This is a genomic window from Pseudomonas sp. Ors-4-3C (assembly GCF_055755035.1).
The window spans coordinates 521146-632472 of the sequence record NZ_CM146900.1 but is presented as its reverse complement, the minus strand read 5'-3'; the positions used below and the strand labels follow the sequence as shown (position 1 = coordinate 632472).

Annotated in this window: 120 protein-coding genes, 2 tRNA genes and 2 pseudogenes (2 of these 124 cut by a window edge); 41 read left to right on the top strand and 83 right to left on the bottom strand. The window is 59.9% G+C overall.

Going from position 1 to position 111327, the window contains the following annotated elements; all coding sequences use genetic code 11:
- From nhaA to ACVHNU_RS02930, 3 genes are all read left to right on the top strand, one after another.
- Positions 1–766: the 3' portion of a Na+/H+ antiporter NhaA gene (nhaA, locus tag ACVHNU_RS02940; protein ID WP_473018972.1), read on the top strand. Its footprint begins 422 nt before the window's first position; 766 of the gene's 1188 nt are visible here — the last part of the coding sequence; the start codon falls outside the window, past its left edge; it ends in the stop codon at positions 764–766.
- A 306-nt stretch (positions 767–1072) separates the two neighbouring features.
- The gene (locus tag ACVHNU_RS02935) at positions 1073–2299 is read left to right on the top strand and encodes an S-type pyocin domain-containing protein (protein ID WP_473018971.1); all 1227 of its coding nucleotides are present in this window, start codon (positions 1073–1075) and stop codon (positions 2297–2299) included.
- A gap of 5 nt (positions 2300–2304) precedes the next feature.
- Positions 2305–2562, top strand: coding sequence for a colicin E3-like toxin immunity protein (locus tag ACVHNU_RS02930; protein ID WP_332307554.1), 258 nt, complete (start codon positions 2305–2307; stop codon positions 2560–2562).
- A gap of 71 nt (positions 2563–2633) precedes the next feature.
- On the opposite strand, the gene ACVHNU_RS02925 is transcribed toward ACVHNU_RS02930, so the two are convergent.
- Positions 2634–3098 (bottom strand): outer membrane lipoprotein, encoded by a 465-nt coding sequence (locus tag ACVHNU_RS02925; protein ID WP_003222347.1) that lies wholly within the window; start codon positions 3096–3098, stop codon positions 2634–2636.
- Positions 3099–3265: 167 nt separating this feature from the next.
- On the opposite strand from ACVHNU_RS02925, the gene ACVHNU_RS02920 reads away from it, so the two are divergent.
- On the top strand, positions 3266–3502 hold the full coding sequence (locus ACVHNU_RS02920; RefSeq protein WP_103485726.1) for a hypothetical protein: 237 nt from the start codon (positions 3266–3268) through the stop codon (positions 3500–3502).
- 5 nt (positions 3503–3507) lie between these two features.
- On the opposite strand, the gene pdxH is transcribed toward ACVHNU_RS02920, so the two are convergent.
- The 5 genes from pdxH to dinG all read right to left on the bottom strand — a co-directional run bounded on the left by pdxH (position 3508) and on the right by dinG (position 11452).
- On the bottom strand, positions 3508–4155 hold the full coding sequence (gene pdxH, locus ACVHNU_RS02915) for a pyridoxamine 5'-phosphate oxidase (protein WP_003222345.1): 648 nt from the start codon (positions 4153–4155) through the stop codon (positions 3508–3510).
- Positions 4156–4179: 24 nt separating this feature from the next.
- Positions 4180–5394, bottom strand: coding sequence for an OmpA family protein (locus tag ACVHNU_RS02910; RefSeq protein ID WP_473018970.1), 1215 nt, complete (start codon positions 5392–5394; stop codon positions 4180–4182).
- Between the two features lie 111 nt (positions 5395–5505).
- Complete coding sequence (locus ACVHNU_RS02905; protein ID WP_003222343.1) at positions 5506–6651, bottom strand: EstA family serine hydrolase; 1146 nt, start codon at positions 6649–6651, stop codon at positions 5506–5508.
- Positions 6652–6862: 211 nt separating this feature from the next.
- Positions 6863–9214: a beta-galactosidase gene (locus tag ACVHNU_RS02900; RefSeq protein ID WP_473018969.1), complete on the bottom strand. Its 2352-nt coding sequence runs from the start codon at positions 9212–9214 to the stop codon at positions 6863–6865.
- A 93-nt stretch (positions 9215–9307) separates the two neighbouring features.
- The gene (dinG, locus tag ACVHNU_RS02895) at positions 9308–11452 is read right to left on the bottom strand and encodes an ATP-dependent DNA helicase DinG (protein WP_003222341.1); all 2145 of its coding nucleotides are present in this window, start codon (positions 11450–11452) and stop codon (positions 9308–9310) included.
- Positions 11453–11551: 99 nt separating this feature from the next.
- Between dinG and ACVHNU_RS02890 the strand changes: the two genes are divergently transcribed.
- Positions 11552–12016 carry a DUF2269 family protein gene (locus ACVHNU_RS02890; RefSeq protein ID WP_003222340.1) on the top strand — a complete coding sequence of 155 codons (465 nt, stop codon included), beginning with the start codon at positions 11552–11554 and terminating at the stop codon, positions 12014–12016.
- A 186-nt stretch (positions 12017–12202) separates the two neighbouring features.
- On the opposite strand, the gene ACVHNU_RS02885 is transcribed toward ACVHNU_RS02890, so the two are convergent.
- From ACVHNU_RS02885 to ACVHNU_RS02870, 4 genes are all read right to left on the bottom strand, one after another.
- Positions 12203–12961, bottom strand: a complete 759-nt coding sequence (locus ACVHNU_RS02885) for a collagen-like triple helix repeat-containing protein (protein WP_103522356.1) — start codon at positions 12959–12961, stop codon at positions 12203–12205.
- On the bottom strand, positions 12954–13229 hold the full coding sequence (locus ACVHNU_RS02880; protein ID WP_003222338.1) for a DUF1145 domain-containing protein: 276 nt from the start codon (positions 13227–13229) through the stop codon (positions 12954–12956). Before ACVHNU_RS02880 ends, ACVHNU_RS02885 begins: the two co-directional genes overlap by 8 nt.
- A 162-nt stretch (positions 13230–13391) precedes the next feature.
- On the bottom strand, positions 13392–14117 hold the full coding sequence (locus ACVHNU_RS02875; protein WP_003222337.1) for a PA1041 family peptidoglycan-binding anchor lipoprotein: 726 nt from the start codon (positions 14115–14117) through the stop codon (positions 13392–13394).
- A gap of 90 nt (positions 14118–14207) precedes the next feature.
- A complete protein-coding gene (locus ACVHNU_RS02870) occupies positions 14208–14903 on the bottom strand; it encodes a PA1041 family peptidoglycan-binding anchor lipoprotein (RefSeq protein WP_103485721.1) in 696 nt (231 codons plus the stop codon).
- Positions 14904–15100: 197 nt separating this feature from the next.
- Between ACVHNU_RS02870 and ACVHNU_RS02865 the strand changes: the two genes are divergently transcribed.
- The 4 genes from ACVHNU_RS02865 to ACVHNU_RS02850 are packed head-to-tail and all read left to right on the top strand — an operon-like array spanning position 15101 to position 16822.
- Positions 15101–15598: a DUF6231 family protein gene (locus tag ACVHNU_RS02865; protein WP_041070621.1), complete on the top strand. Its 498-nt coding sequence runs from the start codon at positions 15101–15103 to the stop codon at positions 15596–15598.
- 4 nt (positions 15599–15602) lie between these two features.
- On the top strand, positions 15603–16079 hold the full coding sequence (locus tag ACVHNU_RS02860; protein WP_003222334.1) for a YchJ family protein: 477 nt from the start codon (positions 15603–15605) through the stop codon (positions 16077–16079).
- 48 nt (positions 16080–16127) lie between these two features.
- Positions 16128–16622, top strand: coding sequence for an LEA/WHy family protein (locus ACVHNU_RS02855; protein WP_003222333.1), 495 nt, complete (start codon positions 16128–16130; stop codon positions 16620–16622).
- Positions 16619–16822: an SEC-C metal-binding domain-containing protein gene (locus ACVHNU_RS02850; protein WP_003198420.1), complete on the top strand. Its 204-nt coding sequence runs from the start codon at positions 16619–16621 to the stop codon at positions 16820–16822. Before ACVHNU_RS02855 ends, ACVHNU_RS02850 begins: the two co-directional genes overlap by 4 nt.
- A 148-nt stretch (positions 16823–16970) precedes the next feature.
- On the opposite strand, the pseudogene ACVHNU_RS02845 reads toward ACVHNU_RS02850, so the two are convergent.
- Together ACVHNU_RS02845 and ACVHNU_RS02840 are read right to left on the bottom strand one after the other, a co-directional pair.
- A pseudogene (locus ACVHNU_RS02845) lies at positions 16971–17060 on the bottom strand (cysteine hydrolase); the annotation flags it as partial.
- 93 nt (positions 17061–17153) lie between these two features.
- Positions 17154–17711 carry a cysteine hydrolase family protein gene (locus tag ACVHNU_RS02840; protein ID WP_473020051.1) on the bottom strand — a complete coding sequence of 186 codons (558 nt, stop codon included), beginning with the start codon at positions 17709–17711 and terminating at the stop codon, positions 17154–17156.
- A 143-nt stretch (positions 17712–17854) separates the two neighbouring features.
- Here ACVHNU_RS02840 and ACVHNU_RS02835 point away from each other — a divergent pair, with 143 nt between their 5' ends.
- The 11 genes from ACVHNU_RS02835 to pdeM all read left to right on the top strand — a co-directional run bounded on the left by ACVHNU_RS02835 (position 17855) and on the right by pdeM (position 31953).
- On the top strand, positions 17855–18499 hold the full coding sequence (locus ACVHNU_RS02835; protein ID WP_003222330.1) for a glutathione binding-like protein: 645 nt from the start codon (positions 17855–17857) through the stop codon (positions 18497–18499).
- Positions 18500–18701: 202 nt separating this feature from the next.
- Positions 18702–21149: a penicillin acylase family protein gene (locus ACVHNU_RS02830; protein WP_473018968.1), complete on the top strand. Its 2448-nt coding sequence runs from the start codon at positions 18702–18704 to the stop codon at positions 21147–21149.
- A 192-nt stretch (positions 21150–21341) separates the two neighbouring features.
- The gene (locus ACVHNU_RS02825) at positions 21342–22376 is read left to right on the top strand and encodes a ligase-associated DNA damage response exonuclease (protein ID WP_003222325.1); all 1035 of its coding nucleotides are present in this window, start codon (positions 21342–21344) and stop codon (positions 22374–22376) included.
- The gene (locus ACVHNU_RS02820) at positions 22373–24061 is read left to right on the top strand and encodes an ATP-dependent DNA ligase (protein ID WP_003222323.1); all 1689 of its coding nucleotides are present in this window, start codon (positions 22373–22375) and stop codon (positions 24059–24061) included. The genes ACVHNU_RS02825 and ACVHNU_RS02820 overlap by 4 nt, the downstream gene beginning before the upstream one ends.
- Before the next feature lie 375 nt (positions 24062–24436).
- Positions 24437–25219 (top strand): transporter substrate-binding domain-containing protein, encoded by a 783-nt coding sequence (locus ACVHNU_RS02815; RefSeq protein WP_003222321.1) that lies wholly within the window; start codon positions 24437–24439, stop codon positions 25217–25219.
- 57 nt (positions 25220–25276) lie between these two features.
- Positions 25277–26005, top strand: coding sequence for an ABC transporter permease (locus ACVHNU_RS02810; protein WP_003222319.1), 729 nt, complete (start codon positions 25277–25279; stop codon positions 26003–26005).
- Entirely contained in the window at positions 26002–26712 is a 711-nt protein-coding gene (locus ACVHNU_RS02805; RefSeq protein ID WP_003222318.1) for an ABC transporter permease, read from the top strand. Before ACVHNU_RS02810 ends, ACVHNU_RS02805 begins: the two co-directional genes overlap by 4 nt.
- Before the next feature lie 11 nt (positions 26713–26723).
- Positions 26724–27842 (top strand): succinylglutamate desuccinylase/aspartoacylase family protein, encoded by a 1119-nt coding sequence (locus tag ACVHNU_RS02800; RefSeq protein WP_473018966.1) that lies wholly within the window; start codon positions 26724–26726, stop codon positions 27840–27842.
- 13 nt (positions 27843–27855) lie between these two features.
- Positions 27856–28620 (top strand): ABC transporter ATP-binding protein, encoded by a 765-nt coding sequence (locus ACVHNU_RS02795; RefSeq protein WP_003222314.1) that lies wholly within the window; start codon positions 27856–27858, stop codon positions 28618–28620.
- Positions 28621–28810: 190 nt separating this feature from the next.
- On the top strand, positions 28811–31300 hold the full coding sequence (locus tag ACVHNU_RS02790; protein WP_473018965.1) for a ligase-associated DNA damage response DEXH box helicase: 2490 nt from the start codon (positions 28811–28813) through the stop codon (positions 31298–31300).
- Entirely contained in the window at positions 31297–31953 is a 657-nt protein-coding gene (gene pdeM / locus ACVHNU_RS02785; protein ID WP_400508353.1) for a ligase-associated DNA damage response endonuclease PdeM, read from the top strand. The genes ACVHNU_RS02790 and pdeM overlap by 4 nt, the downstream gene beginning before the upstream one ends.
- A gap of 46 nt (positions 31954–31999) precedes the next feature.
- Here the strand turns inward: pdeM and ACVHNU_RS02780 are convergent, their stop codons facing one another.
- Together ACVHNU_RS02780 and dcd are read right to left on the bottom strand one after the other, a co-directional pair.
- Entirely contained in the window at positions 32000–32206 is a 207-nt protein-coding gene (locus ACVHNU_RS02780; RefSeq protein ID WP_003222309.1) for a hypothetical protein, read from the bottom strand.
- Between the two features lie 103 nt (positions 32207–32309).
- The gene (gene dcd, locus ACVHNU_RS02775; protein ID WP_003222308.1) at positions 32310–32876 is read right to left on the bottom strand and encodes a dCTP deaminase; all 567 of its coding nucleotides are present in this window, start codon (positions 32874–32876) and stop codon (positions 32310–32312) included.
- Between the two features lie 353 nt (positions 32877–33229).
- Between dcd and ACVHNU_RS02770 the strand changes: the two genes are divergently transcribed.
- Positions 33230–33439, top strand: coding sequence for a cold-shock protein (locus ACVHNU_RS02770; protein WP_002554837.1), 210 nt, complete (start codon positions 33230–33232; stop codon positions 33437–33439).
- Positions 33440–33603: 164 nt separating this feature from the next.
- Here ACVHNU_RS02770 and ACVHNU_RS02765 read toward each other — a convergent pair whose 3' ends face one another.
- Positions 33604–34611: a DUF481 domain-containing protein gene (locus tag ACVHNU_RS02765; protein WP_003222306.1), complete on the bottom strand. Its 1008-nt coding sequence runs from the start codon at positions 34609–34611 to the stop codon at positions 33604–33606.
- A 165-nt stretch (positions 34612–34776) separates the two neighbouring features.
- On the opposite strand from ACVHNU_RS02765, the gene ACVHNU_RS02760 reads away from it, so the two are divergent.
- The 4 genes from ACVHNU_RS02760 to ACVHNU_RS02745 all read left to right on the top strand — a co-directional run bounded on the left by ACVHNU_RS02760 (position 34777) and on the right by ACVHNU_RS02745 (position 39549).
- Positions 34777–35130, top strand: a complete 354-nt coding sequence (locus ACVHNU_RS02760) for an MGMT family protein (protein ID WP_003222304.1) — start codon at positions 34777–34779, stop codon at positions 35128–35130.
- A gap of 43 nt (positions 35131–35173) precedes the next feature.
- Entirely contained in the window at positions 35174–36733 is a 1560-nt protein-coding gene (locus tag ACVHNU_RS02755) for an AmpG family muropeptide MFS transporter (protein ID WP_473018964.1), read from the top strand.
- Positions 36734–36862: 129 nt separating this feature from the next.
- Positions 36863–38578, top strand: coding sequence for a proline--tRNA ligase (locus ACVHNU_RS02750; protein ID WP_003222299.1), 1716 nt, complete (start codon positions 36863–36865; stop codon positions 38576–38578).
- A gap of 17 nt (positions 38579–38595) precedes the next feature.
- Positions 38596–39549, top strand: a complete 954-nt coding sequence (locus ACVHNU_RS02745; protein ID WP_473018963.1) for a hypothetical protein — start codon at positions 38596–38598, stop codon at positions 39547–39549.
- A gap of 118 nt (positions 39550–39667) precedes the next feature.
- Here the strand turns inward: ACVHNU_RS02745 and dinB are convergent, their stop codons facing one another.
- Complete coding sequence (gene dinB, locus ACVHNU_RS02740) at positions 39668–40729, bottom strand: DNA polymerase IV (protein WP_003222295.1); 1062 nt, start codon at positions 40727–40729, stop codon at positions 39668–39670.
- A 281-nt stretch (positions 40730–41010) separates the two neighbouring features.
- Between dinB and ACVHNU_RS02735 the strand changes: the two genes are divergently transcribed.
- The 4 genes from ACVHNU_RS02735 (at position 41011) to ACVHNU_RS02720 (ending at position 45595) form a co-directional block, all read left to right on the top strand.
- Positions 41011–41087, top strand: a tRNA-Met gene (locus ACVHNU_RS02735).
- A 220-nt stretch (positions 41088–41307) separates the two neighbouring features.
- A tRNA-Met gene (locus ACVHNU_RS02730) sits at positions 41308–41384 on the top strand.
- 279 nt (positions 41385–41663) lie between these two features.
- Positions 41664–44303 (top strand): bifunctional lysylphosphatidylglycerol flippase/synthetase MprF, encoded by a 2640-nt coding sequence (gene mprF / locus ACVHNU_RS02725; protein WP_003222293.1) that lies wholly within the window; start codon positions 41664–41666, stop codon positions 44301–44303.
- The gene (locus ACVHNU_RS02720) at positions 44303–45595 is read left to right on the top strand and encodes a virulence factor family protein (RefSeq protein WP_003222292.1); all 1293 of its coding nucleotides are present in this window, start codon (positions 44303–44305) and stop codon (positions 45593–45595) included. Before mprF ends, ACVHNU_RS02720 begins: the two co-directional genes overlap by 1 nt.
- A gap of 106 nt (positions 45596–45701) precedes the next feature.
- Here ACVHNU_RS02720 and ACVHNU_RS02715 read toward each other — a convergent pair whose 3' ends face one another.
- The 3 genes from ACVHNU_RS02715 to ACVHNU_RS02705 are packed head-to-tail and all read right to left on the bottom strand — an operon-like array spanning position 45702 to position 47837.
- A complete protein-coding gene (locus tag ACVHNU_RS02715) occupies positions 45702–46373 on the bottom strand; it encodes a PP2C family protein-serine/threonine phosphatase (RefSeq protein WP_080593226.1) in 672 nt (223 codons plus the stop codon).
- A complete protein-coding gene (locus tag ACVHNU_RS02710; RefSeq protein ID WP_103484547.1) occupies positions 46370–47068 on the bottom strand; it encodes a hypothetical protein in 699 nt (232 codons plus the stop codon). Before ACVHNU_RS02710 ends, ACVHNU_RS02715 begins: the two co-directional genes overlap by 4 nt.
- Position 47069: 1 nt before the next feature.
- A complete protein-coding gene (locus ACVHNU_RS02705; protein ID WP_473018962.1) occupies positions 47070–47837 on the bottom strand; it encodes a MarR family transcriptional regulator in 768 nt (255 codons plus the stop codon).
- 501 nt (positions 47838–48338) lie between these two features.
- Between ACVHNU_RS02705 and ACVHNU_RS02700 the strand changes: the two genes are divergently transcribed.
- Positions 48339–48665 carry a DUF3077 domain-containing protein gene (locus tag ACVHNU_RS02700; RefSeq protein WP_473018961.1) on the top strand — a complete coding sequence of 109 codons (327 nt, stop codon included), beginning with the start codon at positions 48339–48341 and terminating at the stop codon, positions 48663–48665.
- Between the two features lie 195 nt (positions 48666–48860).
- On the opposite strand, the gene ACVHNU_RS02695 is transcribed toward ACVHNU_RS02700, so the two are convergent.
- Complete coding sequence (locus ACVHNU_RS02695; protein ID WP_400497827.1) at positions 48861–50702, bottom strand: potassium transporter Kup; 1842 nt, start codon at positions 50700–50702, stop codon at positions 48861–48863.
- A 350-nt stretch (positions 50703–51052) separates the two neighbouring features.
- On the opposite strand from ACVHNU_RS02695, the gene rimO reads away from it, so the two are divergent.
- From rimO to tsaA, 5 genes are all read left to right on the top strand, one after another.
- Complete coding sequence (rimO, locus tag ACVHNU_RS02690) at positions 51053–52390, top strand: 30S ribosomal protein S12 methylthiotransferase RimO (protein WP_003222282.1); 1338 nt, start codon at positions 51053–51055, stop codon at positions 52388–52390.
- A gap of 219 nt (positions 52391–52609) precedes the next feature.
- The gene (locus ACVHNU_RS02685) at positions 52610–53083 is read left to right on the top strand and encodes a GNAT family N-acetyltransferase (protein WP_003222281.1); all 474 of its coding nucleotides are present in this window, start codon (positions 52610–52612) and stop codon (positions 53081–53083) included.
- A 189-nt stretch (positions 53084–53272) separates the two neighbouring features.
- The gene (locus tag ACVHNU_RS02680) at positions 53273–53983 is read left to right on the top strand and encodes an rRNA pseudouridine synthase (protein ID WP_003222280.1); all 711 of its coding nucleotides are present in this window, start codon (positions 53273–53275) and stop codon (positions 53981–53983) included.
- A gap of 72 nt (positions 53984–54055) precedes the next feature.
- Entirely contained in the window at positions 54056–54523 is a 468-nt protein-coding gene (locus ACVHNU_RS02675; protein ID WP_003222279.1) for a YehS family protein, read from the top strand.
- A 186-nt stretch (positions 54524–54709) separates the two neighbouring features.
- Positions 54710–55408: a tRNA (N6-threonylcarbamoyladenosine(37)-N6)-methyltransferase TrmO gene (gene tsaA, locus ACVHNU_RS02670; RefSeq protein WP_473018960.1), complete on the top strand. Its 699-nt coding sequence runs from the start codon at positions 54710–54712 to the stop codon at positions 55406–55408.
- Positions 55409–55589: 181 nt separating this feature from the next.
- On the opposite strand, the gene fpr is transcribed toward tsaA, so the two are convergent.
- Entirely contained in the window at positions 55590–56369 is a 780-nt protein-coding gene (fpr, locus tag ACVHNU_RS02665; protein ID WP_003222277.1) for a ferredoxin-NADP reductase, read from the bottom strand.
- 133 nt (positions 56370–56502) lie between these two features.
- Between fpr and ACVHNU_RS02660 the strand changes: the two genes are divergently transcribed.
- Positions 56503–57429 carry a LysR family transcriptional regulator gene (locus ACVHNU_RS02660; protein WP_045122319.1) on the top strand — a complete coding sequence of 309 codons (927 nt, stop codon included), beginning with the start codon at positions 56503–56505 and terminating at the stop codon, positions 57427–57429.
- On the opposite strand, the gene ACVHNU_RS02655 is transcribed toward ACVHNU_RS02660, so the two are convergent.
- The 3 genes from ACVHNU_RS02655 to ACVHNU_RS02645 form a co-directional block, all read right to left on the bottom strand.
- Positions 57426–57788 (bottom strand): diacylglycerol kinase, encoded by a 363-nt coding sequence (locus ACVHNU_RS02655; RefSeq protein ID WP_003222276.1) that lies wholly within the window; start codon positions 57786–57788, stop codon positions 57426–57428. The genes ACVHNU_RS02660 and ACVHNU_RS02655 overlap by 4 nt on opposite strands.
- A 74-nt stretch (positions 57789–57862) precedes the next feature.
- Positions 57863–58513 carry a response regulator transcription factor ErdR gene (gene erdR / locus ACVHNU_RS02650; protein WP_003222275.1) on the bottom strand — a complete coding sequence of 217 codons (651 nt, stop codon included), beginning with the start codon at positions 58511–58513 and terminating at the stop codon, positions 57863–57865.
- A gap of 225 nt (positions 58514–58738) precedes the next feature.
- The gene (locus ACVHNU_RS02645; protein WP_103484545.1) at positions 58739–59485 is read right to left on the bottom strand and encodes a tRNA-uridine aminocarboxypropyltransferase; all 747 of its coding nucleotides are present in this window, start codon (positions 59483–59485) and stop codon (positions 58739–58741) included.
- A 189-nt stretch (positions 59486–59674) separates the two neighbouring features.
- Between ACVHNU_RS02645 and ACVHNU_RS02640 the strand changes: the two genes are divergently transcribed.
- Complete coding sequence (locus ACVHNU_RS02640) at positions 59675–60097, top strand: PA3611 family quorum-sensing-regulated virulence factor (RefSeq protein WP_473018959.1); 423 nt, start codon at positions 59675–59677, stop codon at positions 60095–60097.
- On the opposite strand, the gene ACVHNU_RS02635 is transcribed toward ACVHNU_RS02640, so the two are convergent.
- Positions 60098–60292 carry a hypothetical protein gene (locus ACVHNU_RS02635; RefSeq protein ID WP_003222272.1) on the bottom strand — a complete coding sequence of 65 codons (195 nt, stop codon included), beginning with the start codon at positions 60290–60292 and terminating at the stop codon, positions 60098–60100.
- Between the two features lie 352 nt (positions 60293–60644).
- Between ACVHNU_RS02635 and ACVHNU_RS02630 the strand changes: the two genes are divergently transcribed.
- Positions 60645–61763 carry an LOG family protein gene (locus tag ACVHNU_RS02630; RefSeq protein WP_338800953.1) on the top strand — a complete coding sequence of 373 codons (1119 nt, stop codon included), beginning with the start codon at positions 60645–60647 and terminating at the stop codon, positions 61761–61763.
- Between the two features lie 55 nt (positions 61764–61818).
- Here the strand turns inward: ACVHNU_RS02630 and recX are convergent, their stop codons facing one another.
- The 49 genes and pseudogenes from recX to ACVHNU_RS02385 form a co-directional block, all read right to left on the bottom strand.
- Complete coding sequence (recX, locus tag ACVHNU_RS02625; RefSeq protein WP_003222270.1) at positions 61819–62289, bottom strand: recombination regulator RecX; 471 nt, start codon at positions 62287–62289, stop codon at positions 61819–61821.
- Positions 62290–62297: 8 nt separating this feature from the next.
- On the bottom strand, positions 62298–63356 hold the full coding sequence (gene recA / locus ACVHNU_RS02620) for a recombinase RecA (protein WP_003222269.1): 1059 nt from the start codon (positions 63354–63356) through the stop codon (positions 62298–62300).
- 83 nt (positions 63357–63439) lie between these two features.
- Positions 63440–63940 (bottom strand): CinA family protein, encoded by a 501-nt coding sequence (locus tag ACVHNU_RS02615; protein ID WP_103484542.1) that lies wholly within the window; start codon positions 63938–63940, stop codon positions 63440–63442.
- Positions 63941–64008: 68 nt separating this feature from the next.
- Positions 64009–64527 (bottom strand): lysis system i-spanin subunit Rz, encoded by a 519-nt coding sequence (locus tag ACVHNU_RS02610; RefSeq protein ID WP_473018958.1) that lies wholly within the window; start codon positions 64525–64527, stop codon positions 64009–64011.
- The gene (locus tag ACVHNU_RS02605) at positions 64506–65072 is read right to left on the bottom strand and encodes a glycoside hydrolase family 19 protein (protein WP_473018957.1); all 567 of its coding nucleotides are present in this window, start codon (positions 65070–65072) and stop codon (positions 64506–64508) included. Before ACVHNU_RS02605 ends, ACVHNU_RS02610 begins: the two co-directional genes overlap by 22 nt.
- Before the next feature lie 33 nt (positions 65073–65105).
- A complete protein-coding gene (locus ACVHNU_RS02600) occupies positions 65106–65324 on the bottom strand; it encodes a hypothetical protein (protein ID WP_473018956.1) in 219 nt (72 codons plus the stop codon).
- 9 nt (positions 65325–65333) lie between these two features.
- Complete coding sequence (locus tag ACVHNU_RS02595; protein ID WP_473018955.1) at positions 65334–66536, bottom strand: carbohydrate binding domain-containing protein; 1203 nt, start codon at positions 66534–66536, stop codon at positions 65334–65336.
- A 32-nt stretch (positions 66537–66568) separates the two neighbouring features.
- Positions 66569–67009: a phage tail assembly chaperone gene (locus tag ACVHNU_RS02590; RefSeq protein ID WP_473018954.1), complete on the bottom strand. Its 441-nt coding sequence runs from the start codon at positions 67007–67009 to the stop codon at positions 66569–66571.
- Between the two features lie 2 nt (positions 67010–67011).
- Entirely contained in the window at positions 67012–67932 is a 921-nt protein-coding gene (locus ACVHNU_RS02585) for a gp53-like domain-containing protein (protein WP_473018953.1), read from the bottom strand.
- Between the two features lie 39 nt (positions 67933–67971).
- A complete protein-coding gene (locus tag ACVHNU_RS02580) occupies positions 67972–68298 on the bottom strand; it encodes a phage tail assembly chaperone (protein WP_473020050.1) in 327 nt (108 codons plus the stop codon).
- A pseudogene (locus ACVHNU_RS02575) lies at positions 68290–68607 on the bottom strand (hypothetical protein); the annotation flags it as partial. The gene ACVHNU_RS02580 and the pseudogene ACVHNU_RS02575, both read right to left, overlap by 9 nt.
- 22 nt (positions 68608–68629) lie before the next feature.
- Positions 68630–69196, bottom strand: coding sequence for a tail fiber assembly protein (locus ACVHNU_RS02570; RefSeq protein ID WP_473018952.1), 567 nt, complete (start codon positions 69194–69196; stop codon positions 68630–68632).
- 7 nt (positions 69197–69203) lie between these two features.
- The gene (locus tag ACVHNU_RS02565) at positions 69204–70301 is read right to left on the bottom strand and encodes a phage tail protein (protein WP_473018951.1); all 1098 of its coding nucleotides are present in this window, start codon (positions 70299–70301) and stop codon (positions 69204–69206) included.
- Between the two features lie 135 nt (positions 70302–70436).
- Positions 70437–70952: a phage tail protein gene (locus ACVHNU_RS02560; RefSeq protein ID WP_473018950.1), complete on the bottom strand. Its 516-nt coding sequence runs from the start codon at positions 70950–70952 to the stop codon at positions 70437–70439.
- Complete coding sequence (locus ACVHNU_RS02555) at positions 70949–72100, bottom strand: phage tail protein (RefSeq protein ID WP_473018949.1); 1152 nt, start codon at positions 72098–72100, stop codon at positions 70949–70951. The genes ACVHNU_RS02560 and ACVHNU_RS02555 overlap by 4 nt, the downstream gene beginning before the upstream one ends.
- 70 nt (positions 72101–72170) lie before the next feature.
- Entirely contained in the window at positions 72171–72590 is a 420-nt protein-coding gene (locus tag ACVHNU_RS02550) for a tail fiber assembly protein (RefSeq protein WP_473018948.1), read from the bottom strand.
- A gap of 17 nt (positions 72591–72607) precedes the next feature.
- Positions 72608–73486: a gp53-like domain-containing protein gene (locus tag ACVHNU_RS02545; protein ID WP_473018947.1), complete on the bottom strand. Its 879-nt coding sequence runs from the start codon at positions 73484–73486 to the stop codon at positions 72608–72610.
- Between the two features lie 14 nt (positions 73487–73500).
- Positions 73501–74100, bottom strand: coding sequence for a YmfQ family protein (locus ACVHNU_RS02540; protein WP_003222238.1), 600 nt, complete (start codon positions 74098–74100; stop codon positions 73501–73503).
- On the bottom strand, positions 74088–75134 hold the full coding sequence (locus tag ACVHNU_RS02535; RefSeq protein ID WP_473018946.1) for a baseplate J/gp47 family protein: 1047 nt from the start codon (positions 75132–75134) through the stop codon (positions 74088–74090). Before ACVHNU_RS02535 ends, ACVHNU_RS02540 begins: the two co-directional genes overlap by 13 nt.
- Positions 75124–75522: a phage GP46 family protein gene (locus ACVHNU_RS02530; RefSeq protein ID WP_047601236.1), complete on the bottom strand. Its 399-nt coding sequence runs from the start codon at positions 75520–75522 to the stop codon at positions 75124–75126. Before ACVHNU_RS02530 ends, ACVHNU_RS02535 begins: the two co-directional genes overlap by 11 nt.
- Positions 75522–76031 carry a phage baseplate assembly protein V gene (locus ACVHNU_RS02525; RefSeq protein ID WP_338800945.1) on the bottom strand — a complete coding sequence of 170 codons (510 nt, stop codon included), beginning with the start codon at positions 76029–76031 and terminating at the stop codon, positions 75522–75524. The genes ACVHNU_RS02530 and ACVHNU_RS02525 overlap by 1 nt, the downstream gene beginning before the upstream one ends.
- Before the next feature lie 143 nt (positions 76032–76174).
- Positions 76175–77218 (bottom strand): phage baseplate assembly protein, encoded by a 1044-nt coding sequence (locus ACVHNU_RS02520; protein WP_003222231.1) that lies wholly within the window; start codon positions 77216–77218, stop codon positions 76175–76177.
- Between the two features lie 3 nt (positions 77219–77221).
- Positions 77222–78457, bottom strand: coding sequence for a DNA circularization protein (locus ACVHNU_RS02515; RefSeq protein WP_473018945.1), 1236 nt, complete (start codon positions 78455–78457; stop codon positions 77222–77224).
- On the bottom strand, positions 78444–80132 hold the full coding sequence (locus ACVHNU_RS02510) for a phage tail tape measure protein (protein ID WP_473018944.1): 1689 nt from the start codon (positions 80130–80132) through the stop codon (positions 78444–78446). Before ACVHNU_RS02510 ends, ACVHNU_RS02515 begins: the two co-directional genes overlap by 14 nt.
- Before the next feature lie 130 nt (positions 80133–80262).
- The gene (locus ACVHNU_RS02505) at positions 80263–80559 is read right to left on the bottom strand and encodes a phage tail assembly protein (protein WP_003222226.1); all 297 of its coding nucleotides are present in this window, start codon (positions 80557–80559) and stop codon (positions 80263–80265) included.
- Positions 80556–80903 (bottom strand): phage tail tube protein, encoded by a 348-nt coding sequence (locus tag ACVHNU_RS02500; protein WP_007964335.1) that lies wholly within the window; start codon positions 80901–80903, stop codon positions 80556–80558. Before ACVHNU_RS02500 ends, ACVHNU_RS02505 begins: the two co-directional genes overlap by 4 nt.
- Before the next feature lie 67 nt (positions 80904–80970).
- Positions 80971–82467 carry a phage tail sheath subtilisin-like domain-containing protein gene (locus tag ACVHNU_RS02495; protein WP_103484532.1) on the bottom strand — a complete coding sequence of 499 codons (1497 nt, stop codon included), beginning with the start codon at positions 82465–82467 and terminating at the stop codon, positions 80971–80973.
- On the bottom strand, positions 82467–82646 hold the full coding sequence (locus ACVHNU_RS02490; RefSeq protein WP_103484531.1) for a DUF2635 domain-containing protein: 180 nt from the start codon (positions 82644–82646) through the stop codon (positions 82467–82469). The genes ACVHNU_RS02495 and ACVHNU_RS02490 overlap by 1 nt, the downstream gene beginning before the upstream one ends.
- Entirely contained in the window at positions 82643–83227 is a 585-nt protein-coding gene (locus tag ACVHNU_RS02485; RefSeq protein WP_473018943.1) for a phage tail terminator protein, read from the bottom strand. Before ACVHNU_RS02485 ends, ACVHNU_RS02490 begins: the two co-directional genes overlap by 4 nt.
- A gap of 27 nt (positions 83228–83254) precedes the next feature.
- Positions 83255–84223, bottom strand: coding sequence for a hypothetical protein (locus ACVHNU_RS02480; RefSeq protein WP_473018942.1), 969 nt, complete (start codon positions 84221–84223; stop codon positions 83255–83257).
- A 69-nt stretch (positions 84224–84292) separates the two neighbouring features.
- Positions 84293–84658 (bottom strand): phage tail protein, encoded by a 366-nt coding sequence (locus ACVHNU_RS02475; RefSeq protein WP_473018941.1) that lies wholly within the window; start codon positions 84656–84658, stop codon positions 84293–84295.
- Positions 84655–84972, bottom strand: coding sequence for a hypothetical protein (locus ACVHNU_RS02470; protein WP_473018940.1), 318 nt, complete (start codon positions 84970–84972; stop codon positions 84655–84657). The genes ACVHNU_RS02475 and ACVHNU_RS02470 overlap by 4 nt, the downstream gene beginning before the upstream one ends.
- Positions 84972–86189, bottom strand: a complete 1218-nt coding sequence (locus ACVHNU_RS02465; RefSeq protein WP_473018939.1) for a phage tail protein — start codon at positions 86187–86189, stop codon at positions 84972–84974. Before ACVHNU_RS02465 ends, ACVHNU_RS02470 begins: the two co-directional genes overlap by 1 nt.
- Positions 86190–86208: 19 nt before the next feature.
- Positions 86209–86934 carry a hypothetical protein gene (locus tag ACVHNU_RS02460; protein WP_473018938.1) on the bottom strand — a complete coding sequence of 242 codons (726 nt, stop codon included), beginning with the start codon at positions 86932–86934 and terminating at the stop codon, positions 86209–86211.
- The gene (locus ACVHNU_RS02455; RefSeq protein WP_473018937.1) at positions 86934–87314 is read right to left on the bottom strand and encodes a hypothetical protein; all 381 of its coding nucleotides are present in this window, start codon (positions 87312–87314) and stop codon (positions 86934–86936) included. Before ACVHNU_RS02455 ends, ACVHNU_RS02460 begins: the two co-directional genes overlap by 1 nt.
- A gap of 8 nt (positions 87315–87322) precedes the next feature.
- A complete protein-coding gene (locus ACVHNU_RS02450) occupies positions 87323–90895 on the bottom strand; it encodes a TipJ family phage tail tip protein (RefSeq protein WP_473018936.1) in 3573 nt (1190 codons plus the stop codon).
- Between the two features lie 68 nt (positions 90896–90963).
- Positions 90964–91569, bottom strand: coding sequence for a tail assembly protein (locus ACVHNU_RS02445; protein ID WP_473018935.1), 606 nt, complete (start codon positions 91567–91569; stop codon positions 90964–90966).
- A gap of 48 nt (positions 91570–91617) precedes the next feature.
- Positions 91618–92406 (bottom strand): C40 family peptidase, encoded by a 789-nt coding sequence (locus ACVHNU_RS02440; RefSeq protein WP_473018934.1) that lies wholly within the window; start codon positions 92404–92406, stop codon positions 91618–91620.
- A 2-nt stretch (positions 92407–92408) separates the two neighbouring features.
- The gene (locus ACVHNU_RS02435; protein ID WP_473018933.1) at positions 92409–93092 is read right to left on the bottom strand and encodes a phage minor tail protein L; all 684 of its coding nucleotides are present in this window, start codon (positions 93090–93092) and stop codon (positions 92409–92411) included.
- A 71-nt stretch (positions 93093–93163) separates the two neighbouring features.
- On the bottom strand, positions 93164–93502 hold the full coding sequence (locus tag ACVHNU_RS02430) for a phage tail protein (protein ID WP_473018932.1): 339 nt from the start codon (positions 93500–93502) through the stop codon (positions 93164–93166).
- Between the two features lie 37 nt (positions 93503–93539).
- Positions 93540–94757 carry a phage tail tape measure protein gene (locus tag ACVHNU_RS02425; protein WP_473018931.1) on the bottom strand — a complete coding sequence of 406 codons (1218 nt, stop codon included), beginning with the start codon at positions 94755–94757 and terminating at the stop codon, positions 93540–93542.
- A 56-nt stretch (positions 94758–94813) separates the two neighbouring features.
- On the bottom strand, positions 94814–95020 hold the full coding sequence (locus ACVHNU_RS02420; RefSeq protein WP_473018930.1) for a hypothetical protein: 207 nt from the start codon (positions 95018–95020) through the stop codon (positions 94814–94816).
- Positions 95021–95097: 77 nt separating this feature from the next.
- On the bottom strand, positions 95098–95448 hold the full coding sequence (locus ACVHNU_RS02415) for a phage tail assembly chaperone family protein, TAC (protein WP_473018929.1): 351 nt from the start codon (positions 95446–95448) through the stop codon (positions 95098–95100).
- Between the two features lie 8 nt (positions 95449–95456).
- Complete coding sequence (locus tag ACVHNU_RS02410; protein WP_473018928.1) at positions 95457–95948, bottom strand: phage tail tube protein; 492 nt, start codon at positions 95946–95948, stop codon at positions 95457–95459.
- A gap of 93 nt (positions 95949–96041) precedes the next feature.
- A complete protein-coding gene (locus ACVHNU_RS02405; RefSeq protein WP_473018927.1) occupies positions 96042–96233 on the bottom strand; it encodes a hypothetical protein in 192 nt (63 codons plus the stop codon).
- 24 nt (positions 96234–96257) lie between these two features.
- Complete coding sequence (locus tag ACVHNU_RS02400) at positions 96258–96605, bottom strand: phage holin family protein (RefSeq protein WP_473018926.1); 348 nt, start codon at positions 96603–96605, stop codon at positions 96258–96260.
- Positions 96606–96716: 111 nt separating this feature from the next.
- Positions 96717–97295, bottom strand: coding sequence for a DUF642 domain-containing protein (locus ACVHNU_RS02395; RefSeq protein WP_473018925.1), 579 nt, complete (start codon positions 97293–97295; stop codon positions 96717–96719).
- A gap of 4 nt (positions 97296–97299) precedes the next feature.
- On the bottom strand, positions 97300–97497 hold the full coding sequence (locus tag ACVHNU_RS02390) for a Com family DNA-binding transcriptional regulator (protein ID WP_473020049.1): 198 nt from the start codon (positions 97495–97497) through the stop codon (positions 97300–97302).
- Between the two features lie 527 nt (positions 97498–98024).
- Positions 98025–98768 carry a LexA family transcriptional regulator gene (locus ACVHNU_RS02385; RefSeq protein WP_095138375.1) on the bottom strand — a complete coding sequence of 248 codons (744 nt, stop codon included), beginning with the start codon at positions 98766–98768 and terminating at the stop codon, positions 98025–98027.
- Between the two features lie 200 nt (positions 98769–98968).
- On the opposite strand from ACVHNU_RS02385, the gene mutS reads away from it, so the two are divergent.
- Together mutS and fdxA are read left to right on the top strand one after the other, a co-directional pair.
- The gene (gene mutS, locus ACVHNU_RS02380; RefSeq protein WP_003222179.1) at positions 98969–101551 is read left to right on the top strand and encodes a DNA mismatch repair protein MutS; all 2583 of its coding nucleotides are present in this window, start codon (positions 98969–98971) and stop codon (positions 101549–101551) included.
- Between the two features lie 163 nt (positions 101552–101714).
- The gene (fdxA, locus tag ACVHNU_RS02375) at positions 101715–102038 is read left to right on the top strand and encodes a ferredoxin FdxA (protein WP_003222178.1); all 324 of its coding nucleotides are present in this window, start codon (positions 101715–101717) and stop codon (positions 102036–102038) included.
- Positions 102039–102647: 609 nt separating this feature from the next.
- Here fdxA and rpoS read toward each other — a convergent pair.
- From rpoS to ACVHNU_RS02335, 8 genes are all read right to left on the bottom strand, one after another.
- Entirely contained in the window at positions 102648–103655 is a 1008-nt protein-coding gene (gene rpoS / locus ACVHNU_RS02370; protein ID WP_103486013.1) for an RNA polymerase sigma factor RpoS, read from the bottom strand.
- A gap of 105 nt (positions 103656–103760) precedes the next feature.
- Positions 103761–104642, bottom strand: coding sequence for a peptidoglycan DD-metalloendopeptidase family protein (locus tag ACVHNU_RS02365; RefSeq protein ID WP_473018924.1), 882 nt, complete (start codon positions 104640–104642; stop codon positions 103761–103763).
- Between the two features lie 212 nt (positions 104643–104854).
- Complete coding sequence (locus ACVHNU_RS02360) at positions 104855–105490, bottom strand: protein-L-isoaspartate(D-aspartate) O-methyltransferase (RefSeq protein WP_169841266.1); 636 nt, start codon at positions 105488–105490, stop codon at positions 104855–104857.
- A gap of 41 nt (positions 105491–105531) precedes the next feature.
- Positions 105532–106281, bottom strand: coding sequence for a 5'/3'-nucleotidase SurE (gene surE, locus ACVHNU_RS02355; protein WP_400499236.1), 750 nt, complete (start codon positions 106279–106281; stop codon positions 105532–105534).
- Positions 106269–107327, bottom strand: a complete 1059-nt coding sequence (truD, locus tag ACVHNU_RS02350) for a tRNA pseudouridine(13) synthase TruD (RefSeq protein ID WP_103520489.1) — start codon at positions 107325–107327, stop codon at positions 106269–106271. Before truD ends, surE begins: the two co-directional genes overlap by 13 nt.
- Positions 107324–107797 (bottom strand): 2-C-methyl-D-erythritol 2,4-cyclodiphosphate synthase, encoded by a 474-nt coding sequence (gene ispF / locus ACVHNU_RS02345; RefSeq protein WP_007964300.1) that lies wholly within the window; start codon positions 107795–107797, stop codon positions 107324–107326. Before ispF ends, truD begins: the two co-directional genes overlap by 4 nt.
- Positions 107798–107840: 43 nt before the next feature.
- Positions 107841–108686: an S-formylglutathione hydrolase gene (gene fghA / locus ACVHNU_RS02340; RefSeq protein ID WP_473018923.1), complete on the bottom strand. Its 846-nt coding sequence runs from the start codon at positions 108684–108686 to the stop codon at positions 107841–107843.
- Positions 108687–108751: 65 nt separating this feature from the next.
- The gene (locus tag ACVHNU_RS02335; protein WP_003222162.1) at positions 108752–109864 is read right to left on the bottom strand and encodes an S-(hydroxymethyl)glutathione dehydrogenase/class III alcohol dehydrogenase; all 1113 of its coding nucleotides are present in this window, start codon (positions 109862–109864) and stop codon (positions 108752–108754) included.
- Positions 109865–109980: 116 nt separating this feature from the next.
- Here ACVHNU_RS02335 and ACVHNU_RS02330 point away from each other — a divergent pair, with 116 nt between their 5' ends.
- The gene (locus tag ACVHNU_RS02330) at positions 109981–110877 is read left to right on the top strand and encodes a LysR family transcriptional regulator (protein WP_103486008.1); all 897 of its coding nucleotides are present in this window, start codon (positions 109981–109983) and stop codon (positions 110875–110877) included.
- A gap of 143 nt (positions 110878–111020) precedes the next feature.
- On the opposite strand, the gene ispD is transcribed toward ACVHNU_RS02330, so the two are convergent.
- On the bottom strand, positions 111021–111327 hold the 3' end of the coding sequence (gene ispD / locus ACVHNU_RS02325) for a 2-C-methyl-D-erythritol 4-phosphate cytidylyltransferase (protein WP_003222160.1). Its footprint extends 401 nt past the window's final position; 307 of the gene's 708 nt are visible here — the last part of the coding sequence; its start codon lies off the right edge, out of view — the gene reads right to left on this strand; it ends in the stop codon at positions 111021–111023.

Sequence of the window (111327 nt, the reverse complement as noted above, 5' to 3'; positions counted from 1 at the left end):
CGTACTGGCGCTGCTGGGCAAGCGTGTGCCGGTGTCGCTGAAACTGTTTCTGATGACGCTGGCGATCATCGACGACCTCGGCGCCATCGTGATCATCGCGGTCTTCTATTCCGGCGAACTCTCGAGCCTGTCGCTGGGTCTGGCGGCGGCATGCATCGCAGCGCTGGTGGCGATGAACCGGCTCGGCGTGGTCAAGCTCGGCCCGTACATGATCATCGGTCTGATCCTGTGGGTGTGCGTGCTCAAGAGCGGGGTTCACGCGACATTGGCCGGGGTCACGCTGGCATTCTGCATCCCGCTGCGCACGAAAAATGCCGAACCCTCGCCGCTGATGACCCTCGAGCACGCGCTGCATCCGTGGGTGGCGTACGGCATTCTGCCGCTGTTCGCCTTCGCCAACGCCGGGCTGTCGCTGAGTGGGGTGACCGTCGAAAGCTTTACCCATCACGTCCCCATGGGTATCGCCATCGGCTTGCTGCTGGGCAAAACCATCGGTGTGTTCGGCCTGACCTGGCTGGCGGTGAAAATCGGCATCGCCGCTCTGCCCCAAGGTGCCAATTGGGGTCAGGTGCTGGGCGTGGCGATCCTCTGCGGCATCGGTTTCACCATGAGCCTGTTTGTCGGCTCGCTGGCCTTTGAACCGGGCGTGAGCGACTACGCCGGCATGGATCGGATGGGCATCCTGACCGGTTCGATTCTGGCGGCGTTGATCGGGTATGCGGTGACGGCGGCGGCGAGTCGCCATAACGCAAATTCACCTGCATAGAACCTTTGAATGGGCTCGTTGTGGCGAGGGAGCTTGCTCCCGCTGGAGCGCGAAGCGATCCCAATATCCCGGGTCTGCTGCGCAGCCCAGCGGGAGCAAGCTCCCTCGCCACAAGTCCAGGCTCGTCTGAAAACCAGCGAACAATCCCGGAGATAAATCCCCTCACCACAGGCCTGGCTTGCCTGACAAATAGCGAACAATCCCCAGCCCATTAGAGATGCGTCCTACAGCCACCCTCTGCCTGCTTTCGTTAACGTCGCGCAGCCCTTTCGAAGGGTTGTCGATGGATGAACGAAAGGACGCTCAGTGGCTCGCAACAAGGACATTCCCCGGGTTCCCAACCCACCGGCGGGCGACGGTCATCACGTCACCTACCGCTATATGACGGCCACTGAACTGGCCGAGCGCGACGCTCGACAAAACGCATACGACGCCATGCTGGCGCGGCAGGAGGCCTTCGAGCGCAGCCGCGAGATGGTGGCCAAAAAGCCTGATCCCGTACGCGCCGGGTGCGTGTTCGCCAAGTCCTGCAAGTTGCCGGACGCGATCATCGATTACTCGAATCCTTCGGGGATGGTCCCCACCGACAGCCTGAAAGATTACGGAGATCTGGTCCTGCTCGGCGGCCGTGAAGCCGATGACAGCGGCGGCGTTCCACTCAAGAAAATCAGCGGCACCGCCATCCCGGCAGGCCTGGGTACCTTCGCCCTTGCGGGTGAGGCGTTCAAGGCATTGCCCGCCATCGCGTCCGCCGCCGTTGTGACCCCTTTGGTCGGGCTGGTGGCGTTGCTCATGCCATCGAACCTGGGCGACAGCGCCCTCTACACCGAAGACCAGTTGCTCACCCTCAAACAGGCTCGAACCCGCGTGCGCCTGCATGTCGAACAACAGGCCGACGGCAGCCTCAAGGGTTATGGTTTCTACACTGGCAAGAATCGCGACTGGGAAATGGTCGATGTCGCGCAGTTCACCGCACGTGATAACCGCTTTGTCGCAGACCTCGGCGAAGGCATCGAACTGATCTGGACGCCCGCCGTGGACGGCTCCGACATCCTCGGCATCCCCGCGCTGGAGGCCGCTCCGCAGGCACCGCATATCTGGGTATACCCACCGACGAAAGCGGCGGACGGGATTCTGGTGAACCCGGTTTATCCGCCGGAGTATCGGGATTTCATTTTGGTGTTTCCGGCGGATTCGGGGGTTCGGCCCCTGTACATCGTGGTCAACACCTCGCGCAAAGGCTTACCACCAGCGGGACACAGCTATCATAAACCTCCGAAAGCAGAGGAAATTACTGCGTTTCCCGGGCTGAAAAAGGCACAGAAAATGAATCCCGTACAAGGAGGTGGCGGACTTCGGGAACGATGGAAGGATGCGAAAGGCAGGAGAATTTATGAGTGGGACTCGATGCACGGCGAGCTGGAAGTTTACCGTGCAAGTGACGGAACTCACCTAGGCGCTTTTGACCCTTTTACAGGAGAGCGCCGAGAAGACCCGAAAGATGAAAGAAGTATCAGAAAAAAATACTTGTGAGGGCAATGATGGGATTAAAACTAAGACTGGAGTGGTACGACAAGCACACCCATCTATGCGAGGACGAGGAGTACTCCAAGGATTTAGGCGATGATGAAAGCGTTTTGAATGCCTTGGGCATACCGGTGGAAAACAATATAAATAACGGCGGCTTCAACGTAGTCGAAAGTTGGACACCGATCCTTCAACCTTACTTTCAAAATAATATTTCCCTTACAACTTACGACTATCAAATTTCGTTTGATTACAGCGACGTCTGGTAAGGGGCACCTCAGATCATAAAAAACCCCGACCAGTCACCTGATCGGGGTTTTCTTTTACCGCTCGTTCTCGCTTAGTGCGAAACGCGGCTGGTGCCACCGACGGTGGAGATGCGCACGCGCTCACCGACACGGAACACTTCGTTTTCCTGAACCTGTTGCACGTAGGCACGCATGCTGCCGTCGTCTTCGCGCACGGTGATTTCAACGCCCTGGGTGCGGGTCATGCCTTCTTCAGCGGCCGAGCCCAGCAGACCACCGGCTACCGCGCCGATGACCGCAGCCACGGCGCTGCCGCGACCGCCGCCGATGGCGCTGCCGCCGACACCACCGACCACTGCACCGGCGACACCGCCGATCGGGGTCTTGGTGCCTTCGATTTTCACCGGACGCAGGGATTCGATGGTGCCCATGCGAATCGTCTGCACGCGACGCGCTTCGTCACGGGAGTAGGAGTCACCGGTCAGGCTCGACTGGCAGCCGGTCAGCAACATCGCCATCGTGGAAAAGGAAGCAACCAGCAGAACAGACTTACGCATAGCATCAACTCCAAAAGAACATGTATTCATTAAACCCCGCAGCTTGACGCCTGTCACGACGCGGCCCGGATAAACTTGATTTTATTCAGGCCAGGTACAGGCACCTGCCGCCCACCCAACAGTAGCGCCAAATCGCCAAACCCGCCCTGCCGACCCAAGGATTTTTCATGGATTACGTGATCATTTTCGTCACCACCGTCGCCGGTTTGTACTTCCACGGGTGGCTGTACGTGCGGATCAAACGCTGGATGGATCGTGATCTTGCACTATCCCTGGCGGGCAATGATGACGGCAAACGCGCCTTCATGCTCGAACAGCTGGCCCATGCCCGCTCGCAGAAGATCAAACGGCAGGATCTGCCGAAGTGGCTTGAGGCCGCTGCGGCAGGCTATCCCGCTCGGTAGACTGCTTAAGGCGCCAGACGTTCAAGAATCCAGTTGGCGCCCTGCTGACGATAGTTCAGGCGATCATGCAGACGACTTGGACGGCCCTGCCAGAACTCGATGCGCTCAGGCAGCAGGCGATAGCCGCCCCAGTGCTCCGGGCAGTCAGGCTGGGTATCGCTGAAGCGTTGCTCGGTGGCCTTGAGCAAATCCTCTAGCTCGCCACGGCCGTTGATCACCCGGCTCTGCGGCGAAGCCCAGGCGCCGAGCCGGCTGCCCAGCGGGCGCACCTGATAATACGCGTCGGACTCTTCAGGCGTGACCTTCACCACCCGCCCCTCAATACGCACCTGGCGCTCCAGGGTTGGCCAGAAAAACGTCATGGCCGCGAAAGGATTCGCCGCAAGATGCTGACCCTTGGCGCTGTCGTAGTTGGTGAAAAAGGTGAAGCCCTGCGCGTCCAGGCCCTTGAGCAGCAGAATGCGACAATGCGGACGCCCGTCCGCATCGACCGTGGCCAGGGTCATCGCGTTGGCCTCCACCGGCGCCTGTTCGGTTTTCACCGCGTCGGCAAACCACTGGTGAAACAGCGCGAACGGCTCGCCCGGGGCTTGCGCCTCGGTCAGGCCATCCCGGGTGTAATCACGACGCATATCAGCCAGAGCCTGAGTCATGGCGCATTCCTTTTCGTTAGCGGATCACTGCTTGGCAGCATCGGTGGCAGCGACCTTCTTGTCGGTCGCTGCGGCTTTGGCCGGCTCGGTTTTCTTCACCGGAGTCTTGGCTGGAGCCTTCTTCGCAGGTGCTTTGGCTGCAGCTTTTTTCGCTGGAGCCTTTTTAGTCGCCGATGCCGCGGCTTTCTTCGCGGCAGGCGCTGGCGTTACCGGCTTGTCGACTGGCTTGACGTCCTGCGCGGCAACCAGAGTCACCGGTGCCGGAGCTGGCATGTTGTACTTGCTCAACAGCGCAACCATGGTGTTCTGCGGTGTAACCAGCAGCTCGATACGACGGTTCAAGGCACGGCCTTCAACACTGTCGTTAGCCGCGCGCGGAGCGTCGGCCCCCATGCCACGCAGCATCAGGCGGTCACGTTGCAGGCCGCTGAGACGGAAGATCGCGGCCACCGATTGGGCGCGTTCCAGGCTGAGCTTGGTGTTATCCGCCGCGACGCCCGAGCTGTCGCTGTGACCGAGTACCAGAATCGCCGTTTTCGGATCGGCTTCGAGGATTTTGGCGACGTTGGTGAACGGGCTCAGGGTAACCGGGAGCAGCATGGCCGGACGTTTCGGGTTGAACGAGCCTTCAACCGGTGCGATCAGCACCAGCACGTTCTCACGACGTTCGAACTGCAGGTTGCTGCCTTTGATGGCGGCACGCAGACGCGGCTCATAATCGTCAAGCCAGGCTTGAGTGACTTTCGGATCCGGCATCGGTACGACTTTGGCGGCAACCTGATCTTTGGCAGTGCTCTGCTGCTTGCCGAACGGCCACCACCACTTGGTGCCTGTGTCAGCGTTGGCGTTGGCGACTACAGCCGGTTTGGCGTCAGGTTTCGCCTCAGGCTTCACTTCAGCTTTGACGTCGGGTTTCACATCAGCCTTGGCGGCCGAGTTGTCCGAACCGCCGAACGGCCAGTACCAAGGGCTGCTGCTTTCAGCCTTGGCCACCGGTGCGGTGGCGGCAGGCTTCAACGGGGCTGGGGCTGGGGCTGCTGCTGGAGCCGGTGCCTTTGCAGATGCAGACGCTGGAGCTGGAGCTGGAGTTGGCGCCGATACTGGATCTTTGGCCGCCGCTTTATCGGAAGAGCCGAACGACCACCAACTGCCGCCGTCCGCATCATTTTTAGGGGTCTGCGCACATCCGGTAATCGCAACACACAGGGCGGCCAGGGCAAGAGTGTTTTTATATGACATTGAAAATCCCCAATATGAAGTAATTGAATCAGAGCTCTTTTGCCCGGATAAATAGACGTTTTGCATCGAAAAACCAAAACAGGCTCCATTCCTGGAGCCTGAAGTAAAGCATTACAGACAAGTGGCAAGTACCCGCGCCAGTTTCTGCGCCCGAGGGTCCATCAAGACGTACGGACCCAGGGTATTTGTCACAAAACCAAAAGCAACATCGTGCTCCGGGTCTGCAAATCCGATGGAACCCCCGGCGCCCGGATGGCCAAACGCCCGAGGGCCCAGACCATAAGTCGCGTTCGCCACGTCGGGTTGATCAAGCATGCAGCCCAGACCGAAACGGGTTCGGGTCAGCAGGGTCTTGTCTTCGCCGAGGCTATGCTCGCGGGTCAGCTCATTGAGCATTTCGCCGTCAAGCAGGCTGCCGTCGAGCAATCCGGCGTAAAAACCCGCCAGGCTGCGCGCATTGCCGTGGCCATTGGCCGCCGGTTGTTGCATGCGTCGCCATTCCGGCTTGTTGGTACTGGTGAGCACCGATGGCGGATTGGTGAATGCACGAGTGGTCATGGCCGTGGGTTCACGCATGGTCACTTGCAACAGGCGCTGGGCCGCGGCATCGCCGACGTTGCCTTTGCCCCGGGCGATGTGCGCCACGCGGTAAAACTCCTCGTCAGCCAGACCGACATGAAAATCCAGGCCCAATGGCTTGGCCACGCGGGCGACGATCGATTCCCCCGGCCCGCGACCGTCTGCGCGGCGCAACAACTCGCCGATCAGCCAGCCGTAAGTGATCGCGGCATAGCCGTGCCCCTCACCCGGCGTCCACCACGGCGCTTCGGCCGCCAAGGCATCGACCATGGTTTGCCAGTCATAAAGGGCTTCGGGGGCGAGCAGTTCACGCAGGGCCGGCAGACCGGCCCGATGGCTGAGCAACTGGCGCAGGGTGACCGATTCCTTGCCGGCCGCCGCGAACTCCGGCCAGTAGCGGGCCACCGGAACATCCAACTGCAATTTGCCTTCGGCCACAAGTTGCAGCGCCGCAACGGCGGTGAAAGTCTTGGTGCAAGAGAACAGGTTGGCGATGGTGTCGCTGTGCCAGGCCTCGGTGCCGTCCTTGTCGGCGGTACCGGACCAGAGGTCGAGGACGGTTTCTCCGCCGACCTTGATGCACAACGCTGCGCCGCGTTCCTGGGGATCGTCGAACAGTGCCGCGAATGCCTCGCGCACCGCTTCGAATTGAAGCTCGTAATGTCCCTGAATCTGCACCCGCAACTCCCCCGCAAAAACACGCTACAAATTGGTCGGCATTGTTCCAGTCCTTGAAGGATTTGGGAACAGCCGCAGGCTAGACGGTTGATGTTGTGGCATACGACTGATGCCATCGCCAAAAGGCCCGCTCGCACAGCAGATTCATGAACACCACAAATCCAGTGTGGGAGCGAGCCCGCTCGCGAAGAACGATAGCTCGTTCCGAGGCTTAGTGCCCATTCCCTGAATGCCCGCCCGCATGCCCGGCGCCAGGCCCTTTGCCGGCCTCGCCCCGTCTGCCGCCTTCAGCTTCATGCGCCGGCGCAGCGGCTTTTTCGGCTTCTTTGCCCAACTGATCAAGCGCCTGCTGGTTGCTCTTGCGCACCGCCTCGACAAAGCCCTGATACGGCAGATCGGTAATCCCCACCAGACCGAAGTGCCCGTTCTCGCCGTCGAGCAGGCGTCCGGTCGCCGGTTGATCCAGGTACTGGAACCAGTGCACGCCGACGATCGACGGTTCGTTCAACGCCTGTTTGAGGAAGTTGGCATAGGCCGGGCCGCGATCTTCTTCCCGTGCCAGTTGTGTTACGCCGCCCCAGAACGGTCCACGATCAGCCGAACCGAAATTGAATTCGGTGATCAGCACCGGTTTGTCGAGGGCGCGCAGGGCGGCGAAGTCATACCCGTCCTGCGGCTTCAGCGTGTACATATTGAAGCTCAACACGTCGCAATACTGCGCGCAGGACGCTACCGCTTCCGGGGTGCTGGTGGCGAAACGGCCGCCGAGCAGCAACTGATTCGGCGCGTGCCATTTCAGCGAATCGGAGATGGTTTTGAAGTAGGTGTCGGCGAACACCTTCTGGAAGTATTTGAAGTCGTTTTCGATTTCCGGGTGCTCCGGATTCGGCATCGGCGGCACGAAACCCGGGTCTTCCATCAACTCCCACGCCGGCAGATCAATGCCCCACGCTTTCGACAGACCTTCCTGGTTGCGGTACTTGTCGCGCAGTTGCTTGAGGAACGCGCGTTTGGCTGGCACGTCGGTGGTCATTTTCAACGTGCCGTAGGCCAGGGCGTAGCGCGACTGCGGATCGTCGCCGGGACCGGCCCAGGCCAGTTCGTTGTCGGCGTAGTAACCGATCAACCATGGATCATCGCGGTGATCACGGGCAGCGATGGCCACGGCACGCTCGGTAGCCATGGCGAAACGCGGGTCGAACGGGTCAGGCATGCCGCCCCACCAGTCTGTGCCGGTGCTGATGCTGGTGTAGTCGCCGACGATCGACAGCGGCAAGGTGTACGGCACCCGCTCAGCGTCGCCCAGCGAATCGGCACTCCAGTTGCCAACCGTGTTGAAACCCCAGGCTTGCAGACGATCAAGGGTGTGCGCGGCCCACTTCTGCTCATCGACCGTGGCTTTGCATGGCGCGGCGCTCGTCGGCTCGGCTGCCGGTTCGGCGGGTGCCTGCGCTGCGCAAGGTTCGCCGTACAGGCGTTGCAGGTTGGCGCCGTAGAAATCGTACCAGCGCCCGGCGTTGTAGCCACGGCCCTGGTCGGCGCCGTTGCCGCCACGGTTGTCGCCTTCGCCGAAATGGCTGGCAAGTGGCTCGTCTGGTTTTGGCAGCGATTCGAACATCCACTCACGCCCGGCGACGTAGGTCTGGTTGACCTGCGGGCTGACGGTGTTGACCCCCAGCGAATAGAACGGATGCCCTTCCGGCGTCACCAGATACCAGCGCCCGTCACGCTTTTCAGTGCGGAAAAAGCCGCTGGCCTTGAACGCCGGGCCTTTGTTCCAGCCACCGAATTTGTCCAGCGAAGACTTTTCGCGCTCGGCCAGCCAGGTTTTCAGCTGTTGCTGTTCCTTGGCGGCGGCGGCTTTCAGTTGTTCATCGTTGCTGATTTTTTCCGGCCATTTGCTGCGGGTCGACTGCCCGTAAGCGTCCACCAGATTGCCATAGACGGCCTGGGTCACGGCATCGCCGTCCTGCACGCCGAAACGCTCGAGCAGCAGGCTCTGAGCGGCTTTCGGCTGATCCATCCACAGGCTCACCGACACCACCTGACTGCGGTCCAGTTCACCGCTGCTGCTGGCCAGCAGAATCCGCTGGCCATCGACGGTCATCGGCATCGGCGGCCCGGCCTTCATGCCCTGGCTCAGCGGCGAAGTCGCCACCAACGGCACCAGCAGGGTTTGCGCGGGTCCGGCCGGCAAGTCGACGCGGCTGGTCAGCGTCTGGCCGTTGTTGCTCTGGATTTGCACGTAAACCGTCACGGCCCAGTTCATTGCACTCTGCAGACGCAGGCTCATCATGCCCGACTGCGACCAGTCCCAGGCGCCGGTCTGCGGGGTCAGGCGCAGGGTCGGCCGGGCTACCGGGTTGAACGTCACCCGGCGCAGCACTTCACCTTCCGGGGTTTGCTCGGCGTTGGCTTGTGGCAGGTCAGTGTTTTCAGTGACGACTTTCACCACGTCGGCAGGACGGACGAAGTTGAACAGGGTCTGCTGACCGGCAGGCGCCGCCAGCAACGGGGCGGCGAAGATCAAGGCAAACACGGCAGGCAACGAGCGGCGAATCATAAGAACGGAGTTCTCCCTAACGACCAAAAGGCCAATGGAAAAGCGATGGCGGAGAGATAGACAACGCGGCGGGCAAAACTGCCCACCGTTGTCTCAGGATATTTCACGACGGAATGGCGGCAACGCATTGAGGATCGCCTTGCCGTAGCGCTGGGTGACCAGGCGCCGATCGAGCAAAGTGATGGTGCCGCGGTCTTCTTCGGTACGCAGCAGGCGCCCGCAGGCCTGGACCAGTTTCAGCGAAGCGTCGGGCACCGAGATTTCCATGAACGGATTGCCGCCACGGGCCTCGATCCACTCCGACAGCGCCGCCTCGACCGGATCGTCCGGCACCGAGAACGGGATCTTGGCGATCACCACATGCTCGCAGTAGGCCCCAGGCAAGTCCACCCCTTCGGCGAAACTGGCGAGGCCGAACAGCACGCTGGAATCACCGCCATCGACCCGCGCCTTGTGCTTGTTCAAGGTTTCCTGTTTCGACAGGTTGCCTTGAATGAACACTTGCTTGCGCCAGTCGCGGTCGAGGCCATCGAACACGTCCTGCATCTGTTTGCGCGAGGAGAACAGCACCAGCGTGCCGCGCGAGCCTTCGACCAGATCCGGCAACTCGCGGATGATCGCGGCGGTGTGAGCCGCGGCGTCGCGTGGGTCGGCCTTCAGATCCGGCACCCGCAGCACGCCGGCGTCGGCATGATGAAACGGGCTCGGCACCACGGCAGTGACCGCTTTTTTCGGCAGACCGGCGCGCATGCGGAAACGGTCGAAGGTGCCCAGTGCCGTCAAGGTTGCCGAGGTCACCAGGCAGCCGTAAGCCACGTTCCACAGGCTGCGACGCAAGGTTTCTGCAGCGAGAATCGGGCTGGCGTTGACCTCGATGTCGAACAGCGAACCGCTCTCGGCCAGTGTCAGCCAGCGCGCCATCGGCGGGCTGTCTTCCGGATCTTCGGCGGTAAATGCAGTCCACAATTCCCAGTTGCCCGAAGCCCGGGACAACAGGCTGCCGAACAGCGGATACCACTCCTCGGCCTGATTGCTGGCGATGCCGATGTTGACCTCGCCGTCCATGCCTTCCTTGAGCAGGTCGGTCAGACGGGTGAACAGATCGTTGAGCCGCGAGTAGCCCTTCTTCAGCTCGATGCCCATCTCGCGCATGTGCTCGGGAATCACCCCGCCGACGAAACGATGGCGTGGCCGCTCGCGACCTTCGACGTCTTCGCCGGGCTTGAAATCGGCGATCTGCTCGCACGCGGTGAACATGAACTGCTGCTGGGTCTTGATCTCCCGCGCCAGCTCCGGCACCTGCTCGATCAGCTTGCCGAGATCCCCCGGCAACGGATGCTGGGCCAGCAGTTTGGTGAGGTTCTTCGCGGTGGTTTCCAGCCAGTCGGCGGTGGAACGCAGGCGCGTGTAGTGGGCGAAGTGGCCGATGGCCTTGTCCGGCAGGTGGTGGCCTTCGTCGAACACATAAATGGTGTCGCGCGGATCGGGCAGCACCGCACCGCCGCCGAGGGCCAGGTCAGCCAGCACCATGTCATGGTTGGTGACGATCACGTCGACCTTGCCCATGCCTTCGCGCGCCTTGTAGAACGCGCACTGGCCGAAGTTCGGGCAATGACGGTTGGTGCACTGGCTGTGATCGGTGGTCAGGCGCGCCCAGTCGGCGTCTTCCAGCGCGTTGGGCCAGCTGTCGCGGTCGCCGTCCCACTTATTGCCGGCAAGCTTCTCGATCATGCTGGTGAACAGCTTCTGACTGGCCTCGTCGACCTCGATCTTGAAGCCTTCTTCTTCGAACAGCTGGGCGGTGGCGGTTTGCGCATGACCTTCCTGCAACAACATGTCGAGCTTGGACAGGCACATGTAGCGGCCACGGCCCTTGGCCAGCGCGAAACTGAAGTTCAGCCCGCTGTTGCGCATCAGGTCGGGCAAATCCTTGTAGACGATCTGCTCTTGCAGGGCCACGGTCGCGGTGGCGATCACCAGGCGCTTGCCGGCCAGCTTCGCGGTGGGGATTGCCGCCAGGCTGTAGGCCACGGTCTTGCCGGTACCGGTGCCGGCTTCCACCGCGACAATCGCCGGGTCGCCACTGCGCCGGCCTTCGTCGTCGGTATCGATATCCCCGAGGACTTTGGCGATTTCAGCGATCATCAGGCGCTGGCCATAACGCGGCTTGAGGCTCTTGGCTTCAAGAAAACGCGAATAGGCGCCCTGGATCGTGGTTTTGAGTTCAGTGCTGATCATTGATTGTCGGGCGCAAAAAACGCTGGATAAATTTTCAGTGGTTTCGGATGGCGGCTATCATACCCCGCTAATTAATCCCGCGCAGAACGGAGTGCCCCAATGACACCTTTTAGCCTCGTTTATCCGCTGCATGTCTTGTCCGCCCTGGTCTGGGTCGGCGGCATGTTTTTCGCCTGGATGGTCCTGCGCCCGGCGGCTGTAAAGGCTCTCGACGGCCCTGCCCGCCTGACCTTGTGGGTGGAAGTGTTTCAAGGTTTTTTCCGCTGGGTCTGGGTCGCGGTGATCCTGTTGCCGATCAGCGGCGTCGGCATGTTGCATTTGCAGCACATCGGCTTCGAGACCGCGCCTAAGTATGTGCAAGTGATGATCGGGCTGTATGTGGTGATGACGGCGCTGTTTATCCGGATTCAGGGCCTGATGCTGCCGGAGTTGCGCAAAGCGGTGGAGGCGAAAGACTGGCCCGCGGGTGCGGCCGTGCTGGGGCGGATTCGCCGGGTGGTGGGGATCAATCTGATTGTCGGGTTGGTGCTGGTGGCGATTGCGGCGGCGCGGCCGATGTTCTGACCCGCTGACGACAGGCACTTTTTGTGGCGAGGGAGCTTGCTCCCGCCGGGCTGCGCAGCAGCCCCAAATCAGCTGGCGCGTTCAATCTGATGGAGCGCGGTATCTGGGATGGGGCCGCTACGCGACCCAGCGGGGCGGTGCGACGTTTCGCTAAATCCCCTCACCACAATTAAGAAATACGCTGTTTTAGAGGCGTTGCACGGTCACCGCACCCGCCGCCCCCACCGGCCCGGGCTGACCATCAGCGCCGGCCTTGCCGTTCTTGCCGCCATCAGCGCGGTACACCAGGCACCCCTTGGACTTGCCGCCCTGGCCGGCCTTGCCGCCGACACCCGCCGGACCACCGGCGCCGCCAGCGACGTCGACTTTGATCAGCTCGGCCGGAAACTCGCGGGGCACTTCCAGGCGCACCAGCGCACCCGGAGCACCGGGTTGGCCATCGCTGCCATTGCTGCCATCAAAACCGTGTCCGGCTTCGCCCCAGGTACAGCCCGGATCTTCACCGTTGCCGCCATCCAGACCGACAAAACCTGGTGCACCGGTACCGCCGCGGGCATCGACAAACAGCTTGGGTGCGGTCAACGCCTTGAACTGTAGATTCAGATTACGCCCGGCACGGGCGGCTTTTTCATAGGTTCCCGGTGCCCCGCGTGCGGTGATCAGGCTGCCTTCGCTCAGTTCGGCGCGAATGACTTTCATGTCCAGCGCCTGTTCACTCGGGACGATCGCGATGCGTGCTTCATGGCCCAGGCGCAATTCGCCGACGGTCAGTTCGGTCACATTGGCAGGAATCAGCAAAGTGCCGTAATCGGCGACTTCGAGTTTTTCCAGCTGCAAGGTGCTGGCGGTGTTGGGCAAACGCATCAGGGAATTGGTTTCGACACTGACCACCTGGGCGCAGGCCAGGGGACTGATGAATGCAGCGAGCAGGCAAAGTTTACGCATGGGAAGAAGCCTCCGGAGCGGCCGGGGCCGGGATGGTTTGCAGGTGGAAAACGCCAAACAGCAGGATCAGCAGACGGTCACGCCACGGGTTGGCACGCCCCTCGAGGCGAGAGAACAGCAACTCCAGCACATGCAGCGCCAGCAACAAGCCGCCGGCCAGATTGACCAGCAAATGCAGCGGATGCACAAACGGCATCAGCAGATTGAGCACTACCACGCACCAGAACAGCAGGGTCAGCAAACGCCCCAGCCCCCAGAAAACCTTCATACGCTCCCCCGTGTCGGAATTATTCTTTGGGCGCACAGTAACGGCTTACACGGGGGATAAGCCAGAGGGGCAAAAGAAAAAACTTTTGTCAGTCGTCGGATCGCTGCCGGTTCGACGATGATCGTCGCCCGGCAGCTCTAGCCTGCGGACTACAGACAAGTCTCAGCGATTGATATGCAACTCGACCCGACGGTTTTTCGCCCGTCCTTCTTCGGTCGCATTGTCAGCCACCGGCTCACTCTCGCCGCGTCCCTCACTGGTCAGTTTGTCCGGCGCCAGACCCTGGCTCAGCAAGTAGGCGGCAACACTGCTCGCGCGGCGTTCGGAAAGCGCCTGGTTATAGGCGTCCGAACCTTTGCTGTCGGTATGCCCGATAACCTTGATGCTCACCACGTCGGCGTTGCGCAATTTGTCCATCAGCGTATCGAGCTGGGCTTTGGCTGCCGGGGTCAGATCCGATTTGTCGAAATCGAACAACACATTGCCGGCATCGCTGAGGGTGATGACTTCGGTTTGCGGCGCTACAGGCTCCGCAGGTTTTTCGGTCACAGGATATTGCGGCAACGGGCAACCACGGTGATCGACCGGCGTATTGGGCGGTGTGTCCGGGCAACGATCACGACGGTCGAACACGCCATCGCCGTCTTCATCGCCATCCTGGGCGTAACAGATCAGTCCGCCAGTCAGAATCCCCAGCGCTGCGCCGCCACCGGCCCAGCCGCCACTTTCAATCGCGCCGAGCCCACCGCCGACCAAGCCGCCAATGAGGCTGCAGATCGGCCATGTACGTTGATTGAGCGGGGCATCGCCATCGCTATGAGTGGCGCAACCGGTGAGCAAGCTGCCCAGCAGCAGCACCGGCAAGACGGACCTTGAGAAAACAGTCATTGTGAAAGCTCCTGTGTCACCGGCCCATACCGGTTACACAGGAGTAAAGACCCGCATCCGCGACTGCACAAGCCGCGGATGCGAGAGGGGCTAGCGGACGATTTTGATTTCGGTACGACGGTTCTGTGCACGACCGTCAGCGGTTTTGTTATCCGCCACTGGCTGGCTTTCACCCATGCCCGATACCGAGACGAAGCTGGCACGCGGCACACCTTGTGAAATCAGGTATTCCACCACCGAGTGCGCACGACGATCCGACAGTTTCTTGTTGTAGGCATCGCTGCCGACGCTGTCGGTGTGGCCGGTCACGGTCAGTTGCGCCGTGGACGACTCTTGTTTCAGGCGCGTGGCGACTTTGTCCAGAACCTGTTTGTCGGCACCGGTCAGGGTGGCTTTGTCGAACTGGAAGTGCACATCACGAATAACGATGGTTTCTTCCCTGACAATGACCGCCTCTTCTACCACTGGCGCAGGGGCCGGTGGAGGGCAGCCGTCAGCATCGACCTGCACGCCTCGAGGGGTGTGCGGGCACTTGTCGCGACTGTCCGGCACACCATCGCCGTCTTCATCGCCATCACCGTGTACCCAGCAATAGGCGGCTGCCGTACCGCCGACCAACAGTGCGCCGTAGCCGGCCCACGCCGAACTTTCCGTCGCGCCGAGGCCCGCACCGACCACACCGCCGACCGCCGCACAGGTCGGCCAGTCGGTTTTCTGCAAACCTGCGCAACCAGTCAACACACTGGTTAGCAGAATCAAAGGTAACGCTGTCCGAACTATGCTCATCTGGTTTTCTCCTGAGGGATCGGCTTAGAACCGATTCACGGAGTAAAGACCGGAGTTTTAATCTCCGCCAGCAATAGGCCAGCGTCATTTGGGACCGTGTTCACAGGGATTTGGCACTTTTGCCATACGCGACAAAACGGGGTCTAGGCCGGATCCGTCTGGCGCGCTAGTCTTGGCGATCTGATTGAGGAGCTTCGATGAACGTCGCCATTTCTTCGCGCACGCCGCAACAGGCGCTGGCCGCTTTACTGGATCGCTATGCACCGGCGCGTCTGCTGCTGATCGGTGCCAGCGAATTTCCGGCGCTCGCCGCGTTCAAGCAGGCGCACCCGGACTGCTGCGTGGCCCACGCCGAACCCGGTGCGTTGCCCGCCGAACTCGCGGCACGGCGCTTCGATCTGGCGCTGGTGGTCGATTGCCTGGAGCATCTGCCCAAGCGTGACGGCCTGAATCTGCTGGGCGGGATCCGCAACCTCAATGCCAGCCGCATCGCTGTGCTGGCAGACCTGCCGGCCAGCGGCTGGCAGGAGACCGATTTCTATTCACTGGCGCTGCAAGCCAGCGAACGTTTTCAGCGTGACGAGCAGGTACTGACCCTGTTCACCTACGATCTGCTTGACTACAAACAAGTCCCCGACTGGCTCAACTCGCGGTTCTGGGCCAATCCGGAAAACTTCGGGAAATACTGGTGGTAATGCAATGAGTACAGCCATTTGCCCGTGCGGCAGCGGCAACCTGCTGGAGGCCTGCTGCGGTCACTATCACGAAGGCCATCCCGCGCCGTGCGCCGAAGCCCTGATGCGTTCGCGCTACAGCGCCTATGTGCTGGGGCTGATCGATTATCTGGTGGCAACCACCCTGCCCGCCCAGCAAGCGGGTCTGGATCGCCAGTCGATCAGCGCCTGGAGCGCGCAAAGCACCTGGCTCGGCCTCGAGGTCGAAAGCTCGGAAGTGTTCGGCGGCCAGCCCGAGCACGCCTTCGTCACCTTCACCGCGCGCTGGCACGACAGCCAGGGCGAACACAGCCACCGCGAGCGCTCATCTTTCGTGCAAAACAGCGGGCGCTGGTACTTCATCGACCCGACCGTGCAGTTGAAGCTGGGGCGCAATGACAGTTGCCCGTGCGCAAGCGGACAGAAGTTCAAGAAGTGCTGTGCAGGGTATTTCGGCGCATAGGCCTGCAATTTTTTTAGCGTCTAGACTGGCTGCAAAGGGAGTTCAACCATGCTCGGTCGTTGGCGCACATTCCAGTTCTTCACGTTGATGCTGTTGCTGAACCTCGGCGGTTGCGCCTCGTGGTTCAGCGACGACAGCGTCGACCCCGCCGTGCACCTGGTGAAAGTCGAGGTGGTGCGGGCCAAGTTGCTCGAACAGAAATTCATCCTGCACTTTCGGATCGACAACCCCAACGACAGCGACCTGACCGTGCGCGGTATGGAATATCGCATTCATCTGGCGGATCTGCTGCTGGCCGAAGGCGAGCATGAACACTGGATCACCGTGCCCCCCAAAAGCAGCGCGTTTTACCGGATACCGATCCGCACCAACCTGTGGCCACGAGTGAAGGACGTGGTGAAAATGCTCAAGAGTCCGCACCAGCAGGTGCCTTATCAACTGCAGGGCGAGATGGAAACCGGTTTATTCATCGCTCACTACGTGCACCTGGAGCGCAATGGCGTGATAATCCCGGCCGATTTAATTCCGGAGCACAACCGATGACTCAGCAACCTCACGTCCATGGCCCTGACTGCAACCACGATCATGACCATCATCACGATCACGACCATGGCCATGTCCACGGCCCGAACTGCGGCCACGCCCACCAGGAACCGGTGCGCAACGCCCTGAAAGACGTCGGCCGCAACGACCCTTGCCCGTGCGGCAACGGCAAGAAATTCAAGAAGTGCCACGGCGCTTGATGTTTCAGGTGTAGTCCTTCTTCGCCTGACAAGCCGCCTTCGCGAGCAAGCCCGCTCCCACATTCGACCGCATTCCTGCTGACTGAACGCAGTCGACTGTGGGAGCGGGCTTGCTCGCGAAAGGGCCGGCACATTCACCCCAAACTGTTCAGTCAGCCGCCAGAATCTGCTTCGCACTGACCACCGTCGCATACTCCCCCTGCAAATTCCCCAGCGACATCCCGTGCACCTCTTCGGCTCCCACATTCGACCGCATTCCTGCTGACTGAACGCAGTCGACTGTGGGAGCGGGCTTGCTCGCGAAAGGGCCGGCACATTCACCCAAAACTGTTCAGACAGCCGCCAGAATCTGCTTCGCACTGACCACCGTCGCATACTCCCCCTGCAAATTCCCCAGCGACATCCCGTGCACCTCTTCGGCTGAGCGCGGTGTGCCGAAGTAATCGGCCTTGTCGAAGGTGAAACACGCATCCTCCGCGACCCACGCCTCAAATCCCAGATTGCCCGCCGTGCGCGCCGTGGATTCCACCGAATTGTTGGTGGCCACGCCAACGATGATCAACTGAGCGATCCCCGCCTCACGCAACTGCGCCTCCAGCCCTGTGGCACAAAACGCATCCGGCACACGTTTCTGGATCAGCCACTCGCCTTGCTGCGGCGCAAACCGTGGCTGAAACTCCACCCCCGGTTGTTCGGGCCAGAACACCGAATCCGGCGAATGCGACAGATGCTGCACATGAATCACCGGTCGCCCGCGGCTGCGCCATGCCCCCAGCAAGTCGAGCATGCGTTCTTCGGCCTGCGGATTATTCCGCCGCCCCAGGCGCTGCTCCAGAATGCCTTGTTGCTGGTCGATGATGATCAGTGCCGCGTTGGCCTTCAGCTCCATGGCGATTTTTCTCACGGGGGTCATTGAATTTTCCGCAGTTCAGCATCACCTGCACTTATTAAGCAAGCTATCGAACACACGGGACCACCTGCTGCCGGCGTTTGCTCTACGCAACCAAGCCAATTGTTGATCTGGAGTTTGCAATGATCGATCTGTATTACTGGACCACCCCCAACGGCCACAAAATTTCGCTGTTCCTCGAGGAGGCTGGCCTGCCTTACAAGGTGCATCCGATCAACATCAGCCAGGGCGAGCAGTTTCAGCCACACTTTCTGAAGATCGCGCCGAACAATCGGATTCCGGCGATCGTCGACCACGAACCGGCCGATGGCGGTGAGCCGCTGTCGCTGTTCGAGTCCGGTGCGATCCTGCTGTATCTGGCAGAGAAGACCGGCAAATTCCTGCCCAAAGACCTGCGCGGCCGGCAAACCGCGTTGCAATGGTTGTTTTGGCAGATGGGCGGCCTGGGGCCGATGGCCGGGCAGAATCATCACTTCAGCCAGTTCGCCGCGGAAAAAATTCCCTACGCGATCAAACGCTACATCGACGAAACCGCGCGCCTCTACGGCGTGTTGAACAAGCAACTGGCCGATCACGAATTCGTCGCCGGCAGCGAATACAGCATCGCCGACATGGCGATCTACCCGTGGATCGTCTCGCACAAGTGGCAGAGCCAGAACCTTGAAGACTTCCCGCACGTGTTGCGCTGGTTCAACCGGATCAAGGAGCGTCCGGCGACGGTGCAGGCGTATGCCTTGGTGCAGCAGATCAACCCGCCAAAAGCCTGATTGAAGCGCAAAAGATCGCAGCCTTCGGCAGCTCCTGCACGGTGTACTCAATCCAATGCAGGAGTTGCCGCAGGCTGGGATCTTTTCCATTCGACAGAAATACACAAATAACCCCTGCCCCCGCTTGCGCGGCCACCTCCTGCTCACTAACGTAGCGGCTTTATTGCGCCCCCAGCCTCTACACCCCCGCAGGAGCTTTGCCATGGCCTCGCCAGCCCTTACACATTTTCTTCCCCGGTTCGGCGTTGCCGCAGCAGTGACCGGTGTCTTGAGCCTGTCCGGTTGCCAGACCTGGAACGCTCAGGACACCCTCCCGCCCACCTCCGGCGTGCAACCGCTCAAGGGCCTGGCGCAGAATGTTTCGGTGCGACGCAATGCCCAAGGCATGCCGTTGATCGAGAGCAACAGTTTCCACGACGCACTGTTCAGTCTCGGCTATGTTCATGCCAGCGACCGCATCAACCAGATGGTCACCCTGCGCCTGCTGGCTCAGGGACGTCTGGCGGAAATGTCCGGGCCGTCGATGCTCGATGCCGACCGCTACATGCGTGCGGTCAACCTGAAGAAAAGCGCCGCCGAGCTTTACAAGGCTTCGTCGCCACGGCTCCAGCGCTTCTTTGAAGTCTATGCACGAGGCGTCAACGCCTACCTGTTCCGCTACGCCGACAAGTTGCCGGGCGACCTCGCCTCCAGTGGCTACAAGCCGGAATACTGGAAACCGGAAGATTCGGCGCTGATCTTCGCGCTGCTGAACTTCAGCCAGTCGGCCAACCTGCCGGAAGAGATCTCATCGCTGGTGCTGGCGCAAACCGTGACCAGCGACAAACTCGCCTGGCTGACCCCGTCCGCACCCGATGAAAATCTGCCACTGGCCGAGGCCGACAAGCTGCAAGGCCTCAAGCTCAACGGGCAGATCCCCGGTCTCACCGAGCTGAGCAATGCCAGCCAGCAATTGGCAGCGATGAATCTGCTGGGCGCCAGCACGTCGAACAACTGGGCGATCGCCCCGCAACGCAGCCGCAGCGGCAAGAGCATTCTGGCCAGCGACAGCCATGGCCCACTGGCGGCACCGTCGCTGTGGAGCTTCGTGCAGATCCGCGCGCCGAAATATCAGGCTGCCGGTGTCACCGTCGCCGGTCTGCCGATGATCCTCGGCGGTTTCAACGGCAAAGTCGCGTGGAGCGCCACCAGCGTGCTCGGCGACAACCAGGACCTGTTCCTGGAAAAGATCCGCCGTCAGGGCAACAGCCTGACCTATGAGGTCAACGGCAAGTGGCAACCGCTGGGCGTGCGCAACGAAACCTATTTCGTCAAAGGCCAGCGGCCGATTCGCGAAGCGGTGTACGAAACCCGCCACGGCGCGCTGCTCAATAGTGCCCAGGCCGCACAAGGCAATGGTTTTGGCCTGGCCCTGCAAACACCGAGCTTCACCGACGACAAATCGCTGGACGCGTTTTTTGACCTGACCCGCGCACAGAACGTTGAACGCGCCTCGGACGCCAGTCGCGAGATCCGCGCCATCGCCCTGAACATGGTATTCGCCGACGCCAGCAACATCGGCTGGCAAGTCACCGGGCGTTTCCCCAACCGTCGTGAAGGCGAAGGCCTGCTGCCATCGCCGGGCTGGGAAGGTCGCTATGACTGGGACGGTTACGCCGACCCGATGCTGCACCCGTACGATCAGGACCCGACCCAGGGCTGGCTCGGCACCGCCAACCAGCGCGTCATTCCCCATGGCTACGGCATGCAACTGTCCAACTCCTGGGCGGCGCCGGAGCGCGGCGAACGTCTGGCGGAACTGGCCGGCAGCGGCAAACAGGACGGTCGCAGCGTGATCGCCATGCAGTACGACCAGACCACGACGTTTGCCGCCAAGCTGAAAAAAATGTTCGAAGCGCCGGGCATGAAGCAGCCGCTGAAACAGGCGATTGACGCCCTGCCGGAAGCCGATCGCAGCAAGGCTCGCGAGGCCTTGACCCGATTGATGGCGTTCGACGGCAAGCTCAGCCCGACGTCGGCGGATGCGGCGATCTACGAGTTGTTTCTGCAAGAAAGCATGAAGCAGATCTTCCTCGACGAACTTGGCCCCGAGTCCAGCCCGGCGTGGAAAGCCTTTATCGCCAATGGCGACTTGTCCTATTCGGCGCAGGCCGATCACCTGCTGGGGCGCGAAGACAGCCCGTTCTGGGATGACATCCGCACACCGCAAAAAGAAGACAAGGCACAGATTCTGGCGCGCAGTCTGGCAGCCGCGATCAACGCTGGCGACAGTCAGTTGGGTGGCGATCACAAGGCCTGGCAGTGGGGCAAACTGCATGGCTACACGTGGAAAAACGCCAACGGCCAGACCGTTCGCGGGCCGCTGGCAGCCGGCGGCGATCACACCACGCTCAATACCGCGGCGTTTGCCTGGGGCAAGGACTTCAACACCACGCGGGCGCCGTCGATGCGTTTCATCGTCGACTTCAGCCAGAGCGAGCCGCTGATGGGCCAGAACGGCACCGGCCAGTCCGGCAACCCGGCCAGCACGAACTACCTCAATGGCATCGATGCGTGGCTCAAGGGTCAGTACATCGGCTTGCCGATGCAGCCGCAGAACTTTGACCGGGTGTATGGCAAGACGCGTTTGACCCTGACTCCGGGCAAATAAACGCAATCCCTCCCTGTGGGAGCGGGCTTGCTCGCGAAGGCGTCGTGTCAGGCGATTTTGTATTGCCTGACACACTGCATTCGCGAGCAAGCCCGCTCCCACATTGGTTTTGCATCGCCTGGGAAATAATCGATAGAACTTCCGGACTCGCGCCAACCTCTTAGCTAACAAGCCCTCCATTCTGGTAACGACATGGACCTTGTTATCGCCCGCCCCGAAGGTTTGTATTGCCCGGCCGGGGACTTCTACATTGACCCGTGGCGCCCGGTTGAGCGCTCGGTGATCACCCATGCCCACGGCGATCACGCCCGTAACGGCAATCAGCACTACCTTGCCAGCAGCGCCAGCGAAGGGATTTTGCGTGCGCGTCTGGGTCAGGACATCAACCTGCAAACCCTCGCCTACGGCCAGCGGCTGACCCACCACGGGGTGACCTTGAGTTTCCATCCCGCCGGGCATGTGCTCGGTTCGGCTCAGGTACGCCTGGAATACGGTGGCGAAGTCTGGGTCGCGTCGGGGGATTACAAAATCGAACCCGATGGCACCTGCGCGCCGTTCGAACCGGTGCGCTGCCACACCTTCATCACCGAATCGACGTTCGGCCTGCCGATCTACCGCTGGCAGCCGCAGGCGCAGGTGTTCAGCGAGATCAATCAGTGGTGGCAGGCGAACATCGCGGCGGGCAAGGCCAGTGTGCTGCTCTGTTATTCGTTCGGCAAAGCCCAGCGGATCCTGCACGGGATCGACGCCAGCCTCGGCCCGATCCTCAGTCACGGCGCGGTCGAGCCGCTGAACCGGGTCTACCGCGAGGCCGGCGTGTACCTGCCGCCGACGATTTATGCCGGCGACATCAAAAAGTCCGACCCGATCATGCGTCAAGCGCTGGTCATCGCCCCGCCCTCGGCCGGTGGCAGCACCTGGATGCGCCGTTTCGGTGATTTCAGTGATGCCTTCGCCAGCGGCTGGATGCGCCTGCGCGGCACCCGCCGGCGTCGTGGCGTGGATCGCGGCTTTGTGCTGTCGGATCACGCCGACTGGCCAGGCCTGCTCTGGGCCATCGAGCAGACCGGCGCCGAGCGCGTGATGGTGACCCACGGTTCGATCGGCGTGCTGGTGCGCCATCTGCGTGAACAAGGCTTGGACGCGCAGGGTTTCAACACCGAGTACGGCGACGACGAAGAGGAAAACATCGACGCCGAACCTGCCATCGCCGAGGTGCAAGCATGAAAGCCTTCGCCGAGTTGTACGCCGAACTCGACGCCACCACGTCCAGCAACGCCAAACTGGCGGCGATGCAAAGTTACTTCGCCCAGGCTGCACCGCAGGACGCGGCGTGGGCGGTGTACTTTCTGTCCGGCGGGCGGCCACGGCAATTGGTGCCGGTGCGCATCCTGCGCGAACTGGCGGTGGAGGTATCTGGGCTGCAACCGTGGCTGTTCGAGGAAAGTTATCAGTCCGTCGGCGATCTGGCGGAAACCATTTCCCTGGTGCTGCCGGAAAATTCGCACAGCTCCGCGGCGGGCCTCGCCGAATGGATCGAAGACAAGCTGCTGCCGCTGCGCGGTGAAACCCCGGAATACCTCGCCCGCCAACTGCCCGCGCTGTGGGCGCAACTGGATCGGCCGAGCCTGATGCTGTGCATCAAGCTGATCACCGGCAGCTTTCGCGTCGGCGTGTCGAAACTGCTGGTCACTCGTGCCTTGGCGTCGATGGCCGGCCTCGACAGCAAACGCGTGGCGCAACGACTGGTGGGTTACACCGACCTGTCGAACCGGCCGAACGCGGCCAGCTACCTGAAACTGATCGCGCCGGAGTCCGCCGACGAACACGCCCAGCGTGGCGGCCAGCCCTACCCGTTCTTCCTCGCGCATGCCTTGTCGCAACCGGTCGAGGAATTTGAAGGGCTGCTGGGGCCGGCAAGCCACTGGCAGGTGGAATGGAAGTGGGATGGCATCCGCGCGCAGGTGGTCAAACGCGAGGGTCGGCTGTGGGTCTGGTCGCGGGGTGAAGAACTGGTGACCGAGCGTTTCCCCGAGTTCGACACACTGGTTCACGCGTTACCCGACGGCACGGTGATCGACGGGGAAATCGTGGTCTGGAAAAGCACTCATCCGAGCACCGAAGACGCCTTCGATCCGCAATCGAGCGCACCGCCGGCGGTGCAACCGTTCGCCCTGCTGCAGCAACGCATCGGGCGCAAAACCCTGGACAAGAAAATCCTCGAAGAAGTGCCGGTGGTGGTGCTCGCCTACGACTTGCTGGAGTGGCAGGGCGAGGACTGGCGCAACCGTCCGCAGGCCGAACGGCGGGCGCAACTGGAACAAGTCATCGCCCACGGTAACAACCCGGTGTTACTGCCCTCGCCGATTCTGACCGGCAGCGACTGGTTCGACCTCGCCCGTCAGCGTGAAGCCTCGCGGCGACTGGGGGTCGAGGGCATGATGCTCAAGGCCCGCGATGCCCTGTATGGCGTGGGCCGGACCAAGGACATGGGCGTGTGGTGGAAGTGGAAGGTTGACCCGTTCAGCGTCGATGCGGTGTTGATCTACGCCCAGCGCGGACATGGCCGGCGCGCCAGTCTGTACAGCGATTACACCTTCGCCGTGTGGGACGGCCCGCCAGAATCCAGCCAACGAGCGCTGGTGCCGTTCGCCAAGGCCTATTCGGGGCTGACTGACGAGGAAATGCGCCAGGTCGACAGCATCGTGCGCAAGACCACCGTGGAAAAATTCGGCCCGGTCAGCAGCGTCAAGCCAAGCCTGGTGTTCGAACTGGGGTTCGAAGGCATCGCCCTGTCGCGACGGCACAAGAGCGGGATCGCCGTGCGCTTTCCGCGAATGCTGCGCTGGCGGCAGGACAAGACGGTGGATGAGGCCGACAGCCTGGCGACGCTGCAGGATTTGCTGGCCTGACCCGGTTTCCGGGGACACCGATCGCATTTAACTGAATGAACTCCTTGTGGCGAGGGAGCTTGCTCCCGCTCGACTGCGCAGCAGTCGCAAAAAGACGGTCTTTCTGAAAAATCCAAGGGAGTGCTTCGCCCTCCAGCGGGAGCAAGCTCCCTCGCCACAACGGCTCATTCCATCCCTTAACGACCCAAGTTGGTGCAGCCTTCAACGGCCGCCCATTCTTGTGCACCAATCCTTCTCCCTCCTCCCTCCCCCAACCTTTTAAAACACTTGTTCGGGACTCTGGTTCGGAAATTGCTACTTTCTATAGGTCGTACGCGTTGCAGTAACAATAATTCTGCGCCACAAGCGCTCATATTGGTTCTTAGGGATTGAATAATGAAAAAAGCATTGCTGACCCTTTCTGCACTGGCGTTGTGCATGGCTGCCGGCTCCGCGCTGGCCAAGGAATACAAAGAGCTGCGTTTTGGCGTTGATCCTTCCTACGCACCGTTCGAGTCGAAAGCGGCCGACGGCAGCCTGGTGGGCTTCGACATCGACCTGGGCAACGCGATCTGCGCCGAGCTGAAGGTCAAGTGCAAATGGGTTGAAAGCGACTTCGACGGCATGATTCCGGGCCTCAACGCCAACAAATTCGACGGTGTGATCTCGTCGATGACCGTGACCCCGGCCCGTGAAAAGGCGATCGATTTCTCCAGCGAGCTGTTCTCCGGCCCGACGTCCTACGTGTTCAAGAAGGGTTCCGGCCTGAGCGATGACGTCGCTTCCCTCAAGGGCAAGTCGGTCGGTTACGAGCAAGGCACCATCCAGGAAGCCTATGCCAAGGCAGTACTGGAGAAGGCCGGGGTGAAAATCCAGGCTTACGCCAACCAGGATCAGGTCTACGCCGACCTGAAAAACGGCCGTCTCGACGCCTCGATCCAGGACATGCTGCAAGCCGAACTGGGCTTTTTGAAGTCGCCGGATGGCGCCAACTATGAAGTCAGCAAGCCGGTCGACAGCGAATTGCTGCCAGCCAAAACCGCTGTCGGTATTAAGAAAGGTAACAAAGAGCTGAAGGCGCTTTTAGATAAAGGTATCAAAGCGTTACACGATGACGGCAAATACGCCGAGATTCAAAAGAAACACTTTGGCGATCTGAATCTGTACAGCGGTAAATAATGCCCTGGCGCCCATCACTCGATGGGCGCCTTTTCCATCCGCTCAGGTTGCTGATTTATGTTCGAAAACCTCTTACAAAATCTGGGGCTCTCCGCCTTCAGCCTCAAGGGTTTCGGCCCGTTGCTGTTGGAAGGCACCTGGATGACCATCAAATTGTCGGCGTTGTCGCTGCTGGTGGCCGTGTTGCTCGGCCTCTTGGGCGCCAGTGCCAAACTGTCGAAATCGAAACTGCTGCGCCTGCCTGCCCAGCTCTACACCACGCTGATTCGCGGGGTGCCGGATCTGGTGCTGATGCTGTTGATCTTCTACAGCCTGCAAACCTGGCTGACGGCCCTGACCGACGTCATGGAGTGGGACTACATCGAAATCGACTCCTTCACCGCCGGGGTGATCACCCTGGGCTTCATCTATGGCGCGTATTTCACCGAAACCTTCCGTGGGGCGATCCTCGCCGTACCACGCGGTCAGGTCGAAGCGGCCACCGCCTACGGCCTCAAACGCGGCCAGCGCTTTCGCTTCGTGGTGTTCCCGCAAATGATGCGCTTCGCCCTGCCGGGCATCGGCAACAACTGGATGGTGATGCTCAAGGCCACCGCGCTGGTGTCGATCATCGGTCTGGCCGATCTGGTCAAAGCCGCGCAGGACGCCGGTAAAAGCACCTATCAACTGTTCTACTTCCTGGTACTCGCCGCCTTGATCTATCTGCTGATCACCAGTGCTTCGAACGTCATCCTGCGCTGGCTCGAGCGTCGCTACGCCGCCGGTGCCCGGGAGGCCGTACGATGATCGAACTCCTGCAGGAATACTGGAAACCCTTCCTTTATACCGACGGCAACAACATCACCGGTCTGGCGATGACGATGTGGCTACTCAGCGCCTCGATCTTCATTGGCTTTCTGGTGTCGATCCCGCTGTCGATTGCCCGGGTGTCCTCGCACTTCTATGTGCGCTGGCCGGTGCAGTTCTACACCTACCTGTTCCGTGGCACGCCGCTCTACATCCAGTTGCTGATCTGCTACACCGGGATCTACAGCCTGGCCGCCGTGCGCGCGCAGCCGTTGCTCGACAGTTTCTTTCGCGATGCGATGAACTGCACGATCCTCGCGTTCGCCCTGAACACCTGCGCTTACACCACGGAGATTTTCGCCGGGGCGATCCGCAGCATGAACCATGGCGAAGTCGAAGCGGCCAAGGCCTACGGGCTGACCGGCTGGAAGCTGTACGCCTACGTGATCATGCCGTCGGCGCTGCGTCGCTCGTTGCCGTATTACAGCAACGAAGTGATCCTGATGCTGCACTCGACCACCGTGGCCTTCACCGCGACCATCCCCGACATCCTGAAAGTTGCGCGGGACGCCAACTCGGCGACCTACCTGACCTTCCAGTCGTTCGGCATCGCCGCGCTGATCTACCTGACCATTACCTTTGCGCTGGTCGGCCTGTTCCGCCTCGCCGAACGCCGATGGCTGGCGTTCCTCGGGCCGACCCACTAGGAAAACCTGTAATGCGACACCTGATCCATGACCTGTTGGCCCCGGTGCCGGGGACCGCACGACAGATCCACAGCTTCCACTTCGGCCCGGAGCAGGCCCAAGGCAAGATCTACATCCAGTCCTCGCTGCATGCCGATGAAATGCCCGGCATGCTCGTCGCCTGGCATCTCAAGCAGCGCTTGGCGGAGCTGGAAGCCGCCGGGCGCCTGCGCAGCCAGATCGTGCTGGTGCCGGTAGCCAATCCGGTCGGCCTTGAACAAGTGCTGATGGACGTGCCGCTGGGCCGCTACGAACTGGAGAGCGGGCAGAATTTCAATCGCTGGTTCGTCGACCTCAGCGAAGAAATCGGCAACGACATCGAGGGCAAGCTGGGCGACGACCCGCAGCACAACCTTGAGCTGATCCGCACCAGCCTGCGCAACGCCCTCGCCCGCCAGACCGCCGCCACGCAACTGCAATCCCAGCGCCTGACCCTGCAACGGCTGGCATGCGATGCCGACATGGTGCTGGACCTGCACTGCGATTTCGAATCGGTGGTTCACCTCTACACCACGCCCGAGGCGTGGCCGCAGGTCGAGCCGCTGGCGCGTTACATTGAAGCCCAGGCCAGTCTGCTGGCCACCGATTCCGGCGGCCAGTCGTTCGACGAATGCTTCACCCTGCTGTGGTGGCAACTGCAGGAACGCTTTGGCGAGCACTTCGCGATTCCGCTGGGCAGCTTTTCGGTGACCGTCGAATTGCGCGGCCAGGGTGACGTCAATCACCCGATGGCCAGCCGCGACTGCCAGGCATTGCTCGACTATCTGGTGCAATTCGGCGCGATTGTCGGCGAACCGGCAGCGTTGCCGCCGCTGCCCTTCGCCGCCACGCCACTGGCGGGTGTCGAACCGGTGGTGACGCCCGTTGGCGGCCTGCTGGTGTACACCGCACAGGCCGGGCAATACCTCGACGCCGGGCAACAGATTGCCGAAATCATCGACCCGATCACTGATCGGGTGACCTCTATTTGCTGTACCGCTGCCGGCGTGATGTACGCCCGCTCGCTGCGGCGCATGGCCACTGCCGGGATGGTCATCGCCCACGTGGCGGGCGCCGAAGCCTATCGCAGCGGCTACCTACTTTCGCCTTGAGGATGTCTGTCCCATGTACAAATTGACTGTTGAAGGTCTGCACAAAAGCTATGGCGACCATCAGGTACTCAAAGGCGTTTCGCTCAAGGCCAAAACCGGCGACGTGATCAGCCTGATCGGCGCCAGCGGCTCGGGCAAAAGCACCTTTTTGCGCTGCATCAACTTCCTCGAACAACCCAACGATGGCGCCATGAGCCTCGATGGCCAGGCGATCCGCATGGTCACCGACCGCCACGGCATGCACGTCGCCGACCCGAACGAGTTGCAACGCCTGCGCACGCGCCTGGCGATGGTGTTCCAGCATTTCAACCTGTGGAGCCACATGACCGTGCTGGAAAACATCACCATGGCCCCGCGCCGGGTGCTGGGTTGCAGCAAGCAGGAAGCCGAAGACCGCGCCCGCCGTTACCTGGACAAGGTCGGCCTGCCCGCACGGGTTGCCGATCAATACCCGGCGTTTCTCTCCGGCGGCCAGCAACAGCGGGTGGCGATTGCCCGGGCGCTGGCGATGGAACCGGAAGTCATGCTGTTCGACGAACCGACCTCGGCGCTCGACCCGGAGCTGGTGGGTGAGGTGCTGCGAGTGATTCAGGGTCTGGCTGAAGAAGGCCGGACGATGATCATGGTCACCCACGAAATGAGCTTTGCACGCAAGGTATCGAGTCAGGTGCTGTTTCTGCATCAAGGGCTGGTGGAAGAAGAAGGTGCGCCGGAAGACGTGTTGGGCAATCCGAAGAGTGAACGGCTGAAGCAGTTCCTCAGCGGTAACCTCAAGTAACGCCATCCACAGTTCCCCTGTGGGAGCGGGCTTGCTCGCGAAAGCGGTGTGTCAGTCAAAACTGTTCTAACTGGCACACCGCTTTCGCGAGCAAGCCCGCTCCCACAGAGGTATGTGCTCGCACAAAATTAAACTTGTCCCTCAACGGCGCGGTCACTGAAGGAACACCTTCAGAGCGCAAGCCGCCGGTATGCCCACTTCCACCGACTTCGCAAAACTCTGGTTCAGCGCACGCGGCTGGAAGCCGTTCGCCTTTCAGAAAAACGTCTGGGCCGCCGTTAAAAAAGGTCAGTCAGGCCTGCTCCACGCCAGTACCGGCGCCGGTAAAACCTATGCAGTGTGGTTCGCTGCGCTCAACCGCTTCGCCCGTTTGGCCGCGCCCGCAGCCACAACCAGCAAACGCAAACCCCAGAGCGAACCGCTGACCGTGCTGTGGATCACGCCGATGCGCGCCCTCGCCGCCGACACCGCCCGCGCGTTGCAAGCGCCGGTCAGCGATTTGCAGATCCCGTGGAGCATCGGCCTGCGCACCGGCGACACCAGCAGCGCCGAACGCGCGCGTCAGGGCCGGCGCCTGCCGACCACGCTGATCACCACCCCGGAAAGCCTGACCCTGCTGCTCGCCCGTGCCGACGCCAAAACTGCCTTGTCGAGCCTGCGGATGATCGTCGTCGATGAATGGCACGAACTGCTCGGCAACAAACGCGGCGTACAGCTGCAACTGGCCCTCGCCCGCCTGCGCCATTGGCAACCCGAGCTGATCGTCTGGGGCGTGTCCGCCACCCTCGGTAATCAAGCCCACGCCGAACAGGTGCTGATCCCACAGGGCGGTGGCATCAGCGTGCAAGGCCAGAGCGAAAAATCACTCAAGGTCGACACCTTGATCCCACCCGCCATCGAGCGTTTTCCCTGGGCCGGGCACATCGGCCTGAAGATGCTGCCGCAGGTTGTTGCCGAACTGGACGCCTGCGCCAGCAGCCTGGTGTTCACCAACACCCGCGCGCAGTCGGAGATCTGGTATCAGGCGTTGCTCGAAGCGCGGCCGGACTGGGCCGGTTTGATCGCGCTGCACCACAGCTCACTGTCCCGCGAGACCCGCGACTGGGTCGAGCAAGCGTTGAAGGACGGCAAGTTGAAAGCCGTGGTCTGCACCTCGAGCCTGGATCTGGGCGTGGACTTTTTACCGGTGGAACGGGTGCTGCAGATCGGCTCGGCCAAAGGCGTGGCGCGGCTGATGCAACGCGCCGGGCGCTCCGGTCACGCGCCGGGGCGCACCTCGCGAGTGACGCTGGTGCCGACCCACAGCCTGGAACTGATCGAAGCCGCCGCCGCAGGTGACGCGGTGGAGCAACGACACATCGAGCCACGCCTGTCGCCGCACAAACCGCTGGATGTGCTGGTGCAGCATCTGGTCAGCATGGCGCTGGGCGGTGGCTTCATTCCCCAAGAGCTGTACGAAGAAGTGCGTGGCGCCTGGGCTTATCGTGACCTGACGCTGGCGGATTGGGCCTGGGCGCTGGCTTTCGTACGTCACGGCGGGCTTTCTCTGACAGCCTATCCGGATTACCGCCGGGTCGAACCGGACGAACACGGGGTCTGGCGTGTCCCCGATGCGCGGTTGGCGCGCCGTCATCGCATGAGCATCGGCACCATCGTCAGCGACGCGAGCATCCATCTGAAATTCTGGAGCAAGGGCGGTGGCGGCAAGCAGTTGGGCAGTGTCGAGGAAGGCTTTATCGCGCGCCTGAAACCGGGTGACGGCTTTCTGTTCGCCGGGCGTTTGCTGGAATTGGTGCGCGTGGAAAACATGACCGCGTACGTCAAACGCAGCACCGCGAAAAAGGCCGCCGTGCCGCGCTGGAATGGCGGACGAATGCCGCTTTCCAACGAACTGGCAGCCGCCGTGGTCAGCCGCTTCACGGCGGCGGCACGGGGTGAGTTCGCCGGCCCGGAAATGCAGGCGCTGCAACCATTGCTGCAAACCCAGGCGCGCTGGTCGGGCCTGCCTACCTCCGACAGCCTGTTGGCCGAAGTGCTGAAATCCCGCGAGGGCTGGCACCTTTTCCTCTACCCGTTTGCCGGGCGTCAGGTGCATCTGGGGCTCGCCAGCCTGTTGGCGTGGCGCGTGAGTCAGCGCCAGCCGCTGACGTTTTCGATTGCAGTGAATGATTACGGGCTGGAGTTGCTCAGCGCCACGCCGGTCGATTGGTCCGGGCAACTCGATGCGGCGCTGCTCAGCCCCGATCATCTGTTGCGCGACGTGCTGGCCAGCCTCAATGCCGGGGAGCTGGCGTTGCGGCGCTTCCGTGAAATCGCGCGGATCGCCGGGCTGGTGTTCGCCGGTTATCCCGGCGCGCCGAAAAGCACCCGTCAGGTGCAGGCCTCCAGCGGGTTGTTCTTTGAAGTGTTCAAGCAATACGACGCCGACAACCTGCTGCTGGCTCAGGCCGGGGAAGAAGTCCTACGCGAAGAACTGGATATTCGTCGTCTGGAACAGACACTGGAGCGGATCAACCGGATGAAACTGGACATGCACCTGATTAAACGTCCTACACCGCTGGGCTTTCCATTACTGGTCGAGCGCATGCGCGAAAGCATGAGTTCGGAAAAACTCGCCGACCGTATCCGGCGCATGGTCGGCGATCTGGAAAAATCCGCGGACAAGGGTAAAACCTCATGAGCGCAGCTTATCCCGTGCGCCTGGCCGGTGAAGAACTCTGGTTGCTGCCGGAAAAGGCCCTGTACTGGCCGGCGCAGCAAGCGCTGCTGATCGCCGATGTGCATTTCGGCAAGGCTGCGGCCTACCGCAGCCTCGGCCAGCCAGTGCCGCAGGGGACCACGGCGGCCAACATCGACGTGCTCGACCGCTTGCTGGCGAGACTGCCCTGCCGGCAGCTGATTTTCCTCGGTGACTTTCTGCACGGCCCCGGCTCGCATGCAGCGGGCACCCTGAATGCCTTGGCCGAATGGCGCGCACGTCACGTGGATCTGCCGATGACGCTGATTCGTGGCAATCACGACAAACGCGCCGGCGATCCGCCCCAGTCGTTGAACATCCGGGTAGTGCCGGAGCCGCTGCTGCTCGGGCCGTTTGCCTTGCAGCACGAACCCGACCCGCATCCCGAACGCCATGTGCTGGCCGGGCACGTGCATCCGGTCTATCGGCTCAATGGCAAGGGGCGGCAGCGTTTACGCCTGGCGTGTTTCCGGCTGGGCGAACGTTTGAGTCTGCTGCCGGCGTTTGGCGCGTTTACCGGCGGCTTTGCGGTGGAGAAGGATGACGCCTGCAGGATTTTTGTCATCGGTGATGACGAAATATGGCCAGTCAGCTGAGGTCTTGGGCAAACCTCAGCTGACTGGCCATTCATGGGGCAGTGGCTCAGGCCACTGGCGCGGGTGGCGGCTCGTCCGGCAGCGTTGGCTCGCCCGGTTCGGTCGGTTGTTCGTTGGGGGTGTCGGGATCAGGCTGGCCGGGAATCCCGCCGGCCATGTTCAGCGGGTGTGCCAGCAGAGACCAGGCCAGTACGCCAACCTGATTGGGCTCAAGCCTTGCCAGTTCGGCGGTGATATGCGGATCGATCTTCATGGAACCCTCCTCGGCGAAGGCCCGCTTTGCCAGAAGCAAAAACGGGCAGTACACCCCATAGAGTGTCTGCCCGCCAAAGAATTCCCGCGAACTGCCGGATGGATCAGGTACGCGGCAGAGTCACGCCACGCTGGCCCTGATATTTACCGCCGCGATCCTTGTACGAAACTTCGCACTGCTCGTCGGATTCGAGGAACAGCATCTGCGCCACGCCTTCGTTGGCGTAGATTTTCGCCGGCAGGTTGGTGGTGTTGGAGAATTCTAGCGTCACGTGACCTTCCCACTCAGGCTCGAGCGGAGTGACGTTGACGATGATGCCGCAGCGCGCGTAGGTGCTTTTACCCAGGCAGATGGTCAATACGTTGCGCGGAATGCGGAAGTATTCGACGGTGCTGGCCAGGGCGAAGGAGTTCGGCGGAATGATGCAGACGTCGCTGTGAATGTCGACGAAGCTGCCGGCATCGAAGTTCTTCGGATCGACGATCGCCGAATTGATGTTGGTGAACACCTTGAAATGGTTGGTGCAGCGCACATCGTAGCCGTAGCTCGACACACCGTAGGAAATCACACGGCTGTCGTCGCTGCCGCGCACCTGGCGCTCGACGAAAGGCTCGATCATGCCGTGTTCCTGCGCCATGCGGCGAATCCACTTGTCCGATTTGATGCTCATGGCGGGTGTCCTGAATAGCGAGGTGGAAAAAATCTGTCCGGCATCTTACCGGGCGCGCCGCCGTGTTCAAAGTCCACACTGAAATTCTCGCCGAACACGCTGGAAATACGGGTTCTGGCGACGAACTGTCACACCGCCGATCCCTAAAACAGAGAAACCTTCGCAAGAAACATTGGCACGTTCCGGAAAAAGGGTTAAGGTGGCGCCACTGTGTTGCTTGTGTCACTGAGAATCTCTACACGATATGTTGAATTTCGATCCAACCATCTACAAGAATTTTTCCTGCTCTTTGCACTCAGTCTCGGCCAGGGTTCTTCCTGAGTCGCAGTTATCTTTGTTCAAGGAGTTACACCATGTCTAATCGCCAAACCGGTACCGTTAAGTGGTTCAACGATGAAAAAGGCTTCGGCTTCATCACTCCACAATCCGGTGACGACCTGTTCGTTCACTTCAAAGCTATCCAATCCGACGGCTTCAAAAGCCTGAAAGAAGGCCAACAGGTTTCTTTCATCGCTACCCGCGGTCAGAAAGGCATGCAAGCTGAAGAAGTACAAGTTATCTAACTTGTAGCTTCTTTAGAAAAGAGCCCCGCCCTCAAAAGCGGGGCTTTTTTGTGGGCGTGTGTTTTTCCACGCGCAAAAAAAGATCGCAGCCTGCGGCAGCTTCTACAGGATGAACACCATCCCTTTGTAGACGCTGCCGCAGGCTGCGATCTTTTGCTTGTGCTTTACCAGGCCACGCCAAACCCTGCGGTGTAGCGGGTCTTGTTCAAATCCGCGTCCTTGGTGCCACTGATGATGTCGCGTTCAGCCTTGAGGTTGAGCGACGCCCAGTCGGTGACCTTGTAGCGCAGGCCCATCTCGGCATCCAGCGCGTAGTTGGCTACGTCAGAGAGTGGCTTGCCCAGTTCGCCATTGGTGAAGAACTCGACTTTTTTGCCGATCAGGTAGCGGTTGTAATCCCACTTCATGGCGACCGAATAGAAGTTGTCCTTGCCGCCATCGCTGTATTCGTAATCGGTGCGGTTGAGCAACGAACCGAGCGAGAACGCGCCCAGTTCGTCGTCCCAGAACTGGTAGCCCGGACCCGTACCAACGACGCGCTGACGCGACAGTTCCTCAATATAGTCACGCTTGTAGTTCAGGCGACCCTGCCAGAACCACTTGTCGGTGAGGAAGCGGTCAAGTGCGTATTCGGCGCGCCAGTTATTGGTGGTGACCTGCTCGTCCTGCACTTCGCGGTTGTATTCGCCCTCGGCAGTGTGCCGCCAGCGGCCATGACGCGCGGTGGTCTTGAAGTCAATGTCGTAGTCGTCGGTATCCTTTTCCGCACGCTGATAATCCAGAGCCAGACCCACATTACCCTTCCACACCAGATCCTCGACCACCGGTTTCGGCTTGAGAATCTGCTGGATACTCGCCAGCTCCACGGTCTTCGGCGCCTCACCGTTGGCCAAGGTGACCTTGCCGTCATCGGCGGCGGTCAGCGACTTGGCTTTCTCACCACTGTAGGCATCCTGCTTGACCAGCAACTCCTGATCGCTTTGCAAGGTCTTGACCTCTTTCCAGTCGATGCTGACCGCCCCCGCATACTGGGTCTGGATCAGCAATTTGCCGCCGTCGAACAAGGAAATCTTACCGCTCAACTTGTCACCGTTCTTTAACCAGACGGTATCGGCAAGCAGCGGCGTGGAGGCACTGAAGACAGCAAGGCACAGCAAGGTTCTGGACAGCATAAGCGGATCGAGGGCTCAAGTTTGCGAGAAAAGGTCGGCATTATCCGTAGGAATAAGACCCTGACAAGGACTGACCGGGCGATTTCCATTGAGTTCATTTCTCATCTGCGCGCCGACGGATTACCCTTGACCCCATCCACCACCTCTTGTTCAGGAACGGCGCAGGTGAAAGAGCCACCCCATCCCGACGAAAGCCCGGCGCAAATCCGACGCACGGCTCTCTATTCGACACTTGCTCAAGTACCTGAGGGCAAAGTGGTCAGCTATGGTCAGTTGGCTGAACTCGCGGGGTTGGGGCGCGCCGCCCGCTGGGTCGGCCGGACCCTGAGCCAGCTACCCGCCGATACCAGGCTGCCGTGGCACCGGGTATTGGGCGCCGGCGGTCGGATCAGCCTGCCGCCGGGCAGCCCCTCGGGGGACGAACAACGGGCACGATTGCGTTCTGAAGGCGTCACCGTCCTGAACAATCGTGTGGATATTCAGCGCCATGGCTGGCGTCCGATAGAGCACAGCGGTTAGAGTGCGCGCTTTGTTTTCGCAATCTTGAGGCAGACTTCAGCCCATGCCCCGTAAAACCTGGCGCGCCGCGCTCGCCGCCTATGCCAGTCCTTCGACGCTCGTGCTGTTGTTGCTCGGTTTTGCTGCCGGCCTGCCGTACATGCTGGTGTTTTCGACGCTTTCCGTCTGGCTGCGTGAAGCCGGTGTTGCCCGTGAAACCATCGGCTACGCCAGCCTGATCGGCCTGGCCTACGCCTTCAAATGGGTGTGGTCACCGCTGCTCGACCAATGGCGCCTGCCTTTATTGGGCAAGCTTGGCCGCCGCCGTTCGTGGCTGGTGCTCTCGCAGACCCTGGTGATTCTGGGCCTGATCGGCATGGGCTTCTGTGATCCGCAGAAACACCTGTCCTGGCTGATCGCCATTGCCGTCATCGTCGCCTTCGCCTCCGCCACCCAAGACATCGCGGTCGACGCCTATCGCCTGGAAATCGCCGACGACAGCCGCCAGGCCGCGCTGGCTGCCAGTTACATGTCCGGCTATCGCGTCGCCGCCCTGCTCGCCACGGCGGGCGCGCTGTTCTTTGCCGAGGGCTTCGGCTCCACCGGTTTCAACTATCAACACTCGGCCTGGACCGGCACCTACGCCCTGTTCGGGGTATTGATGATCCCTGCCCTGCTGACCTCGCTGCTGATGCGCGAACCGCCAGTGCCACTGCGCACGCAGTTGCAGGCCGGCCGCTACAGTTTCGGGCACCAACTGGCCTCGGTATTCGTGCTGATCGTATTGCTGGTGTCGGTTCCAGCGATGGTCACCCAGCTCTACAACACCGATTTCGCCGGCGTGCTGTTCGGCAATATGAGCCCGCTCGACCTGTTGCTCGAAGACCGCGCCTTCCTGCGCGCCATCCTCTACACCCTGCTCACCGGCCTGTGCCTGTCGACCATGGGCCGTCGCGGCCTGGCGCCGGTGCTGACCCCGGTCAACGACTTCATCCTGCGCTACCGCTGGCAGGCGTTGCTGTTGCTCGGGCTGATAGCCACTTACCGGATGTCCGACACGGTGATGGGCGTGATGGCCAACGTGTTCTATATCGACCAGGGCTTCACCAAGGATCAGATCGCCAGCGTCAGCAAGATCTTCGGCCTGATCATGACCCTCCTCGGCGCCGGGATGGGCGGCCTGCTGATCGTGCGCTTCGGCATCCTGCCGATCCTGTTCATTGGCGGCGCAGCTTCGGCGGCAACCAACCTGCTGTTCGTGATGCTGGCTGACATGGGCCCGAACCTGCAGATGCTGGTGGTGACCATCTCCCTCGACAACTTCAGTTCGGGGATGGCGACCTCAGCCTTCGTCGCCTACCTGTCGAGTCTGACCAACCTGAAGTTCTCGGCCACCCAGTACGCCCTGCTCAGCTCGATCATGCTGTTGCTGCCGCGCCTGATCGGCGGTTATTCCGGGGTAATGGTCGAGAAGTTCGGCTACCACAACTTCTTCATGATCACGGCGCTGCTCGGCGTGCCGACCCTGGTGCTGATCGCCCTGCACTGGTTTCAGGAAAACCGCCGCGAAGGCCCGACACCAACGCCCGAGCCTGTGCCGACCAGCGTGGTCGAAGAGTCGTAGGACAATTCAGATACGGCGGGAGGATTCCCGCCGTTGAGCCTCACCGCCGAGCGCAATCCTGTACGTCGGCAAATCTCGCCGGTACACTGCTCCGTCATTTCCAGTCATAGCAACCGACAACGGCCAACCATGCGCACCAGTCAATTTTTGCTCGCCACACAGAAAGAAACGCCTTCCGATGCGGTCGTCGTCAGCCATCAGCTGATGCTGCGCGCCGGCATGATCCGCAAACTCGCTTCGGGCCTGTACACCTGGCTGCCGATGGGCTTGCGGGTAATGCGCAAGGTTGAAGCCATCGTTCGCGAAGAAATGAACGCTGCCGGTTCTCTTGAAGTGTTGATGCCGAGCACCCAACCGGCCGAGTTGTGGCAGGAATCGGGGCGCTGGGAAGAATACGGCCCTGAGCTGCTGCGCATCAAAGACCGCCACGGTCGTGACTTCTGCGCGGGCCCGACCCACGAAGAAGTGATCACCGATCTGATGCGCAACGAGTTGAGCAGCTACAAGCAGTTGCCGATCAACCTGTACCAGATCCAGACCAAATTCCGTGACGAAATCCGCCCACGCTTCGGTTTGATGCGCGGCCGTGAATTCATCATGAAGGACGCCTACTCGTTCCACGCCGATCAGGCTTCGCTGCAGGTCACCTACGACCGCATGCATCAAGCGTACTGCAACGTGTTCACCCGTCTGGGTCTGAAATTCCGTCCGGTTGAAGCCGACAACGGTTCGATCGGTGGCGCTGGCTCCCATGAATTCCACGTACTGGCCGAGTCCGGCGAAGACGATATCGTCTTCAGCAACGGCTCCGACTACGCCGCGAACATCGAAAAAGCCGAAGCCGTGCCACGCGAAACCTCGCGTCCAGCACCGACCGAAGAGCTGCGCCTGGTCGACACCCCAGATACCAAGACCATTGCCGCCCTGGTGGAAAAATTCAATCTGCCGATTGAAAAGACCATCAAGACCCTGATCGTCCACGCCGAAGAGCCAGGCAAGCTGATTGCCCTGGTCATCCGTGGCGACCACGAACTCAACGAAATCAAGGCCGCCCAGCAGCCGGGCGTTGCCAGCCCGCTGGTCATGGCTTCCGATGCCGAACTGCGTGACGCCATTGGCGCCGGCGCCGGTTCGCTCGGCCCGCTGAACCTGCCACTGCCAATCATCATCGACCGCTCGGTCGAACTGATGAGCGACTTCGGTATCGGCGCGAACATCGACGACAAGCACTACTTCGGCGTGAACTGGGAGCGCGATCTGCCGGTTCCGACCGTCGCCGACCTGCGTAACGTCGTCGCCGGTGACCCAAGCCCGGACGGCAAAGGCACCCTGGAAATCAAGCGTGGCATCGAAGTCGGGCACATCTTCCAGCTGGGCAACAAGTACAGCAAGGCGATGAAGTGCGAAGTGCTGGGCGAGAACGGTAAGCCGGTGACCCTGGAAATGGGTTGCTACGGTATCGGCGTATCCCGCGTGGTGGCTGCTGCCATCGAGCAGAACAACGACGACAAAGGCATCATCTGGAGCGACACCCTGGCGCCGTTCCAGATCGCCCTGGTACCGCTGCGCTATGAAACCGAGCAGGTGCGCGAAGCCACTGACAAGCTGTACGCAGAACTGACTGCGGCCGGTTTCGAAGTGCTGCTGGACGATCGCGACAAGAAAACCAGCCCGGGCATCAAGTTCGCGGACATGGAGCTGATCGGCATTCCACACCGGATCGTGGTCAGCGACCGTGGTCTCGCCGAAGGCAACCTGGAATACAAGAGCCGCACCGAGGCCGAAGCGCAAGCGCTGCCGGTTGCCGATGTGCTGTCCTTCCTTCAGGCCCGTATCCGCCGCTGAATCCAGATAGAGACCTCATGTTCAAGCGAAACACCCTGGGCCTCGGTGGCGCCGCCTTATGCGGCGCCCTGCTGGTCAGCGGCTGCGCCAATCACATGTCACAGCGCAGCGAGCACGAAGAGCGGATCGAGCGTAAATTGCTCGATCACAGCCTGCAGATCGACGTCGGTGAGCCCAAGGTGCTCGAACTGCCGCAACGCCGCGTGAAGATCAGCGAACAGAAGACCTTCGAGGTCACCGAGTTCGAGGTCACGCGGCATTACGATCGCTATACGCCTTACCAGCCCTGGCGGAAAATCTACGAGATTCCGCTGGGTGCGGTTGCGCTGGTGGGGGGTATCGGCGCCAACGTGGTCAACGTCTTCGCACTCGGCAACTTGCCGGACAGCATGACCAGGGATTGGTTGAGCTACGGTCTGGACGGGCTCAACCCGGCTATGAACATGCAATCCCATGGTCGTGCGCAACAGAATCTGGCCAGTATCGATGAAGTCCAGCGCGACAAGCGCATGGAGTATTCGAGCCTGCCGTGGAGCGAGCGTCCGGTGCAGGTCAAGGCTGGCAAGCAGACATTCGACATGACCACCGACCGCAACGGTGTGCTGCGCCTGAACCTGCTGGACAGTCCGTTCGCCGAAAATGACCTGAATCATATCGGCAAGCTGCAGATCAGCGTTGAAGACGGCAAGGATGACGTGCACAGCGATTCGTCCCTGGCCATCAGCAGCCATTTGCGCAGCAAGTTGCTCGAAGCCCACGGTTTGATTTACGACGATCTGGAAGACGACGAAGTGAGCCAGTGGGTCCACCGGGTCAAGCGTCTGTCGGAGCTGGGTCTGGAAGAGGAAGCCAGCGAGTTGGAGCAAAGCCTGATCGAACTGACGCGTAACGATCCTGAGTTACAGGCCGAGTTTCTCAAGTCGCTGACCAAGGATGCCGGGCGTCTGGTGGCGGATCCGGGACCGAATTAAGGCTGAAAAGCTTCGCGAGCAAGCCCGCTCCCACAGTTGATTGCATTCCACTGAAGGAACTCGATCAAATGTGGGAGCGGGCTTGCTCGCGAAAGCGGCATCAGCAACACCGCAGCAATTAGCGCTCAAACAACTCCATCTGCTCAAACCCACCCCGCAAATCCTCCAGCCTGACCCCCACCCCCAACAACCGCACCGGTTTCCCGCCCCGGTTGAACGCCTGCGTCAACATCAACTGATAACTGCCCAGATCGCGCCCTGCCCCGGCTTGCTCCAGTGTGGTCTGGGTAAAGTCATGAAACTTCACTTTGACGAACGGCTTGCCCGGGCGATAGCTGCTGTCGATCCGCTCCATGCGGGTTTTCAGGGTTTCCAGCAGCTCCGGCAATTTGTCCAGGCAACTGCGCAGATCGGGCAGATCAACGTCGTAGGTGTTTTCCACGCTGATTGACTGACGGCGACTGTCGTTGTGCACCAACCGGTCATCGATCCCACGGGCCAGACTCCACAGTCGCTCACCGAAACTGCCGAATTCGCGCACCAGCGCCAACTTGTCCCACTCACGCAGTTGCAGGCAGTCGACGATGCCGAGCTTGCCCAGCTTGTCGGCGGTAACTTTGCCGACGCCGTGCAACTTGCTCACCGGCAGACCACTGACAAAATCCTCGACCTGATCCGGGGTAATGACGAACAACCCGTTGGGCTTCTTCCAGTCACTGGCGATTTTCGCCAAAAACTTGTTCGGCGCAACACCCGCAGACACGGTGATGTGCAACTGATTGGAGACCCGGCGACGAATGTCCTGGGCAATTCGCGTGGCGCTGCCGCCAAAATGCGCGCTGTCGGAGACGTCGAGGTAGGCCTCGTCCAGCGACAGCGGTTCGATCAGGTCGGTGTAATCGCGAAAGATCGTATGAATTTCCTTGGAAGCTTCGCGATAGGCGTCCATGCGCGGCTTGACGATGGTCAGGTCGGGGCACAGCTTCAAGGCATGTCCGGATGACATCGCCGAACGTACGCCATACGCCCGTGCTTCATAGTTACAGGTAGCAATCACCCCGCGCCGATCCGCCGACCCGCCCACCGCCAGCGGCTTGCCTGCCAGGTTCGGGTCGTCGCGCATCTCGATGGCGGCGTAGAAACAGTCGCAGTCGACGTGGATGATTTTTCGTTGGGTCATGACAGAAAAGGAAACATGGCGAGCCGGATCCGCAGTATCTCACTGACACCTGTATATAGCACCAGTAGTGCTGAATGTTCTTTTCAGGCTGTAGGAAAACAACCGTGAATTTATTTTCTCAATCGAAAATCTCCTGCCGATAGAGCTGAAAGCCTTGCCCCACCTGCCCTGCACACCCTTCGCCGGCCCTGTAAAAAGCGCTAACCGATTGAACAAGAACAGATTTATCTGAATTCAAGGTTGACAGACCGGCGTTCCTCTGTAGAATGCCGACACACAGACGCGGGATGGAGCAGTCTGGTAGCTCGTCGGGCTCATAACCCGAAGGTCGTCGGTTCAAATCCGGCTCCCGCAACCAAACATCAAAAAAGGCTACTCGAAAGAGTGGCCTTTTTTGTGCCTGTCTGTTTTTCAGACCGGCCTCCACATCACGCACATCCGGGCGAACAGGAATTCGTTGCATTTCCGAAACTTACCGCACCACTGCGACCGTTTGACGCAAATTCACACTTATTTGACCCTTTACGGGATTAGCGGTTGACACCTCGCCGTTCGCCTGTAGAATGCCGCCACACAGACGCGGGATGGAGCAGTCTGGTAGCTCGTCGGGCTCATAACCCGAAGGTCGTCGGTTCAAATCCGGCTCCCGCAACCAAACATCAAAAAAGGCTGCTCGAAAGAGTGGCCTTTTTTGTATCTGTGGAAAAAGTCCTTTCGCAACAATGATCTGTCACGCTGCAGTGAAACACTCAGGATCGTCAGACCCGCCGAGTTGCGACTATGCTTGAGTCGCAGGCAAGACGTCTGCAATCCATGACCCGCCCTCGCCGATACCCGATGAGAGGCGTAGTATTTTGTGATTATTTTTTTCTACAGGGATTGGTAACTTGGCTGGATACCTCCATCCTGTCGCGCACAATCCAAGAGGTGATTGATGCGCGCCAACTCGTCTGATCCACAAGACACCGTCACAGCAGACCATCCGATCAAGCCCGAGCGCCTGCGCTTGCTGGATCGTTTGAGCAAATACCGCCAGCCTATCGGTCTGGCGGTCACATTGCTGTTGTTTGCCATTGCGCTGATTGCCTGTCGCCATCTGCTGAGCGAACTCGATCTCTACGCGCTGCATGACTCGATCCTGGCCGTACCGAAACCTGCTCTGCTCGGGGCATTGGGTGCGACGGTGATCGGCTTCATCATATTGCTGGGCTATGAATGGTCAGCCAGCCGCTATGCCGGCGTGACGCTGCCACCGCGCACGCTGGCGCTGGGCGGCTTCACTGCGTTTGCAATTGGCAACGCCATCGGCCTGTCGCTGCTGTCCGGCGGCTCAGTGCGCTACCGTTTATATGCACGCCATGGTCTGGGGGCATCAGAAGTCGCCCACATGACGCTGTTCGCCAGCCTGTCGCTGGGCTGCGCCCTGCCACCACTGGCGGCTCTCGCGACCCTCAGCGACCTGCCTTCCGCTTCCGCCGCCCTGGGCCTGTCAGAGGGCCTGCTCGGCACGATTGCCATGGTGGTGCTGGGTCTGGGCGCGATTCTGGCGATCGGCATCTACCGCCGGCGCCTGCCGGAGCAACCGTACCGCGATAACCTGCTGGTCAGGGCCGGGCGCCGGACGTTGCGCCTGCCGGGCCGCCGCCTGACCTTCCTGCAACTGATCATCACCGCCCTCGACGTCGCCGCAGCAGCCACCGTGCTTTACCTGCTGCTGCCGGAAGCCCCGCCGTTCGGCGCCTTCCTGCTGGTGTACCTGCTGGCCCTGGCCGCCGGCGTGCTCAGCCATGTGCCCGGGGGTGTCGGGGTCTTCGAGGCGATCCTGCTCGCCGCGTTCGCCGACACACTCGGTGCCGCGCCACTGGCCGCCGCCCTGCTGCTCTACCGCCTGATCTATGTCGTGCTGCCGCTACTGGTGGCCTGCCTGTTCTTGTTGATCAACGAAGGCCAGCGCCTGTTTCAGACCCAGACCATGCGCGCAGCGTCCGGTCTGGCGGCGCCCATTCTGGCGGTGCTGGTGTTCCTGTCCGGCGTGGTGCTGCTGTTTTCCGGCGCTACCCCGGAGATCGACACCCGTCTCGAACACATCGGTTTTCTGATCCCGCATCGTCTGGTCGACGCCTCGCACTTCGGCGCCAGTCTGATCGGCGTGCTGTGCCTGTTGCTCGCCCAGGGCCTGCGTCGTCGGCTGTCTGCCGCGTGGATGCTGACCACCATTCTGTTGCTGGTCGGCGCCCTGCTCTCGCTGCTCAAAGGCTTCGACTGGGAAGAAGCCACGCTGATGACACTCACTGCTGCGTTGCTGGGGGTGTTCCGCCGTTCGTTCTATCGTCCGAGCCGCCTGACCGAGCTACCGTTCTCGCCGCTGTATCTGGTTGCCAGCCTCTGCGTGCTGGGGGCTTCGACCTGGCTGCTGCTGTTCGCCTATCAGGACGTGCCTTACAGCCATCAACTGTGGTGGCAGTTCACCCTCGACGCTGACGCGCCACGTGGCCTGCGCTCGCTGCTCGGTGCTGCCGTACTGTTGCTGGTGATCGCCCTGACCTGGCTGCTGCGCACCGCGCGCCCGGTGATTCACCTGCCGACACCGGATGAACTGGAACGCGCCTCGAAGATCCTCATGGCCTCGTCGCAACCCGATGGCGGCCTGGCACTGACCGGTGACAAGGCACTGCTGTTTCACCCCAACGACGAGGCGTTCCTGATGTACGCCCGCCGTGGCCGCAGCCTCGTGGCGCTGTACGACCCGATCGGCCCCGGCCAGCAGCGTGCCGAAATGATCTGGCAGTTCCGCGACCTGTGCGACATCCATCACACCCGTCCGGTGTTCTATCAGGTACGTGCCGAGAACCTGCCGTACTACATGGACATCGGCCTGACCGCGATCAAGCTCGGCGAAGAAGCCCGGGTCGATCTGCATCGCTTTGACCTGGAAGCCAAGGGCAAAGAGATGAAGGACCTGCGCTACACCTGGAACCGTGGGACCCGCGACGGCCTGTCGCTGGAAATCCACGAGCCGGGCCAGGCGCCGATGGACGAGTTGAAAGTGATTTCCGATGCGTGGCTGACCGGCAAGAACGTGCGCGAGAAAGGTTTCTCCCTCGGTCGGTTCAGCGACGATTACCTGAAGCATTTCCGCATTGCGGTGATTCGCTTCGAAGGCCGCCCGGTGGCGTTCGCCAACCTGCTCGAGACTTACAGCCATGACCTGGCCAGTCTCGATCTGATGCGCTCGCACCCGGACGCCCCCAAGCTGACCATGGAATTCCTGATGGTCGGTTTGATTCAACACTATAAGAGTCACGGATACGCGCGCTTCAGCCTGGGCATGGTGCCGTTGTCGGGGTTGCAACCCCGGCGTGGTGCACCGCTGACCCAGCGTCTGGGCTCGATGGTCTTCCGCCGTGGTGAGCAGCTGTACAACTTCCAAGGCTTGCGCCGCTTCAAAGACAAGTTCCAGCCTGACTGGGAACCCCGTTATATGGCAGTGCCCGCCGGACTCGATCCGCTGGTGGCGCTGGCCGATACTGCTGCCCTGATCGCGGGCGGCTTGACTGGATTGGTGAAACGCTGATGATTCAACGCTCCCTGAAGTACATCCTGGCCGCACTGATCGTGCTGGCCGTGATTGCCGGCGGCGGTTACTGGTACCTCAAACGCCCGGCACCGCAACCGACTCTGCAACCGCTGACTGCCGCCGACGGCACGGTCATGACCCGCGTCGTTCCCGGCACCCAGCCCAAGGCTCAGGTGCTGGTAGCGGTCAATGACGACCAGAAGCTGACCGACAACCAACTGAGCACCCTGAGCCGCAGCGCCTCGGCGCAAATCGTTCAGGTGATTCTGCCCAAGGACTGCCTGCAACAGAGCCGCGCGCTGCAAACCGGCCTGCGCGAACTGAATGGCCCGGCCACGCTGGTCAGCGGTATCGGCCCGGGCGCCGTACTGGCCTGGCGCTGGTTGTCCGAGCAGAAGGACGACAAGGCCCAGGCGATCTCGGTTGACCTGGCCCTGGAAAAACCCGGCTGCACCCACCTGCTGCCGAAATCTGCGGCCCACGGCCATTGGCTGGTGGCATGGAACGACAACCCGGACGACACCAGCGCCGGTTTCGTGCGCGATCAACCGAACGCCGAAACCAGCATCAGCGACTACGACATCAATCTGCCGCAAGTGCTGAACAACGAGCTGCGCAAGATCCTCGTCGGCGGCGACAAGGCCAACGGCGGTCTGGCGATTCCGGTGGTTGAAGTGCCGGCCGGTCAAGCCAAAGACACCGTGACCCTGTTCCTTTCCGGTGACGGCGGCTGGCGCGACCTCGACCGCGATGTGGCCGGCGAGATGGCCAAGATTGGCTATCCCGTCGTCGGCATCGACACCCTGCGCTACTACTGGCAGCACAAGAGCCCGGAGCAAAGCGCCCTGGACCTGACCGAACTGATGCAGCACTACCGTCAGAAATGGGGCACCAAGCGCTTCATCCTGACCGGTTATTCGTTCGGTGCCGACGTCCTGCCGGCGATCTACAACCGCCTGCCGGACACCGAGCAGCAGCGCGTAGACGCCATCATCCTGCTGGCCTTCGCCCGCACCGGCAGCTTCGAAATCGAAGTCGAAGGCTGGCTCGGCAACGCCGGCAAAGAAGCCGCCACCGGCCCGGAAATGGCCAAGCTGCCAGCGGCCAAAGTAGTGTGCATCTACGGCGCCGAAGAAACCGACGAAAGCGGCTGCACCGACAAGACTGCGGTGGGCGAAGCGGTGAAGCTGCCTGGCGGCCACCACTTCGACGAAAACTACCCGGCGCTGGCCAAGCGTCTGGTGGACCTGATCGAGAAGCGTCAGAGCAAGGATCAGCCGACAGAGTGATCTGAAGCGCTCCAACGAAAAGCCCCCGCAACCTCACGGTTACGGGGGCTTTTTTACGCAAACTTGCAGCACTTCCTGCCAGTCGAAACTTCTATCGATACCGAGACTAAAGCTGAACATCTATCCACGTGATGTCATCTTCTACATCGATACAGCTGCCATCCGGCGCTGTTAGCAAGTAGCTTTGCTGTAACTCGGTTAGCTCCGCCCAAAAGCCATCGGTTGCAAATACCAGTCGTTCTCTTAGGGTCAATGAATGAAACACAAAGTCAGGGTTCGGTGCGCGACTCGCCTTCAAGCATCGAGTCACCCGGTTTCGAGCCGGATCTTGCGCCAGCTCGGAGTGGGAACGGTCGCGCCTCCAGTTAGCCTTACAGTGGGGCGACGTAATCCATTCGATCGCTCCTGCTGGCGTCACAACACCGCACGAACAATCACCCTCATACGCAAGCGTGAGTTTCCCATGAGCAGCGACACCCACCACATAACAAGTGGCGCCTGTGTGACTTGCAAACAAAACGGGGTGGAGGTCGGCCAGTATAGAAAGCAGTACCTGTTCAACAGCTTCGCACTCAGTAATATCGAGGCCGTGATCAAAGTGTTTTGACCAGACCTCTAAAACATCTTTCACAAAGGACTCAGCCAACTGGCCACTGCCAACCCTCGATGTACCGTCCGTGATAACAAATACGCCGTTTTCTCCATCACAGAGCGCTCCAGCAAAGTCATGGTTGGTTCTCCTGGCTCGCCCTGCTACCGATCTGACGTGGTATTTCATGCGCTGCCCAGTTCTTTCATGCGCCCATGAATGATTTGCCCTCTTCCCGGATTGGCCTGTACCGAGCCCGAGCTTTCAATCACATAGTCAATGCCACTGAGAACCCTGAGTGCTCGAACTCCATTCGTGATGAATTCTTTGAGCTCGGATTCCGCCTGCCGAACCTCTTCTAAAAGCTCTGGACGTCCATCAATCAAGATAATGATGTCTTCGACGTCTTTATGGTATGGATCGCCACCGCCACGACCACTGAAGGCTTCCAGTTTTGTCGCGAGAAAATAGGTCGGTTTGAATATCTGGATGACGGTACCGCTGGGCAACGTAAATTTATTGGCCCGCGCCAGCCCCTCTACAAACCAGCGGTTGGCATATCCGAGAACCTCGGGATCAGAAGGCATCACGTCAACGACGATGTCGTTGAAGCGGAAACGACAGTTCACTTCATCCTCGCCAGTAATCTTGAAATTCCTGGCCGCCAACCGTTCGGTAAGCTGCTGCCAGGCGCCAATGCCTGCTAGCTCGATCACCAGGTCAACATCATCGGTGAAGCGAATGTCGTCCAGCACAACAGCATCAGTTACCAGCATGGCTGTGGTGCAACCTCCGACAAAGGCAACCTCCGTGAGAAACGCCTCTCCCAAACCCTCAGCAACAAACTCTATAAGCTCGTAGTTGTGATCAGCGTTGGATGACATGTTATTTCAGTCCCATCCCTGCTTTTAGAATGTCGACCGCAACACCACACTCTCGCGGACCTCCAAGGCGGATTGCATCAGCAAGCGCAAGATAGTGGTAAAGGGTCCTGTCCCGCTTCACCGCATCCGGCACTGTCTTGTAGAGCGGCTCTATCGCCTGTCCACGCTCCGCTCCAAGTGCATCTGGCCAAACCGGAATCAGTCCGCCAGCACTTTTGATACTTTTGGACAGTGCCGGTGCTGCAAAACCCGTCGGGATGCCGCGAACCATTGCCCCGGGCTTTACAGGGAAAAAGTATTTCAGAGCGTGCTCGGTGATGTTTAGCAACTGCCGCCGGTTAACTTTTGGAAGTCCGGTGTCATAGTCATTGGTGAGCAGCCCGGACACACGACACCTGGCGATGGAATTTGAAACTTCGCTCTTGCTTAGCCCAAGTGAAGCAGACAACGCACGCAACGAGTAACCTTCACTCCAGCTCGCCAGTGGCGGAACAGCTACCGGCTCCGACCACCCTTCCCACCCCGCCTCATCGTCCAAGGGCGAATCGAAATCCTGTCGGCGGAATACAGTATCTTCACCGTCGGTGGAGTAGGTGACCAATGGTTGCCCCACCCGACCGCCCGCCGTCATTTGACTGACCACGTAGGGCTTCAACAACTCCTCGACTCTGTTCGAATTTGACTCCGACTCCATTACCCCAAGGAGGTTTTCCTCCTGAGCGTGAAGGCTGGTCATCTTGAACAAAAGCAAAATGTCTTGACTCTTCATGAAGCTTAAAACTCCAATCGTCCACACTCCATAAAACGTGGACACTTGTCTCATTCAAAATATCCGATCGTCAAGCCCTTTATTCGACCCCCTCCTGTGGCGCCAACTCGAGAATCCACCGCCCCCGAGATTGCTCGCCACCTTAATTCCGGTTACCGGTGTCGCAATATCAGATGACGTCCGCATACCTTGTAGGCAAACTCCTAATCTCGTGTTTGGGCACTTTGCCGCTCTGTTGCGCTTTTTTTCGACGGGATACTCTCCAGAGGTCGCTGACCAATTCAGTGATCGGGTGTGGTAACCCGGCTAAGCAAAGTGCAACAACGCTCCCAACACGACTCAGGTGTTTTTACGTCTGCAATTCCGAGTCATGGCGGCTGTGCGTGGGAGACCTTCGGGTCTGCCGGTTTCTTTGCTCTCCCGGTTTACCACCCTGCGTACAGCTGCCACCCATTCGTGTGGTAACGAATGCGGCAGCTCCTCGTTTTATGGAGCGAAACAATGAGCAAACAAAGTCCTTCATCACCTTCGGACCTCACAACCGTCGGCTTTACCTCTTTCCTCTACAACTCGGATCTGGCGCTATTCAACGTCCGCTCCGGTGTCCCCGTCATTGATGCACTGTCGCAAGCTTCCGATCTGCTATTCCTCGCCAAATCCTTCGCTGAGGACGCTGCCTTCATCAAAGACACCGACCGCCATGCCTGGTCTGCGCATTACCTGACGGTGATGGGCAAAGCCTTGATTGATGACGTGATCCAAGCGCTGATGCCGCGACCTGCGCGGACGAAGACCGAATCTGAAGAAGAATTGCCTGAAAGCCACTGACACCACAGAATCCTTGTGGGAGCGAGCTTGCTCGCGAATGCGGTGGATCAGCCACCACATGTCTCGACTGACATTCGGCCTTCGCGAGCAAGCTCGCTCCCACAGGGGATTTGCAGTGAGTTAGAGGTTTATGTGAAGCACAGAAAAGCCCCCGCCAGCTACAAGGCTGACGGGGGCTTTTCAGTTGATGCAGGCCTACATCTCGACCTGCGTCCCCAACTCAATCACCCGGTTCAGCGGCAGATTGAAGAAGCGCAAATTGCCGTTGGCATTCTTCAACATGAATGCGAACAGCGCCTCGCGCCAGCGGGCCATGCCTTCGAGTTTCGAGGCGATCACCGTTTCGCGGCTGAGGAAGTAGGTGGTGCGCATCGGGCTGAAGTCCAGATCATCCAGATGGCACAGCTTCAACGCCTGCGGCACGTCCGGCTCGTCGGTGAAGCCGAAGTGCAGGATCACCCGGAAGAAGCCTTCGCCGTAGGAGTCCACCTCAAAGCGGCGTGCCGGCGGCACGCGCGGGATGTCTTCGTAGACCACGGTCAGCAGCACCACTTGCTCGTGCAACACCTGGTTGTGCAGCAGGTTGTGCAACAACGCGTGCGGCACGGCGTCGGAGCGCGCGGTGAGGAACACCGCGGTGCCCTGCACACGGTGCGGTGGTTGCACGCGGATGCTGCTGATGAAGATCGGCAGCGGCAGCGCGCCTTCGTCCAGGCGATCGACCAGCAGCTCCTTGCCGCGTTTCCAGGTGGTCATCAGGATGAACAGCACGATCCCCGCCAGCACCGGGAAGGCACCGCCCTGAATGATCTTCGGCACGTTGGCCGCGAAGAACATGCCATCGACCAGCAGGAAACCAAGCAGAATCGGCACCGCCAGCAGCGGTGGCCATTTCCACAGCAGCAGGATCACCGCCGCCACCAGAATACTGGTGATCAGCATGGTGCCCGTCACTGCCACGCCGTAGGCAGACGCCAATGCGCCGGAGGACTCGAAACCGATCACCAGCAGGATCACGCCGACCATCAGCGCCCAGTTCACCGCACCGATGTAAATCTGCCCCTGTTCAGCACTGGACGTGTGCTGAATGTGCATGCGCGGGATGTAACCGAGCTGGATGGCCTGCCGGGTCAACGAGAACGCGCCGGAAATCACCGCTTGCGAAGCAATCACCGTGGCCAGGGTCGCCAGCACCACCAGCGGTACCAGTGCCCAGTTCGGCGCTAGCAGGTAGAACGGGTTACGCGCCGCTTCCGGGTTTTCCAGGAGCAATGCGCCCTGACCGAAGTAGTTCAGCACCAACGCCGGCAGCACCAGCACCAGCCAGGCACGGGCAATCGGCTTGCGCCCGAAGTGGCCCATGTCGGCATACAGGGCTTCAGCACCGGTCAGCGCCAGCACCACCGCACCGAGAATCGCCACACCCATGCCCGGGTGAACCATGAAGAAACGCACGCCCCAGATCGGGTTCAGCGCATTCAAGACTTCAGGGTGCCTGACGATCCCGCTGACACCCAGCCCACCCAGCACCAGGAACCACACGACCATCACCGGGCCAAACAGCTTGCCGATGCGATCGGTGCCGTGCTTCTGGATCAGGAACAGTGCGACCAGGACCACCAGTGCCATCGGCACCACCCAGCGCTCCAGGCCATCGAACGCCAACTCCAGACCTTCAACCGCGGACAACACGGAGATGGCCGGGGTGATCATGCTGTCGCCGTAAAACAGCGCGGCGCCGATCAACCCCAGAATCACCAGCACGGCCTGCAACCTGGGATAGCGGCTGGATGCACGTCGCGCCAGGGCGGTCAGCGCCATGATCCCCCCCTCACCCTGGTTGTCGGCCCGCAGGACGAACAACACGTACTTGATCGTCACGACCCAGATCAGCGACCAGAAAATCAACGCCAGAATCCCGAAGACTCCGTCGTGGTTGACCGGCACCCCATAGTGACCGGCAAAAACTTCTTTGAGGGTGTACAACGGGCTCGTGCCGATGTCGCCGTAAACCACCCCGACTGCCGCGACCAGCATGCTCAGCGGTTTTGCAGCCGAATGCTCGGCGCCCGCCGCCTGACTACTTGCCTGACCCATCCAACACTCCTACTTCTCAGAACCGGCTTCTTTGAATGAAGCACTATGCTTTGTGGTGCAGCATGCGCTGTTTTACCTGTTGTTACAGACGTTTTGTTGACTGTAAAAAATTGGTAAAGCTCAACGGCGCGAAGCATAGCGCAGCACTCGTCGTATTTCCCTGCATAAAGCTGGTCAAGTGCGTTGCTCATCGCTAGAATTGCGCACTTTTTGATCAGAGGCGCACTTCAAGCGCCCATCCGTCAGCTTCCACACCAGGCAAGCGACGTCACAAAACACCGAGGTTAGACATGTCCACCACTCCTGCGCCGGCCAATCCAAAGGTTGGCTTCGTATCTCTGGGTTGCCCGAAAGCACTGGTCGACTCCGAGCGCATCCTGACCCAGCTGCGCATGGAAGGCTATGACGTGGTGTCCACCTATCAGGATGCCGACGTGGTGGTGGTCAACACCTGCGGCTTCATCGACTCGGCCAAGGCTGAGTCGCTGGAAGTGATCGGTGAAGCGATCAAGGAAAACGGCAAGGTGATCGTCACCGGTTGCATGGGCGTGGAAGAAGGCAATATCCGCGACGTACACCCGAGCGTGCTGGCCGTGACCGGTCCGCAGCAATACGAGCAAGTGGTCAACGCCGTGCACGAAGTCGTGCCACCGCGTCAGGATCACAACCCGCTGATCGACCTGGTGCCGCCGCAAGGCATCAAGCTGACCCCGCGTCACTACGCCTACCTGAAGATTTCCGAAGGCTGCAACCACAGCTGCAGCTTCTGCATCATCCCGTCGATGCGCGGCAAACTGGTCAGCCGTCCGGTGGGTGATGTACTTGACGAAGCCCAGCGTCTGGTCAAATCCGGCGTCAAAGAGCTGCTGGTGATCTCGCAAGACACCAGCGCCTACGGCGTCGACGTGAAATACCGCACCGGTTTCTGGAACGGCGCGCCGGTGAAAACCCGCATGACCGAACTCTGCGAAGCGCTGAGTACCTTGGGCGTGTGGGTCCGTCTGCACTACGTTTACCCGTACCCGCACGTCGACGAGCTGATCCCGCTGATGGCCGCCGGCAAGATCCTGCCGTACCTGGACATCCCGTTCCAGCACGCCAGCCCGAAAGTGCTGAAGGCGATGAAACGCCCGGCGTTCGAAGACAAGACCCTGGCGCGGATCAAGAACTGGCGCGAAATCTGCCCGGACCTGATCATCCGTTCGACCTTCATCGTCGGCTTCCCGGGCGAAACCGAGGAAGACTTCCAGTACCTGCTGAACTGGCTGACCGAAGCCCAGCTCGACCGCGTCGGCTGCTTCCAGTATTCGCCGGTCGATGGCGCGCCCGCCAATGACCTGGACCTGGAAGTGGTGCCGGACGACGTCAAACAAGACCGTTGGGAGCGCTTCATGGCGCACCAGCAGGCGATCAGCTCGGCGCGCCTGCAAATGCGCATCGGCCGCGAGATCGAAGTGCTGGTGGACGAAGTCGACGAGCAAGGCGCCGTCGGCCGCTGCTTCTTCGATGCCCCGGAAATCGACGGTAACGTATTCATCGACAACGGCAGCAATCTCAAGCCGGGCGACAAGGTCTGGTGCAAGGTGACTGACGCTGACGAATACGACCTGTGGGCTGAGCAGATCTAAGCACCACAAAATACCTGTGGGAGCGGGCTTGCTCGCGAAGGCGGTGTATCAGTCATTGGATATGTCGACCGATACGCTGCTTTCGCGAGCAAGCCCGCTCCCACAGGGGATAGTCGTGTCATCAAAAGCCTCGCTCTTTTTTACGAGATGCGGGGCTTTTTTACGGCTATCGTTTACCGGGGGAAGGACTCCCTTGAAACGAACAAGAGGCCATCGGGCATGCGTCAGCATTCGGTCATTCACACGCCGAAACTCAGCGATTATCAGGAACTGACCCGGGTCTGGGAGGCCTCGGTCCGCGCGACCCATGATTTTCTGCCGGACAGCTACATCGAGTTGCTGCGCAATCTGGTGCTCACCCGTTATCTGGACGCGGTGATGCTGATCTGCACCAAGGACCATCAGCAGCGCATCACCGGATTCGCCGGGGTGGCGGCCGGCAAGATCGAAATGCTGTTTATCGATCCCGCGCACCGTGGCCAGGGGCTGGGCAAGCAATTGCTGAACTACGCCATGCAACATCTGAATGCCGATGAACTGGACGTCAACGAACAGAACCCGCAGGCGCTGGGGTTTTACTTCAAGCAGGGCTTTGAAGTGATCGGCCGGTCGGAAGTGGATGGCATGGGCCAGCCGTATCCGCTGCTGCATATGCGCTTGCGGCAGAATCAGCAGCGCTCGAAGCATGCCTGACACACCAAAGAACCCTTGTAGGAGTGAGCCTGCTCGCGATAGCGCTGGACCAGCCGACATCAATGCTGAATGTTAGACGGCAATCGCGAGCAGGCTCACTCCTAGAAAAAACCACCTACCGAAATGGAACCGGGCTTAACCGGCGCCAGGCAGGTACAATGCTCACCCCTTTTTTGTTACGGCCCTGTCATGACTGACCCGATTCGCCTCTCCAAACGCCTCATCGAACTGGTCGGTTGCTCCCGCCGGGAGGCCGAGCTGTTCATCGAGGGCGGCTGGGTCACCGTGGACGGCGAAGTGATCGACGAACCGCAATTCAAGGTCGGCGACCAGAAGGTCGAGCTCGACAAGGACGCCCAGGCCACCGCGCCGGAGCCGGTGACCATTCTGCTCAACGTACCGGCCGGCATGGACGTCGACACCGCCATGCAATCGCTCAGCGCCGACACCCTCAGCGACGAGCACCGCTACGGTAAACGCCCGCTGCGCGGCCACTTCCTGCGCCTGACCGCCAGCGCCGATCTGCAGCCGAAGGCCAGCGGTCTGCTGGTCTTTACCCAAGACTGGAAAGTACTGCGCAAACTGACTGCCGACGCGGCCAAGATCGAGCAGGAATACGTGGTTGAAGTCGAAGGCGACATGGTTGCCCACGGCCTCAATCGCCTGCAGCACGGTCTCACCCACAAGGGCAAGGAACTGCCGCCAGTCAAGGCCAGCTGGCAGAACGAAAACCGCCTGCGCTTCGCCATGAAGAACCCGCAGCCGGGGATCATCGCCCAGTTCTGTGAAGCGGTTGGCCTGAAGGTCGTCGGCATTCGTCGCATCCGCATCGGCGGCGTCTCGATCGGCAAGGTTCCGCTCGGCCAATGGCGCTACCTGTCCGGCAAAGAGAAGTTCTAAAGCCTCTGTTGCCGCCACACATTCCGGCAGCGTGCCTGCGCGTTGCCCACAACGATTATCAGGATTACCCACATGATTCATAACGACGTATTGCGCAGCGTGCGCTACATGCTCGACATCAGCGACAAGAAAGTCATCGAGATCATCAAGCTCGGCGGCCTGGACGTGGAGCTGAAAGACGTCGTCGCATACCTCGACAAGAAAGAAGAAGACGAAGAAGGCTTCGTGCGCTGCCCGGATGAAGTCATGGCGCACTTCCTCGACGGTCTGGTGGTGTTCAAGCGCGGCAAGGACGAAAGCCGTCCGCCGCAGCCGATCGAAGTGCCGGTGACCAACAACATCATCCTGAAGAAGCTGCGCGTGGCCTTCGAGCTCAAAGAGGACGACATGCACGCGATCCTCAAGGCTGCCGAGTTTCCGGTGTCCAAGCCTGAGCTGAGCGCACTGTTCCGCAAGGTCGGCCACACCAACTACCGCCCGTGCGGCGACCAGTTGCTGCGCAACTTCCTCAAGGGCCTGACCCTGCGTGTTCGCGGCTGATCTGCGCCACAAGCTCTGAATCGGCGGCGCGACCTTCGCGAGCAAGCCACGCTCCCACAGGTTTTGTGGCTGACACAAAACCGGACTCCACTCGAGATCCCTGTGGGAGCGGGCTTGCTCGCGAAGGCGTCGGCCCGGCCACCTCGGGTTATCATCCCCACCCCGCTCCCACCTTGACTCCAGACCATGACTTACAACGTCTCCCCCATCGGCTTCGTGCGTTCCTGTTTCAAGGAAAAGTTCGCCATCCCGCGCCAGCCGCAATTGGCCCCCGCTGCCCGTGGCGTGCTGGAGCTGGTGGCGCCGTTCGATCAGGGGGACGCCGTGCAAGGGCTGGAGCAGGTCAGCCATGTCTGGCTGTTGTTCCTGTTTCATCAGGCGCTGGAAGAAAAGCCGCGCCTGAAGGTGCGGCCACCGCGTCTGGGCGGTAACAAGTCCATGGGCGTGTTCGCCACCCGTGCGACCCACCGTCCCAATGGCATCGGGCAGTCGGTGGTGAAGCTGGACAAGGTCGAGGCCCATCGGCTGTTCATCTCGGGGATCGATTTGCTCGACGGCACGCCGATTCTCGATATCAAACCCTACGTGCCTTACGCCGATATCATCGCTGACGCCTCCAACAGCATCGCCAGCGCTGCGCCACAGCTGATTGACGTGCAGTGGACGGACGCCGCGCTGCAACAGGCGCACGGCGATGCTCAGCGCCTTGGCGAGCCTCTGGTCGAGTTGATCGAGCAGTGCCTGGCGCAGGATCCGCGTCCGGCGTACCAGACGCCGGCGCCGGAGCGCGAATACGGTGCGCTGTTCTGGGATCTGGACGTGCGCTGGCATTACCCGACGCCGGAGCAGATCCGCGTACTGGAAGTCATCCCCGCCAACACCTGAGACATCACCCTTGTAGGAGCTGCCGAAGGCTGCGATCTTTTGATCTTGCTTTTAAGATCAAAATCAAAAGATCGCAGCCTTCGGCAGCTCCTACATGGATTGTGGCAGGCATTAAGGAAATATTTCGGGCATAAAAAAGCCCCCATTGCCTGCATAGGCAATGGGGGCTTTTTCTTGGTGCTTACTTCTCGACGAATGCACGCTCGATCAGGTAGTCACCCGGCTCGCGCATCCGCGCCGAGATCTTCAGGCCGAAGCTGTCGAGCACTTCGCTGGTCTCGTCGAGCATGCTCGGGCTGCCGCAGATCATCGCGCGGTCGTCCTGCGGGTTGATCGGTGGCAGGCCGATGTCGCTGAACAGCTTGCCGCTGCGCATCAGGTCGGTCAGACGGCCCTGGTTCTCGAACGGCTCGCGGGTCACGGTCGGGTAGTAGATCAGCTTGTCACGCAGCGCTTCACCGAAGAACTCGTTCTGTGGCAGGTGCTCGGTGATGAATTCGCGGTAGGCGACTTCGTTGACGTAGCGTACGCCGTGCACCAGGATCACTTTCTCAAAGCGCTCGTAGGTTTCCGGGTCCTGGATCACGCTCATGAATGGCGCCAGACCGGTGCCGGTGCTCAGCAGATACAGGTGCTTGCCCGGGTTCAGGTCGTCCAGCACCAGGGTGCCGGTAGGCTTCTTCGAGATGATGATCTCGTCGCCTTCCTTCAGGTGCTGCAGCTGCGAGGTCAGCGGACCATCAGGCACTTTGATGCTGAAGAACTCGAGATGCTCTTCCCAGTTCGGGCTGGCGATCGAGTAAGCGCGCATAAGCGGGCGGCCGTTTGGCTGTTGCAGGCCGATCATCACGAACTGACCGTTCTCGAAGCGCAGGCCCGGATCGCGGGTGCACTTGAAGCTGAACAGAGTGTCGTTCCAGTGATGAACACTGAGGACACGCTCGTGGTTCATGTTGCTCATGTACGTGGGACTCCTGGATATTGGGTCTGCGCTCGCCTTTGCGGCCGACAGTGCGCAATTGCATCGCATTCTAATAGCGACGACAATATCTGTTAACTGGATTATTAAGATAAGGGTTATCGGTTATATCGATATGCGATTTACTCTTCGTCAACTGCAAGTCTTCGTCGCCGTCGCCCAGCAGGAAAGCGTATCCCGTGCTGCGGGTCTGCTCAACCTCTCGCAATCGGCGGCGAGCACCTCGATCACCGAACTGGAGCGCCAGTCCAGCTGCCAGCTGTTCGACCGCGCCGGCAAACGGCTGAGCCTCAACGCCCTCGGCAAACAGTTGCTGCCGCAAGCGGTGGCCCTGCTCGACCAGTCCAAGGAAATCGAAGACCTGCTCAACGGCAAATCCGGTTTCGGCTCACTGTCGGTGGGCGCCACCCTGACCATCGGCAATTATCTGGCGACCCTGTTAATCGGCGGTTTCATGCAGCGCCATCCGGAAAGCCAGGTGAAGCTGCATGTACAGAACACTGCCAATATCGTGCATCAAGTCGCCCACTACGAAATTGATCTGGGTCTAATCGAGGGCGACTGCAGCCATCCGGACATCGAAGTGCAGAGCTGGGTCGAAGATGAACTGGTGGTGTTTTGCGCTCCGCAGCATCCGCTGGCCAAACGCGGCAGCGCGACCATGGAAGAGTTGACGCACGAGGCGTGGATTCTGCGCGAACAGGGTTCCGGTACGCGCCTGACCTTCGATCAGGCGATGCGTCATCATCGCAGTGCGCTGAATATCCGTCTGGAGCTGGAACACACCGAAGCGATCAAACGCGCGGTGGAATCAGGACTGGGGATTGGCTGTATTTCGCGGCTGGCGCTGCGTGATGCCTTTCGGCGCGGCAGTCTGGTGGCGGTGGAAACGCCGGATCTGGATCTGTCCCGGCAGTTCTACTTCATCTGGCACAAGCAAAAGTACCAGACCTCAGCCATGCGCGAGTTTCTCGAACTGTGCCGCGCCTTCACCGCCGGGGTGCAGCGCAGCGACGAGATCGTCTTGCCGAGTATCGCTTAGAGCAGAATCACCGCCCACACCAGGGCAATCATGCTCAGGGCCACGAATTGCGCGGCGCTGCCCATGTCCTTGGCGTTCTTCGACAGTGGGTGCAGTTCCAGCGAAATGCGGTCAATGGCCGCTTCCACCGCCGAATTCAGCAACTCGACGATCAGCGCCAGCAGGCAAACGGCGATCAGCAGCGCCTGTTCGACGCGACTGACATTCAGGAAGAATGTCAGCGGAATCAGCACCACATTGAGCAGGACCAGTTGGCGAAATGCCGCTTCGCCGGTGAAGGCGGCGCGCAGACCGTCCAGCGAGTAGCCGGATGCGTTGAGGATGCGTTTCAGGCCGGTCTGGCCCTTGAAAGGTGACATAACGTAAAAACCAACCAGAAGGGAGTGGGAAAGCTAGAGCAACAAAAGTCAAAAAAGCGTGAAGACGCCAGCCATTATTGGCTCGGAATTGACTCAAGTTGTTGCAGAAGTAAGGCCGCCTGTGTCCGGGTGCGCACGTTTAACTTGCGAAAGATCGCCGTGACGTGAGCCTTGATGGTCGCTTCGGAGACGTTCAGCTCGTAGGCAATCTGCTTGTTCAGCAGGCCCTCACAGACCATGGTCAATACGCGGAACTGTTGCGGGGTCAGGCTGGCGAGGCCGTCGCTGGCGGCTTTGGCTTCGGCGGAGACGCTGACCGCCTCGAACGCCTGTGGTGGCCAGAACACGTCGCCATCGAGCACTTTGCGCACGGCTTGCTGAATCACGCTCAGGTCGCTGGACTTGGGGATGAAGCCACTGGCGCCGAACTCGCGGGATTTGACCATCACCGAGGCTTCTTCCTGCGCCGAGACCATTACCACCGGGATCTGCGGGTACTGTCCCCGCAGCAGCACCAGTCCGGAAAATCCATAGGCACCGGGCATGTTCAGGTCCAGCAGGACCAGATCCCAGTCAGCCTTTTCGGTCAGGCGGGTTTCCAGTTCGGCGATGCTCGCCACCTCCACCAGCCTTACATCCGGGCCGAGCCCCAGGGTCACTGCTTGATGCAGCGCGCTACGAAACAGCGGGTGATCATCGGCAATCAGGATTTCGTATGTGGCCATTTTTCAAAATGATCCTGTTTTTGATGGCAGGCCCGGTGTATTCGGGCCTGGCCAAAGCAACTCAAGATGCCGCTACCAAAGCGGTATCCACAAGGGCACGTTCAACGCCAATCACAAGCAAACACGGCGTTTCAAACCTTGGCCGCACCCTAATCGGCGCCAAGCATGCCCAGCGCAGCCGGGGTGGTCAAGCAGCACGGCCGGCGGTCTCTGCAGTATGGGCCACTATCGCGCCAACACCGCTTGCGGCTTTCGTATATAAGGCAACAACTCGGCGTGGGCCGGGGTCGCCTCGTTGACGTTCAACTGCTGTTTGGCCCCCAGATAATGTTGGCTGAACACATCGAAATAAGCGTCAAGGGCAGAAGCGGCATCACTGTCACCTGCCAGCTCTAGGCACAACGCCGCGACCTCGGCGGTGCACAGGTGCTCACTGCGGGTCGAGCGACGCAGGCGATAACGCGAAAGTTTGTCGGGCAGCAGGCTCAGGATCGGCAAGCGGTCGAAATACGGACTCTTGCGGAAGATCTTGCGCGCCTCGGTCCAGGTCGCATCCAGCAGAATGAACAGCGGACGCTTGCTGCTATCGGGCGCGACGGTGTTGGTCACCCGTGACGGCTCGACGTATTCGCCGGGAAACACCAGGTACGGCTGCCATTGCGGGTCATCGAGCAGCGCCAGCATCTGCGGGTCAGGTTCGGTGCGCGACCAGATGAATGCATGGTTGTCGCGCACCACATCGGCGATCAGCCAGCCGGTGTTGCTCGGCTTGAACACTTCCTTGCCGGTCATGATCAGGCATACGCCGGATCGAGTTTCCACCGTCGGACGCCAGGCGCACAGGCAGTGGCTGATGATCACACGACAATCGCGGCAACGCTCGGAACGGAAACCACGGGCCTGGATCGGCTTGATACCTTCATCTTCGCGCTGGTCGCGCAGGCGGGCGACGGCGTTAGGGGCGTGATTCATTGCAGGCAGCGCCCGGAGGCAGGAAAACTCGACACGAACAACACTCGGCAAGGCAATAAAGGCTGGCAGTTTATCAGAGCGACGGGGACAAGCCTGTACCGTCCTGACCGGCTCCCCTATAATTCGCCGCCACTGAACGCACAGCCACGGGGCTGGTCGAACCACCAGTCACTGAATCAGGAGAGTTTCATGCTGCGCCTTATCGTTCCTACCGCGGCCATCGCCATGGCGTTGTCCTTCAGCGCACACGCTGCGTCCCTGAGTGAGCAGAATCTGAACAAAGAGCTGCGCCTTGTCGCCGAGCGAAGCAGCGTGGGCACCCCACGGGCGATCAGCGAAGACATTCTCGATCAAGGCTACACCGTCGAAGGCACTACGCTGATCAACCACCTGAGTGTGCAGGCCAGCCACGCCGAGAAGATGCGCGCTGACCCAAAAGCCGTGTATTTCCAGCTGGGTGCTTCGGTGTGCAATAACCCGTCGTACCGCAAGCTGATGGCCAAGGGCGCCGTGATGCGCTACGACTTCAGCGAAGTGAAGACCAACCGCGCAATCGGTTCGGCCAGCTATCAAGAGTCAGATTGTCCGAAAGCTGTCCCGGCGAAGAAGTAATCATCGAGAATTGGCGCGCCGTTGTTCATCTTCGGCGCGCAATTCGGCCACCAGAGCCTGTAGATAACGCGAACGGCGTTCCCCGCCTGCCAACCGTCGGCAGCACTCCTCTTCGAGACTCACTTGGTTGGTCTCGGCTGATGCTTTCAACATCCGATACAGCTGCGTATCGATTTCCAGAATCACTCTGGCCATCTATCCCGCCTCCTTGCCACCACGAATCCTTGAAAAGCGCGCACCTTGCATACGCCCGTTGACGCGAAGCTGTCGTGCGGTGCCTGTAGGTTAGTAAATCAGAGCGATTGCTCTACGGTGTACGTTCGGACGAGCGGTGACTGATTACGTGAAGAGGCAATCAGCAGTTGCCAGAAAGGATTCTGCGGGGCAATGATCAAGTCAGCGCAAATCCGTGCAAAGGTCTAGATTCAAAGTGTTCCCGATCACTTGTTCACGGCAGCAAAGGAGCTGCCGATCGTGTGTGTTTTTTGCAGCGCGGCACTGACGCCGCACGTCAGGGCCACCAGCTCTGTGCAGAAGGAGACGTTGAATGCCTTACCAACCGAATGACCTGCTCAGTCGGCATTTTCAGGAACAACTCCCCGACCTCATCAGCAAGGTCGAAGAACAACTCAACCAGATTTCCCCCAACAGCCCGAACCTGCCGATTTACCGCGACATGATACTGACCGTGCTGCGCATGGCCGAGGAAGATCACAACCGCTGGAACGCCAAGATCACCCTGCAGGCCCTGCGCGAACTGGAGCAGGCGTTCCGGGTTCTCGAGAAGTTCAAGGGACGACGCAAAGTCACGGTGTTCGGTTCGGCACGCACGCCGGTCGAGCATCCGCTGTATGCCATGGCCCGAGAACTCGGCGCGGCTCTGACACGCTCGGACATGATGGTCATCACCGGTGCCGGTGGCGGGATCATGGCCGCCGCGCACGAAGGTGCCGGGCGCGACCACAGTCTCGGGTTCAACATCACTCTGCCCTTCGAGCAACATGCGAACCCGACAGTGGACGGCACTGGCAACTTGCTGCCGTTCCATTTCTTCTTCACCCGCAAACTGTTCTTCGTCAAGGAAGCCGACGCACTGGTGCTGTGCCCTGGCGGGTTCGGCACACTGGACGAGGCACTGGAAGTACTGACACTGATCCAGACCGGCAAAAGTCCATTGGTGCCCGTGGTGCTGCTCGATGTGCCGGGCGGAACGTTCTGGCAAGGCGCACTGGATTTCATTCGCCAGCAGCTCGAAGAGAACCACTACATCCTGCCCACCGACCTGAAACTGATGCGCCTGGTCTACAGCGTCGATGAGGCGGTGCAGCAGATCAATCAGTTCTACAGCAACTTCCACTCCAGCCGTTGGCTCAAGCGTCAGTTCGTGATTCGTATGAACCACAAGCTTAGCGATCAGGCCCTGGAACATATGCAAGAGGCTTTCGCTGATCTGTGCCTGAGTGATCAGTTCCATCAACACGCCTACAGCGGCGAGGAACACGACGAAGCGCAGTACAGCCATCTGGTGCGACTGGCCTTCGCGTTCAATGCCCGGAACCATGGCCGACTAAGGGAACTGGTGGACTACATCAACCTCCCGGAAAACTGGGCCCACAGCAAACCGCAGACCACCCAACGTGCACGTGAGCCATCGAAGGTAATCTGAAGGCAAAAAAAAACGGCCCGCTATTTTCATAGCGGGCCGTTTTTGTTCAACCGTTTTAATCGTCCATCCCTCTACCGCTGAACAAGCGGTTGATCATCTCCATCGAGAAGCCACGATAGGCAAGGAAGCGGCCCTGTTTGGCGCGCTCCTTGGCATCGATCGGTAAGTGTCCGGAAAACTTGCGTTGCCATGTCTCGCGAAGCTGCTCCTGCCAGTCGATACCGCTTTCACGTAGGGCGAGTTCGATATCGGCGCGTTGCAAACCTCGCTGGCCCAGCTCTTCGCGAATGCGCAAAGGGCCGTAGCCGGAACGGGCACGGTAGGAAACAAAGCTTTCAAGGTAACGGGCTTCGGAAAGCAGCCCCTCTTCCGTCAATCGGTCGAGGGCTGTTTCGATCATTTCCGCCTCGGCGCCGCGCTGACGCAGTTTACGCGTCAGCTCGACTCGACCGTGCTCGCGTCGAGCGAGCAGATCCATGGCGGTTCGCCGCACCGCGACGAGGGTATCGAGTACGGCGGTGGTCATCGCTGTTATCAGATATCAGCGTCGGCCAGATCGTCTTCGGTCTCTTTGACAGCAGAGGCCTTGGAGTCCGCAATCACGGCTGGCGACAGCAGTTTGTCACGCAGCTGCTTCTCGAGCTTGGCAGCGACTTCCGGATTGTCTGCCAGGAACTTGGCCGAGTTGGCCTTGCCCTGACCGATCTTGGTGCCTTCGTAGGCATACCAGGCGCCGGACTTCTCGACGAAACCGTGCAGCACGCCCAGGTCGATCATCTCACCGTTGAGGTAGATGCCCTTGCCGTAAAGAATCTGGAACTCGGCCTGACGGAACGGCGAAGCCACCTTGTTCTTCACGACCTTGACGCGGGTTTCGCTGCCGACCACTTCGTCGCCTTCCTTCACCGCGCCGGTACGGCGGATGTCGAGACGAACCGAGGCGTAGAACTTCAGCGCGTTACCACCGGTGGTGGTTTCCGGGCTGCCGAACATCACACCGATCTTCATGCGGATCTGGTTGATGAAGATCACCAGGCAGTTGGCGTTCTTGATGTTACCGGTGATTTTACGCAGTGCCTGAGACATCAGACGGGCTTGCAGGCCCACGTGCATGTCACCCATTTCACCTTCGATTTCAGCCTTCGGTACCAGTGCCGCCACGGAGTCGACGATGATCACGTCAACCGCGTTGGAACGCACCAGCATGTCGGTGATTTCCAGAGCCTGTTCACCGGTGTCCGGCTGGGAAACCAGCAGGTCGTCGACGTTAACGCCCAGCTTGCCGGCGTACTCAGGGTCGAGGGCGTGTTCGGCGTCGACGAAGGCGCAGGTCGCGCCGGCTTTTTGAGCCTGGGCGATCACGGACAGCGTCAGTGTGGTTTTACCGGAAGATTCAGGACCGTAGATTTCAACAATACGGCCTTTTGGCAGACCGCCGATGCCGAGTGCGATGTCCAGACCCAGAGAGCCGGTGGAGATAGCCGGGATCGCCTGACGGTCCTGATCGCCCATACGCATCACGGCACCCTTGCCGAATTGACGTTCGATCTGACCCAGGGCCGCAGCCAAGGCTTTCTTCTTGTTGTCGTCCATTAAAGTCCTCACGTAATCAATAAGGCCTGACGGCCAACACCTGTATAAGTAGCCAGTATTATTCCACAGCGTTCGCGGATCGCCTACCCCTGATTTTCGATTTCTCGTGCCGCTAGTCGCAGCAGCCCCTCTAGCGCGGCCTTCACCGTTTGTCGGCGCACCTCGTCGCGGTTGCCCGAGAAGTGCTGAACCTCGCTGGAAACCGCATCGCCCACGCCCCAGGCCAGCCACACCGTGCCCACCGGTTTGTTCGGTGTGCCGCCGTCGGGCCCGGCCACGCCGCTGACCGCCACGGCAAACCGCGCCAGGCTGTGCTTCTGCGCGCCACGCACCATCGATTCGACCACCTCGCGACTGACTGCCCCCACGGTGTCGAACAATTCCGCAGGCACATTCAGTTGTCGGGTTTTCTGCCGGTTGGAGTACGTCACATAACCGGCCTCGAACCATGCCGAGCTGCCGGGAATCCGCGTGATCGCTTCAGCAATCCCGCCACCGGTACACGATTCGGCCGTGGTGACGTGGGCGTTGAGCAACTGCAAACGTCGGCCAAGCTCGGCAGCCAGTTGAGTGATCTCTTTCACGGTGCGCTCCGGATCGGGTGGAATGACTACCACCGTACACGACCCGGTTGCGCTTTCAATACACAGACTCATTCAAAATGTTCGGGCGCCAGCGCTCTGACATAGGCCTGACAGGCTTGCAGAGCAATCAGTCCGCGGTCGCCGGTGTCGGTGATGGCGATAATTCGTTGAGCATGCGCCGGGTCAAGTCGGGCGCGTACGGCTGCATGATCCACGCCGCCGGGGCCGGTGGCGGCTGGCATCCCGCAGCCTGGGGCAGCATCGCCGGCGTCGATGAGGACTGACAGGCGCAGATCAGCAGTGGCAAGACGATCGCGCAGGCGATCCTGATCACGTTGGGCATCGCTCATGGCTCGGTAGTGGGTTTGTTCACTGGCTGTGAGCCGTTGCTCCAGCGCCAGACGCTTGTCCTGCTCGGCCTGCTGTGCGGTGGCGGCGGCCGAGGTCAGTTGATTGAGGGTGTCGGCGTGCTGCCGCGCCTGCTCGGCCAGTTGTCGCCCGTAGCGCCAGTCCTGAAACTGCCAGGCCAGCGCGGCGGCCAACGCAGCCAGCGACAAAACGCCGATCAGGCGCCAGGAGATGGACATAACACCGCCCTCGCCCGCGCCCAGATATCGAGGCGATCCTGCAAACCGTTCAACCCGCCGTTGATTCGGCGGGTGATGCTGTTGAACTGATCGCGGTCGGCCAGATCGTTCAAGCCGTTCTGTTCCCAGAACCATGCTGCGGATTCGGCCGCCCATTGCGGTTGCTCCAGCAATTCCGGCAGAGACAGCAGACGTTCATCGCCGAACAGACCGAGACTGCACTCACGATAGTTGTTACGCCCGGTGATCTGGATCAGCCCGCGACCACGGTACTTCTGTCCGTCGCCGTCGGCCTCCGGCGTGTTGCCCAGACGTAACGCCAGCGTGCCAGTGTCGTATTTGCTCAGATACTGGTTGTTGCCCAGTTCGCGCACGTACTGCAACTGCCCCGACTCGTGGCCGATTTGCGCCAGGAACGCAGCGATGCGTTTGGGCGTATTGATATGCCTGCGCATCATCGCGGTGTTGAGTGCAGAAACAAAAACGCCCGCTTGGCTGCGGGCGTTGGGCATGATGGTTTTAAGGTTGTCTTCAGTTATTTGCATGATGCGTAATCCTCCCTGGAGGCTCCGATTGAATCATGGTTGGCGGACAACGGCCCCCAGCCATTTTTTTGCCAGAGTTGTCAGGGTGTTGTTCGGTACAGATTCTTCGAGAGCTTCATTTAGTGGCAGCACTTGCCCACCGGTTAACAGCCATTGCTGATACTCAAGCCAGTCACGATTGGTCGTGTCCTGCGGAATAAACGCAGAATCTTCAACGCGCAATACGCCACAGGCAGTCAGTTGATATGTCATGAGTCCCCCCTAGATTTCAGCGTCCGCAGTCCATTCAATCTGCAATCCGTTACCGGGCTGACTGCTCACGGGCGTCACGGTGCCGATGGCGAAACTTCGCTGTGTCACACTTTGCACCGTGGTCCCCGTGCAAGCCACACCCTGCGAGTAGTTCCAGACCTGACTGCTTTCATTTCCGGGGCAATACAGGACGATGGTAGGTTGCACTCTCTTCTGAACCTGCATGTCTATGACCATGCCGTATTGACCGGTATTCCCGGCCGCTGCCTGGGTGAAAGTAACGATGCAGGTTTCCACACCATTGTTTGCCCGGATCTGTAAGCGGTTGACAAAGGACTTCTCGAAGTAGCGCTGACACAACATCAGCTCTTCACCAACCGGACGATATTCGAACGGAGTCGAAACCGGTCCCTCCTCGAGTTGAACCCGTGCAAGATCCACGGTTTGCAAAACGTTAAGTGGCAGATCAAAAGCCAACCGCAAGTAATCATTGGCGCCGAGCATTTTTCCCGCGATCACTGGCACCTGAAACGTCGCGCTGTATTTGGCCCATGCAGTGCTCAATGCAAAGACATCGACCACTTTGACGACGGCTTCCGAACCACCGTTGCCGAAGTACTGACCGATGGTTACCTTCAACGGGCGCGCGGCGTCAGAGCGCGCCCAAAATGTCACGGTGGCGGTTTTTCCAGCCAGAGTCCTGACCGATTCAACGCCTTGGGAAATCTTGTGCTCGGTAGCACCAACGCCAGCCGTGGTTTGCTGCCAGCGCAAGAAATAGCCCGGCTCACCTGCCACGTCTGTCTGGCCAGGGGCAAAACCCTGGCGAGAGATGGCCACGGCAGCATTACCATTCCAGTCGCAACGAAAACGATCGGCGACATATCCACCAATATTGGGGCCTTGGTTGGTCGTTCCGCGCTGCCAGATATCGAAGCCGCCATTGATCAGCACATTCCTGCGATAGACCTGTGCCGGAAACTGCTGCAGTGGATCAGGCCTCGATAATTGGCGGATGGCCTGCGCCAACTGATCGGTTTGTGCTTCATCAGGCTTCAAACCAGCCGCAGTAATCGCGCCGAGAATCTCCTGGGTAACGCTGTTGCCCCAGCACGCCGGGATCAGCGATCCCGGCGTGCCGGCGATGGCATCTTCGTCGACGAACTTTCCGTCGATCAGGCCTGAGCCCGGGACACTTTTTGGGTAATCCATATTTATTTATCCTCGGCCGATAAGCAAATCGCTCAGCCATTGGTCCGTAGCAAGTCTTCCAGCCAATCGGGTTCGACCGGCCGTGCACATGCGTCCGGGAACTCGGGGTTGTCGGGCCAGTCACGCAGTGCCTGCCGGTAAGCAAGAAGTTGTTTGAATTCTTCGGTACGCAGGGTGGTGCCCTCGCCCATTTCCAGTTCTTCGGCATCGCGAAGGACCAACCACTGAGTGCTCTGCAGAACGTTATTGCGCCAGGCGCGTTCCTGCGCGGTCAGCGCCGCCGGCGATACAAGCGGTTCACTCAGGACTGGCTGACCTGTGGCAGTGGCGCTGATGACCTTGCCTGCCGCCTGCCCGGCGAATAGCTCAACGTATTGGGCCTGAGTGATTTCCACTGCGCCGTCGGGCAGTTCCGGTCCCGGGTTTTCAACCCGATCAAATCCAAGGGTTTGTGCGTAAAAGTAAATAGCCATGGTCAAACTCCCCAAACCAGAATGCGACCCGAAATTCCCGTCGATGGCTTGATCCCTGTGGAATCGATGTTGCGAACCCGCGCCACCACCTGAGTGGTGGTCGATACGCCCAGATCGAACGCCCAGACGGTCGCATTTCCGGCACTCCAGCCTGCCGGATTCGCCTCATTGGCGACGCCACCCAAAATGGCCGATGGAAACCTGATCGGCAGTGAAAGCGTCATGTTGCCGTTGGCGTCAGAGCCACCGACGACCCATTGCAGGATCAAACCGCTGGGGAATTTCTGATAACCCGGCGTGGTGAACTGAGCGCCGTAGGAGGCGCAGTACTTCAACGCAGCCGTGCCATAAACCACCCAAATACCAGACTCCCTGACAAAGTTCGCACTCTCGCCGGCGTTCATCACGATCGCTCCCACATAAGCCCCTTGAGGGCTGATCTGGGTGCCGGTTTTGCTGGCTACCGTGACCGAGCCTGCATTGCGGCAATGCAGACTGATCGTCGCGCCATTCGGCGCCGAGGCTGCATCCGGAAGCGTCACGGTATAAGCCACTGTACCGCCCAGACCAATCGAGGAACCGACATCGGCCAGCGTCAACTGAGTCGCTGCGGATATCCCGCGGGCACTCGCATAACTGCCCAACGCTCGTTGCACAAATTCCGCAGTTGCCGCCGAGCGTCCACTATCAAACTGCGGTGCGGTGTTGAACAACGTCTGGCTGCGCAGCGCACCGAGCAATTGATTATTGGATGCCTCATTTGGCGTCATGCCGGCCGCTTGCACGACATTAAGAATTTCCTGGGTGACGCCATTGCCCCACGTCGCCGGAATCAGCGAACCCGGTTTACCGGCAACCGGGTCCTCATCAGCAAATTGTCCATTCACCAGCCCGACACTGGGCACACTCTTGGGATAGTCCAAGGTTTATCTCCTTAATCTGAAAATACATGGGCGCCGGTCTCAGCCAATTAGTGCGACTAACCATGTGGGGACCAAAGGCCGGGAAACTGTCGAAGGAAAAAGACTTGAACCCGGCCAGTCGCGCAGCGCCTGGCGGTACTCCAGCAATTCCAGATACTGCGCCGCCTTGAGCGTCGTCCCGCGCCCCAGTTCCTGCTCGTCACGATGTCGCGTCACCCACCATTCGGTGGCCGACAGACTGGACTGGCGCCAAAGCCGCGCTGCCGCCAGAGGCTCTTGCTCATCGGGGACTGTTTCAGGGGTAATGACCGGACTGCTCGTTACAGGCAAAGGCGCAATTTCCTGGCGCAGTTCGCCGACGGGCACGCCGATTTCGATCTGCCGGATCGCCAGCAACCGCCCCACCGCATCGGTGATGCCGTAACCGGCCAGCGTGGTCGGGGTGTTTTTCAGTTTGGTGAAGTCGACCAGTGCACCGATGGCCGTTGCCAATTGGTCGGTTCTGGCTTCATCAGGCGTCAGCCCGGCAGCCTTGATCGCGTTGAGAATTTCCTGCGTGACGCTGTTGCCCCACGCGGCCGGAATCAACGATCCCGGAGAACCGGCGATCGGGTTTTCATCGACAAAGCCGCCGTTGACCAGGCCAACGCCGGGAATACTTTTTGGATAATCCATTGCACTGCTTCCTGTGCTGAAATCAGTTGGCTACGACTGCGCCGGGAGCGACCGGCCAGGTAATTTCGTCAGGGAAACCAGCCTGCTTTTCGATGCGGTTCAACTCGACGCTGTAGAGCTTCCATTCGATCAGCAGCAGTTGTTCGTCGTGGTTGGCATCGCCGATGTCTTCAGCGTATTGCAGCGGGGCGATGCGCAGGACGGCGTCGCGCAGCAACACATCTCTTTGAGCAAGAACGACGCGTTTGCAATCCGCCAACTGCGCGACGTCATCGACTTGCCACGCATTGTCCACCCAGGCATGGAAGCCGCCCGGCCATGGCAACGTGGTGAAGCCTTCCGGCAACTCGCCCAATGCCGTCCAGGTTTGCCTCATGCCGGTGTCAGTGCGGTAAACATCGCCGCGATAGTCCGCTTGCTGTTGCAGAGAACCATTGACATAAGCCCAGGCAAAACCGCTTGGGGCCGGAGAAAGTTCGATGCTCAGCGTCACGGCGTTACTCGGCAGTTGCAGACCGATCCCCGGCACTAGTGGAAACTCGACAGGGCCGGTTAATGCACCGCTATCGTCTATCAGATAATTGAACATGTGCACCTCAGATCAGTTTGATACGCGCGGGATAGGCAATATTTCGCGGACGGGTTTCAGCCGAAAAATTGCCGATGTTGCCGATGTAAGTGTCCGAGTCGAATGCAGGGTTGGGGTACGTTGTTGCCACGGTCGTTGTCGTCGGTGAAAAGTTGACATTGGTGCCGACATCCCAGACACCGTCTGGAATCGCCGGGGCCGGTTTGAAAGAAGCCCCTGTTCCCGTCGGCAGATAATGGTTGTGACTCTGCAACGCATGCATTTGCAGGCTGCCGGACACGCGACCGGGATCAACGTTTCTGGTTTCACTGAGCACTCGCAGAAACTCGCCGCGAATCTCGGGAATCCGGAAATTCGAGGCACCATCGCCGCTGGTCCATCCGCCTTCCCGGCCTGTTCTGGCCGCTTCGGTGGTCAACGCGCCGGACGCCTGAGCAAAATCCCACAACCAAGGCCATTCGGCGCGCTTGAACAGATCACCGTTGGGAAAGCCATAGCCACCTGGATTGAGCAACAGAGTGGTTTCAAAAAACGGCCGCCCCAAAGCGCTGTTATCAAAGCGACCGATCGGCCACCAACTCCCCGCCCCGTCACTGCGCAGATGCCACCAGTCCCCGTTGCCCATCAGCACCAGAAAGGGATAACCGCCAGGCGAGAGGTGTGTATGAAAACGAACCTTGTCAGCGTCGGAGGTCTGCACAACGAGTCGATTGCCGCTGTTGTCCATCCGCCGGACAATGACGTCGCGAATACCCAAGGCCGCGTCGGCCGATGGCAATGTCACCGTCATCGGCGCGGAGCTGCCGTCGATCAAAACGAGTCCCAACTCAGCTTCAGTCAGCGATCTGGATGTCGCCAGACGAGTGACCACCGAACGCATCGGACTCGCTCTGCCGATGATCGACTGAATCGCCTTGTACAACTGACCGGTATCGGCTTCAGAAGCCACCAACCCGCCGCCGTTAATCACACTCAGGATCTCCTGAGTCACGCTGTTGCCCCACACCGCCGGAATCAACGAACCCGGGGTTCCTGCCACCGGGTTTTCATCGACAAAGCGGCCATCGACCAGGCCGACGCTGGGGACGCTTTTTGGATAATCCATAGGTCTTTCGTTCCTCTGAAATAACAAATGAACCGCGTCGCGGCGATCGCTGATGCGAGCCAGTGGCGGTCTGTTTCTGAAAATAAAAAGCCCACGGGAAGTGGGCTTGGGTAATACAGCGCGAAGATTTCGCGACTAGAGGTTTTGGCTGCTTACCAGTTCGCGAATCGCCGCCAACGCGTCATCGCCAGCACGGCGCGCCAGATCGAGATTGCCTTTGGCCGCATGCGCGCGGATCTGGTTTTTGGCCTTCAGGCGCAAGGTGCGCAGGGTCAGCAGATGGTCAGTGAGTTGGTCGGCCTTGCTGAGAATCTGCTCGGCGGCCTGTTTGGCAGTACGACCTTTAACCACCCACGCAGCAACCGACAGTGGCACCTCTTTTTTCGGGTAACCAGCGTCCTGATAGGCCTGGGCGTCTGCAGCAGCCTGGGCGTACTCCATGGCTTTGAGCGGGTCGCCGGCCAAAACGGTGCGAGCACTGTCGGCCGCCGCGTCGACCTTGGAACATAACTGCTCGGCTTCCTGAATCTCCAACTCGGCGACTCTGGACGCATTAAGCTGCCATTTTTCTCCATCCCAATCATGGGCACCGGACGGCTGGGCCGGACGCAAGCCTTCCTCGAACTGATGCAGTTCTTGAATGATGATCATCGGATCAACTCCCAGGACAAATGCACATTGATGGCTGAGGCAAAGTTGATCGCAATACCGTTGGCGTAATCGGCTTGAGAAAAACTCTTGATTCCCATACCAAATAACAACTCATCACTTGAGGCATTCCCCGAGCCGAGGGTGTGTTCGCATTGAAAGACCTGCCAAAGCGAACGCAACTCTGCATGGTCGAAACTGGCCGATAGTGTGGAAACCGTCGTGTCGTTGACAACGTTACTCGTGAAGATTCCCACCGAAGCACCGACGGTGCTCCAGCCATCCCAGTTGCTGGAAGTAGTAACTGTCGGATTTAGGTAAGAATAGTTGCCCCCCAGCCATCCTCCCGGGGCAAAGGCCACCGTGGTAATACCGGTCGGATGTGGGGTCGGGTTACCCACCACCAACCGTGCCGCTCGGGCATGCGGATCAAGTGGCAGATAAACCACGCCGTTGCCATTAACCGTTTGCGTCCACGACAATCGATTACGGTTGTAGATCGCTCTGACAGTGGGCATCGAACCCGGCCCTGCCGTGACGACCCAGGCCAGACAGAGATCCAGTGGCGTAGACTGGAAACCGCCGCCCGCCGCACCATTGACCGTCCCTTTCAAACCGTCAGGCGTAGCGTCGTAGATTGTGCCGCGCTGCATGTAAAAGGTCAGCGCACCACTGATCACCTGCGCCCGGAGGAAGTAGCCGGTACTTGGCAGCAAATCGGGACTGCTCCACAACTGTGTAGTGAACGTACGCGAGCGTCCCAACTGCCCCGCTATCACTTCTTGGCCGAGGCTGATCAGCACGCCAGCCGGAATCGACACCCTCCCGCCACTGGCGGCAACAGCCGCTGGCGTGATCGGCAGTCGCCCGTCTGCCGTAGCAACGGTAGCGGTTGGCAAAGACCCGATCGGCAACGCCGAATCCAGATTCCAGCCCTTGGCCGAAACGCTCTGAATCGCCTGCAACAACTGATCGTATTTCTTCTCGTCCGGAGTCAGATCCCCAGCCTTGATCACGTTGAGAATTTCCTGCGTCACCCCGTTGCCCCAGTCCGCCGGGATCAACGACCCCGGCGTCCCGGTCAACGGGTTTTCATCGACAAACTTCCCATTCACCAGACCGGCGCTGGGCACACTATTTGGATAGTCCACGGACGGACCTCCCGTTATTCAGAGTGATGGATATTGAAACTGGTTTTCAGGCTTTCGACCGGAACAGGACTCAGGCGGGCAGCAGGGGCCAGGCCACGTTTTGCGGATAGCCCGGCTGTTTATCGATCTTGTTCAGCGCCAGCTTGTAGGTGGCGAATGCCTTGAATCGCTGCATGTCGTCTGTGTCGAGCAGGCCCGCGATGTAGGCGTCCGCCATGCCGACGGTTTGCTGATTGGCTTCGGCCAACAGCTCATCACGACGCGCCAGGGCAGCAGCTCTTTGCTCGCCATCAACCACTTGCGAAGCGTTAGGCAAAGAGTGTTTGGTGACCTTGCCTCCGGTGTATCGCCAGATGCCGTCACGCTCTTCAATCGTGCGCAGGAACAGTTCTTCGGAGATTTCCACCGCGCTGACAGGAATCTGCAGGTGGATAGCCGAGTCGTATCGCCCAAGAAGTTCGCCCTGGGCATCGAAATCAATGTATTTCATGGTGTTCACCTCCGATTTCAAAAGCCCATGGCGAACCAGTTCCAGCCACCAGGATCGATATTGGAGAAGCGCTGGAACTGGCTGAGCGAGAGTCTGTAAAAAGAAAAACGTATATCCGCGAATCCCGGTGAGATATCGCTGCCGGACAGAAAAAGCACCGAGTTCGGAAAGGCAATCGGGTAGGTGATGGTTTCACTCAATGCACCACCGGTGGCAAGGCCCCATTGCAAAATCAGGCCGCTTGGAAGACGTTGGTAGCCCCCGCTTGTACCCAGTGAAGCGGTGAACATCGGCGAATATTTGAGCGCGCCATCGCCGGAGTCCAGTCCCCACCCCCCACCCAATAGCAGTCGTCTGAAGGTTACGAAACACCCCCCTGCAAATGACAAGGAATTAGCGGATACCCCATTGATGGTACTCAGACTTTCGCCACTACGAGCCTTTACCGTCAAACTACCGGTGCTGCTCAGAATCCTGACCAGTCCACCAGGAGAAACACTGGACCAATCAGGCAAAGTCACCGTACATGGGCCAGTGAAGACTGAAAGCTTGCCAACATCAGCAGCCGTCAGCGTCACATCCCCTACATAGTTGGTCTGCCCCGCCAGACTGCCCAGCGCGCGCTGAACAAATTCTGTCGTCGCAACCTTCTGACTGACATCGAACTGCGGTGGCGTTTCATACAGTTTCTTGCCGCGCAACGCTTCCAGCAATTGCGTGTTGAGCCCCTCGGTGGGTTCGATCCCGGCCGCCTTGATAACCGTCAGAATTTCTTCAGTAAGGGCGTTGCCCCACTCCGCCGGAATCAACGATCCGGGCGTTCCGGTGATTGGGTTTTCATCGACAAAACGGCTGTTGACCAGACCGACCCCGGGCATGCTTTTCGGATAATCCATCCCGTCATTCCTCCCTAGTCATAATTGATGTGCACCTTGGTATGCGCCGGGGCACTGCGGTGGATCAGACACTCCAGTGCTGAGCCCGGGTTGACGCCGAAGCGCTCGCCCCAGTAGCTCGCGCCGTAGCGCCGACCGAGCAGCAGGCGGCCGCCGGTGTTGAGCGTCCACATGAATTGCGCCTCCCAGGTGCCCCAGTGTGCCGCGCCGAAACGCGCGCGGCCCATGCGGGGGGCTTCGTGCTCGGTGATGCTGGCGTTGGGGTAGCCCTGGCTTTTGGCGATGTCGAGGTAGTAACCGACGGCCTGACTGCCGACCGCGAGCAAGCGGCGGCGTACGGCGAGGCGGCGGTCGTCGAACAGCGGCGTGGCGCCCAGGCACGGGTCGGGCAGTTCCATCACCCGTTCCCAGTCCGGCACCAGTTCGCTGACGCCCGCCGGGTCCATCTCGTTGAGCAGGTCGGCGGCGCGGGCGTCGAGGCGTGCCAGTTCGACGGCGACGCCTTGCAGCACCTCCTCGAGTTCCGGTACGCGTTCCGGGTCCCACGCCGGGCCGCTGGGCAGCAACGCGCGCAGTTGCGCCTGATATTGCGCGGCGGTTCTTATGCCCCCCATACGCAACCTCCGAAGGTCAGCAGTTCGCTTTGCCCCGCAGGCACGTCAGCGGCCGGCGCGGTCAGCGTGTGATCGTACTCACCGCCGGCGCTGCTGATGGCTTCGCGGATATGGCTGATCAGCAGCGGCACACCCAGATCGGCCTCGCGGTTATGCAGGTCGCGCAACTGCGCTTCAACGGCGGCGCGCACAGCGGTGGTGTCCGGATTGACGCTCTTGAAGCGATACACCACCGGTACCTGAATCGGCCGCTGCACATGCACTTCTGCTGTCACCGGACGCAGCGGTTCGATGTACTCCTGAACCTCCGCCAGTTGCTCATCGTTGGGCACCGGTTGCGGGTCTTCGTCACGCATGATGAACACCGTCACCGTGCCCGGCCCGAGCAGGCCGCCACGACACCAGGCGCGCGTCACGCCAGGCACCTCCAGCGCCCAGGTCTCGTAGTCGCTGGCCGCACCGCCGTGGGGGATCACGCGATAGGAACGGATCACCCGCGAGCGCAGCGACTCCAGGCTTTCTCGCGCCACGCCGCCGCTGAGGCCGGGTGCAAGCACCACGAAGCTGTTGCCGACCACGCCGGCGATCGGTTGCACCGGGGTCAGTGCCAGGCCGGCGTCGGCATTGCCCAGGCTGCCGGCGTCGAGCGCGGCGATGGTGGTGCTGTTGTTGCCATTGGTGGTGGTGCGTGAAGCGGTGACTTTGTAGGTACGGCCATCGCTCGCTTGCAGCAGCGTGTCGACGTCAAGCACGGCGCCTGCGGTCGCGGTGAAGCTGACGCTGCCGGTCGCCACTTGCGCCGGTTTGCGCGGCTGGTTCAGGCGCAGCGCGGCGATGCGTTCCAGGGTCGACTCATCGGCCTTGTCCGGCAGGATCTGCTCGGCAATCCAGTCGAGATAACCGTACAGACCATAAGCCGCGCCACCCAAGGTGCGGGCCAACACTTGCGCATCGGACTGGCGCAGCGAATCGCCGGCCAGGTCGCTTTGGGTGCGCTTGATCAGCACCGGCAGCGAAGGGGTTTCAAACGGCATAGATCACCTGCCAACTGTTATCGGGGTTGATGTCCAGACGTTCGCCATCGGCCAGGGTCAGAACCGTGCGCAGGTTCAGGCGCTGGGCGTCGAGGCGTTCGCTGATGATGTCGATGGCGCTGCAGTGGCCGTCGTCGATCAGCCATTGCAGGGCTTCGCGGGCATAGAACTCGGCGTCCATCTGGGTCTGTCGGGTCAGCTTGACTCGACGCAACAGCCACAGCCGCGAGCCGATGCGGTCGTCGGCGACGGTGGGAAAGCTGTCGCCCCACCAGCCGAAGCGCTCCTCGTCGTCGAGGGCGTCGTCATCGGCGGCGCGGCGCCAGGTGAACAGGCTGATGAGTACGGCGCGGGTCAGTGCGGCGTGGAGGTTCTGGCTGATAAACATCATTTGCCTCCTGCCGGCGCACCGGTCTGGCCGCTGCCGGCCTGCACGCCGACGTGCACGTGTTTGATCTGGCTGATGCCACCGGCGAGCTGATCGCCGGTGGAGACGATCTTGCCGGTCTGGTTGATCACCGGCGTGTCGAAGTTCACCGCGCTGCTGGCGCGGATGTTCAGGGTGGCGGTTTCGATGTCGATGATCCGCCCGCGCTTGAAGTGAATTTTGTCGCCCTCGTCGGTGTAGATCGCGACTTCGCCCGAGGCCAGCGCCTGCAGGCGATAGCGACGGTCGGCGACCACCAGGGCGATGGCATGAGAACGGTCACCGCCGAGAAACGTGACGATGCCTTCGGCGCCGGCCAGCGGGTTGCTGGTGAAACCGTAGGGTTCGAAGTGCTCCATGTCGTCGTTCACCTCGCCGGCGGTGAGGCGCATTTGCAGCGATTGCAGCTTGGATGCCGAATTGGCGAGCACGACAGTGCCGCGCGCCAGCAGGCGTGTCAGTAGGCTCATGAATTGTCCTCAGGGAGCAGACCCGACACGGACAACATGTGGGAGCGGGCTTGCTCGCGAAAGCGGTGGGTCAGTCAATGGGATGTTGGAGCTGCTGACGCTTTCGCGAGCAAGCCCGCTCCCACAGGGGTTCGGTGTCAGGCTCAGGTTTTTTTCGGAGGCGTGGGATCAGGATCGAAGGTATGCGGCGGCGCCACTTGCAGCGTGGTCACCGAGCCCTGCGCCGACAACGAATACGTGACTTTGGAAATCAACATGTCGCCGTCGAAACCGAGCACCGGATCCGTGACCTTGACCAGCGTGTTGTGGCGCCACAGGTCGCCATTGGTCTGGCGCCAGCCCTGTACCTGATAGGTCGTGGTCTGGGCCCGGCCCATGCGGGTGGCGCTTTCCCATTGGGCGCGTTGCTGGGCCAGCTCGAACGTGAGCGCGGTGCCCTCGTTGATGATCGTGGTGCGGCGGCGCTTGAAGCTGAGATCAGCCGCGCTGGATTGAACCTCGCTGACGGCCGCCCCGCTCTTCTTGTCCGAGCCTTTCTGCTGACCGATCACCCGGTATTCGGAAAACACCTGGCTCTGATCCATCGGCGCGTTCGCCGACAGAATGTTCTTGCCCAACTCCAGCGCGTCACTGGCCCGACCACCGCTACCGGGCTTGGCCAGCACCAGCCGGCCCTGCTCGTCATCGGTGGAAAACACCCGAAACAGCGAGAGCAATCGGTCGATCGACTGGAACACTGTTTCGCCCGGCACGATGGTGTGTTTGGCGAGCCGCGCGGTCTCAGGAATTTCGTTGACCACGTACAGCGAGTACTCCGCCGCCAGAGCCTGGACGATGCTCAGCAGCGGTTGCTCCTGCCATTGATTCGGGCGGTTGGTGGCTGCGCAATCGACCAGATCCTGAGTCTTGGAACTACCCTCGATACTCAAGCTGATCTGGCGTCCGTCGTAACTGATCGGTGCCTTGAACACGTAGCCGGTGAGCACCAGATCCTGGCCGATTTTCACTTCGCAAGGGTCACCCGGTTTGATCCGTTGATCCACCGTCTGCCCCGGCCACTGCCAGGTGATATCGAGTTTGAAGGTGCGGAACTGGCGCTCCAGATCAGCGGTGATTTCCACGCTTTTCCAGCCGCCGTATTCCATGTTGTTAACGGTCAGCGTGACATGGTTATCCATCTCGCTCATGGCTCACTCCCTGGACACTTTCACGTCGTTGGGTGAAAAGCCCGGATGGTTCATCGCGTTGCTCTGCGTCACTTGAGTCACCCGTGTGGCATCGGCAAATTGCTTGTAGGCCACAACCAGCGCCGGCAGGCTTTCCTGGAACGATTTGGTGACCTGTCGCACACCGGATGACGCCACGGCCTTGAGATGCGCCATCAGCGCTTCCTTCACATCGTTGATTGCCTGGTGATGCTTGGGATCGGCCTTGTCCAGCATCGGGTCAATTGCCACCCCGACCGCCTTCTGCAGCGCTTTCATTTCGTCGGTCACCGGCACTTCCTGACGGGTCACCGGTTGATCCGCCTGATGCGCCACCGAAGCGGTCGACGTCAGTTTGACCGGAGGGGTCGCTACCGGCATCGACGCTACCCATTGCGCCACTTTCACCAGCATGGTGTCCTGCACCAGATCAGCCATGGCTTGCGCTGCAGCATTGGTGTCCTTGCCGGTGGTGATCTTCGGCGCATCCAACTTGCGGATGGCTTCGAGTTGTTGGGACACGTCGGCAATCACGCCACGGTAGCCCTCCTTCGCGAACGCCTTCAGCTCCTTGATATCGCCGAGCAGGCCCTTGAACTCCGCCGCCACTTCCTTGGGCAATTCCTTCACGGCTTTGACCAGTTCAGTGATCTGCTTGTACTGCTCGATCAGCGGTTTGAGCTGCTCTTTGATCACGTCATAGACGCCAGTCAGGCTGTTGCGCAGATTGGCGATGCCGATCCGCGCAGCCTTGATCAACGTCATCGCCTGCTCGAAGCGCGCCACCGCAGAACCCAACAAAGTGTCAGCCTTGGCCAACAGGACTTTTTGCGTACTGACCGTGGCGGTCGGAAACGGCAGCGGCCGATCGGGATAGAACTTCAGGCTGAACGTCACCAACCCGCCGTCCTGGCGGGTGTGGGTCATGTCGCATTCACCGACCTTGACTTGCAGGCGTCCCAGCCACGGATGCACCAGTTCACCACTGCCCGCCTCCAAGGCCTTCAGCAGCTTGTCGCGCTGCTCCAGGCAATCGGCACCGATGATGAACGCCGTGATGTCGTGGGTCTTGGCCTGCTGGCCCAGATCCTCGAAATACGGCAGGTCGCGTTGCGGATATTCGTGCAACTGACCTTTGCGACCGACTGGGGTTTTCGCCTGGTCGATCCAGAACCCGACACCGCGAAACGATGCCGGCAACAAACGGTCACGCCAGTTCATTGGAACCTCCTGCCGACAGCGAGCGATAGCCGATGCGCGAAGACAGCGCCAGCCCCGGTTGATTGGTTTGTGGTTGATCGGTACGCAGCCCGGCCGGTGCATTTTCGAAGCGCACGGTCAGACCGCCTTCGAGTTGCGTGCGGTTATTGGCAGCGCTTTGCTGGATCAGGGTGTTGGAGGTTTGCGACAGTGAGCCGCCCTGCAGAGCAGGTTTATCCTGCGCGATGTCGGAGCCCGACAATGCATTCGACGCTGGCTCGCTGTTGCCGCCAAAGAACGCCGGCGCCAGCTCACCCTTACCTTCGGCATTGGTTTTTTTCTGAGCTTCGGACAGGCCTTCGATCTTGCCAGTGATTTTGGTGACGAACCCACCAAAACTGCCACCGAGCATTTCCCTGATCGGCGCCATGTACGACTCGATCTTGTCCGCAAACTCTCGGATGCGATCGGTCAGCGGCGACCACTTCAAGTCAAACATTTCCAGCGGTGACCCCATGAACGGCAGACCGAAAATCGCGCCCAGCGCCATCATCACCGCGCGAATGGATTCTATTTTCTCGGCAAAGAACGCGGGCACCTGGCCCCAGAGTTCGTTGATCTTGTCCATGGGAACGTAGTCGTTGAAGACACTGCGCAACGTCTCCTTGAGCGGCACGACCAGCGCTGCCAGCAAGTCCCAAATGGCCGCGAACAATCCGGTGACAGGTCCCCAGTTATTTACTATCAAACCCAGCGGAGTCCAGCCAAAGCCCTCCTTGAGGGCGGCGAAGGTCGAGGCCACGTTTTCCTTGATGCGCCCGAAAATTGCCGCAAATATCGGGCTGATTGTTCCCCAGTTATTGAGGATCATGCCTTGAGGAGTCCACGCGAACATCGACTTGTAGAACTCGATCACAGGCACCGCCACGGCCTTTAGACCTTGCCAGAATGCCCTGAAGAACTCGGTGACCGGGCCCCAATTGCTGATCAGCATCCCCAAAGGCGTGTAACTGAACATTGTCTTGAAAAACTCGGCCATCGGCATGACCACCGGAGCAATCTTCTGCCAGAGCCCGATAAAAAACGTCGAGACCGGTTTCCAGTAAGCCACGATCAAACCGGCGGCCAAGGTAATGCCCGTGGCAATCAGCATGATCGGATTGGCCTTCATCACCATGCTCATCACATCGAACACCTGGGTCGCACCGGCCACAGCGGTTTGCATCGTCGAAAACGCGATCGCCCCCGCCGCCAGACCTTGCACCAGTTCCGGGTTGTCATCGAGCAAACTACCGAAACCGGTCAGCATCGGCTCAAGCCCAACGACCACAGCACCGACCGCCGGCACCAATGCGGCATTCACCGCATTGGAGACTTTCTCCATCGACGCACTGAACACGTTCATGTTCTGCGCAGCGACTTTCGGTGTGGCGGGCAGGTCGACGGTTTTCGCCGTCTCGCTGACTTCAGTCAATTTGCCCTGAAACGCCGCCGCCGACTTGATCCCGTCCACGAACGGCGTGATCACGCTGCCGCCCTTGAACAGACCACTGATATCGAGCTTGCCAAGTCCGGTCTGTTCGAGATTTTTCTTGAAGCTCTCGACCTTTACTCGCAGGGCGCCGAGTTTGGGCGACAGTTCATCGATGCCCGTGATCAGCACCGGTGTTTGCACTTTCTTTTCTTCGTCTGCCATCACTGCACCTGCTGCATCGCATTGATCCGTTGCGCGTGCTCCAGCGATTCGCGGAGCACATCCAGTGGCCTGGCCATCATCTGTTCGGGGTCAACCTTCCAGAACCAGGCCAGGTCATAGGCGACTGCGATCAGGTCGGTGATGGCTCCGACGCCGCACTCATGAAAAAACTCGCAACGGCCCAGCTCAGCGCGTTGAGGTCAGCCAGATCGAGCTGGTTGACCGACGACGGCGGGATGCCGGCGCACACGGCGATGTATTTGGCCGCCACGTCCATGTCGAGGCTGACTTCTTCGCTCTTGTCGATCTTGTACGGCAGCGCCTTGATCGCTCGCACTTCCTGCACCGTCGGACGGCGCAGGACGAGTTCGGTCAGGGGCTCGCCGTGAGCTTCGATCGCAACCTGAAGCTTCACGGCGCCGCTCATTGCCAGGTCCCCTTGATGCCTTCGAATTTCAGTTCGATGGTGGCGTCATCGCCCTTGGAAACCGGCTCTTCGACCAGATAGGCACCGGCCAGCACGTAGACTTTGCCGTTGCTGAATTCGCAGGTGACGGTGATGTCGGTGCCTTCGATCAGTTTCTTCAGCGGGAAGTCGGCGGTGTGCAGCGCGGTCACTTTGAACGACGGCGCAACGTCGGTTTCCTTGTAGAAACCCGGTACGACGGTTTCGCGTTTGACAGCCATCAGCGGGGCTTCGCAGCCGCCATTGATAGTCAGTTGTGCACCGTCGACTTTGACGTAGCAGGTGCCTGCAATCACTTGACCCATGGTGTTACTCCCTTCAAATAAAAAAGCCCACCGAGGTGGGCTGAATGCTTACGGCCAAACGCGGCGATCAGGCCGCGTCGTCGTATTGCAGACGGAATTGGTTGAGCAGTGCGAACACGCGCAGACCGTTGATGTAATCCGGCGGGAACAGCACGTTCACGCGGCTCGGGTCCTGCACGTCGCGCTCGACGATCAGGTGCTCGGCGAACAGCTCGGCGTTCTCCACGTGGCCTTCCAGTTCCAGCTTGGCGTACTGCGCAATCAGCTCGCCGCGAATGGTCGCCGGGGTCACGATTGGCTGACCGGCGCCGAAACGGGTGCCATCGGAGGCCAGTTTGTGGCGCCCGTATTTGCTGGTGATCACGCTTTGCAGACGACGCACGATGAACGCCGACTGGTGCATGGTTTCGCTGTCCAGGTAGGAGTTGTCGGCCTGACCGTAAGCGTTCTTCTGGTAGGTGGTGATCGAACGCTGGATGCGCACGTAACCGCCTTCGTAGTACGCGGTGGCAATGCCGTAGTTGAGCAGCGACTGACGCTCGGTCAGGGTGAAACGTTCGCTGGCCGGTGCCGGATCAACGCCCGGCAGGCTGCCGCTTTGCGTCGGACGGCTGGCATCGGCGGAGATGAACACCGCGGTGCGCGCAGCCAGTGCGGCAGCTTGTACCCAGAACGGTTGCGGTACGCCCGGCTCCAGCGCCTGAATGGTCATGTGCTGGTCGTTGCGGCCCTGGCCTGCGGCGACCAGAGTGCCAACGGTGCCACGCTTGGCGCTGTAGACGTGACCGAACAGTTGCTTGGCCCAGGACCAGCGACCGGTGCTGTCATCCATGACTGCTTGCCAGGTGTTGAGAGTGGCCAGATCCGACCATGGCAAAGCGATGAACTCGAACGGTTCGTCACCCAGCGCGGCAACCGCTGCTACCTGATCCGGCACGCCGACGCCGCCGATCATTGCCGTGACAGTCGTGACCAGGCCTGGCGGAGTGTCTTCGCCGTTGCTCTTGCCCAGACGATTGAACTGCAGGCTGATGTCGTTACCGCTGTCGCCAACCCATTTGGCGCTCACGGTCACGGTGCCGTCGACGGCTGCCGCACTGACCGGTAGATCGGCAGTGGCGTTGATTTTCTGCGCCAGAGCGGTGGCCGCTTGTGCAGCGGTGGCACCGTTGACCACGGTGGCCTGCACCCGCACACCAGCGACGTACAGGTTGAGTACGCCAGCCTGAGTCGCGGTGCCGGTCAGGGTCAGCACGCCTTTGGCGATGGCGCCTTCAGCGTTGTGCAGCGGCAGGCACCAGATCTCGCCGATCGGGTCGGCCTTGCGGAACGTCTCGTACATCGAGGCGAGCATCGAGCCCTGACCACCGATGCTTTTTGCCAGCGCGACGCTGGAGACCAGCACCAGTTTGCCGACTTCGCTCGGGGCGATATTGTCGTTGACCTGAGCGACGATCAAACGGCGCATGGTCGACGTCGCGCTATTAGCGGCCGAGTTGTCCATTTCGGCATAGAACAGCGGTACACGAATGTCCGCGGGGATGTTGCTGAATCCGATCGCCATTATTTGGCTCCCTGTGCTTTGACTTTTACGGTTTTGATTGTGATATCGCCGTCGGCCAGACGCCGGCGCCACCAGGCGCTGTCCAGCACTTCACGGCCTTCGAGGGGCAGCAGATCGCCCGCTTCCGGGTCAGGCACGGCACGGCCAGCGGCCGGCAGTACGGTGATGCGATTGCTCATGGGGTTACGTCTCCAGAGAAAGTCAGTTCCACGCGCCCGTCAGGGCCCGGGTGTTTCAGATTGGGGTCGGCCGGATCGATCGCATCGACCCGCACGGTGACCCCGGTAAAGGACGACAAACCGTCCAGTTCACGTTCGTGCCAGCTCTCCGCAGGCTGACTTGGCAGATTGCGGCCAAGCTGGAACTCGGCAAAAAAGCGCAGCCGATAGAAGGCCCGGCTGCTGTTGATCGAGACCATTTCGCCGCCGTCGTAGACGATGGCGCTGTAGTCGCTGCCCGGCTTGAACCCCACCAGCGCACGCCACAGTTCGGCACGCAGGTCGTGCAACAGATCCAGCGCTTTTGTAGCGTCGGTTGCGTCAAGCGCGAGGACGATTTCGAAGCGGTCGCGGATCGGTTGGGCGGTGAGGTTTTGCGCGGTGCTGGCGCTGGCCAGATCCTCCAGCGGTGAAACGTAGGCGCAGGGGGGGTGCAGCGGGTTGTCAGTTTGAAGTGTTGCCAGGTCGACCCCGGCTGCGATTCGATTGCCCAGGGTCGGACACTGGTCGCGCAGTTGCGTGATCAGGGGTGTCATTTTCATGATGAAAGTACCGAGTAGGTGCTGTCGCTAGAACCAGCGTCCGATCGCGAGACAGTCAAAGGAGACCATCGAGACGTCGGCCTCCGCGAATTGCCCGAGACTGAAGACACAGATACTGGCGAAGGTGTTGGTTCTGCTATAGGCGCCAACGGACGTCACTTGTCTCGCCACACCCAATACGCCCACCAAATTGGCGGTCACAAAACCTGGCGCCACGAAGGCCATTGGATACGTCCAGTTGAATCCCATGTTGGACGTGTTGTTGAACGCGACCGGCCCCTTATTGAAGAGCGTGCAAATCAAAGTACCGTCGGCAAACTTGACGTATTCCCCGTTTGCGTTGGAACCACGCTCGATGACAGCACCGGTGGCAATGCCCGCAACTTGACTGACCGTTCCCACCAGCGAGGCGACGGCCGCGCTCCCCAGTCCCAGGCCCGACCTGGCCGTCGCCTGGGTTGTCCCGCCCGTGCCGCCACGCGCAATCGGGACGACTGCGTCGGCGGCGACGGCACCCAGACCAAGCGCCGATCGCGCCGAAGCTGCGTCGGTGGCACCGGTTCCGCCCCGTACGATCGGGACGATCGCATCAGTGGCGACGGCCCCGAGCCCCAGCGCCTGCCGAGCGGCAACGACATCGGTCGCGCCAGTTCCGCCGTTACGCACTGGCAGTACATCGAAACCACTCGCCGCACCCAGCGCCGCCAGCTTCGGACCGTATTGAACATTCAGATTGTTGAATGCATCGGCCAGCGCCTTGGGATAGCCTTGTACCGGCATGATCGAATAGGTCGCACCGTTTACTGTTGCGCCCTGATAGGCCGGCGTGATCGACAACATCGCCGGGCCTGCGATATTGCTCACCTCATACTGCCTGCCGTCCGGCCCGACGAAGGCATCGCCTATCCGGGCATTGCTCACGAAATCAACATCGACACCAGTGACCACTGGCGAGTTGTTCGTGACATTGACCGTGCCTGCTCTTAGCCATGGCATGGCATCATCCTTGTTTCCTGAATAAAAAAAACCGCCCTCTGAGGGCGGGGAATCACAGACTGCGCAGGCTCATGCCGTTGCATCGACGGCCTTTTCCGGTGCTGCTGAAATCTCCGGAATGTCCGGTTGCACAGGCCATGTCTGCGACACTGGCCAACTGGCCTGACGGGGTACATTGCCGAGGTTGAACTTGTAGGTTTTCCAGGCTTTGAGTCCCTCCATCAACGCGCGTTGTTCCGCCTCGTCCTGAGGCGTCGCCGCGCCAGCATCGATGCCATAACCCAAGGTTTCGACACGATCCTGAATACGCGAAATCTGCGCTGCCGCTGCCTCGTTCCGATCAGTGAGCAGCGCTTGCGCTTCGTTCAATCTCGCAACAGCAGCAGCGGCCTCTTTCATGTCACGGGTGATCAGTTGCGACCAGTCGATATTCATTCGCCTGCCTCCGGTTGCGACAACGGCTGCGGCAATGCCACCTCTCCATCAGGAACCTCGACAAGGTCCTCGGGATAGGCTTGAGCCGGGCTGTAGTGAGCAGGAATCGGTAACAACAGACGTAGCGTCAGCTCGCCTTGCTCACGGGTGACGTCCCCGACAAACCACTCGGAATGAATTGCACCTTCCGGAAGCGTATCGCCGTCACCCAGACGGGAAAAATCAAACACTTCACCGTTGACCGTGAGCTGATCTCCCAGCTTGCGCAGCACCAGAGAGTCTTCTCTGCGCTGCGGTGACAAAATAATCTTCATTAGTACCACCGCCCGATTGCGATCAGGTTGATTTGAGCAGCCACGGCTGCGTTGGAAATTGCCATTGCGCGCCATGCGCCCCAACTGTTCAGCGTCGGGGGATTGAAAGCGCTGGCAAGGACACAATCCGAGTTGACACCTCGCGTCGCGCCCGAAGCCACCATTGGCACCGATACATAGGCTGAGGGAAATGCACCCGGTCCATAGGCATCGCTACCAAACAGCGCGCCCGACGCGTAAGTGCCCGTAGAGTTCGTCGTGATCGCCTTCCAGCAGATCAGGGTGCCGTCGGCATACTTGGTGTATTCACCGTTAGCATTGGCGCCACGCTCGATGATCGCCCCCGTAGGAGCACCCGCCCCGGTAACGGCCCCGATAATGTTGTTCTGCCGGTAAACCATGCGCCACGGGCCAAATACCCCCGTGCCGTATTGATCACGCTCCCAGGTGCGCAGGGTGCCGCCGGAGGCAATTCCGTTTACTTCGTGCCAGATTTGATGAACGGGTTGGCCAACAACTTTGATAGTGTCCAGCAAGCCGTAACTGGCGTTTGGGGGCTTAACCCCGCCGCTAGTGTTGATAACGAAACAGCGCCCCGCGGGTACCTCTGCCACGTCATCGATACTTGCGTAAAACACCGGTGTGTCACCGCCAATACCGAATGCGCCGACTTGCATGGCTCGGCCAGGGGTTGCATCGCTCGGACTGCTTTGCAGGTTCGCTGATGCGGCACTGCCGAGTCCCAAAGCAACCCGGGCAGCAGCGGGTGTCTCGCTGCCGGTGCCACCTTTTTCGACAGGCAGTACGTCGTAGTTGCCCGTAGTACCAAGCGACAGCGCGGCCCTGGCTTCGGCAGGCGTCGTACCACCGGTTCCGCCTTTTGACACAGGCAAAATCTCATAATTTGCAGTACTACCCAGTGCCGCCAGTTTTGCACCGTATGTGTTGACCAGTGCTCGCAACGCATCGGCTGATTCTTTGACATAGCCCTGTAAGGGAGCCAGCGCATACGTGCCTGCTCCGTTGGTTGCCCCCTGATAATTCGGCGCAATGGACATCGCCGAATCACTGGCGATGTTGGTGACTTCGTACCAACTGCCATCCGGGCCTCTGAATGCGTCCCCGACACGGCCACTGACAATAAACGATGTGCCGGAACCTATAACAGAGTTTGAGTTATTTGTGACACTTACCGTTCCGACCTTGCTCCACGACATGGCGTACCTCGAACATTAATTAATTGTAGTACCTGGAAAGCGGAAATTTGCAAACCGGAATACCAAAGCAAGTCCCATTCGTACCCTGATAGTACCAATAGCCACCACCGGATCGCTGAGCCGTAATTTCCAGAGTAAGAGCATTATTATTCAACAAACTAATTCCGACATAGCCAGCACCATCGGCAAACCAGTTCAAGCCACGATCAATGCTGGATACACAAACAAAATCATCAGCATCGACGGTCAGATTGCTTTTATAAATATCAACCTGATTACCAACGACCAGCGTCCAGCTCTTTGCAAACTTTGTGTATCTGACAACTTTGTCATCGGACGAGAACACCACTTGCCCCTGCGCGTCATAGATATTCATGCCATAGGGCTGACGACTGGGTTGATCCGAATATTTACAGACAACATATTCAATAAGGTAATTTTGCAGCGTGTTACCTGTACGCACCGCCGAGGTAATCACGAATCCCGTCCAGTTCCCGGGACCGCCCAGCATGGTGATGAAAAGACCGAGCGATGTATGCACACCGCTAACATGCCTTACAAAAACCTGCGGAGCTTCCTGTGTGTAGATAGGCTTCGTAAAGGTGACCGAGCCGTAACCCTCACTGTCGGAGTATCTGGATTGAATTCTGAAACTGCCGCGCTCGGAGAACACCATCACTTTATACGAGCTGGAAATCACGACAGACCCGTACATGTTACTCACTGAAAGTCCGTAATCCGCCATCACAACACCTTCACTACTTCGACAACACATTCGACAGTGTGTGAAACCCACTCATCGACATAGTTATCACGATAACCCGTGGGTCGGCGCCTGTTTACATAGGTAAAAATACCTATCAGACTGCCGCCCAAATCTTTGTAAGTTGGAACATAACCCCACAAATCCGGACGACCAGGCTGATTGTATCCGGCATATTTCCTGGGAGTTATAACCACAAAACAGGTAGAGGGGTTATAACCTGGAACATCCATCAAAATATAATCAGATCGGGTGCCTGAACCACCTGTACGGCTCTCAGGCAAGACCATCTGAGCCAGTTTCTGAATAGTAAAATCCTCGACGCCCAGGGTTTGCACACCATTGGCATCGAACACCGTCATTCCAAAGCTCATTCACTCAGGTCTCCCAGTTGCACACGCTTGACGTCATTGGCGTCAAATACACGTAGCGATCTGTTAGTCATGACCACCCGGCCCTGGCCGGCCACGCTGCTGTTTATTTCAAAGCTACCGGCCCTGGTCAGCCTCCATCCGGATCTGCCCGCCACATAGTTTTCCGACTGTAGGTTTTCGCCGATTTTCAGCATGTTGATTGAGCCATTCTGAATAAAGGCGTCATTGATGAACGTTTGGCCACCAGTCACGGTAAACGGTGAGACGGGCGTCCCATTGGCCAGGTTCAACAACATGAATGTGTCCGCACGAACCACAAACTGCGACGAGACACCGGATGGGTCGACCTGAAGTCCAAGACCAAAGGAGGCGGCGTACTTCTGACCACCAGCAGTGGTATCCATCTTCACCGACCACATCGTCGACAACTTGCCATTGGTATTTGCAAGGGCTGTCGAGGTTTGCTGAACGGCCGCGCTGTTGTCACCGACAGTCGCGCTCAACTGCTCGATTTTCGTCGCCGTTGCCGAGTTGGTCGTCGTGACGACCTTCTCCAGCGACTTGATATCTGCAGCGTTGCCTCCGGTGCTGACTTCCAGCGTCGAAAGCCGCTGCGCGGTTGCCTCGTTCTGTGTCGACCGGACCAGGCTTTCCGTAGCGATGGCCGCCGTACTCGTCCACCCTTTGAGCGCATCCGCCAGCTCGCCTTCACCGTTATCGTCGCGGGATGCTGCTCTCAGTGCCTGGAAGGCAGCCGCCTGGGCGGTCACCGCACCGTCGATCTTGCTGATCTCGGCAGTGTTGCTTCCAACCTGTTGAACCAGACCACTGGCGGTCTCGACCGTCTGGCCTACGTCGGCCCAATAAGTAGTATTCGGCGGTGGCAGGTTGATCGGTACCGGGCCCTTGGCTTGATACAGTCGATCGCCCACACGCACGATCGCGTATTTCGCATAGGCCCGGGCCGCGTCATAGCTTTCATCCAGCGCATCGATCTGATTTTGCAGCCCCGGAACTTTCTCGATCTCGCTGAGCAGGTCCTTACCCAGTTCGGTGTGCGAAATTTTCCCGGCGAGCAGGTCGAGAATCGGACCGGCCTCGGAACTGGCCTGCCCGAACACTCCATTTCCGATCGGATACCACGGACCGATATTGCCCGTGCGATCAACCAGCCGCGCCCAGAAGAAGAACGTCGCACCGGCCAACAGGCTTTGCATCGTGTAATCACTTTGCGGATAAGCCAGGTCGGCCAGTTTCGTGGCCGTTTCCAGGTTTGGCGTCGGCCCGTACCAGATCTCAGTGCGCTGAGTATCTTCTGCACCTACAGGGAATTCCCATTTCAGGCCGATACCGAACAACAGGCTCTCAGCTTTGAGCAAGGTCACCGAAGGCGGTGGCGTGGTTTTGCCGGAAAGTTGGGTTTCCACCGAAGTGGCATAAATCGAACCGATGTCCAGTGCATTGATTGCCCGCACCTTGGCCACATACCGCCCGGCATAGATGCCCCGTACTTCCATCGAAGTTCCACCGGTACGGCCGGCGAAAACCCATTCGCTGTCGTTCTTGCGCCAGTGGACTTCATAGGCGATGGCATTGGCCGGACGCGTCCATTCAATGGTCATGACGCCGACCGCGCTGCCCTGATCAATGAAGTGGTTGTTACTGACGGTGACCGAACCCGGCGGCGCCTGAACGCCTGGCGGAATGACAGTGATCGGCGGCCGCTCGATTCGGGAGCCATTGTCGATGGCGCCGAATTTGCTCGGCACATGCTTGACGGCAGTGATGCTGTATTTGATTTCGTTGTCGGTGAAGTCTTCGGCAATCGACATCACGCGAAATTGCTGTGCGGCCAGGGTTGGCGAGTCGATCGCCCACATCGACTGGGCCGGTGGCAGCTCACTCAGTGGCTGCGCCAGCAGCACACGCTGAACCTCCCCGCTGATGTCTACTGACTTGATCGAACGGGATACCGCTTTACCGGTTGGCATGACCAGCGTGATGGAGTCGCCCGCTGTGGCGGTGACCTGCGCGTCAAGGGTCAGCGTATCAAGCGTCGCATCACGCAGGCGTCCGCCGATTCGTCGCCCGGCGCGATCATTGTCGGCCACCCGGATAATCTGCCCCGGGCGCGCCAACGTGCCATCAAGCCCCACCGCAAAGGTAACGCTTTCAGTTTCCAGGCGATTGGTCAGCAGTGCCCACTTACCGATTCGCTGTGCCTGCGCCTGAGAGGTACAGCCGGTGGCGCTGATTTCTGTCTGCTGCACACCATAACGGGCGATGCCGTCCGGGTCGTCGACATACTCGACCTTCTGCCGGTAGAAGTCCGCAGGGTCGTTCCAGCTGACCAATGCCACGCTGAACCGGGTCTTTTTCGCCGACCCGCCGTAGACGAACTTGCCGACGATAACGTTGCCGTTGGAATAGGTGTAGACCGGGTCCTCCGGCATGTCGGCCACAGCCATGACTGAGCCGGCCCCCCAATACGACATGCCCCGGAATGTAGTGGCTAGGTCTTGCAGTACCTTCAACGCATCGGCACGCGCCGAAAGGTACAAGTTGCAGGTAAAGCGCGGCTCGGTGCCACCCTTGCCATCAGGCACGGGCTGATCGCAGTACTGACTAATGCGATACAGTTCCCATTTATCGACTTGGCCGGCATTGAGCAAATGCCCCAGGCCATAGCGCGGATGCAGCAAAAGATCGTAGTAAATCCAAGCCGGGTTATCGGTCCATGCCGATTTGAACGTACCGTCCCACACGCCCGAGTAGACGCGGCTCTGTGGATCGTAGTTGCTCGGCACTCGAATGATCCGGCCCAGCAGTTCAAAGGAGCGCGATGGGATGGACTGGAACTGCGACGCATCGAATTGCAGGCCGATGATGGCCGAGCCGGGATACCGCAACTTGGCGTCGATCACCTCGGTGCTCGACTCGACACTGGTGGTGTCGGCGATGGCGCCGCTGGTGGAATTGGGCGTCAAACGACGCACCCGCACGGTCCAGCCGCTTTTGGCCAACGGCAGATCGATGCGGTGCGAGCGCTCGTACTTACTGCTGGTCTTGCCGCTGAAAGCAGAGGCCAACACCTCGACGAAAGCACCGCCATCGGTAGACAGATCAATGGCGTACTTGACCGTGTAGCCGTTGGTGTCGCCATTGCCGGTATTGGTCTGTGCCAGTCGCGAAACTGCCAGGCGAATACGCACGGCGGACAGTTGCAGGTTGGTGAAGGCCTTGGTCCAGGGTTGATCACTGCGCAGTTCGACAGCCGCAGCCGTTTCATTTTCCACCGCAGGGAAACCCGGGATGTGTGCCTGGTCCTGGCTACCGGTACGAACGTCGAGCGTCACGCCGTTGAAGTTCAGGCTACCGTCGTCGTTGGCCAGCGGCGTTTCGTCCAAAAACACCGATTGAGTATGGTTTTTCAGACCGACAATCTCGCCTTCGCTGACGAGATCGAGGATACGAGCGTAGGCCGTGCTTTGCAGGCTGTCTGGCGCTTCCACGGAGGGGCGCGGCTTGGCGGCGCCGCCTTTGCTGCCAGCGAGAATGAGGTCAGTCATGGCTTTCCTTCAGGCGAAATAAAACCCGCATCGGGCGGGTTGTTTGGAGGTCAGGGAAACGCCGGACGCTAGAGTTGGTCCTGAGCGTAAATCCCGGCACTGATGACGGAACTGCCAACAATCATCTGACCGTAAAGAAGGCTCACGGGATTGCCTTGGGCGCTGGTGTTGACCGGTCCGTTGAAGCTATAGCTGGCTCGGTTGGCCGGGCTGTCCTGAGTGCTCAGTCCCTTGGCCTGGGGGGAGAGCATCTGCATGACACCACCCAGGGTCATCGAGACACCGGCAGCCCCCACCGCTCCCCAGCCGCCACCTACTGCGGTACCCGCGAAACCGCCGCCGAAAACAGTCGCGGCAGCGATCAGTACAACGCCAATAATGGTTTGCAGCGACCCCGCACGCTTGCTGCCAATAACAACGGGCGCAATTCGGATATCCGATGCTCCACTCGGTGCCTTGAGCCGGTCATGACCGATGTTGTCGTCTCCCAAAAAGATCGAGTAGCTCAGCCCTCGATCCCTGGATTCCATCAAAAAACGCTCAAAGCCGGGAATCAGAATACAAAGGGCGTGAATGGCCTCGGCGGCATTGCTGACGGCCAATCGGTGTACACGTCCGAAACTGGCACCCAAGGTGCCGTACAATCGAATGGTTCTAAGTTTCTGCTGATTCATTGCTCGGCTCCAGGAGAGGATCTCCAGTGTGGTTTCAATTTTTTGAGCTCAGGAAGCGCCGGTGTCTGCCAGATTCTTCGACCGATGCCGCCAGCAACTCACCGTCACCTCTGCCCAATACCCGCCATAGGTGTCGCGCCGGCTGTCGCGTCCATACAAGTGATGCAGGATCGAACCCGGCGCCGGAAAGTGATCCGGCTCGCTGTTGAGCATGCCATCTTCCAGATAAATGGCGGCATGGTTGGGCACTGGCGAGCGAATCTGCATCAGTACGACATCACCCTGTTGCAGCCGGCTGACCTGTTCGAAACCTGCGGCGGGCAGATTGTCGAGATAGAGATTGCCACCCTTGTCCCACCAGCCGTCTTCGCGCTGATAGTTGCCCAGTTCAATGCTCATTTCCCGGCGGTAGTAATCGAGGACGATGCTCAGGCAATCATGCACCCCATGGACAAAATCCCGCCCGATCAGGGGCGCTAGATACCCCGTGGGTGCGATGCTGACCAGTTCGCCTCTGCCAACTGTTCCGTCATCACCCTTACGTACTTCCAGGATGTGCCATGGCAATCCGGAGGCTTCACAGGCGACCCGATCCGCCTCGCTGGCCGTTGCCGGAGAATCCGGGTGACTGTGCACCACTGCCAGGATCTCGCCGCACTCTTCGGCCGCCGCATAATCTTGCGGCGCCAGACGAAAATGCTCGCCTGGGGTGGTTGCGGTATTGCGGCACGGTACATATCGCAGTTTGCGCCCATCGCGGATCAACAGACCGCAACATTCGTCGGGGTATTGAGTGATGGCGTGAAGTTCGATGGCGGCCAGGATTGCCTTGTTCATGATCAGCCCCGAATTAGGCCGGCGGCCGGAAACGAGCCGTAAGGCAGCGGATTGTTCTCGCCGAAACGCAGCTTGCAGCTGCTCAGGCGCCCACCGCATTTGTCCCTGGCGGCATCGGTGACGATCACGTCATTGGCATCTGCCACCGGGCCACCGTTGTAACCGCAATAGGGGCCACGGTAACCACCGCAACTGAGCCACCAGCAAACGTTGGCGACAATCTGCCGGCGTGGCAATTGCACGCCGTTGAAATCCAGAGCACTGGCCAGTTCGAACTTCACCACTTCGCTGTCTTCACTGACCTTGCGCTCGATGTACCAGAGGTCGGGCGGCAGCTCTTCTTCCGGGTCGGCTTCCGGCTGGCCATCAAGGTATTTGCCGAGGGTGCGATGACGGATCAACCGCGCCCCGACCAGATCCTGGAAATACAGCACCAGAGCCGTAATGAACCCGCCCACGTTGCCCACCGACAACGTCGGCGTCGGTTGCGTGCCCTGACCGGTCATTTCGAATCCCTCGGCCAGGATGGGCCAGGGTGAATACTCAAGGCCTTGCCAGAAAATCGAGGATTGCCGGGGATAGCCGTGGAAGCGGTACAACTCAGCGCCGAGGCTAGTGGCGTCGAGTTCAAACAATTCGACCCAGGCGCCGGGCTCCAACGCCTGGATATCTGCAGTAATGGACATGTGAATCTCCGGGCAAAAAGAACCCCGCTTGAAGCGGGGTTGTGGTCATGGCATTCAGCGCCGCCAGCGTCTTATGGATGAAAGGCCTGCTCAAAGGTCGCTGCGAGGCTGTACAAGCCAGCCCCCAGCGGGCTCGGTTGATAACCCTTGCAACGGTAGAGAGCAGGTTCGCCCAAGGGGGCTGTCCAATAAAACGGTGTAGCGCCAGCATGGCGATCGAGGAACTGCACGATTGTTTTGATCCGCGCCTCATTCCCGACAAACGTCAACGGCCAAGACTGAGATCGGTTGTTGATGCCGTCCTGTGCCACCTGCTGATAACCATCGCCGAATTTCGCGGACTTGAGACGAAACTCGACGTTGCCGACGGGTTCGACTTTCGGAGTCCAGGTGAATGTTTCTGTTGTCATGTTTCCTCCGGGCGTGAGCCGTTGCGGCCGCTGATATTCAGCGGCCGTTGATGGCAGACCAGATCTGGCCGCCCGGTTTCAGATCACGGGCGATCTGCTCGGCAGCGCCCTGCTTGGCGGCGCTGGCATAAGCCTTGGCAACGGTCTGCGATGTCATATCCCCGTTCGTCGCTGCACCCGAGCTGTCGCCCACATTGATGGTTTGCTGAATCACGACCTGCTGGCTGCTGCTGCCACCCAGGCCAGCGCCCTGCACCTGCACGCCGAGGGAGCCATCGGAACCGCGACTAAGCGGCATGATGGCTTCCGGTCCGGCTTCGCCGAACATTGCCATCGGAGCCAGGGTCGGACCGGTGGCGATGCCATTGGTGAAGGCCCCGCCCTTGGCGTGGTAGGAAACGTTCGACACGTCGAGTTGCGGGACGTAAGTCGTACTCATGCCATCCAGTTTGAATGTTTGCGGAGTCGGTGCAGTTGTACTGCCGAATATCGACGATGCCGCTGAACCCACCAGGCCGAACAGTGAGCTCAAACCGCTGGAAACAGCCGTCTGCGCGGCCAGTTTGGCCATATCGCCGAGTACCGATTTGGCAAAGTCGGAAAACGAGAACTTTCCCGTCATCGCGAACGTGCTCACGGCGTCGCCCATGGTGTTGAAGGCTTTGGTGAAGACCTCCTTGGACTTGCCGGCCACATTGCCGCTCGTTGTGAGGTAGTCATCCCAGGCCGAGGTGGCCCCGTTTATCCAGTTACCCTGGGCCTCGGTCATCGCCTCATAGTTGCTTTGAACTTGCAGGGTCAATTGATCGTGGTTGGCTTTCAACGCATCGAGACTGGCTGCGTAATCGGCCCCTTCCCGAGGGTCGCCCCCTCCTGCCAAAGGTGTGTCCAGCTTCTTGCGTGCCGCAGCATAGTTTTGGTCGATATCGCTCAGCGCCTGCGCCCGCGCACTTTCGCGGGTCCCCATTCCGACTTGCGCGGCAGCAAGAGCACCATTACGTCGCAACTTGTCGAAATCGTCTGAATAATTGATTTGCTTCCTGGCTTCTTCCTGAACATCGACATAGGTCGCGATGTTTGCCTTGGTGATCGAGCTGGCAGACGCATTCAGCGTCACGCCGATTTTCTTTGCTGCGTCCTCGATCTGCTTTTGCATCTGGCGCAGCTTTTGTTCGGTGATACGGGACGCCTGGGTCCAGGCTTGTTCAAGGCCGTCGAGGTTAGGCGTCAACCCTGCTGAAGAAGTAACTGCCATGTGTTTTTCTCCGGGTTAAGAAAAAACCCGCCGAAACGGGTCATGTAAATGAACGCCTATCGCCACTGCTCAAGGGCACGCTCGAGAGAAAGCCCCTGGCGATGCTCATGAGGCATGAAGTCCAGCAACTCTGCCATCCCGCCGCCCAGCCGGTGGATTTGCAGCGCGACCAGCGCGCTGCCCGCCTCCAGCCGCCTACCGGTGTGGAGCGAGCCATATCGATCGATATAGTGTCCCCACGCCAGGGCTTCGTGGTAGGTCATGCACTCCTTGGCTTCGGCAATCGTCCGGCCGCCGACTCCGTTCAGCACCAGTTCGTGCCAGAACTCATCGGCGGCCGTCAGTTTTTTGCTGCAACACCGCCAGTGCCATTGACCTCATTGACGGCGTTGAGCATCAGGAACCCCAGCGATGGCTCAAGGTTGTAGGCATCGTCGTAGCCGAGCGATTCCGTCCCGTCGTCGCCGAGCGACACGCAAGCTGCGAGATAGCTCGCATTGCGGCTTTGCTCGGTTTGATCTTGAGCGAACAGCCGTTCGATGACCCCGAACGACTGACGGCGGATATGCAATGTGAAGGAGTCGGTCACTTCCTGGCCCGACTCGGCATCCAGATGCTTCCAGCTCACTTCTTTCTTGACGGGCTGGCCATCGACAATGCCGCCCCTGGCTTTCAACTGTTTGAGGTTCATGACGGGCCTCAGGCTTTCTTGATCCAGGCGGAACCGCCAGTGCGCTGGATGGTGACGGTTGTGGTCACTACGGCATTCAAGGCGAAATTAAACGGGAAGTCCGAGACGTAACCATCAAAGGTGAACCAGGTACGAGTGGTCGGCAACTCAAAGGCATTGCCTTGAGTATTGACAGTTGGCAGAACGCCTTTGCCATCCGACCAACCCACTACCCATTTGATGCTGGTGTCGTCATTGTTTTCGGAAAGTTGATGCAGACGGATGTGACTGGCATTGGTCGGATCAGCATTGAGACCCAGGTTGGCCGTGCCAGGTGTACGAAGACCTTTCTTGTAGGTGCGTTCCTGGGCATCGAGCGTGGTGTCTTCGATCTGCTCGGCAGGTGCACCGCCCGGATCGAAAGAAGTGGCGTGTTCGACTTCCAGCACGGTGTAAGGACCGGAACCGGTGGTCGGCGGTACAAGGGCAAAAATTTGAGTACCTTGGGTAAGGATCGACATCTGGCGTTCTCCAGCGAACATAAAAAAACCCGCGGATGCGGGGTTGTGGGTGTTGCTCGGTTGAGTACTTTTGGAAGAGCATCGCCAATGCGCTCAGGGCGCCGGCGTACCATCCAGGTAAGGTGGGGCATTCGGATCCGGCTCGCGGCTTTTGATCAGGTCGACCAGCGCCTGATTGCTCTGAGCCATCAATCTGATGGAAGCATTCATGGCCGTCAGGCTATCGGTCTGAACCTGCAGAGCGGCAATAAGCCTGTTCAGCGCTGCGAGGTCTTCGTCATTCATGGTCTGTGACTCTCTTGGCAATGATCATTGTTCGGATGAGGGGTTGCGCGGGGGTACTTCGCAGACGCCAATGCGTTTGGCAGCCCAGCGCTCGTAAAGACCGATGGCCACATCGGCACCGGCCATTGCAGTGAGGCAACCAAATGCCCCGGCGGCCCAGATCGACATGCCAGCGGCGTACAGCAGCATGATCGCCGACACGCCGCAGATCATGCAGGCGCCGGAGCGTAAGGCCAGGCGTCGCAGCAGGGGCCAGCCGCGGGCGCCCTCTTTGTCGGCGCGCCACATTTCGCCGGATACCCCGCCCGCTACGGCAAGGAGGATGACCAGCCAGATTGGCATGTCCAGCAACGCTTGTTGCTCGTTTGTCATGTCACGCCTCCTGAAAGCATTGATGAATGAAGAGAAGGTGAAGAGGCGACACCGGACTGGCGTCGCCTCTGATGCGGGGAAGAACAGCGACAGATTCCGCGCATTCAACAGTTACAGGCGCTCAACAATGACGTTGTCGATGAAGGCATAGTTGGCGTACGGGTTCTGCTCGTTGGAAAATGCCAGCGTTGTTTGCGCGGTAATCGCGGTGAACTCGTAAGTGACGGTGCTCCACTCGACCGCGACGCCTTTGGCTGTCGGTGTTTTGAACGTAGCGGTTTGCCCGGCCACTTTCACCTGAATGACACCGTCTCCCGAGCGGCTGGCGTAACGCGAGTTACCCGCGCTGAAAGTCAGCCGGTATCGAGCGCCCGGGGTGGTGGCGAAATTCTGCTGAATCCCGCCGCCGTTACCGTAGACATAGTTGGCCAGGTCAACGATCATCACGCCATGTGCTGCCACAGAACCGCCGATGGCATTGGGCATGTTGAAGTATTCGGCACCGGACAGGAACGTCGTCCAGCCCGTTATGGCATTGGTTTTTGCCGGTGTGTCCAGAATGCAGCCACCACCGCATGTCGATTGTTCAAAGCTGCCGTTCACCAAGAGGTTGGCGGCAACCACGCTGCTGCCATTGCCCAGCAGTGCAAGAGCGAGCAATGGAGCAACGTATTTCTTCAGAATGTTCATGTCTTTACCTATGAGTTAAATGATCAGGTTGTGCTGACGGTGCAGCACGCATGTCGCTCAAAGGCGATCGCTCGGGGCTCGTGGCCCTCGCATGATTCAATGTTCCGCAGCGGGAACATTTGATCTGGAGTTCTGCGTACTCACCCACCCGGGCGAGCAGTCGTTTGCAATGGCCGCAGCGGCATTCTTTCAACATCTGCAAATCCTTTTGATTCTCCGCCTGACTGCGTTTATGCCGTGAAGCTTCGTTGAAGCGGCCTGCGTCAGGTAGGCATTCCAAAAAGCCCGGCACTGGGCCGGGCTTTTCAGTAATGCGCTCCTTCGCCTTCCTTCAAATCCTGTGTTCGAGAAGGAAGCTGACTTTTCGGCGCTACTGGCGCGGTACGAGTCCATTCAATTGTTTTTCCGACCGCGGTCCCTGCCCGCCGGATAACTGCTTCTGGTGCTTTACGCTGCACACCCGGGTCAGTTGCCAACCCTCTGAACCGTTGAGGCCGGTTCATCGCTGCCTGTTCTTGTGGAACTAAAGAGCTGTTGTTGCCAGCCGCTTTGTCGAGCGGCTTGGTGGCAAGGATATGCATGGATGCATATACAGTCAATGCATAAATGCATTTATTTATGCACAAGAAATGCACCGACGCATGAAGGCCGCATAAATCAAGGCGTTGGGGGTTTTATTCGGGCGAAAAAAAACCCGCCAGGGGGCGGGTTCTCAGTGAAGGGGGAAGTCTATCGGGCGTACATGCCCCACCAGAAGACGTGACCGAGGATGACGATCTGCTCTTCCTGCATGTCCTGGAAGCTGTAGTCCTCGTCCGGATGCTCATCACGGTTGAAACTGCGCAGACGGATGCCGGTCGGCAGGCGATAGAGCTGCTTCACGCGCAACTGACCGTTGTGATTGATCGCGTACAGGTCGCCATCGATGATGTCGCCGATCCCGCACTTGCCGGCGTTCACCCCGACCGTGGCGCCATCACGCAGCACTGGCATCATGCTGTTACCGCGCACCGTCACGCATTTGGCCTGGTCGAACTGCACACCATTGTGGCGCAGGCTGCGCTTGCCGAAGCGCAGGCTAGAGCGTTCGCTCTCTTCGATGACGAATCTTCCTGATCCAGCAGCCAATTCAACCTCGCGAAGAAAGGGCACCGACACCTCGTCGTCATCGACAGGGGTATCGTCGTCCCACAGGCTTATGTCCTTGAGTTCCGCATGCACGTCATCGCGCGCGCCGCCAGTCGCGGTCGCGACGTCTGCGCGACCACGCAATTGATCAGTGCTCACATTGAAGTATTCGGCGATCTTCGAAATGTGTTTATCCGAAGGATCGACGATCTTCCCGCTGAGAATCCGCGAGAGCGTTGATTGAGGCACGCCGGTGCGACGGTGGAGCTCCGTGGGGGAGATCCCGTGCTGGTCGAGCAGTGCTCTTAAGACGGAGGATACGTTGCGTTTTTGCATAACGCGCATAGTGCTTGAAGTTTTTTCCGAAGACAAATGCTGATTTGCATAAATCGTGCATATATCACAATTAAACGCAGAAAGTGCCAGCGGACTGTCATGCCTGCGTCAAGCAGACCGCCCATGGTAACCTTGCGCCCATCGCGGAAAAGCCCGGCGGTTGCCCTTGCTTTTGCCCTACATCATTTAACGAGTTACCTGACAATCCGATGAATAAAGCCGTCTCCGACCTGTCCTCCCACACCCCGATGATGCAGCAGTACTGGCGCCTGAAGAACCAGCACCCGGACCAGCTGATGTTCTATCGCATGGGCGACTTCTACGAGATCTTCTATGAAGACGCGAAGAAGGCTGCCAAGTTGCTCGACATTACCCTGACCGCGCGCGGTCAGTCGGCGGGACAGGCGATTCCGATGTGCGGGATTCCTTACCACGCGGCGGAAGGTTATCTGGCGAAACTGGTCAAGCTCGGCGAGTCGGTAGTGATCTGCGAGCAGGTCGGCGATCCGGCCACCAGTAAAGGTCCGGTAGAACGTCAGGTGGTGCGGATCATTACCCCGGGCACGGTCAGTGACGAGGCGCTACTCGATGAGCGCCGCGACAATCTGATTGCGGCGGTACTGGGCGACGAGCGTCTGTTCGGTCTGGCTGTGCTGGACATCACCAGTGGCAACTTCACCGTGCTCGAGATCAAGGGCTGGGAGAACCTGCTGGCGGAACTGGAGCGGGTCAACCCGGTGGAACTGCTGATCCCGGACGACTGGCCGAAAGACCTGCCGGCGGAAAAACGCCGTGGCGTGCGTCGTCGCGCACCGTGGGATTTCGAGCGTGACTCGGCGCTGAAAAGTCTCTGCCAGCAGTTTTCCACGCAAGACCTGAAAGGATTCGGCTGCGAAACCCTGACCCTGGCCATCGGCGCCGCCGGTTGCCTGCTGGCCTACGCCAAGGAAACTCAGCGCACCGCCCTGCCCCATCTGCGCAGCCTGCGCCATGAGCGCCTGGATGACACTGTGGTGCTCGACGGCGCCAGCCGCCGCAACCTGGAACTCGATACCAACCTGGCCGGCGGTCGCGACAACACCCTGCAGTCGGTGGTCGATCGCTGCCAGACCGCGATGGGCAGCCGCCTGCTGACTCGTTGGCTGAACCGTCCGCTGCGTGATCTGACCGTGCTGCTGGCGCGGCAGACCTCGATCACTTGTCTGCTCGATGGCTACCGCTTCGAAAAACTCCAGCCACAGCTAAAGGAAATCGGCGACATCGAGCGGATTCTGGCGCGGATCGGCCTGCGCAATGCGCGCCCTCGCGACCTTGCTCGACTGCGTGATGCTCTCGGCGCCCTGCCACAACTGCAAGTGGCGATGACCGACCTGGAAGCGCCGCACCTGCAACGCCTGGCAACCACCACCAGCACCTACCCGGAACTGGCGGCGCTGCTGGAAAAAGCCATTATCGACAACCCGCCAGCGGTGATCCGTGACGGCGGCGTGCTGAAAACCGGTTACGACAGCGAACTCGATGAGCTGCAATCGCTCAGCGAGAACGCCGGCCAGTTCCTGATCGATCTCGAAGCCCGGGAAAAGGCGCGCACTGGCCTGGCCAACCTGAAAGTCGGCTACAACCGCATTCACGGCTACTTCATCGAGCTGCCGAGCAAGCAGGCGGAATCCGCTCCGGCCGATTACATCCGTCGCCAGACGCTCAAGGGCGCCGAGCGCTTCATCACGCCGGAGCTGAAAGAGTTCGAAGACAAGGCGCTGTCGGCCAAGAGCCGTGCCCTCGCTCGCGAGAAAATGCTCTACGAAGCGCTGCTGGAAGACCTGATCAGCCAGCTGCCACCACTGCAGGACACCGCCGGCGCACTGGCCGAACTGGATGTGCTGAGCAACCTCGCCGAACGTGCGCTGAACCTTGACCTGAACTGCCCGCGCTTCGTCAGCGAGCCGTGCATGCGCATCACCCAGGGTCGTCACCCGGTGGTCGAGCAAGTGCTGACCACGCCGTTCGTGGCCAACGACCTGAGCCTGGATGACAACACCCGGATGCTGGTGATCACCGGTCCGAACATGGGCGGTAAATCCACCTACATGCGCCAGACCGCATTGATCGTGCTGCTGGCGCATATCGGCAGCTTCGTGCCGGCGGCCAGTTGCGAGTTATCGCTGGTGGACCGGATCTTCACCCGGATCGGCTCCAGCGATGACCTGGCCGGAGGCCGTTCGACCTTTATGGTCGAGATGAGCGAAACCGCCAACATCCTGCACAACGCTACCGAACGCAGCCTGGTGCTGATGGACGAAGTTGGGCGCGGCACCAGCACCTTCGACGGCCTGTCGCTGGCATGGGCGGCCGCCGAGCGTCTGGCGCATCTGCGTGCCTATACTCTATTTGCTACGCACTATTTCGAGCTCACCGTGTTGCCGGAAGCCGAGCCTTTGGTGGCCAACGTGCATCTGAACGCCACCGAGCACAACGAGCGCATCGTGTTCCTGCACCATGTGTTGCCGGGGCCTGCCAGCCAGAGCTACGGCCTAGCGGTAGCGCAACTGGCCGGCGTGCCGAGTGAAGTGATCGTGCGTGCCCGTGAGCACTTGAGCCGACTGGAAGACACCGCATTGCCGCATGAAGCGCCCAAGCCTGCCATCAAAGGCAAACCGGCCGCTCCGCAGCAAAGCGATATGTTTGCCAGCCTGCCGCACCCAGTGCTCGATGAGTTGGCCAAAGTGGATCTCGATGACCTGACCCCGCGTCGAGCGCTCGAATTGTTATATGCACTCAAGAACCGGATCTAAGCACTAAAGAACCGGATATAACGCAAACGGCTTCAAGCTGTTAGAATCTCGCGCGGTTTGGGATGCTGCTGGCTAATAGCCTGGCTGGCAGACATCGCTCCCGAACCTGGCGACCCCAACCGTGAAGGGGCAACGCTGCCGCCGCCTGAGGAGAAAATTAGAAATGACCTTCGTCGTCACCGACAACTGCATCAAGTGCAAGTACACCGACTGCGTAGAAGTCTGTCCGGTGGACTGCTTTTACGAAGGCCCGAACTTCCTGGTGATTCACCCGGATGAGTGCATCGACTGCGCCCTGTGCGAACCGGAATGCCCGGCCGTCGCGATTTTCTCCGAGGACGAAGTTCCGGAGGATATGCAGGAGTTCATTCAACTGAACGTTGAATTGGCCGAAATCTGGCCAAACATCACCGAGAAGAAAGAATCGCTGCCGGATGCCGAAGAGTGGGATGGCGTCAAAGGCAAGATCAAAGACCTCGAACGCTGATCTGTCGCGCGTTACGAAAAGGCCCTTTGCGGGCCTTTTTGCTTTCCGGGTTTTACTTTTCTACAGGCAAAAAAAGGGGCGGTTTGACCCGCCCACATTTTTTCCCTATTCCCTGTGTTCCTTTTCATCGTCCTGATGAATCGCGTCCTGCGATGTCCATTCCCCTCTTCCTTGAAGGGCGTGTCTGTCCGTCGACACAGTGCTGATACTAAAGAGTTCCCTGCCGAGAGCAATCGGCGTTGCGGGCTGAAAAACCCTGTAATAAGCACTTCACAATAAAAAATAAGCTTTTAAATCAAGTAGTTAAACTCGATCACTCTGAGCAATCGACGTCTGCCGTCCTGCAAAAATAGGGAACACTTACGAAAGAGTAAGCCAAGGCTTACACCGTGAGACTACAAACGATGGAAATGCTGACCGTATGTCCAACAGTGAACGTCGTGGCGAGGCAGCTTGTTCCCGCTTGAGTGAGCAGCGCTCATGAATCTTGGGGTTGCTGCGCAATCCGGCGGGAACAAGCGCCCTCGCCACAGACGGTCATCAGCCAATATCCGAGCAATAAAAAAGCCCCGAACCAGTCGGGGCTTTATGGGCGGTGGTTAAAGGCGCTTACTGAAACAGCGACTCGCTCGACAGGCCATTCTTCTCGAGAATTTCCCGAAGGCGCTTCAGGCCCTCCACCTGGATCTGCCGCACCCGTTCCCGGGTCAGGCCGATCTCCAGGCCTACATCTTCCAGCGTGCTGCTCTCATGACCGCGCAGGCCGAAGCGGCGTACAACCACCTCGCGCTGCTTGTCGGTCAGTTCCGAGAGCCATTGATCGATGCTCTGCGACAGGTCGTCATCCTGCAGCAGTTCGCATGGATCGGTCGGACGGTCATCCGTCAGGGTGTCCAGAAGGGTTTTATCCGAATCCGGACCCAGCGAGACGTCGACCGAAGAAACCCGCTCGTTCAGGCCAAGCATGCGCTTGACCTCGCCCACCGGTTTTTCCAGCAGGTTGGCGATTTCTTCGGGTGAAGGTTCGTGATCGAGCTTTTGCGTCAGTTCCCGTGCCGCCCGCAGGTACACGTTGAGTTCCTTGACCACATGGATCGGCAGCCGGATGGTCCGGGTCTGATTCATGATCGCGCGCTCGATGGTCTGACGAATCCACCAGGTAGCGTAGGTCGAGAAGCGGAAGCCGCGCTCGGGATCGAACTTTTCCACCGCGCGGATCAAGCCGAGGTTGCCCTCTTCGATCAGGTCCAGCAGCGACAGCCCTCGATTGACGTAACGCCGGGCGATCTTCACGACCAGCCGCAGGTTACTTTCAATCATGCGCTTGCGCCCCGCCGGATCGCCACTTTGCGACAGACGCGCGAAGTGGACTTCTTCCTCGGGGGAGAGCAGTGGAGAAAAGCCGATTTCGTTGAGATACAGCTGCGTGGCATCGAGTGCCCGAGTGTAGTCGATGTATTTGTGTTGCTTAAGTGAAGCGGAGTGTTTGGATCTGGAACGAACGGAAGGTGGAGCAGCCCCTTCATCATTCGACATCGAATCCGAATCGATGCCGGTCTCCATAAGGAGAACCTCATCGTCGATGTCAAACTCCGGCACTTCTTTACTGAGAGCCATTGTTATAGTCCTTTGGTGAGTTCGACCCCAAGCTCAAGCGACGCCTTTATCCTTGGCAGCGCTGGAGCCTGTCCCCTCTACGCGACGGAACAGGCTGGCCTCAAATCAACGTTTGGGCAGGAACTGCAGCGGATCTACAGGTTTACCTTGTCGGCGAATCTCAAAATGCAGTTTCACCCGGTCTGTACCCGTTGACCCCATTTCGGCAATTGTCTGTCCGACCTTGACCTGCTGCCCCTCCCGTACCAACAGCCTGCGGTTATGTCCGTAGGCACTGACGTAGGTTTCGCTGTGTTTGATGATGACTAATTCGCCGTAGCCCCTTAAGCCACTCCCGGCGTAAACCACCGTCCCATCAGACGCAGCTAAAACAGGCTGTCCCAAATCTCCGGCGATATCAATTCCTTTATTCAAACTACCGTTTGAAGAGAATTTTCCAATCAGAATGCCATTAGATGGCCATCCCCAGCCGGTCGGGGCCGGACCCGGTGGAGGCAGTGGAGCAGGTGCCGATTTACTGGCGACGGACGGTGCAGCCCCCGCAGAACCAGCACCGGAGCCGGTCACCGTGGTGGTCGTCGTGCCATTCACCTGGCGCCGGATTACCGTAGTCTTGCTCGACGATGATGGCGCGGAACCGCCGTTGCTTACCACCGCCGTCGGAGTTGAACCGGTACGGCCGTCAAAGCGAATTGTCTGACCCGGGTGGATCGTATACGGCGTAGGAATATTGTTCCGGGCAGCGAGGGCTTTGTAGTCCCAGCCGTAGCGAAAAGCGATGGAAAACAGCGTATCGCCCGGACGGACTACATACTGCCCGGTCGTGACGGCCGGACGCTGGGCCGCCGCACTGTTGCGATCGACCACCCGCACGTTGCTCGATTTGGTGCTGGAGCAACCGACCAGCAAGGTGCTCAAGACAAGGCCAGTCACCAGGCGCTGAAAGCTCGTGTTACCCATACGCTGCGCAATGACTGTGAGACTCACCCGCCGCTCCCTTTGTGGTGGCTGAAAAAATTTGGAATGCCCATTCAGGCATGAGGTGTCGCAAGTATAACGGGCCGCGCCGTCTTTACCTTTAATGAAGCGAAATCGCTGCACGCACACGTTTGCCAAGAATCGATCGACTGCGTTTAAACGCTCGCCGCCGCTGTAAGACCGAAGCCAGCGCCAGGAATTCAGCGCCCGCAAACAAATGCTCAGGCCAGTGGGCCATTGAGCAATGGCACGAAGCGCACCGCCCCCAGAACGTGACGAGAAAAGCCGTGTTCTTCGCGCACGATCAGCATCAGTTGCTGCACTTCCCCCGAGCCGACCGGAATCACCATCCGCCCACCCGGTGCCAGCTGATCGAGCAACGCCTGCGGCACATCAGTCGCAACCGCGGTGACGATGATGCCGTTGTACGGCGCCAGCGCCGGCCAGCCTTCCCAGCCATCGCCCCAGCGGAACACCACGTTACGCAGGTTCAGTTCGACCAGACGTTCCTTGGCCCGATCCTGCAAGACCTTGATGCGCTCGACCGAGAACACCCGTTCGACCAGTTGCGACAGCACGGCCGTCTGGTAACCCGAACCGGTGCCGATCTCCAGCACCTTGTCCAGCGGCCCCGCCTCCAGCAGCAGCTCGCTCATGCGCGCCACCATATAAGGCTGAGAGATGGTCTGGTTGTGGCCGATCGGCAGCGCGGTATCTTCGTAGGCACGGTGCGCCAGCGCTTCATCGACAAACAGATGACGCGGCGTACGGCGGATCACTTCCAGCACCTTGGCGTTGGACAGGCCTTCTTCGTAGAGACGCTGGATCAGACGTTCGCGCGTGCGCTGCGACGTCATGCCGATGCCGCTGCGCAGTCTGTCTTCGTGTTCACGAGCCATCAGCGCAGTCCCTCCAGCCAGCCGTCGAGGCTTCTGAAGGCATCGTTGAAGGTGCGATCGAGCTGCAACGGCGTGATCGACACATAGCCCTGCATCACCGCATGAAAATCAGTGCCCGGGCCGCCGTCTTCGGCATCGCCGGCAGCAGCAATCCAGTAACCGGCCTTGCCCCGCGGATCGACCACTTTCATCGGCGCTGCCGCACGGGCGCGATGGCCCAGACGGGTCAACTGAATGCCCCGAATATGGTCGATCGGCAGATTGGGAATGTTCACGTTCAGCACCGTACGCGGCGGCAGGTCCAGCCCGGCATGCGCCTCGACCAGTTTGCGCGCGAAATGTGCGGCTGTCGCCAGGTTGTCCAACTGGCGCGACGCCAGCGAAAAAGCGAACGAGGGGCGCTCGAGGAATCGTCCTTCGAGGGCTGCCGCCACAGTGCCGGAATACAGCACGTCATCACCCAGATTGGCACCGAGATTGATCCCGGAAACCACCATGTCCGGCTCGCGCTCCAGCAGGCCGTTGAGGCCCAGGTGCACGCAGTCAGTCGGTGTTCCGTTAAGGCTGATGAAACCGTTGGCCAGGTATTGCGGGTGCAGCGGACGGTCGAGCGTCAGCGAACTGCTGGCGCCGCTTTTGTCCTGCTCCGGGGCGATAACCACGCATTCGGTGTAATCCGCCAGCGCAGCATAAAGCGCGGCGAGACCGGGTGCGGTTACCCCATCGTCGTTAGAAATCAGAATACGCATGGGCTGTCCGTCTGCCCCACCGGCACCAGATCAACGAGTTCGCGCACCAATACGGTGGCGAAGCATCCGGCCGGGAGGACGAATTCCAGTTGCAGAATGTCAGGCTGGGGATAATGCCACGACAACCCGCCAATGGGCAGTCGCAGGATGCGACGTTCGTGGCTCATTCCGGCATTGATCAACCAATCGCGCAGATCCGCCTCGCGCTCGGCAATCGCCTGCTCCAGATCATGGACAGCGCCGGCAGTCGGTGAGTCACCTTCGCCCCACTGCGGGCCGGTCGGGTGCAGGTCGAGAATCGCCAGGCGCGGATCGCTGCATTCGGCCTCACCGGCCGGGAAGAAACTGCGGCTGTCGGTAAACGCCAGCAGGTCGCCGACCTGCGCCTGCTGCCAGGTGCCATCGGCCACCCGGGCGGCCAGCACCTGATTGAAGAGAAAACTGCGCGCTGTCGACAGCAGCCGCGAACGCACATTGCGCTGCTCCGGCAGTGCCTTGCGCGCCGCCCACGCACGCGCATCGACGACGTTGCCGCCGTCATGGCCAAAACGCTGAGCGCCGAAATAATTGGGAATGCCTTGCCTGGCGATCAGTTGCAGACGCTGCTCGATCGCGTCCTTGTCGCCGGCAAACTGGGTCAGGCGCAAGGTGAAGCCGTTGGCCGAATGCGCGCCGCGTTGCAGCTTGCGCTTGTGGCGTGTGGTCTTGAGGATCTTCAACGTGTCGTTTTCCGCCGCCGACAGATCCGGATCGGCCTTGCCCGGCAGTTGCACGCTGAACCACTGACGGGTCAGTGCCTGACGATCCTTGAGCCCGGCATAACTGACGGTGCGCAATGGTACGCCGGCGGCCTTGGCGATGCGCCGTGCCGCTTCTTCGGTGTTCAGACCACGCTTTTCGACCCAGATCCACAGGTGTTCGCCATCGCCGCTGAACGGGATGTCGAGCACTTCATCGACCTGGAAATCTTCGGCGATGGCTTTCAGTACCGCGGTGCCGAGTGGTTCGCCATAGGCGCGCGGGCCGAGCAATTGCAGTTCGTTCATGCGCGCAGCAACAAGGCAACGGAGTGTACGGCGATGCCTTCTTCGCGACCGACAAAGCCGAGTTTTTCGGTGGTGGTAGCTTTCACGTTCACTTGATCCAGCTCAACTTGCAGATCGGCGGCGATCAACGCGCGCATCGCTTCGATATGCGGGGCCATTTTCGGCGCCTGGGCGACGATAGTGTTGTCGACGTTACCGACTTTCCAGCCTTTGGCGTGGATCAGCGCGACCACATGCCGCAGCAGCACGCGGCTGTCGGCGCCCTTGAATTGCGGGTCGGTGTCCGGAAAGTGCTTGCCGATATCGCCCAACGCGGCCGCGCCGAGCAACGCATCGCTCAAGGCGTGCAGCAGGACGTCACCGTCGGAGTGAGCGAGCAGCCCGAAGCTGTGTGCAATGCGCACGCCGCCCAGAGTAATGAAATCGCCTTCAGCGAAACGGTGAACATCGTAGCCGTGGCCAATACGCATAAAAAAACGCCCCGATTTTTGTCAGGGCGTGATTCTACCTGCATTAGCCGCGCAGAGCGCGTGCGTGATGCTGCAAGTGGTCGTCTATGAAGCTTGAGATGAAGAAATAGCTGTGGTCGTAGCCCGGTTGCAGGCGCAACGTCAGCGGATGATCCGCTTGTTTTGCCGCTTGTTGCAGGGCTTCGGGCTTGAGCTGGTTTTCGAGGAAATCGTCGCGATCCCCCTGATCGACCAGTAACGGCAGTTTTTCGGCGGCTTCAGCGATCAGCGCGCAGGCATCCCATTCTTTCCACTTGGAGCGTTCTTCACCCAGGTAACGGGAGAACGCCTTTTGCCCCCACGGACAATCCATTGGATTGTTGATCGGCGAAAACGCCGACACCGACTGGTAACGCCCCGGATTGCGCAGCGCACAAACCAGTGCACCGTGGCCGCCCATGGAATGGCCACTGATGCTGCGTTTATCCGACGCCGGGAAATGCGCTTCAACCAGTGAAGGCAATTCCTGCACGACATAGTCATGCATCCGATAGTGCCGCGACCACGGCTCCTGCGTGGCATTCAGGTAGAACCCGGCTCCGAGGCCGAAATCCCAGGCGCCATCCGGATCACCCGGCACATCAGGGCCACGCGGACTGGTGTCCGGGGCGACGATGATCAGACCGAGTTCAGCGGCCATGCGCATCGCACCGGCCTTTTGCATGAAGTTCTCGTCGGTGCAGGTCAGGCCGGACAGCCAATACAGCACCGGCAGCTTGCCGCCCTGCTCCGCTTGCGGCGGCAGATACACGGCAAACACCATGTCGCAGCCGAGCACGTCGGAACGGTGGCGATAGCGCTTGTGCCAGCCGCCGAAACTTTTCTGACAGGAGATGTTTTCCAGACTCATGTAAAGACTCCTACGCTGCCCCGGTTACAAACCTTCAAGGTCTGTAGCTGGGGCGTCGCGATTGATCAGAAATGAATGACGGTACGAATGCTCTTGCCTTCATGCATCAGGTCGAAGGCCTTATTGATATCTTCCAGACCCATGGTGTGGGTAATGAAAGTATCCAGCGGAATCTCGCCGCTCTGCGCCATGTCGACGTAGCTTGGCAGCTCGGTACGGCCACGCACGCCACCGAACGCCGAACCACGCCAGACGCGACCGGTCACCAGTTGGAACGGACGGGTGGCGATTTCCTGGCCGGCACCGGCAACGCCAATGATCACCGACTCGCCCCAGCCCTTGTGGCAGCATTCCAGCGCGGCGCGCATCAGTTGCACGTTGCCGATGCATTCGAAGGAGAAGTCGACGCCGCCATCGGTCATGTCGACGATCACTTCCTGGATCGGACGATCGAAGTCTTTCGGGTTGACGCAATCGGTGGCGCCCAGCTGCTTGGCGATTTCGAACTTGGCCGGGTTGATGTCGATGGCGATGATCCGCGCAGCCTTGGCTTTCACTGCGCCAATGACTGCCGAAAGACCGATGCCGCCGAGACCGAAGATCGCCACGGTGTCACCTGGCTTGACCTTGGCAGTGTTGATCACCGCACCGATACCAGTGGTCACGCCGCAACCGAGCAGGCAGACTTTTTCCAGCGGCGCATCCTTGGCGATTTTCGCCACGGAGATTTCCGGCAGCACGGTGTATTCCGAGAACGTCGATGTCCCCATGTAGTGGAAAATCGTTTGGCCCTTGTAGGAAAAGCGCGAAGTGCCGTCCGGCATCAGACCTTTGCCCTGAGTAGCGCGAATCGCCTGACACAGGTTGGTCTTGCCCGACTTGCAGAATTTGCACTGACCGCATTCCGGGGTGTACAGCGGAATCACGTGGTCGCCAACCGCAACAGACGTCACGCCCTCGCCGATGGCTTCAACGATCGCACCGCCTTCGTGGCCGAGGATCGACGGGAAGATGCCTTCCGGGTCAGCACCGGACAGGGTGTAGGCGTCGGTGTGGCAAACCCCGGAAGCCACTACGCGCAGCAACACTTCACCGGCCTTGGGCATGGCCACATCGACTTCTACGATTTCCAGCGGCTTCTTGGCCTCGAAGGCAACGGCGGCGCGCGACTTGATCATGCTGACTCTCCAGTGAATCCATTGAATAAAAAACCAGATCGGCAGTGTAGTACAGCGCGATCTGATGAATAATCCGGACAAAAGCAAAACATTATTGCCATACAGGGATAATCCCGATGTCGGAAAACCGCTGGGAAGGTATCGACGAGTTCGTCGCCGTCGCCGAATGCAGCCAGTTCACCGCCGCAGCAGAACGCCTCGGGGTTTCGTCCTCGCACATCAGTCGACAAATCGTACGACTGGAGGAGCGATTGCAGACGCGTCTGCTCTATCGCAGTACCCGTCGCGTGGCTCTGACCGAAGCCGGACAGACCTTTCTGCAACATTGTCAGCGCCTGCAGGACGGTCGCGAAGAAGCCCTGCGCGCGGTCGGCGATCTGACCAGCGAACCCAAAGGCATGCTGCGCATGACCTGTGCCGTGGCGTATGGCGAACGGTTTATCGTGCCGCTGGTGACGCGGTTCATGGGGCATTACCCACAACTGCGGATCGATATCGAGCTGACCAACCGCCAGCTCGATCTGGTGCATGAAGGGCTGGATCTGGCGATTCGTCTGGGTCGGCTGCAGGATTCGCGGTTGGTTGCCACCCGCCTGGCGCCGCGTCGGATGTATCTGTGCGCGTCCCCGTCCTACGTTGAACGGTATGGCCGCCCACACAGTTTGTCGGAACTGAGCCGCCACAATTGCCTGATCGGCAGCTCGGATCTGTGGCAACTGGAACAGAACGGGCGGGAATTTTCCCAGCGCGTGCAGGGAAACTGGCGCTGCAACAGTGGGCAGGCGGTGCTGGATGCGGCGCTGCAAGGGGTTGGTTTATGTCAGTTGCCGGACTATTACGTGCTGGAGCATTTGCACAGCGGGGCGCTGATTTCTTTATTGGAGGCGCATCAGCCGCCGAATACGGCGGTGTGGGCGTTGTATCCGCAGCAGCGGCATTTGTCGCCGAAGGTGCGCAAGCTGGTGGATTTCTTGAAGGAAGGGCTGGCCGAGCGACCGGAGTATCGGAGCTGAGTTATGCGGTGCCTGAGCAGCCGTCTTCGCGAGCAAGCTCGCTCCCACAGGGGATCCTCAGTGGATGCAGATTGGGTGTCAGGCGCGAATCAAAGGTGGGAGCGAGCTTGCTCGCGAAGGCGGCAGAACAGGCGCCACAGCATTCAGCGGCGATTGGCCCAACGCTGACGCAACCACTCCAGGTCTTCCGGCCGGGTGACCTTGAGGTTGTCCGCCCGCCCTTCGATCAGTCGTGGCGCCAGACCGGCCCACTCCATCGCCGAGGCTTCATCGGTGATAAGCGCATCGGCCACCAGGCTGTCGGCCAGCGCTCGATGCAACGCACCGAGGCGAAACATCTGCGGTGTATACGCCTGCCAGATCACGCTGCGATCAACGGTTTCGAGCACACGACCGTGCTTGTCGACCCGCTTCAGGGTGTCGCGCGCTGGCACGGCCAGTAAACCGCCA

Excerpts from the sequence above, each read along its gene's own strand:
- ACVHNU_RS02930 (WP_332307554.1), top strand. The coding sequence starts at position 2,305 with ATGATGGGATTAAAACTAAGACTGGAGTGGTACGACAAGCACACCCAT.
- ACVHNU_RS02925 (WP_003222347.1), bottom strand. The coding sequence starts at position 3,098 with ATGCGTAAGTCTGTTCTGCTGGTTGCTTCCTTTTCCACGATGGCGATG.
- ACVHNU_RS02920 (WP_103485726.1), top strand. The coding sequence starts at position 3,266 with ATGGATTACGTGATCATTTTCGTCACCACCGTCGCCGGTTTGTACTTC.
- pdxH (WP_003222345.1), bottom strand. The coding sequence starts at position 4,155 with ATGACTCAGGCTCTGGCTGATATGCGTCGTGATTACACCCGGGATGGC.
- ACVHNU_RS02910 (WP_473018970.1), bottom strand. The coding sequence starts at position 5,394 with ATGTCATATAAAAACACTCTTGCCCTGGCCGCCCTGTGTGTTGCGATT.
- ACVHNU_RS02900 (WP_473018969.1), bottom strand. The coding sequence starts at position 9,214 with ATGATTCGCCGCTCGTTGCCTGCCGTGTTTGCCTTGATCTTCGCCGCC.
- dinG (WP_003222341.1), bottom strand. The coding sequence starts at position 11,452 with ATGATCAGCACTGAACTCAAAACCACGATCCAGGGCGCCTATTCGCGT.
- ACVHNU_RS02890 (WP_003222340.1), top strand. The coding sequence starts at position 11,552 with ATGACACCTTTTAGCCTCGTTTATCCGCTGCATGTCTTGTCCGCCCTG.
- ACVHNU_RS02885 (WP_103522356.1), bottom strand. The coding sequence starts at position 12,961 with ATGCGTAAACTTTGCCTGCTCGCTGCATTCATCAGTCCCCTGGCCTGC.
- ACVHNU_RS02880 (WP_003222338.1), bottom strand. The coding sequence starts at position 13,229 with ATGAAGGTTTTCTGGGGGCTGGGGCGTTTGCTGACCCTGCTGTTCTGG.
- ACVHNU_RS02875 (WP_003222337.1), bottom strand. The coding sequence starts at position 14,117 with ATGACTGTTTTCTCAAGGTCCGTCTTGCCGGTGCTGCTGCTGGGCAGC.
- ACVHNU_RS02870 (WP_103485721.1), bottom strand. The coding sequence starts at position 14,903 with ATGAGCATAGTTCGGACAGCGTTACCTTTGATTCTGCTAACCAGTGTG.
- ACVHNU_RS02865 (WP_041070621.1), top strand. The coding sequence starts at position 15,101 with ATGAACGTCGCCATTTCTTCGCGCACGCCGCAACAGGCGCTGGCCGCT.
- ACVHNU_RS02860 (WP_003222334.1), top strand. The coding sequence starts at position 15,603 with ATGAGTACAGCCATTTGCCCGTGCGGCAGCGGCAACCTGCTGGAGGCC.
- ACVHNU_RS02855 (WP_003222333.1), top strand. The coding sequence starts at position 16,128 with ATGCTCGGTCGTTGGCGCACATTCCAGTTCTTCACGTTGATGCTGTTG.
- ACVHNU_RS02850 (WP_003198420.1), top strand. The coding sequence starts at position 16,619 with ATGACTCAGCAACCTCACGTCCATGGCCCTGACTGCAACCACGATCAT.
- ACVHNU_RS02840 (WP_473020051.1), bottom strand. The coding sequence starts at position 17,711 with ATGGAGCTGAAGGCCAACGCGGCACTGATCATCATCGACCAGCAACAA.
- ACVHNU_RS02835 (WP_003222330.1), top strand. The coding sequence starts at position 17,855 with ATGATCGATCTGTATTACTGGACCACCCCCAACGGCCACAAAATTTCG.
- ACVHNU_RS02830 (WP_473018968.1), top strand. The coding sequence starts at position 18,702 with ATGGCCTCGCCAGCCCTTACACATTTTCTTCCCCGGTTCGGCGTTGCC.
- ACVHNU_RS02825 (WP_003222325.1), top strand. The coding sequence starts at position 21,342 with ATGGACCTTGTTATCGCCCGCCCCGAAGGTTTGTATTGCCCGGCCGGG.
- ACVHNU_RS02820 (WP_003222323.1), top strand. The coding sequence starts at position 22,373 with ATGAAAGCCTTCGCCGAGTTGTACGCCGAACTCGACGCCACCACGTCC.
- ACVHNU_RS02815 (WP_003222321.1), top strand. The coding sequence starts at position 24,437 with ATGAAAAAAGCATTGCTGACCCTTTCTGCACTGGCGTTGTGCATGGCT.
- ACVHNU_RS02810 (WP_003222319.1), top strand. The coding sequence starts at position 25,277 with ATGTTCGAAAACCTCTTACAAAATCTGGGGCTCTCCGCCTTCAGCCTC.
- ACVHNU_RS02805 (WP_003222318.1), top strand. The coding sequence starts at position 26,002 with ATGATCGAACTCCTGCAGGAATACTGGAAACCCTTCCTTTATACCGAC.
- ACVHNU_RS02800 (WP_473018966.1), top strand. The coding sequence starts at position 26,724 with ATGCGACACCTGATCCATGACCTGTTGGCCCCGGTGCCGGGGACCGCA.
- ACVHNU_RS02795 (WP_003222314.1), top strand. The coding sequence starts at position 27,856 with ATGTACAAATTGACTGTTGAAGGTCTGCACAAAAGCTATGGCGACCAT.
- ACVHNU_RS02790 (WP_473018965.1), top strand. The coding sequence starts at position 28,811 with ATGCCCACTTCCACCGACTTCGCAAAACTCTGGTTCAGCGCACGCGGC.
- pdeM (WP_400508353.1), top strand. The coding sequence starts at position 31,297 with ATGAGCGCAGCTTATCCCGTGCGCCTGGCCGGTGAAGAACTCTGGTTG.
- ACVHNU_RS02780 (WP_003222309.1), bottom strand. The coding sequence starts at position 32,206 with ATGAAGATCGATCCGCATATCACCGCCGAACTGGCAAGGCTTGAGCCC.
- dcd (WP_003222308.1), bottom strand. The coding sequence starts at position 32,876 with ATGAGCATCAAATCGGACAAGTGGATTCGCCGCATGGCGCAGGAACAC.
- ACVHNU_RS02770 (WP_002554837.1), top strand. The coding sequence starts at position 33,230 with ATGTCTAATCGCCAAACCGGTACCGTTAAGTGGTTCAACGATGAAAAA.
- ACVHNU_RS02765 (WP_003222306.1), bottom strand. The coding sequence starts at position 34,611 with ATGCTGTCCAGAACCTTGCTGTGCCTTGCTGTCTTCAGTGCCTCCACG.
- ACVHNU_RS02755 (WP_473018964.1), top strand. The coding sequence starts at position 35,174 with ATGCCCCGTAAAACCTGGCGCGCCGCGCTCGCCGCCTATGCCAGTCCT.
- ACVHNU_RS02750 (WP_003222299.1), top strand. The coding sequence starts at position 36,863 with ATGCGCACCAGTCAATTTTTGCTCGCCACACAGAAAGAAACGCCTTCC.
- ACVHNU_RS02745 (WP_473018963.1), top strand. The coding sequence starts at position 38,596 with ATGTTCAAGCGAAACACCCTGGGCCTCGGTGGCGCCGCCTTATGCGGC.
- dinB (WP_003222295.1), bottom strand. The coding sequence starts at position 40,729 with ATGACCCAACGAAAAATCATCCACGTCGACTGCGACTGTTTCTACGCC.
- mprF (WP_003222293.1), top strand. The coding sequence starts at position 41,664 with ATGCGCGCCAACTCGTCTGATCCACAAGACACCGTCACAGCAGACCAT.
- ACVHNU_RS02720 (WP_003222292.1), top strand. The coding sequence starts at position 44,303 with ATGATTCAACGCTCCCTGAAGTACATCCTGGCCGCACTGATCGTGCTG.
- ACVHNU_RS02715 (WP_080593226.1), bottom strand. The coding sequence starts at position 46,373 with ATGAAATACCACGTCAGATCGGTAGCAGGGCGAGCCAGGAGAACCAAC.
- ACVHNU_RS02710 (WP_103484547.1), bottom strand. The coding sequence starts at position 47,068 with ATGTCATCCAACGCTGATCACAACTACGAGCTTATAGAGTTTGTTGCT.
- ACVHNU_RS02705 (WP_473018962.1), bottom strand. The coding sequence starts at position 47,837 with ATGAAGAGTCAAGACATTTTGCTTTTGTTCAAGATGACCAGCCTTCAC.
- ACVHNU_RS02700 (WP_473018961.1), top strand. The coding sequence starts at position 48,339 with ATGAGCAAACAAAGTCCTTCATCACCTTCGGACCTCACAACCGTCGGC.
- ACVHNU_RS02695 (WP_400497827.1), bottom strand. The coding sequence starts at position 50,702 with ATGCTGGTCGCGGCAGTCGGGGTGGTTTACGGCGACATCGGCACGAGC.
- rimO (WP_003222282.1), top strand. The coding sequence starts at position 51,053 with ATGTCCACCACTCCTGCGCCGGCCAATCCAAAGGTTGGCTTCGTATCT.
- ACVHNU_RS02685 (WP_003222281.1), top strand. The coding sequence starts at position 52,610 with ATGCGTCAGCATTCGGTCATTCACACGCCGAAACTCAGCGATTATCAG.
- ACVHNU_RS02680 (WP_003222280.1), top strand. The coding sequence starts at position 53,273 with ATGACTGACCCGATTCGCCTCTCCAAACGCCTCATCGAACTGGTCGGT.
- ACVHNU_RS02675 (WP_003222279.1), top strand. The coding sequence starts at position 54,056 with ATGATTCATAACGACGTATTGCGCAGCGTGCGCTACATGCTCGACATC.
- tsaA (WP_473018960.1), top strand. The coding sequence starts at position 54,710 with ATGACTTACAACGTCTCCCCCATCGGCTTCGTGCGTTCCTGTTTCAAG.
- fpr (WP_003222277.1), bottom strand. The coding sequence starts at position 56,369 with ATGAGCAACATGAACCACGAGCGTGTCCTCAGTGTTCATCACTGGAAC.
- ACVHNU_RS02660 (WP_045122319.1), top strand. The coding sequence starts at position 56,503 with ATGCGATTTACTCTTCGTCAACTGCAAGTCTTCGTCGCCGTCGCCCAG.
- ACVHNU_RS02655 (WP_003222276.1), bottom strand. The coding sequence starts at position 57,788 with ATGTCACCTTTCAAGGGCCAGACCGGCCTGAAACGCATCCTCAACGCA.
- erdR (WP_003222275.1), bottom strand. The coding sequence starts at position 58,513 with ATGGCCACATACGAAATCCTGATTGCCGATGATCACCCGCTGTTTCGT.
- ACVHNU_RS02645 (WP_103484545.1), bottom strand. The coding sequence starts at position 59,485 with ATGAATCACGCCCCTAACGCCGTCGCCCGCCTGCGCGACCAGCGCGAA.
- ACVHNU_RS02640 (WP_473018959.1), top strand. The coding sequence starts at position 59,675 with ATGCTGCGCCTTATCGTTCCTACCGCGGCCATCGCCATGGCGTTGTCC.
- ACVHNU_RS02635 (WP_003222272.1), bottom strand. The coding sequence starts at position 60,292 with ATGGCCAGAGTGATTCTGGAAATCGATACGCAGCTGTATCGGATGTTG.
- ACVHNU_RS02630 (WP_338800953.1), top strand. The coding sequence starts at position 60,645 with ATGCCTTACCAACCGAATGACCTGCTCAGTCGGCATTTTCAGGAACAA.
- recX (WP_003222270.1), bottom strand. The coding sequence starts at position 62,289 with ATGACCACCGCCGTACTCGATACCCTCGTCGCGGTGCGGCGAACCGCC.
- recA (WP_003222269.1), bottom strand. The coding sequence starts at position 63,356 with ATGGACGACAACAAGAAGAAAGCCTTGGCTGCGGCCCTGGGTCAGATC.
- ACVHNU_RS02610 (WP_473018958.1), bottom strand. The coding sequence starts at position 64,527 with ATGTCCATCTCCTGGCGCCTGATCGGCGTTTTGTCGCTGGCTGCGTTG.
- ACVHNU_RS02605 (WP_473018957.1), bottom strand. The coding sequence starts at position 65,072 with ATGCAAATAACTGAAGACAACCTTAAAACCATCATGCCCAACGCCCGC.
- ACVHNU_RS02600 (WP_473018956.1), bottom strand. The coding sequence starts at position 65,324 with ATGACATATCAACTGACTGCCTGTGGCGTATTGCGCGTTGAAGATTCT.
- ACVHNU_RS02595 (WP_473018955.1), bottom strand. The coding sequence starts at position 66,536 with ATGGATTACCCAAAAAGTGTCCCGGGCTCAGGCCTGATCGACGGAAAG.
- ACVHNU_RS02590 (WP_473018954.1), bottom strand. The coding sequence starts at position 67,009 with ATGGCTATTTACTTTTACGCACAAACCCTTGGATTTGATCGGGTTGAA.
- ACVHNU_RS02570 (WP_473018952.1), bottom strand. The coding sequence starts at position 69,196 with ATGTTCAATTATCTGATAGACGATAGCGGTGCATTAACCGGCCCTGTC.
- ACVHNU_RS02565 (WP_473018951.1), bottom strand. The coding sequence starts at position 70,301 with ATGGATTATCCAAAAAGCGTCCCCAGCGTCGGCCTGGTCGATGGCCGC.
- ACVHNU_RS02560 (WP_473018950.1), bottom strand. The coding sequence starts at position 70,952 with ATGATCATCATTCAAGAACTGCATCAGTTCGAGGAAGGCTTGCGTCCG.
- ACVHNU_RS02550 (WP_473018948.1), bottom strand. The coding sequence starts at position 72,590 with ATGAAATACATTGATTTCGATGCCCAGGGCGAACTTCTTGGGCGATAC.
- ACVHNU_RS02545 (WP_473018947.1), bottom strand. The coding sequence starts at position 73,486 with ATGGATTATCCGAAAAGCATGCCCGGGGTCGGTCTGGTCAACAGCCGT.
- ACVHNU_RS02540 (WP_003222238.1), bottom strand. The coding sequence starts at position 74,100 with ATGGGGGGCATAAGAACCGCCGCGCAATATCAGGCGCAACTGCGCGCG.
- ACVHNU_RS02535 (WP_473018946.1), bottom strand. The coding sequence starts at position 75,134 with ATGCCGTTTGAAACCCCTTCGCTGCCGGTGCTGATCAAGCGCACCCAA.
- ACVHNU_RS02530 (WP_047601236.1), bottom strand. The coding sequence starts at position 75,522 with ATGTTTATCAGCCAGAACCTCCACGCCGCACTGACCCGCGCCGTACTC.
- ACVHNU_RS02525 (WP_338800945.1), bottom strand. The coding sequence starts at position 76,031 with ATGAGCCTACTGACACGCCTGCTGGCGCGCGGCACTGTCGTGCTCGCC.
- ACVHNU_RS02520 (WP_003222231.1), bottom strand. The coding sequence starts at position 77,218 with ATGAGCGAGATGGATAACCATGTCACGCTGACCGTTAACAACATGGAA.
- ACVHNU_RS02515 (WP_473018945.1), bottom strand. The coding sequence starts at position 78,457 with ATGAACTGGCGTGACCGTTTGTTGCCGGCATCGTTTCGCGGTGTCGGG.
- ACVHNU_RS02510 (WP_473018944.1), bottom strand. The coding sequence starts at position 80,132 with ATGGCAGACGAAGAAAAGAAAGTGCAAACACCGGTGCTGATCACGGGC.
- ACVHNU_RS02505 (WP_003222226.1), bottom strand. The coding sequence starts at position 80,559 with ATGAGCGGCGCCGTGAAGCTTCAGGTTGCGATCGAAGCTCACGGCGAG.
- ACVHNU_RS02500 (WP_007964335.1), bottom strand. The coding sequence starts at position 80,903 with ATGGGTCAAGTGATTGCAGGCACCTGCTACGTCAAAGTCGACGGTGCA.
- ACVHNU_RS02495 (WP_103484532.1), bottom strand. The coding sequence starts at position 82,467 with ATGGCGATCGGATTCAGCAACATCCCCGCGGACATTCGTGTACCGCTG.
- ACVHNU_RS02490 (WP_103484531.1), bottom strand. The coding sequence starts at position 82,646 with ATGAGCAATCGCATCACCGTACTGCCGGCCGCTGGCCGTGCCGTGCCT.
- ACVHNU_RS02485 (WP_473018943.1), bottom strand. The coding sequence starts at position 83,227 with ATGAAAATGACACCCCTGATCACGCAACTGCGCGACCAGTGTCCGACC.
- ACVHNU_RS02480 (WP_473018942.1), bottom strand. The coding sequence starts at position 84,223 with ATGCCATGGCTAAGAGCAGGCACGGTCAATGTCACGAACAACTCGCCA.
- ACVHNU_RS02475 (WP_473018941.1), bottom strand. The coding sequence starts at position 84,658 with ATGAATATCGACTGGTCGCAACTGATCACCCGTGACATGAAAGAGGCC.
- ACVHNU_RS02470 (WP_473018940.1), bottom strand. The coding sequence starts at position 84,972 with ATGAAGATTATTTTGTCACCGCAGCGCAGAGAAGACTCTCTGGTGCTG.
- ACVHNU_RS02465 (WP_473018939.1), bottom strand. The coding sequence starts at position 86,189 with ATGTCGTGGAGCAAGGTCGGAACGGTAAGTGTCACAAATAACTCAAAC.
- ACVHNU_RS02460 (WP_473018938.1), bottom strand. The coding sequence starts at position 86,934 with ATGGCGGATTACGGACTTTCAGTGAGTAACATGTACGGGTCTGTCGTG.
- ACVHNU_RS02455 (WP_473018937.1), bottom strand. The coding sequence starts at position 87,314 with ATGACGGTGTTCGATGCCAATGGTGTGCAAACCCTGGGCGTCGAGGAT.
- ACVHNU_RS02450 (WP_473018936.1), bottom strand. The coding sequence starts at position 90,895 with ATGACTGACCTCATTCTCGCTGGCAGCAAAGGCGGCGCCGCCAAGCCG.
- ACVHNU_RS02445 (WP_473018935.1), bottom strand. The coding sequence starts at position 91,569 with ATGAATCAGCAGAAACTTAGAACCATTCGATTGTACGGCACCTTGGGT.
- ACVHNU_RS02440 (WP_473018934.1), bottom strand. The coding sequence starts at position 92,406 with ATGAACAAGGCAATCCTGGCCGCCATCGAACTTCACGCCATCACTCAA.
- ACVHNU_RS02435 (WP_473018933.1), bottom strand. The coding sequence starts at position 93,092 with ATGTCCATTACTGCAGATATCCAGGCGTTGGAGCCCGGCGCCTGGGTC.
- ACVHNU_RS02430 (WP_473018932.1), bottom strand. The coding sequence starts at position 93,502 with ATGACAACAGAAACATTCACCTGGACTCCGAAAGTCGAACCCGTCGGC.
- ACVHNU_RS02425 (WP_473018931.1), bottom strand. The coding sequence starts at position 94,757 with ATGGCAGTTACTTCTTCAGCAGGGTTGACGCCTAACCTCGACGGCCTT.
- ACVHNU_RS02420 (WP_473018930.1), bottom strand. The coding sequence starts at position 95,020 with ATGACCTACCACGAAGCCCTGGCGTGGGGACACTATATCGATCGATAT.
- ACVHNU_RS02415 (WP_473018929.1), bottom strand. The coding sequence starts at position 95,448 with ATGAACCTCAAACAGTTGAAAGCCAGGGGCGGCATTGTCGATGGCCAG.
- ACVHNU_RS02410 (WP_473018928.1), bottom strand. The coding sequence starts at position 95,948 with ATGTCGATCCTTACCCAAGGTACTCAAATTTTTGCCCTTGTACCGCCG.
- ACVHNU_RS02405 (WP_473018927.1), bottom strand. The coding sequence starts at position 96,233 with ATGAATGACGAAGACCTCGCAGCGCTGAACAGGCTTATTGCCGCTCTG.
- ACVHNU_RS02400 (WP_473018926.1), bottom strand. The coding sequence starts at position 96,605 with ATGACAAACGAGCAACAAGCGTTGCTGGACATGCCAATCTGGCTGGTC.
- ACVHNU_RS02395 (WP_473018925.1), bottom strand. The coding sequence starts at position 97,295 with ATGAACATTCTGAAGAAATACGTTGCTCCATTGCTCGCTCTTGCACTG.
- ACVHNU_RS02385 (WP_095138375.1), bottom strand. The coding sequence starts at position 98,768 with ATGCGCGTTATGCAAAAACGCAACGTATCCTCCGTCTTAAGAGCACTG.
- mutS (WP_003222179.1), top strand. The coding sequence starts at position 98,969 with ATGAATAAAGCCGTCTCCGACCTGTCCTCCCACACCCCGATGATGCAG.
- fdxA (WP_003222178.1), top strand. The coding sequence starts at position 101,715 with ATGACCTTCGTCGTCACCGACAACTGCATCAAGTGCAAGTACACCGAC.
- rpoS (WP_103486013.1), bottom strand. The coding sequence starts at position 103,655 with ATGGCTCTCAGTAAAGAAGTGCCGGAGTTTGACATCGACGATGAGGTT.
- ACVHNU_RS02360 (WP_169841266.1), bottom strand. The coding sequence starts at position 105,490 with ATGACGTCGCAGCGCACGCGCGAACGTCTGATCCAGCGTCTCTACGAA.
- surE (WP_400499236.1), bottom strand. The coding sequence starts at position 106,281 with ATGCGTATTCTGATTTCTAACGACGATGGGGTAACCGCACCCGGTCTC.
- truD (WP_103520489.1), bottom strand. The coding sequence starts at position 107,327 with ATGAACGAACTGCAATTGCTCGGCCCGCGCGCCTATGGCGAACCACTC.
- ispF (WP_007964300.1), bottom strand. The coding sequence starts at position 107,797 with ATGCGTATTGGCCACGGCTACGATGTTCACCGTTTCGCTGAAGGCGAT.
- fghA (WP_473018923.1), bottom strand. The coding sequence starts at position 108,686 with ATGAGTCTGGAAAACATCTCCTGTCAGAAAAGTTTCGGCGGCTGGCAC.
- ACVHNU_RS02335 (WP_003222162.1), bottom strand. The coding sequence starts at position 109,864 with ATGATCAAGTCGCGCGCCGCCGTTGCCTTCGAGGCCAAGAAGCCGCTG.
- ACVHNU_RS02330 (WP_103486008.1), top strand. The coding sequence starts at position 109,981 with ATGTCGGAAAACCGCTGGGAAGGTATCGACGAGTTCGTCGCCGTCGCC.